Below are 109,239 nucleotides of genomic sequence, written 5' to 3'. Positions count from 1 at the left end.
CAGGTAACCGCGGCCGAGCGGGCGTCACCGAGCCGCTCGTACACCGGCAGCTGGACCTCCTGGCGGATCCGCAACGCCTGGTCGTACTCACCCCGCCGGTACAGGATGTCGGCGATACTTCCCCAGGTGACCGCAGTTTCCCGGGTGTCACCGAGCCGCTCGAACACCGGCAGCTGGACCTCCTGGCGGATCCGCAACGCCTCATCCACCTCACCCCGCCGGTACAGGATGTCGGCGATACTTCCCCAGGTAACCGCGGCCGAGCGGGCGTCACCGAGCCGCTCGTACACCGGCAGCTGGACCTCCTGGCGGATCCGCAACGCTTCGTCGTACTCACCCCGCTGGTACAGGATGTCGGCGATATTTCCCCAGGTGACCGCGGTCGAACGGGCGTCACCGAGCCGCTCGAACACCGGCAGCTGGACCTCCTGACGGATCCGCAACGCCTCATCCACCTCACCCCGCTGGTACAGGATGTCGGCGATCTGACCCCAGGTAACCGCGGTCGAACGGGCGTCACCGAGCCGCTCGAACACCGGCAGCTGGACCTCCTGGCGGATCCGCAACGCCTCGTCGTACTCACCGCGCCGGTACAGGATGTCGGCGATCTCGCCCGAGGCGGCCGTTGCCTCACCTTCGGAGCCACCGGCAGTGAACATGTCCCGGGCCTGGGAAAGCAGCTGTTCGGCCCGGTCCGGCTGGCCGCGGGTAGCCACCAGCCGCGCGTATTCGGCGGTGACCCGCGCACGTTCCAGCACGGCGGCGCCGTCGGCGGTTGTGACGGCTCGCTCGTACAAGGCGACCGCGGTTTCACCGTCACCGCTGACCGTCGCCGCCTCCGCCGCCCAGCGCAACAGCAGCAGCGGGACAGGGCTGGTGTGCCGGTCGAGTACCGCGATCGATTCCTGTCCCAGCGTCAACGCCTGTGCGGCCGGGCCGGCCTGCAAAGCCCGTACCGCATCCGCGCCACACAACGCCACCACGGCCGGGTCGTCGGCCAGCACTGCCAGCCGGGTCAGCTGCAGATCCACCGCCCAATCCCAAACCTCCTGTGCGTCGGGGCCGCCCCAGGCGTGCAGCAACGGTTGCACCACCTCCGCCGCCCACTGTGCTCGCTCCGCATCGGTCAGCGGGGCCAACCGGCCCGCGGCCAGGGCGTTGACCGCGGTTGCAGGCGCCCGCTGATCGAGCACGTCGGGGAAGGTGTCGGCCAGCCCGAGCCCGCACAGACGTTGCGCCGACCCACCGGTGCGGGCCCCGAGCAGGCTGGTGACCGCGGCCGGCACCGGTAACTCGAACACACTCAGCGCGCGTAGCAGCGCGATGTGCGCAGCCCCCGCCTGCTCGATCAGCGCATCCAGGGCCAGTTTCTCCACGAACTCCCGGACCTCGACATCGTCGGGTAGATCACCGCGGTTGAGGTAGGCCTCGATCCCGGCCACCGCCCGCTGCGCCCGTGCCTGGTCGACCTGGTCGCTGTAGACCAGCCGCAACCCGACCAGATCCTGCAAACCCGGATTACCTCGGCTGACCACCACAGCCCGTTGCGCCAAACCCGCCCGTGCCTCACGCACCTCATCCGAGACTGCCGTGCGCTGCCGGGCCGCCAGCTTGCGTTGCGCGACCGGCGACAACGGCGTCAACTGCACCCCGGCCAGCCGCTTCTCCCAACCGTCGAAGGTGAACACGAACCGGCTGGTCACCACCAACCGGCTATCTCCCCGGTCCGGGTCGAACGCCCGCAACACCGCCTCCAGCACCGGCGCGAACTCGGCCGCCACCCGATGCGGGCCATCGGGCCGCTGCTGCAGGATCTGCTCCAGGTCATCGACGATCAACAGCAACGGCCGCTGCCCGTCGTTCCCCTTCTGAGCGCACGGACCGGACAGCAGATCCACCAGCACCGCCCGCAACGCCTCGGGCCGCTGCCGCACCTCGGCCCTACGTGACTCGATCAACGACCTGGCGCGCGGGTCGTCCTGCACCGCCGTGTCGATCGCGTCCAACACACCTAGAGCCGTGTAGTCGCCGAACACCACCGCCACCGCATGATCCGCGAATCTGTCGGCCAGCCGGGCCGCGAGACTCGACTTACCCAAGCGGCCCTGACCGTGCAACAGCACCCCGGCCCGGTCACCACCGCGCAGCGCTCGCAACGACTCGCGTATCTCCCGCCGCCGGCCGACGAACATCTCCGCCGTCGCCACCGGCACATGACTGCGTTTGATGTCCAGGAACGTTTTCGTCCCCCGCAACGCCGACACCATCTGCCGCTTCCGGGACCCGGCCACCACCTTGCCGCCTCCGGCCGGGCCCAGCCACACCCGGGCCAGATGCCAATCCGCCCGTAAACGCGCGTTGTCGCATGCCAGAACCTTGCGGCGGGCATCCCCGACCGCCGCCGGGAGGTCCTTACGCGACCCCAGCTGCTGGTACAGGTTCTGCGCGAACAGGGTCGCGGCGCCGTCGGTGACCGATCCGTCCCAGCCGATCACCGCCGGCACTCCCGCAGTCACCAACTCCGTCGCCAGCGAGTGCGCCACCGCCACCTCACCACCAGCACCGGCGGTGTCCACAGGCTCCAGATCCCGGGCACGGCGGCCAGGACCGGCCGGCAGATGCCCCGACGCGTCCGCACCCGACGCCGTCAAACATGCCGACACGAACATCAACCGCGGCACCTCCGGCAACACGTCGACCAGGTCCGCCGCCGTGGTCGGCCGTTCCTCGCCGACCTCGTCCTCCAACATCAACACCGGCACCCGCGGCCCACCCGCAGGCGGCTGCCAGTTGTTCACCCCATGGCACGACAGATGCAGCACCGGCAACCCGCCCAGGTCAGCCCACCGCAACCCCAGCTGCTCCGGATCACCGGTGTCCTCGACCACCAGATCCACGCGGGTGTCGCCGACCGCGGTCAGGATCGCCGACTCCTCGGCCTCGAAATCCAGCTCGGCCTGGCCTCGGGGGGCCGAGGCCATGAACATCAACCCCAGCCGGAACCCGTCCGGTTCCGGCGCCGCCGCCGGGGTTCCCAAGCGGCGGATCACCTCGAACCGGCGCAACCGATCCGCCGCCAGAAACCCGCCCTCACCGGCCAGAATCTCCCACGGCGCCCGCAAGACCGCCCACCCCGCCTGCGACGGCGACAACGGCGCCTGCACCTCGAACACCAGCGGACTCGTCGGCTGCTCGAGCAGACGCTTCAGCTGACCCTGATCGCCGTCAAGCCAGTCGAACAACTCCCGACCCAGCTCGATGAACACCCCGTCATCCGCACCCGCGTGCACCGCACGCACATACCGGGCCGCGACACCCCGCAACAACTCCACATCCACGCCGGACAACAACCGGCGAGATCCCACCCGCACCCCGCCGGCCACCAGCTCAAACGCGGCACCATCCAGCATCAGGCCCGACACCACCCCCACGGCAACCTCCCATGTACGGGCAGCCCCGAGGCAGACAACGGCCACCACTCCCACAACAAAACTGACGGACAGCCACCAGACCAGCTCACCCCCGCCACCCACCAGCCGAGAACCGCACACTGCCGCGCCGCTTCGCGGCTTGCCTCGACTCTGGTGGTCGGGCCGGGGGGGCGCCGCTTTCCTCCTCTGTGCCGGCCATCGCCCGGCACCCGTGAGTCCCGCGAACTGATTGCCGCTCCACGGCCCTGCCGCGACCGCAGGGCTGGCCTGCCATCACCCGAGCTCCCCGAGCACACCACCCATACGTCGTCCGACCGGCCGGGTCGAGCCCGGCCACTCTGCCGCACAGCTCCCTGATCGACAGTGGCCTTGTCGATCAGGGAGCCGCCGTTGAGGGTTGTCTCCCGGCTCGGCAGGCAGGCAGGCAGGATCCACAGGCAGCCGGGTGATCGACAAGGCAGCGGAGTGCCGGCCGGCTGTGCCTGAGCGCTGCCAAGCCACCGGTCCGCCAGGTTGTCGAAGAGCCGGCCCCGGCCGACGGTCACTGGCTGCCGAACAGACCTCGTCCGGGTCGAGGCGCCGCGTGAGCACGGGCTCACGGGTCAGACCCACAGACCTGGAAGGCGCTCCTGGAGCGTTGAGACGATGCGTGACAAGCCGGCGTTGAGATCGTCGCCGAGGTCGCCGATCTGAAGCAGCGACGCCGCCAGACACTCATCCCACTTCACCACCGCAGTGGATCACCGCCGAATGCCGTGATCGGCGTCGGCCAGAGGGGGGCTGTCACGGTGACGCCCTTTCGGTCACGCGCCAGAACGGGGCACCGTGTTCCTGGCCATGCCATCCGAAGCCGTCGGCGACGTCGTCGAGCCGGCGGTGGCGGCGAACCGGGCTGCCCCCACCGGAGGTCTCCCAGTCACTAGGGTGAGTTCGCCGGAGTGACCTTGCTCCGGCCTCTGGCTGCTCGTTCAGCCCTCTCCGTCGATCCCATACCGGCTGTCGGCAGACCGGGCCGGCGTCGCAGCCGGAGCACATGGGGGAGGGTAAGAAAGTTGAAGTCTGCAATCAGGTGGATCACCGCCACCGCAGTGTTCTCCACCGCGGTGCTCGCAGCACCGCCCGCGGCCACGGCCGCTGACGTCCCGGTGGCGCGCGTGAGCAACGGCCTCGACGGTGCCGAGGGCCGGGGCAACAGCACCACCGCGACGATGTCCGCCGACGGACGGGTCTTCGCCTTCGTGTCAGACGCCACCAACCTGGTGGACGCGCCGCCCGCTTCCGCGCAGCTGTACGTTCGTGAGGGCCTGACCGGGCCGGTCAGGCGGGTCAGCGTGGCGTCCGACGGCGCATCCGCCAACGCGAGGATCGGCTCGGCGGCGTTGTCGGCGGACGGGCGCTACGTGACCTTCGACTCCATCGCCACGAACCTGGTGGACGGGGACACCAACGCGGTGTCCGACGTCTTCGTCCACGACCGGCAGACCGGCGCGACGACGCGCGTCAGCGTCGGGGCCGACGGCGTTCAGGGCGACGGGGAGAGTGTCACGCCGAGCATCTCGGCGACCGGGCGGTTCGTCGTCTACACGTCGAAGGCGACCAACCTGGCCGCGCCGTCGCCGGTCACGGGTCTGCGGGTGCTGGTCCACGACCGGGACAGCGGGACCACGACCGAGGCCAGCATCCGGCACGACGGCAGTGCCGGCAGTGTCAACTACGGCGCGGCGACCATCTCCGCCGACGGGCGGTACATCGCCTTCGGTTCGCACACCCGAGGGCTCTTCCCGGGTGACACCGCCGGCTCGATCTATTCGGCTTTTGTCCGTGACATGCAAACCGGCACCACCAAGCGCATCAACGGGCGTACGCCCGGGCGGATGCTGGTCGCTTTCGGCAGTGCCGTGTCGATTTCTGCCGACGGCAACTATGTGGCGTTCAACGCGGCCTTCTCCGGGCTTGCCGCGAACGACTCCACCACTCAGGTCCTGCGGTACGAGCGGATGACCGGCCGTCTCGAGCTCGTGAGCGCTGGACTGACCGCAGCCGCCGGTGACAAGAGCAGCGGCTCGCTCAGTGGCAGCGGACCGGCGATCTCGGGCAACGGTAAGCGGATCATGTTCGTCAGCGACGCGACGAACCTCATCGCGAAGGACACCAACGGCAAGGCGGACGTCTTCGTCCGGGACATGGCCCGCCGGACGACGGAGCGGATCAATTCGGTCGGGGCCGTGGAGTCCACCTGGGCCTTCTCGTCGGTGCAGCGCGGCGCCCTCGCCGGTGACGGTTCGGCCGCCATCTTCGACACCAAGCATCCGCTGGTTCCCGGTGACCCGTTCACCACCCACGTCTACCTGCGCACCCTCGGCTGACACCGCGCGCCAGTGGTTCCGGCGCAAGTCTGGACCGGCCGGAATCACTGGCGCCGGCACCGCACACTGCGTGCATGGGAACCATCCAAGATCCGAACCCCGACCGCGACTGGCTCAAACGCAGCTATGTCGACACCAGCAACAGCCCGTTCTCCGTCGACACCCAGACAGAGATGATGGGTCGCCTCGCCGAGGGCACCGGAGGCACCAGCGCGATGCGTGCCGTCATGCGCGTCACCGCCTGGATCGGCCTGGCCGGGATGTTCTTGTCGATTCTGGCCGGGATCCTGAAGGGGTGAAGCCGGCGAGGTGCCTCAAGCCAGATAAGTACGGGCGCCGTGCGCGGAAAGCGCTTCGAGCACAGAGTTTGCGTCGCCGTTCTCGATGGCGGTGTAAAGGCGTTCGTGGCGCAGCACGCCGTCCTCGGCCCGCGCAGTCTCGGCCTCGCGGCGCATGTTGACCGCCATGTAGAGCTGGATCTTCACGAGAACGGTCTCGTAGAGGGCAGTCAGCTGCCGGTTGCCGCTCAACGCCACCACCTCGACGTGGAACCGCCGGTGGGCGTTGGCCAGTTCCAGACGGTCGCCGGCCCCGGTCGCCGCCCGGATGCTCTCCAGGGCGGATCGCAGCCGGCTCAGATCGGGAGACGCTGAAGCCGGCGCCGAGCTGATCGCATGACGTTCCAGCACGTCGCGGACCTCGTACAGCTCACGCACGTCGTCGGCGGAGAGGGTGGCTACGCGGGCGCCGCGGCGCGGGATGTGCTCGACCAGGCCCTGTTCGGCGAGGAGGCGCATCGCCTCGCGCAAGGGGGCGCGGCTGATGCCGAGGCGGCGGGTGAGCTGCTCCTCGACCAGGCGTTCACCGGGGTCGTTGCGGCCGCTGAGGATGTCGCTGCGCAGGCGGTCGACGGCCAGCTCGACGAGACTGTAGGTCTCCAGCTGTCCGTCGCTCACCCGGGCAAGTCTGCCAGCCGGGCCCGTCCCGGCCGCCGTCGGGCCGCTGGTCAGGCTTCGGCCAGCACCTTGCCGGTCTCCAGCAGCGACTTGAGGTCGCTGAGCACCCAGGCCCAGCCGCCGCCACCGTCGCCGCCCGCCTCGGGGGTGCCCTGGACCATGGTGGCGTGCGCCGGCGCGCCGGTCAGCTCGTGGGTGACGGTCACCCGGCAGACGCCGGGGCCGGAGTCCTCGATCTCGTAGGTCAGCGTGGTGAACGGCTCCGCCGCGAGGGCCGGGTCCATCAGGATCCGCCAGGTCTGCACCAGCCGGCGGGGCGGCTCGGCCTCGAGGATCTCGCCTTCGCCGATGACGTCCGGAACGTGCCAGCCCTGCGCCGCGGAGTAGTCCTTCATCTCCTGGCTGGCCGTCGAGTGGTACTTGCCGCCCTTCTTGAGCTCGTAGAACTGGGGCGCCGCGTAGCCGTAGCGCGCGTTCCATTCGGGGTCGGTGATCGCGGTCCAGATCTTGTCGGCGGAAGCTTTGATCCAGATGCGGTGGACCTGCGTCGTGCTCATGACTCGTCCTCCAGGGTGCGTTTCAGGTCGATGAGTGCCGTGACGTGGTGCTCGGTGTACTTGTCGATCCACCGGTCGTGGATCTGCCGGATGGGGACGGCGTTGAGGAAGTGCAACTTCTCGCGGCCGGAACGGCGCACGACGACGAGCCCCGCCTCCTCGAGCACCTTCAGGTGCTTGGCGACGCCGAATCGGGTCATCTCCAGCTTCGACTCCAGTTCGGTGAGCGTGCGGCCGTCACGCGCGAAGAGCAGGTCGAGCAGGAAACGACGGCTGGGGTCGGCCAGTGCCTTGAACACCCGGTCGTCGTCGGTCATGACGCCAAGTTATGTGACCATCTGGTCACATGTCAATGGGAAATCGTCACGTTACACAACGCGATCCTTGCTGAAACCAAGTTGTCGACAATCGACGATGTGGATACACACGAGATCGACGATCGGGGCGTCTGGATCAGCCGGTTCCCGGCCGCCGAGTTGCACGCGCGGGCGTCCGAAATCGATCCCTCGCTGCCACTGGCCGGGGTGACCTTCGCGGTCAAGGACAACATTGACGTCGCCGGGCTGCCGACGACCGCCGGCTGCCCCGACTTCGCCTATCTGCCGGCCTCCAGCGCGCCGGTGGTGCGCCGTCTGACCGCGGCCGGGGCGATCGTCGTCGGCAAGACCAACCTGGACCAGTTCGCGACCGGGCTGACCGGGGCGCGCTCGCCGTACGGCACGCCGGAGAGCGTGTTCGGCGGCGGGCTGATCGCCGGGGGCTCCAGCTCGGGCTCGGCTGTCGCTGTCGCGAACGGATCCGTGGCGTTCGCGCTCGGCACGGACACCGCCGGGTCCGGCCGGGTGCCGGCGGCGCTCAACGGGATCGTCGGGGTGAAGCCGACGCGGGGGTTGCTCAGCACGCTCGGTGTGGTGCCGGCGTGCCGGTCGCTGGACTGCGTGTCGGTGTTCGCCCGGGACACTGCCATGGCGGAGCGGGTCATGCGGGTGGCGCGCGGGCCGGAACGTGCCGATCCGTGGTCACGCACCGGCGACCGGCCGGTGATCGCGGACCCGCGGATCGGGGTGCCGGAGAGTTTGGACTTCTTCGGCGACACCGGGCAGGAGAAGGCGTTCGCCCGGGTCGCCGGTGATGCCACCGTGGACGTCACGCCGCTGCTGGAGGCTGGTGACCTGCTTTATCGCGGCCCGTGGGTGGCGGAGCGGCTGGCCGATCTCGGCGACTTCCTGCGGAGCCGGCCCGATTCGGTGCTGTCGGTGACCCGGCGCGTGCTGGAGACCGGGCTCGGGTTCACCGCTGTCGACGCCTTCCGGGCGCAGCACCGGCTCCAGGAGTTGCGCGCGGCGACCGCCCGCCTCTGGGAGCGGATCGACGTGCTGGCGCTGCCGACGATCGGGACCACGTTCACGCACGCGGAGATCGCCGAGGATCCGATCGGGCACAACCTGACGCTGGGGCGGTACACGCAGTTCGCGAACCTTCTCGACCTGGCCGCGGTGACGGTGCCGAACGGGTTCACCGCGGACGGGCGGCCCGCCTCGCTGACGCTGTTCGGCCCGGCGTTCAGCGACAGCACCCTGATGAAGCTGGCCCGCTCGCTGCCGGTCGAGGACACCATCACGATCGCCGTGGCCGGCCTGCACCTCAGCGGCGAGCGCCGCAACGGCGAACTCCTGGAGCGCGGCGGCACGCTGCTCGGCGCGGCCCGCACCGCCTCCCGTTACCGGATGTACGAACTGCCCGCCGGCGCCCCCGGTCTGGTCCGGGTGGACGAGGGCGGCGCGGCCCTGGAGGTCGAGCTGTGGCAGCTGCCGGCCGCGAAGGTCGGCGGCTTCCTCGCGGGCATCCCGGCGCCGCTCTCGCTGGGCCGGCTGGAGCTGGCGGACGGCAGCGAGGTGACCGGCTTCCTCTGCGAGGCGTACGCGGTGCGCGGCGCCCCGGACATCACCGCCGGCGGCGGCTGGCGGAATCACCGTCTGAAGGGATCTGACTCATGACCGCACGCATCGGGCCGGTGCAGGCCGCCCCGTACGCCTGGCCCTACGACGACTCGGTCTCGGTGGACCGGATCGCGCTGCTCTGCATCGACTGGCAGACCGACTTCTGCGGGCCCGGCGGATATGTCGACGCCATGGGCTACGACATCGGGCTGACCCGAGCCGGGCTGCCGGCCACCGCGAAACTGCTGTCGCACGTCCGTGAGCTGGGCATGCTGGTGATCCACACTCGGGAGGGACACGATCCCGACCTCTTTGACCTGCCGGCGAACAAGCGCTGGCGGTCCGCCCGGATCGGCGCGGAGATCGGTGGCCAGGGTCCCTGCGGCCGGATTCTGATCAAGGGTGAGCCGGGCTGGGAGATCGTGCCCGAGGTGGCCCCGGCACCCGGCGAGGTCGTGATCGACAAGCCGGGAAAGGGCGCGTTCTACGCCACCAACCTCGACCTGGTGCTGCGGACGCACGGCATCACCCACCTGATCCTCACCGGCATCACGACGGACGTCTGCGTCCACACGACCATGCGGGAGGCCAACGACCGCGGGTACGAGTGCCTGATCCTCAGTGACTGCACCGGGGCCACCGATCCGTCCAACCACACCGCCGCGCTGCACATGGTCACCATGCAGGGCGGCGTCTTCGGCTGCGTCGCCACCTCGGACGACGTGATAGCGGCAACGGGAGCCTGACATGCCGACGGTCGATGCGACACCGCACCCCTTCACCTTCGATCTCGATTCCACCGCGCTGCTGGTCATCGACATGCAGCGGGACTTCTTGCTGCCCGGCGGCTTCGGGGAGTCGCTCGGCAACGACGTCTCCCGGCTCCGCCGCACGATCGCGCCGCTGACCGCGCTGCTGGCGGCCTGGCGCGCCGCGGGTCTCCCGGTCATCCACACGCGGGAGGGGCATCTCCCCGACCTGTCCGACTGCCCGCCGGCCAAACTGCGGCGCGGGCCGATGATCGGCCGGGAGGGCGCCTTCGGCCGGGTCCTGGTCCGCGGCGAGTACGGCCACGACATCATCGACGAGCTCCAGCCGGCCGGCGCGGAGGTCGTGATCGACAAGCCCGGCAAGGGCGCCTTCCACGCCACGGACCTCGCCGAGATCCTCGAGAAGTCCGGTGTCGAGTCGCTGATCGTCACCGGCGTCACCACCGAGGTCTGTGTGCACACCACGGTCCGGGAGGCGAACGACCGTGGCTACGAGTGTCTGGTCCTCGCCGACTGCGTGGGCTCCTACTTCCCCGAGTTCCAGCAGGCCGGCCTCCGGATGATCGCCGCGCAGGGCGGCATCTTCGGCTGGGTCGCCGAGTCACCGGCCGTCATCAAGGAGGTCACCCGATGAGAACCGCTTACTGGGTGCGCGGCGACACCAACGCCTTCTTCGGATTCGGCGTCAACGTCCTGGTCAATGTGCTCACCCTCACCGGCCTCTGCCTGGCCGTGATCCGGATGCCGGCCGGCGACGTCTTCGGCGTGATCCTGCCGGCGCTCGGCATCGCCCTGGTCGCCGGGAACGTGTATTACACCTTCCTGGCCCGGCGCCTGGCCGCGCGGGAGAACCGTACCGACGTCACTGCCCTTCCGTACGGCCCGAGCGTCCCGCACATGTTCATCGTGATCTTCGTGATCATGCTGCCGATCTACCTGACCACCAGGGACCCGATCGCGGCGTGGACGGCCGGCATCGCCTGGGCGTTCATCATCGGCGTCATCGTGCTGATCGGCGCCTTCGTGGGGCCCCACATCCGCAAGTACACGCCGCGGGCGGCCCTGCTGGGCACGCTGGCCGGCATCTCGATCACGTTCATCTCGATGAACCCGGCCGGCACCATGTGGAACTACGCGTGGATCGCCCTGCCGGTCCTCGGCCTGCTGCTGATCGGCCTGCTCACCGACGTGAAGCTGCCGTGGAACCTGCCGATCGGCCTGGTCGCGCTGCTGGTCGGCACCGCGATCGGCTGGATCGGCGGCGCCATGTCGGTGCCCGACGTGACCAGCGCCGCGCGGGACATCGCGTTCGCCTTCCCGCACCTGAAAGTCGACCTGCTGATCGACGGCCTGCGGGACCTGGCGCCGCTGCTGGCCACCGCGATCCCGCTCGGCGTCTACAACTTCACCGAGGCGATGACCAACGTGGAGAGCGCGGCCACCGCCGGCGACCGGTACAACCTGCGCAGCGTGCTGCTGGCCGACGGCGCCGGCGCGGTGATCGGCTCCTGTCTCGGGTCGCCGTTCCCGCCCGCCGTCTACGTCGGGCACCCGGGCTGGAAGGCGGCGGGTGGGCGTACGGGATATTCCATGGCGACCGGCGTGGTGATCGCGCTGCTCTGTTTCTTCGGGTTGTTCGGTCTGCTCGGCGCGATCTTCCCGACGGCGGCGATCGTCCCGATCCTGCTCTACATCGGACTGCTGATCGGCGCCCAGGCGTTCCAGGCCACACCCCGGGCGCATGCGGCGGCGGTGGTGGCCGCGCTGATCCCGAACATCGCCTCCTGGGCCACCGGCCAGATGGACAACGCGCTGGCCGCGGCGGGCACCTCGGCCGCGCAGGTCGGCACCGAGGCGCTGGCCGGCGCGGGCGTCGTCTACGACGGTCTGAAGACGCTCGGCCAAGGCGCCATCCTGGCCGGCCTGGTGCTCGGCGCGATCGTCGCCTTCATCATCGACAAGCGGTTCTGGCACGCCGCGATCTTCTCGGCGAGCGGCGCGCTGCTCACCTTCGTCGGGCTGATCCACGCGGAGAAGGTGCAGTTCAACGCGGACGGCCCGGTCACGCTCGGATATCTGTTCCTCACCGGTGTCTGCGTCCTCTTTGCGCTCGGCCGGCACACCCCGCGCGAACCCGAGCCGGACGAGGTCCCCGCCGAGCCCGAGTTGGCTCCCACCGGCAGATGACACGATCCGGTGCGGTCCCCGAGCGGGACCGCACCGGCGAGAGGAGATGTTCGTGGAGAGAGACCTGCCGGAGGTCATCGCCGAGGTAACCGCCGCGTTCGAGGCCTACGAACGCGCGCTGGTCCGCAACGACGTCGACGGCATTCTCGCCTTCTTCGCGGCCGAGGCGGTCCGGTTCGGCGTCGCCGACCAGCAGACCGGGATCGAGGAGCAGGCCAGGTGGCGGCGCGCGCAGGGTGGCCTGCCGCCGGGCCGTTTCCTCAAGAACACGACGATCAGCGGGTACGACCGGAGCACAGCGATCGTGACCACCCTGTTCGGATATCCCGGCAGCGACGTGCTGGGTCGCCAGTCGCAGACCTGGGTCCGCCTTCCCGAGGGCTGGCGGATCGTCACCGCGCACGTCTCGGAGCCCCGCCATCAGTTCCACGCCTGAGACCCGGCGCAGCGACGGGACGGTTGCGTCCTATACTCCCCGGTGCGATCGGCCGGTGTCGTTGGAATCTCCTGTCGACGCGCCCATCATGCTGCGCGGTCAGGAGCGGGAATGGTTCGTGGGAAGTCGCACCGGCTGGCGGCGGGCGCCGTCGTCACGGTCACCGTCGCGGGGGCTCTCGCGCTGCAGATGGGTGCCTCGGTGTTCGCGGAGACCGAACCCACGCCGGGCAACTCGCGGCCGGCCGGCGCCACCCAGGTGACCGTCGGGTCGGGCCGGATCGCGCTGAACCAGCCCGCCGACCCGTACCTCGCGAAGGTCGTTCCCTCGGCGAATGCCCACGTCACCGGCATGTACTCGGCGCCGGTGACGTGGCCGGTCATCGGCATCCACCTGGCGCTGCTGCCGAACGGCCACGTGGTGAGCTACGGGACGCCGCCGGGCGTCGCACAGCAGGCCGGCTTCACCTACGCCGACTGGAACCCGGCGGCCGGTGTTGCCACCGGCGCGCACCGGGTGACCACGTCGATGCATCAGTACGACGCCTTCTGCAACTCGCTGGAGCGACTGCCCGACGGCCGGCTGCTGATGGTGGGCGGCAACTCGGTCAGCGCGACCATGATCTACGACCCGGCGACCGGCGGGCAGACGATGGGCGCCCCGCTCAATCGGCAACGGTGGTACGCCTCGGTGCTGCGCCTGCCCGACGACCGGATGCTGGCCCTCGGCGGCGGCAACTCCTACAACGTCGACGCCTTCCGCAAGCCGGACGACAACTCCACCGTGGCCACCGTCCCGGAGATCAGCACGGGCACCGGCCGGTGGACCACGCTCACCGGCGCGGACAGCACGATGGCGTTCGGCGCGCGGGACAACCGCTGGTGGTACCCGCGGGCGTACGTCGCACCCGACGGCAAGGTCTTCGGTGTCTCGTACGATCGCCTCTGGAAGCTCGACCCGGCAGGCGCCGGACGGATCACCGCGCTCGGGACGCTGCCGGCGCCGATCGGCGCCTCCGGCTCCTCGGTGATGTACGCCCCCGGAAAGCTGTTGTTCGCCGGCGGCGGCCAGTACAACAACGGGACCAGCCAGGTCGCCACCGACCGGGCCACGCTGGTCGACATCAACCGCCCGCAACCGTCGGTCACGGCGACCACCGCCATGCGGCTCGCCCGCAACTGGCTGAATCTGACCGTCCTGCCCACCGGTGAGGTGCTGGCCAACGGCGGCACCCGGGTCGGCACCCAGGCGGGCGCGGCGAACTCCACCTACGACTCGGAGATCTGGAACCCGGCTACCGGCAGGTGGCGCAACGCCGCCACGGCGAAGCGGATCCGCAGTTACCACTCCGGCGCGCTGCTGCTGCCCAGCGGCTCGGTGCTGACCGCCGGCGGCGGGGTGCCGGGGCCGGCGGACAACTTCGACGCCGAGGTCTACTACCCGCCGTACCTGTTCACCAAGGGCACCGACGGCCGGGCGCGCTGGGCGTCGCGTCCGCAGATCACCGGCATCAGCGGCTCGCTGGCGTACGGCCGCACGGTGTCGCTGAGCCTCGCCGACAGTCGCAAGCTGGCGTCGCTGTCGCTGATCCGGGCCGGCAACGTCACCCACTCGTACAACACCGATCAGCGCCGGGTGCCGTTGACGTTCCGGCAGAACGGCACCACCGTGACCGCGACGATGCCGGCCGACGCGAACCTGTTGCCGCCGGGTTCGTACCTGCTCTCCGGGGTGGACAGCCGCGGCGTGCCGACGCCCGCCCAGACCGTCACGATCAAGCGGTCCGGAACGGGCACCGTCACCGTGTACGAGAAGGACCGCACCGCCGCGGACTTCGCCGGCCCGGTCACGAAGGTGCGGTTCCCGGTCACCGACGGCTACCTCCGGGCGGGTGCGAGCCTGCGGGTCGAGGCGGCCGACCGCGCCGGGATCGCCGGCGCCGAGCTGTTGATCAACGGTAAGCTCGCCGCCCGCGCCGGAGCCTTCCCCAGCGGAGGCGGTGCCGCGCTGCGCTGGAGCACCACGGCGAAGGACGGCACGGCGACGATGACGGTGCGGGTGCGGGACCGGCTGAACAACGTCACGGAGATCGTTCGCAAGGTGCGCGTCGACAACCGCAGACCGAAGGTACGGATCACCGGCGCACCGAAGAACAACAGCAAGCTGCGCGGCACGGTGAAGATCGCCGCCGCCGCCTCCGACCAGTACGGCATCAACCGGGTCGAGCTGCTGGTCAACGGCAAGGTGGTGGCCGGCGACCGGAAGGCCGTCTACCGGCTGACGCTCAACCCGAAGAGGTACGGCAAGAAGTTCACCGTGCAGCTGCGCACGTACGACCGCGCCGGGAACGCCGGGTACAGCGGGAAACGCACCTATCGCCGCTGAGCAGCCGTCCCGCATGACTCGGAGTTCTCAGGGCTGTTCCCGGGCGTGCCGGGAACAGCCCGGTTCTCAGCCGACGTAGCGGCGCGCGGTCGACCGGCGCTGCGTCTCGTCCAGCGGGCTGAGCCGCGCCTCGACCAGCGGCGGCCGCGGGCGGCGCTCGGCGATGAGCCAGCCCAGGCCCCGCAGCGCGTCCAGGGCACCCAGCACCGAGGTGCGGTCCCGGGGCACGGTGCGCGCCAGGAACGCGGTCCGGCGCAACGCGGGACCGACCGGGCGGCGCAGCCAGGTGAACCAGAGCGTGTTGCGCAGACCCACCCGGCGCCGGTGCCGGGAGTCGCGCAGCTGCGACGCCCGGTGGTGGACGGTCAGCTCCTCGAGGTAACAGATCTCCCAGCCCGCGGAGAGCAGATCGGTGGCGAGCAGCTCCTCCTCGCCGCCGAGCCACAGCCGCTCGCTGAACCCGCCGGCCGCCTCGAACGCGTCCCGGCGCACCACTGAGGCACCGGCCAGGAAACTGCCCAGCGCCGGGCCGGGCAGCCAGTCCGGGCCGGGCACAGGCGAGTGCCGCAGCTCCGCCACGATCGGATCCTCGACGCCTGCGGGCTCCACCACGATGCGAGCGTTGACCAGCGCGAGCCGGGGGCAGGCGTCGAGCACGTCGGCGGCGCGGGACAGCGAGCCGGGACCCCACCAGGTGTCGTCGTCGCAGAACGCGACGTACGGCGTGCGGAGCAGCCGTACCCCGATGTTGCGGCCCACCGCGCCGAGGTTCTCGCTCAGGGCGACCAGCTCGACGGCCGGGAACTGCTCCCGGACAGCGTCCGCGGTCCCGTCCGTGGAGCCGTTGTCGACCAGCACCACGTGCGGACGTTCCGGCAGCTCGCTCAGCCGTTGCAGACAGGCGAGCGCCTCGTCTCGTCGTTGCCAGGTGATGACGACGACGCCCACCCGCGGATCCCCCATGAAATGCCTCCTCGTGACCGGCGCCTGAGTTACCCCGGAATCCGCTGTTCGCACCTGGTTATTCGAGGCCGGGCCGGGAAAACGGGTGAACGTTCGTCGGCGCGAGTTTCGAGGAGGCGTTGTGGGCGTCGATCCCCGCAGTCAGTACCCCAAGCCCGAGCTGGACGGTGGCGACCTGGAGCCGCCGGGCCTGACCTCGGAGATGCCCGACAAGCCGGACCACGGCGAGCAGAGCTATCAGGGCAGCGGCCGGCTGACCGGGCGCAAGGCGGTGATCACCGGCGGCGACTCCGGGATCGGCCGCGCGGTGGCGATCGCGTTCGCCCGGGAAGGCGCCGACGTGCTCATCTCCTACCTGCCCGAGGAGGAGTCGGACGCGCAGGACACCGTCGGCTGGATCCAGAAGGCCGGGCGGAAGGCGGTGGCCGTACCCGGGGACATCCGGGACGAGGCGCACTGCCGGACCATCATCGAGACGGCCCGGACCGAGCTCGGCGGCGTGGACATCCTGGTCAACAACGCCGCGTACCAGCTGATGCAGCCGGGCGGGATCATCGACATCACCGACGAGCAGTTCGACCGGGTGATGAAGACCAACCTGTACGCGATGTTCTGGCTCTGCCGGGCCGCGGTGCCGTTGATGCAGCCGGGCGCGACGATCATCAACACGGCGTCGATCCAGGCGTACCTGTCGTCCAGCGCGCTGCTCGACTACGCCACCACCAAGGGTGGCATCGTGGCGTTCACCAAGGCGCTCGCCGAGGACCTGGCGGACAAGGGCATCCGGGTCAACGCGGTGGCGCCCGGCCCGATCTGGACACCGCTGATCCCGGCCACCATGACCGAGGAGAAGGTGAAGTCGTTCGGCAGCGACACCCCGCTCGGCCGGGCCGGTCAGCCCGCCGAGCTGGCGCCGGCGTACGTGTACTTCGCGAGCGGCGAGTCGAGTTACACCACCGGCGAGGTGCTCGGCGTCACCGGCGGCAAGCCGGTCAGCTGAACAACCCGGTCACCCAGTGGAAGGCGTCCATCACCCACTCGGTCTGCTGCAGATGGGCGAACCCGACGCCGACCAGGAAGATCCCGGCGATCATGTGGGAGCCGCGGGCGGTGTGCCGCTGCCGGCCCATCTGCCGCTCCAGCACCAGGCGGCCGACCAGACGGGACAGCGCGAACACGCCCGCGGCCACGCACACCGCCACCAGGAAGACGATCGCCGCCGTGGTGAAGTTGCCCTCTGACGAGAGCACCCAGATGCCCCAGCAGACGAAGGCGAAGATCAGCGCGGCGTTGGACCACTCGCTGCCCCGGCGCAGCCGGCGGATGTGCCAGCTCAGGCTCTGCGGCTCGCGCGGCGCCCGGCCGGACTCCTCCGGCCAGCCGGTGCCGGTCGGCTCGTGCTCGGCACTGAACTGCTGGGTGCGCGGCGTGACCTGGGCCCGGCCGCGGCTGAACGGCGACTGCTCGGGCGCCGGGGACTGCGGCGCGTGCGGCTGCTGGCCGTGCGGGGGCTGATTGGGCTCGGGTGCGCCGAAAGACCTGGTGGGCGGCGCCTGCGAGGCGCCCCGCGGCGTGCCGGACGGTGTGGTGGGCGGGACCGCCTGTGCCGTCGGCTGGTCGGCCCACGGGTCCTGCGGCGGCATGTCGAGCGTCCGCTCCGACCACTGCGGTTGCTCAGGCATCGTTCCCCTCTCGGCCTGCGTAGTACGACGGCGTACCCCCGAGCGTAGCGAGCCGGCAAATTGGGTCGCCCGCACACGCCGCGGTCCGTTACACAGGGGCCATGACGGATGCCCTGCGGCTGCGGCCCGGAACAGCTGACGACTTCCCGGCGATCATCGATCTGCTCGGTGTCGTCTTCCACGAGGAGATCCCCGAGGAGATCCGGGCGACCGAGGAGGCCGTCTGGGAGCCGGAACGCTCGCTGGTCGTCGACGACGCCGGCGCAGTGGTCGCGCACACCAACATCCTGACCAGGGATCTCACCGTGCCCGGCGGTGTCGTGCCGGCGGCGCACGTGACCGGGGTGGGCGTCCTGCCCACTCATCGGCGGCGGGGTCTGATGACGCGGATGATGCACCGGCAGCTGCGGGACGTGGCCGAGGCGGGGCGGGAGCCGATCGCCGTGCTGTGGGCCAGCGAAACCAAGATCTACCCCCGGTTCGGGTACGGCCCGGCGTCCCGCCGCCTCAGCCTCTCGATCATGAACCGTGAGGTTCGTCTCCCGGCCCCGCCCGCCGAGCCCACCGGGCAGCTGCGGATGGCCGGCCCGAAGGAGCTGCTGCCCGCCTTCACCAAGGTCTACGAGCAGGTCCGCGCGGAGCGGGTCGGCCTCTCCAGCCGGGACGACCGCTGGTGGGGCCGCCTGCTGGCCGACCCGAAGGACGGACGGGACGGCGCCACCCGGCAGTACGCGGTGGTGTACGAGGGGCCCGGCGGGCCCAGCGGATATGCGCTCTGGCGGGTCAAGGACAACTGGAGCAACCACGGCCCGGACGCCGAGGTGCAGGTCCGTGAGGTGGCCGCCACCGACCCGGAGGCCTATCTGGCGCTCTGGCGCTTCCTGCTCGGGGTCGACCTGAGCCGGTCGGTGTCGGTACGCCTCGCTGCCGTCGACGAGCCCCTGCAGTTCCTGGTCGACGAGCCGCGGCGGCTCGGCGCGGCGATTCTGGACGGCCTCTGGGTCCGGCTGGTGGACCTGCCGCGCGCGCTCGCCGCCCGGCGGTACACGGCACCCGTCGACGTGGTCCTCGACGTCACCGATCCGCTGCTGGAGCAGAACACCGGGCGCTGGCGTCTCACCGGCGGACCGGACGGGGCCGCCTGCGAGCCGTCCTCGGACCCGGCCGACCTGTCCTGCACCGTGACCGAGCTCGGCGCTGCATATCTGGGTGCGACGTCGCTGAGCTCGCTCGCCGCGGCCGGGCGGGTGCGGCAGCTGACCGGCAACGATCCGGCGGCGGCGTTCGGCTGGCCCCGGCAGCCCAGTCCGGCCGAGGTGTTCTGAGGTGCCCGCCGCGGCGGTACCGTCGGCGTCATGGGTCACCCCGAACGCCGGCGCCGTCGCGTGCGCCCGTCCTCGACGTCCGCCGAGCCGGCCACGCCGGTACCCACCCCGCCACCCGCCGGCCCTGCTCCCGCGGGCGTGCCCGGAGGTCCGGCGCCGACTCGGCCCCGGCCCAGCGCTCCGGTTCCGGGGCCGCACGCCGTTCCCGGCCCGCCACCTGTTCCGGCTCCGCCTGTCCCCGGCCCGCCGCCCGTTCCCGGCCAATCCGCCACTCCGGGCCCACCCGCCACTCCGGGCCCACCCGCCACTGCGGGGTCACATGTCGCTCCCGGGGCGCATGTCGCTCCCCCGGTGCCCGCGCCGCCGCCCGGCTCCGGCCCGGCTGCCGTGCCCGCTCCCCCGGTGCCGGCGCCGCCGCCCGGCCCGGGTCCGGGTGCCGTCGCCGTGACGACCGAGGTCGAGGGCGGCGGTCCGCAGCGGCGCACCGGTTACGGCCGGCGACCCACCTCGGGGGCGGGCGCCGGCGCTGACGAGCGCGAGTCCGAACGCGGGCTCCGCGGCCTGGTCGGTTCGGGGTCGTCGCAGGTCAGCGTGGGTGCGGCGCTGCGAGCTCGGGACGCCTCCCGGCCCAGCGACGAGGATCTCGCCGCGGCCGAACGCGACCTGCCGATCGTGCGGCGCAACTGGCTGCCCCGCGAGGACCTGCCCCGCCGCTGACCCGGCGTGTGAAGTTCGGGTGCGCTCCGCACCCCAACTTCACACACACCGACGTGGCGACGTTGCGTGGGGACATCAGGTGCGCTCCGCACCCCAACTTCACACACACCGACGTGGCGACGTTGCGTGGGGACATCAGGTGCACTCCGCGCCCCCACTTCACACACACCGACGTGGCGACGTTGCGTGTGAAGTTGGGGTCGGTTATGCACCGGAACTTCACACGCTGGGTCAGGCGGTGGGGGTGGAGTGCGGGAGCTCGGGCAGTTCGCGGGCCACCTCGTACTCGGCGAGCTGGCTGATCCGCCGGGCGTGCCGGGCGTCACCGGAGAACGAGGTGGCGATGAACGCCTCCACGAACGCGGTCGCCTCGTCCAGCGTGTGCTGCCGGGCGCCGATCGCGATCACGTTGCTGTCGTTGTGCTGCCGGGCCAGCTCGGCGATCTCGGTCTTCCAGACCAGCGCGGAGCGCACACCGGGCACCTTGTTCGCGGCGATCTGCTCGCCGTTGCCGGAGCCGCCGATCACCACGCCGAGCGAGCCGGGGTCGGCCACCACCCGCGCGCCGGTGTGGAAGCAGAACACCGGGTAGTCGTCCTCGGCGTCGTAGACGTGCGGCCCGACGTCCACCACGTCGTGCCCCTGCTTGATCAGGTGGTTCACGAGGTGCTGCTTCAGCTCGAAACCGGCGTGGTCAGAACCCAGGTAAAGGCGCATGTCAGGAGTCTTTCAGAAGGTGAGGGCCGAACGCAGGGCAGATGCCACCTGATCCGCCGCGGCCCGGGCGGCGTCGATGGTGGCCAACTTGCGGGCGAAACCGTGGTTCACACCCATGTACCGGGTGTGCACCACCGGGACGCCGGCCGCGATCAGGGCGTCCGCGTAGTCGGCGCCCTCGTCCCGGAGGGCGTCGTACTCCGCGGTGATCAGCAACGTGGGTGGCATCCCGGACAGGTCCGCCACGGCCATCGGCGAGACGTCCGGGCGGAAGCGCTGCGCCGGGTCCGGGACGAAGGTCTCCCACGCCAGCCGCATCGAGGCGCGGTCCAGGCCGTACCCACCGACCTCGTCGTAGGACTCGGCGGAGGTGAGCGGGTCCAGGGCCGGGTAGATCAGGACCTGGTAGTCGAGCGGGGTGGCGGCGTCGCGCTGGCGGCGGGCGGTGACCGTGGCGAGCTGGCCGCCCGCGCTGTCACCGCCGATCGCCAGCCGGGACACGTCCAGGCCCAGATCCCCGCCGGACCGGCGCAGGTACGACACGACGGTCCCGGCGTCGTCGAGCGCGGCCGGGAAGACGTGCTCCGGGGCCAGCCGGTAACCCACCGAGACCACCGCGCAGCCGGACCGCTCGGCCACCCGCCGGCAGAACCGGTCCACGGTCTCGATGCTGCCGTAACACCAGCCGCCGCCGTGCAGGTAGACCAGGACCGGCGAACCGGCCCTGGTCGCGTACAGCCGGCAGGGCACCCCGTCGGCGTCGAAGTCGGCGACGACCGGCAACGGCAGCGCCGGGCCGGTCTCCGCCTCGTTGGCCTCCTCCATGGCGGCGCGGACGCCGAGCAGCTGCTCGTACGGGTCCGCCGCCAGCTCCTCGGGCGAGGGCCGGCGCCGCAGCCCGGCGGCCGCGGTCACTTGAGGATGTAGTGCCATGTGTCAGTCGAGCTGGGCAAGGACCAGGCCGGCGCGGGCCTTGGGGGTGAACCAGGTGCTCTTGCGGGGCAACTTCAGCCGTTCGAGGTTCACCTCGACGAAGTCGTCCACGGTGACCGGAGCGATCAGCACGGCCAGGTCGGCCCGCCCGGCGTCGACCTCACCGCGGAGCCACTCGACCGGGTAGTCGCCGCCGATGTAGGAGATCCGCTTGTCGCCCGCGTCCAGACCGAGCACGTCGCGCAGCAGGACGCGCTCGACGAGGGCGTGATCCAGGTTCTCCACCGACGTGCCGGCCGGGTCGGCGGGCAGGCCGACCGCGAACGAGCCGCCTCGCGCGTACATCTCGATGGTGCCCTTGGCCGGCAGTTGCGCGGCACGCGGCAGCTCGGTGACCGTCGCGCCGGCCGCGCGCAGCCGCCCCAGAAGGTCGTCCAGCTCCGTCGGCAGCTCGCTGACCAGACGGTTGTACGGCTGGATGGCGACCGACGCGGGCGTGGTCACGACGGCCAGGAAGCGTGGCAGTCCGCCGGTCTGGGCAGCCAGGCTGCGGTGGTTGCCGTCGGCGACCACCAGCTCGCCGCCGCCGGCCAGCGCCAGCAGCTGGTCCTGCACCTCGCCCGCGCCGACCACCCAGATCGCGTGGGTCCGCCCGGTGGGGTCGAGGTCGGTGGCGTCCGGCTCGCCGGCCTTGCCGGTGGCGTCGGCCAGCGCCGCGTGCAGTTCCTCGCCCTTGCCGGTCTGCAGCAGCAGCACCGGCGAGAGCAGGGTCCCGGTCCGTTCGGCCAGGGCGACCCGTTCGCGGACCTTGCTGATGAACACGTCCTCGTTGCGGATAACCAGGCCGGGCTCGTCGGCGCTGGTGGAGATCTGCGCGGTCTCGACCATGCTCCACAGGCCGTACGCGGGCGCCTCGCCCGGTGCGGAGATGCGGTAGAGCACCACGACGTGCTCCGCCTGCCGGTACCGGCCCTCGGCCTGGTCGCGCTCCAGGCGGACGGCGGCGTCCGCGAGCGCGTCGGTGAAGGACTTCCCGAGCGAGTCGGGCGCGAGATGCGGCATCTCCACGGCCAGCGCGCTGTGCGGGTTGGCCGAGATGATCTCGGTGATCTCGGCGTCGTCGGCGAACTCGTCATAGTTCTGGGCCCCGGTACCGCCATTGGTGATCCAGGCCCGGCTGATCGGGTGCACGACCGTCATGGGGGGCAACTTACCCGGCGCGCCTACGGTGCCTGCCCACCGGCATGTTCCCGCGTGACCTGCTCAACTGAGCCTTCCGGTGCGGGTTCATCGGGCGTTCCACCGGCGCCGCGGTCACGGTCACCGGCGGGGCCACCATAACTGCGAGGTGGGGTGCCAGATCTCCCCAGTTACCGCGCTGGACGCCGATGGTCGACGTCGCTACCGGCTCACAATCGGGCATGCCCGCCTCCGCGTTGGATGAGGTGTGTGTCACCTCACCCAACGACCGGCAGGCAGCGAAGAGTCGCGTTTTTCGGCCGATGCCCCCGAACCGCAACCAACCGTGGTCAGTCGAAGATGGGGTCGAGGTCCCGGCTGCGCTTGAGCTCGTAGAAGCCGGGGGTGCCGGCCACCAGGACGACACCGTCCCAGAGCTTTCCGGCGGCCTCACCCTTCGGCGCCGGGGTGATCACCGGGCCGAAGAAGGCGACGGTCTCGCCCGGGTTCGGGCCGGGCGCGTGGATCACCGGGGTGCCCACATCGGTGCCGACCGGCTTCATCCCGGCGTTGTGGCTGGCGCGCAGCGCCTCGTCGCGGGCGTCGGTGGTGGCCGCGGCGGCCAGTGCCGGGTCGAGGCCGACCTCGGTCAGCGCCTCGGTGAACAACTTCTCGTCGAGCTCGTACTTCTGCAGATGGATCCGGGTGCCCAGGGCCGTGTAAAGGTCACGCAGCACCTGCGGGCCGGCCGCCTCGGCGGCGGCGATGCAGACTCGGACCGGGCCCCAGCCCTTGGTCATCAGCGACTGGTACTGCTCGGGCAACTCCCGGCCCTCGTTGAGGACGGAGAGGCTCATCACGTTGAACCGGACGTCGAGGGGGCGCACTTTCTCCACCTCGAGCAGCCAGCGGGAAGTGATCCAGGCCCAGGGACAGAGCGGGTCGAACCACATGTCGACGGTGGCGCGTTGAGTCATCCTTCGATGATCCCCCCTCATCGGTGCCCGGTCGGGGTGAGTTAGGTCGCCGTCGACGAATAGGCTTCGAGTCGTACGCAGTCATCGCAGTAGCTCGAAGGAGAGTGCACGTGGCCGGTGTTCATAACCTGACCCAGGTCGAGGCTGCGGAGCGTGGCCGTTTGCTCGAGGTGACCGGGTACGACATCACGCTTGACCTGACCGACGGACACGGCAACCCCGGCTCCGACACGTTCCGGTCCACCACCGTGATCAACTTCCGGTGTTCCGAGCCCGGCGCGGCCACGTTCGTCGAGGCGGCCGCCGCGACGATCCGGTCCGCGACGCTGAACGGCGCTCCGGTCGACCTCGGCGCCTGGTCCGCCGAGAACGGTCTGCCGCTGACCGGTCTCGCCGCCGAGAACACGCTCGTCGTGGACGGCGACTTCAAGTACTCCGCGAGCGGGCAGGGGCTGCAGCGCAGCCTCGACCCGGTCGACAAGGAGGTCTACCTCTACAGCCAGTTCGAGACCGCGGACGCCCAGCGGACGTACGCGTGTTTCGACCAGCCCGACCTGAAGAGCGTCTTCACCTGGCGTGCCACGGTGCCGGCGCACTGGAAGGTCATCTCGAACATGCCGGTGGACCGCGAGGAGCCCGCCGGGACCGGCGCCAAGACGGTTCACTTCGCCGTCTCGCCGCGGATGAGCACCTACATCACCGCGATCTGCGCCGGGCCGTACCACGAGGTGCGCGACTCGCACGACGGCATCGAGCTGGGCGTCTTCTGCCGTGCCTCGATGGCGCGGTACCTCGACGCCGACGAGCTGTTCCTGATCACCAAGCAGGGCTTCGACTTCTTCCACGAGCAGTTCGGTGTGCGGTACCCCCTGCCGAAGTACGACCAGCTCTGGGTGCCGGACTTCAACGCCGGCGCGATGGAGAACTTCGGCTGCGTCACGCACGCCGAGTCGCACTACATCTTCCGCTCGCAGGTCACCGACTACGAGTACGAGCAGCGCGCCAACACGATCCTGCACGAGCTGGCGCACATGTGGTTCGGTGACCTGGTCACCATGCGCTGGTGGAACGACCTGTGGCTGAACGAGTCGTTCGCCGAGTGGGCCAGCCACTGGTGCAACACGCACGCCACCCGGTTCACCGACGCCTGGTCGACGTTCCTGTCCATCCGCAAGGCCTGGGGATATCGGCAGGACCAGCTCTCCTCCACCCACCCGGTCTACTGCGAGATGCCGGACCTGGAAGCGGTCGAGGTCAACTTCGACGGCATCACGTACGCCAAGGGTGCCAGCGTCATCAAGCAGCTGGTCGCCTATGTGGGGCTGGACCCGTTCCTCACCGGCCTCCGGGCGTATTTCGCCAAGCACGCGTGGGGCAACGCCACCTTCGACGACCTGCTCAGCGAGCTGGAGTCGGCGTCCGGCCGGGAGCTGCGCAAGTTCGCCGCGCAGTGGCTGGAGACCTCCCAGGTCAACACCCTGCGCCCGATCGTCGAGGTGGACGCCGAGGGGCGTTACACCAGCGTCGTGGTGAGCCAGGAAGCCCCGGCGGACTACCCGACCCTGCGCACCCACCGGATCGGCATCGGCCTCTACGACCTGGTCGGCGACCGGCTGGTCCGGCGGGAGCTGATCGAGGCGGACGTGGCCGGCGAGCGGACCGAGATCCCGGCCCTGGCCGGCGCGAAGGCGCCGGACGTGCTGCTGCTCAACGACGAGGACCTGACGTACGCGAAGCTGCGCCTCGACGAGCGCTCGCTCGGCGCCCTGGTGCAGCACATCGCCGGGTTCGAGTCGTCGCTGCCGCGCGCGCTGTGCTGGGCGGCCGCGTGGGACATGCTGCGCGACGCCGAGATGGCGGCCCGCGACTACGTGGCCCTGGTCGTCACCGGCCTGCCCGCCGAGACCGACATCAACCTGACCACGGCCACGCTGCGGCAGGCGGCGATGGCGCTGACCAGCTTCGCCGACCCCGCGTGGGCGCCGACCGGCTGGGCGATGCTGGCCGACATGGCACGCGAGCAGCTGGCCGCGGCGGAGCCGGGCAGCGGCTGGCAGCTCACCTGGGCGCGGTCGTTCATCACCGCGGCGCGCACCGGTGAGCAGGCCGTGGAGCTGCGCGGCTGGCTGACCGGCGAGTCCCGGCCGGCCGGTCTGGTGGTCGACACCGAGCTGCGCTGGAGCCTGCTGCAGGCGCTCGCCGCGCTGGGCGCCGCCACCGAGGAGGAGATCGACGACGAGCTCGCCTCGGACCGGACGGCCAGCGGTGAGCGGGAGGCGGCGATCGCCCGGGCGCTGCTGCCGGCCCCGGACAACAAGGCCCGCGTCTGGGCCCAGCTGACCGGGCCGGAGGCGCTGCCGAACTGGCTGAACCGGTCGCTGCTGCAGGGTTTCCAGAGCACCCGGCAGGTGGCGCTGACCGCGCCGTTCGCGGCGAAGTTCTTCGAGGCTGTGGGCGACGTGTGGGCCCGCTCGGACAGCGAGCCGGCTCAGGAGTTCGCCACCCTGGCGTACCCGAGCCTGCAGATCAGCGAGGAGACGGTGGCGCTCACCGACGCCTGGCTGAGCCGGGACGGGCAGCCGGCGTCGCTGCGCCGGCTGGTGGCCGAGGGCCGCGACGGCATCCTGCGGGCCTTGAAGGCGCGGGCGAAGGACAGCTCGGCAGGCTGACCCCTGTCGTGTGACCTCAGGTCCCCGCTCCGGTCCACCGGAGTGGGGACCTTTCGCCATGCCCGAAATTACCGTTGCGTTACACGTGCGGAACAACGCTCTGTGAGTAGTCTGGCACTCCGCGGTGATGGAGGTGGCCTGTGACGATGCTGAGCCAGGGTGCCCCGGTGCGGTGGAGCGCACCGGAGGGACAGTGGACCGAGCCGGACCTGCATTCGTTCCCTCAGGACGGGCACCGGTACGAGATCGTGGACGGCAGCCTGCACGTCACCCCGCCGGCGGACCAGCGGCACGACACCCTGGTCGAGGCGGTGGTCAGCACGCTGCGCGCGGCGGCGCCGCCCGGCTGGTGGGTGTGCGCGCGGCTCGGCATCGAGATCGGCGCCAGCAACGTGGTCCCGGACGTCACCGTCCTGCGGCCGCACTCGTCCGGCGCGATCTGGGTGGACCCGGCCGACGTGGCGCTGGTGGTGGAGGTCGAGGCCGACGAGACGCGGCGGTACGACCGGCTGCTCAAGCCCGCGCTGTACGCGGGCGCCGGTATCCCGGCGTACTGGCGGGTGGAGCCGGGGCCGGCGTTGCGTGCGTACGCGCTGGACGGCGGGGAGTACCACGCCGCGGGCGGGGTCGAGGGGGCCGGGCAGGCCCGGTTCGCCGCTCCGTACCCGGTGCGGATCACGCCCGCCGCGTGGCGCGGCTGATCCGGCTGTGCGGCAGCCGCGTCGGTGAGGACGCGGCTGCGGTCAGCTCCGGCCGGCGTGGGTGGCGAGCTGATCGATGCCGATCAGCAGGCCGCCGGCCAGGTCACCACCGGTGAACGAGGCGGCCATCGAGAGCCCGGCCAGTTTCGCGTCCCGGTCCGAGATCCGCTTGCGCGCCTCGGACCCGGTGACGATCTCCAGGACGCGCTGGTTCGGCGAGACCGCGACCAGCACGGCGTGCCGCGGGTCCTTGATCTGGCGGTGCAGCGCCTCGGCACTCGCCCGGACCGGCTCGTCCAGGTCGCCGAGGTAGATGCTGAAGTTCAGGCCGGTCGTCTGGTCCGCGATGCGCAGCGCCTCGTCGAGGCGGAGCAGCTGCCGGGTCGTGAACGGGCCGTCCTCGGGCTTCTCCAGTGTTTCCACCGGAGTGACCTCACCACTTGTCACTTGCGCCTCCTGTCGGACCGGGCCGGACCGGGGCGCCGGAGCTGTCCTCGATGACCAGCCCGTGCGGCCCGTCGGCGGCCACCAGGGCACGCTGCGCCACCGCGCGCTCCGGCGTGGCGGTGAACCACATCGCCGGGAAGTCGTAGGGCCGGCCGGGCCGGTATCGCCGCGACGGCTTGGACCGGTCGGAGCCGCTGAGAACGAGCGCCGCGACCGCCCCGATGACCGCGGCCGGAATGATCACGAAGACCAGAACGGTGCTGATGACTGACAACTGAACGCCCCCAGGCGCCGGTGATCCGCTTGATTCTGAACATCAATCACGGTAGCGGAGCGCGAGTCGTCCCGGAGCGTCGGGTCTCGAACCGGGGTCTCACGCCGTCGGGATCTACGCGGAATGGGCCTGGAGGTGCGAAAATCACCCTCACGCGCCGTCCGCGTCTTTTCGGCCGCGGACGGCAGGAGGGGGATCCCATGCGCATGTCAGTCCCCGCCGCTGCGGCGGCACTGGTCGCGGGTCTGGCCGTTCCGGTCGTGCCCGCGCTGACGAACGTCGCGGCGGCCTCCGCCGCCGCGGCCGTCTTCGTGGAGCTCAATCCGAGCACCGTGCCGGCCGGGGACGACCTCTCGCTGCGCGCTTCCTGCGACGACAACCTGGAGCCGGCCACCGTCACCGCGGAGCCGATCGGCTCGATCACCGTGCAGCCGGAGTTCGGCTTCCTCACCGCGAACGCGACGGTGCCGGACGCCACCGCGTCGGGCGACTACCCGGTCGTGCTGCGCTGCCCGGACGGGCGGACAGCGACCAGCACGCTGCATGTGGTGGCGAAGGTGGAACCCGCCAGAGGGCCGGCGACCGGCGGCGGAGGGACAGCCTCGGCCGCCACCACCCCGCCGGTGCTGATCGGCGCCGGACTGGCCACCATGGCGGCCGGCGCGGTCCTCGGCGTCCTGGCCCTGCGCCGCCGGCGACTCGGCTGAGGCCGCGATGACCACGGAATCCGGCCGGGTGCCGAAGTCGGTGCAGCACAAACGACCAGCGCAGGTGATCACGGCGCCACCGCCCGGGGTGGTGACCGGGCCGCTGCCGCCCACGCCCACGGTGCAGGGACGTTCGCCCTTTCGGGTGCCCCGGCCCCGTCCCGGGCGCACGCCGAGGCCGCTGCGCGGGCGGCGCACCGGCCCGATCGCGCTGATCGCGCTGGCGCTGCTCTTCGTCGGTCTGTTCGTGGTCGGCATGGGGCTCGGCGCCGCGACCGGGTTCAACCTGGGCAGCCTCTTCAGCGGGCAGGGCGAGCCGCCGCCGCGCGACTTCCCGGTGCTCGACCCGAGCCGCCCACAACGGCTGGAGATCCGGTCGATCGACGTCTCCGCGCCGGTTCTCGAGGTCGGACTGGCCAACGACGGCTCGGTGGACGTGCCGCCGCTGAAACGGCACAACGAGGCGGGCTGGTTCGACGGCGGCCCCACTCCGGGGCAGTACGGGCCGGCGCTGATCGTGGGGCACGCGGACACGCGGACCGGACCGTCGGTCTTCCACGACCTGGGCAGGCTGAAGAAGGGTGATGAGATCGAGGTGTCCCGCGAGGACGGCTCGGTGGCCGTCTTCGCGGTGAACTCGGTGGAGACCTTCGACAAGGACAAACTGCCGGTGGAGCGGGTGTACGGCGATTACTCCCGGCCGTCGCTGAGGCTGATGACGTGTGGTGGGCAGTGGCTGGGCGGCCGCGAGGGGTACGCGGACAACGTCATCGTGTTCGCCTCCCTGGTGGACTCACGGGAGGGGTGAGGACCTCAGGCCGCTTCGGCCTCGACCAACGAGGAGGGCAGGTCGAGCCAGTCCATCCAGCGCGGGTCGGGCGTGCGGTGCCCGAGGACCCGCCAGGCCACACCGCGCGGGGCGGCGGGCAGCGCGTGCAGCCGCCAGCCGAGCTCGGCCGGGGTCTTGTCGCCCTTGCTGTGGTTGCACTTGGCGCACGCGGCCACCACGTTCTCCCAGGCGTGCAGGCCGCCACGGCTGCGCGGGAAGACGTGGTCGATGGTCTCGGCGGAACCCCGGCAGTACGCGCAGCGGCCGCCGTCGCGGGCGAAGATGGCCCGGCGGGAGAGACCGACATGCGTCCGGTACGGCACCTTCACGTACCGCGTCAGGCGGACCACTGAGGGCACCGGAAGAGTCTGGCGTGCGCTGTGCAGCATGCCGTCGCCGTCCGAGACGCACTCCGCCTTGGCGGTCAGCAACAGGATGGTCGCTCGACGCACCGATACGACGCACAGCGGCTCGTACGTAGCGTTCAGCACCAACGCGGAAGAGCCCACTGTGGGTCGTATGTCAGGCATCGCGATCACCCTTCCGGTGTCAGTTGCTGCTAACCGCTCCCATAGCCCAAACGTGTGTGATGCGCGCCTCGCTGCCGAAGCCCGTGCGCCAATAGTCCCTGATGAATAACCAAATTGCGAGCACAATCTGTGGCCACGCGGTAAACGTCTGAGGTCTCCGGGCGGCCGGACCCGGTACGTTGACTACCCGTGTTGGCTCTTGCTCCTGTCACCCCCGCCCCGAAGCCGAGCAGCTCGGTCGACGTCTTCACGACCCCCGTCATCTCGGAGTCGTGCAACACCGACGTGCTGTGCAGCCGGATCCTCGAGTGGACCGGCAACCAGTGGCTCGCCTCCAGCAGCTACGTGGTGCTGATCAAGCCGCTGCGCATCCTCGGAATCATCGTGGTGGCAATGCTGATCCGCTGGCTGCTGCACCGTGCGATCTCCCGGCTCGCCACGACCGGTTCGCGGGCCGCGATGCCGGCCCTGCTGAAGCCGCTCAAGGAGAAGGTGACGGTCACCGCCGAGGAGGGCCAGTTCATCCCCGAGCGGCGCCGCCAGCGGGCCGAGGCGATCGGCTCGGTGCTGCGCAGCTTCGTCAGCGCGGTCATCTTCACGATGGCCGGCCTGCTTGTGCTCGGCGAGCTCGGATTCAACCTCGGTCCGCTGCTGGCCAGCGCCGGCATCGTCGGCGTGGCGATCGGTTTCGGGGCGCAGAGCCTCGTGAAGGACCTGATAGCGGGTCTGTTCATGCTGCTGGAGGACCAGTACGGCGTGGGCGACACGGTGGACCTCGGCGAGGCCACCGGCGTGGTGGAGAGCGTGGGTCTGCGCATCACCACGGTCCGCGACGCCCGGGGCGTGCTCTGGTACATCCGCAACGGCGAGATCGTCCGGGTCGGCAACAAGAGCCAGGGCTGGGCCATGGTCGTGATCGACATCCCGATCGGCTTCGTCAACGCCGAGCAGGCGGTCGGCGTGCTGAAGGCGGCCGCCGAGGCCGTGGCGGCCGAGCCCGAGCACCAGACCGAGTTCCTCGAGCCGCCGGACGTGGTCGGCGTCGAGCAGTTGACCGTGGATGGCGCGGTGATCCGGACCATCGCCAAGACCACCGCGGACAGTCAGCCGATCATCCAGCGGGAGCTGCGCCGCGCGCTGACCGAGGCGCTCGACGAATCGGGCATCTCGGAGCGGATCGCCGCGTCCCGGCTCGGGCCGCGCAGCGCGGTCCCGCCGGCCTGGTTCACGGGCCAGGACAGCTCCTCGCCCTCGGCCGGGGAGCGCCCGAGCGGCACCGCCTGACCGGCGCTTACGGCACGGTTGAGATTTGCACCCTCGACCGAATGGCCGACATTTACCCCAACTGCCCTGGCGTGGACTCGGACGATCGGGCAGAATCCGCTACAGATTCTGCATGTCTGCACGTTAGCGCCAGGGCAGCCCGCGGGTGGCCCGGCCGTCGCCGGCCCTCGGCGATCGTCGACGTCGATGGAGGGCCAGGTGTCCGAACCACCCGCACGCAAGGGCAGTACGCCCGACGTGGTCACTCAGCGCGATGATCCCGTCACGTTCGGAGAGATCTTCCAGCTGCGGGAGTTCCGCGCGCTCTATCTGTCCACCGCGGTCAACTGGATCGGCGACTACCTCTCCCGCGCCGCCGTCACGGTCCTGGTCTATCACCAGAGCGAGTCGGTGCTGCTGTCCGCCGCGTCGTTCGCGATCAGTTACGTCCCGTGGCTGTTCGGACCGCTGCTGGCCACGCTCGCCGACAGGTACCCGTACCGCCGGGTGATGGTTGTCTCGGACCTGTGCCGGATGGCGCTGATCGGGCTGTTGCTCATCCCGCACCTGCCGGTGCCGCTGATGCTGGCCCTGTTGCTGCTCTCCAGTGTGGGCGGGCCACCGGCGCAGGCGGCCCGCTCGGCGCTGCTGCCGCTGGTGGTGAGCCGCCGGCAGTTGGCGCTGGCGGTCGCCGCCAACCAGACCACCGGGCAGGCCGCGCAGGTGATCGGCTACATGGCCGGCGCCACCCTCGCGGTGCTCATCACCCCGCGGTACGCGCTGGCCATCACCACGCTGACCTTCGCCGCGTCGGCGCTGCTGATCCGGTTCGGGGTGCGGCACCGGGGAGCAGCTGACGGCCGGCCCGGCGGCGGCCACCTGTTCCGCGAGGTCGGCGAGGGCTTCCGGCTGGTGTTCGGCCAGCCGGCACTACGCTCGATCACCATCGTGGTCTACACGATCACGGTCTTCGCCATCGTGCCGGAAGGGCTGGCCGCCGCCTGGGCCGCCGAGGGCACCCGCGACGTGACGGTGCAGGGCCTGGACCAAGGCATGATCATGGCGGCCGGCCCGCTCGGGTTCGTGATCGGCGGTCTGCTCTTCAACCGCCTGGTGCCGGCCGACCGGCGGGCCCGGCTGATCCCGGCCCTGGCGGTGGCGACCCCGGTGATACTCATCTTCACGATCGTCGGCCCACCGGCGCCGCTGGTCGCGCTGCTGGTGCTCGGCTCCGGCCTGTGCCAGGGCGCCCTCATGCCGACGCTGAACGCCACGTTCATGCTGGCGCTGCCGCACGGGTTCCGCGCCCGCGCGTTCGGGGTGGTGAACACCGGCGTGCAGCTCAGCCAGTTCGCCGCCGTCATGATCACCGGCCTGCTCGCCGAGCTGTTCTGGCTGCCGCTGGTGGTCGGCCTGTGGAGCGTGGGCGGCGCCGTCGCGATGGGCCTGCTGGCGGCCCGCTGGCCGAGCCAGGCGACGTTCGCCGCGGCCACCGAGGCGGCAGCGGCCGATCGGGTACAGACGAGCGTCACACCCTAGCCGCAGCGGCCGCACCGGCCGCTCGGCGATTCGGCTGGCAGGATGGAACGGTGAGCGCACCCGTACCGGAAGAGGCCAGCTTCTTCGACGCCGTCGGCGGCGAGCCGACGTTCCGGCGCCTCGTGGACAAGTTCTACGAGGGCGTCGCCGAGGATCCGCTCCTGCGCCCGATGTACCCGGAGGAAGACCTCGGGCCGGCCGCCGACCGGTTCACCCTCTTCCTGATGCAGTACTGGGGCGGCCCGAACACCTACTCCGCCAGCCGCGGGCACCCCCGGCTGCGGATGCGGCACGCGCCGTTCCGGGTCGACCCGGCCGCCCGTGACGCCTGGCTGCACCACATGAAGGTCGCGGTGGACTCGCTGGGCCTGCCCGAACCGCACCGCACCGCCCTCTGGGACTACCTGGAGCGGGCGGCCTACTTCATGGTGAACACCATGGATTCCGCCACCCCCTAGAGGCTGGCTCGTTGATCGGATTGTCACTCACAATCCCGGGAGAGCCGTCTCATGCGTCGTGGCCTGCTCGTTGCCGCCGCCATCGCGGCCGTCGCCGTTCCGGCGGTGGTCAACGCCCCACCGGCGGTCGCTGACCGCGCCCACTCGGCGGTGGTCTCCACCAACCCGGTGGACCACACCCCCCACGTGCTCGACGGCACGGTCTGGGCGCTGGCCCTGGTGGGCGACACGGTCGTGGTCGGCGGCGCCTTCACCAAGGTGGCCGACAGCAGCCGCCGGCAGACCTTCGCCCGGAAGAACATCTTCGCGTTCGGCCTGCGCGACGGCGTGATCCGCACCTTCGCACCGGAGGTGGACGGCGCGATCTACTCGCTCGCGGCCGGGCCCGACCACACCGTCTACGTCGGCGGGGCGTTCAAGACCGCCAACGGCGCGGCCCAGCGCGGCCTGGCCCGGTTCTCGCTGCGCGACGGCGAGCGGGTCGGCTCGTTCGGCGCCCGGACCAACTGGGGCGACGTGCGGTCGCTGGCGGTCCGCGGCAACCGGCTCTACGCCGCCGGCACGTTCTCGGCCGTCAACGGGGTGAACCGGGTCGGCCTGGCCCGCCTGAACGCCACCACCGGCGCCGTCGACCAGGGCTTCGACGCCCGCCTCACCGGGCCCGGGCTCAAGCGGGTCCGGGTCGAGCACTTCGACGTCTCGCCGGACGGGCGCAAGCTGATCGCGGTCGGCGCCTTCCTCAGGTCGGGCGGCGCGGATCGTACGCAGATCGCGCTCTTCGACGTCGCCGGCGCGGGCGCCCAGCTGACGACCTGGTACACCGACGCGTACAAGCCGCCGTGCATGCAGGGCTTCGACACCTACCTGCGGCAGGTCAAGTTCTCGCCGGACGCGTCGTACGCCGTGGTGGCCGCCACCGGCCGTACCTCGTCGGCGCAGAAGCTGTGCGACTCGGCGGCGCGGTTCGAGACCCGGGGCGGCGGGCGGCACAACCCGACCTGGGTGCAGCGCACGGGTGGCGACTCGCTCTACGCGGTCGCGATCACGGGACCGGCCGTCTACCTCGGTGGGCACCAGCGGTGGTTCGACAACCCGTACGGCACGGACGGCAACGGCCCCGGGCCGGGCGCGGTGTCCCGGCCGGGCATCGGCGCGGTCAGCCCGATCACCGGAAAGGCGCTGCCGTGGAACCCGACCCGTTCACGCGGCGTGGGGGTGCGCGCTTTCCTCTCGGTGCCCGAAGGCCTCTTGGTCGGATCAGACACCGACCAGCTCGGCCGCGAATACCACGGCCGCATCGGCATGTTCCCTGTCTAATGGCGTCGCTTCGCTCGCGGCGATTCGCCTGTGAAGCTGATGAGATGAGGCGAATCGCGTGTGGGTGCGGGTTACAGCAGGGCGCCTTCGTCGTGTAGCCAGTCGACGAAAGAAGTGGCTACCGCAGCGCCGCAGTCCAGGAGCTCCACGAGCAGCGGGTCGTGGGCGCCGGCCGCCAGCGGCACCTGCAGCTCCGCGTAGATCGGCAGCTGCCCCCGCTCGGTGGGATCGCCGACGTAGGCCTTGCAGAACCGCCGGGTGTGGTTCCACTCGTTGACCACCCGGTAGGCCCGGTCGGCCCAGTCCGGCGGGACCGTCGCGTGCGGACGGGCACGCATCACCAGGATCTCGTCGTCCGGTCCCTCCAGGGTGAACAGCACGGCGTGCCGTTCCCACATCGCCAGCAGGCTGCCGCCGCCGTCGGCGAGGAACCGGATGTCCAGCAGGTCGAGCGCTTTGCCGATCCGCGTCAGCGAGACCGGCGGGACCGCCTCGGACGCCGCGGTCACCGAACAGTCGGAGCTGGACGGCAGTTCGGACGGGACCGCGGCTCGGGCCGGCTCGCGCTGGGCCGGGACACCGACGCGGATGGTGCTCTGCACCGCAACCTCGCCACCGGTATCCGGCTCGTCATCTGAAGCCGATCCCGGACGCCATGACCACCACGGCATCGTGCGCACCTCACTCCCCAACAGACCCCCCGCCGGACGTTGCGGTGGATCCGAGGGCCGACGGTACCCGTACAGGTCGGGAAGGTCATCCCCCCAACCGGAGGGCGGGACCGGAAGGACGATGCAGTGTCACCCTTTCGGGTGAACAGCCATCGGCATAACGGTCAATTTATGCACGCTCTGTCGCCAAGCTACTCCATATGGTGCAGAAATTCCCACCCAGCCGCCCGCGACGCGGACTCTCGCCGCGGTCGCCAGGGCGTCCCGCGGGCCCAGAAATCCCATCCGGGCGACCGCCTGGACGAGTCGCTGGGAGATCTCGACCGGCGCCCCGTCCTCCGGAGTGACGACCAGAGCGACGTGATCGAGGAGGGCGTCGCGGACCGCCCGCTGACCGACCGCGCGGCCCGACATCCCGCCCGTGGAGATCTCCCGCAGCGTCCCGGCCGCCGCCTCGGCGAGCCGGGCCAACTCCACACCGGAGACCGACTCGACGGCCCGGGTGGCGGTCGGCGGCAACGCCCAGCGCCACTGGGTGTCCCGCCGCTCCGGCAGTCGCTCGCCGCCGGCGGCGAGCACGGCCAGCAGCTCGGCTGCCGAGACCGTGGCGTCGCCCGGTCCGGGACCGGCCACCTCGCGGGTCACCAGCACGTCCCAGGGCAGCCGGGCCCACAGGGCGGTCCGCCCACCGGACGATCGCAACCGCACCGGCGCCGCCGGGTCCAACCTGGTCAGCCTGGCCAGGAAGGCGCCTGCGTCGGGGACCCCGAGCAGGCTGTGGGAACTCATGACCGGGCCTCGGTGTACGGGGCAAGGAAGTCCTTCTCGGCGTCCGAAAGACGCCGCGGGTGACCCTTGATGAGGTTGTACGGCACACACACCGACTTTGCCCGGGACGCCAGCACCCCGTCGTCGAACAGCTCGTACGACACTGTGAACGCCGCCGCCCGCAGCCGCGACACCCACATCTCGACGCGGACCGGGTCGCCGAAGTCCACCGGCCGCAGATAGTCGATCTCGTGGCGGGCGATCACGATGCCCTCCTCGAAGGAGCCCAGCCCGTGTTGCTTGGCGCCGACGAAGAACATCGCCACCCGCGCCTCCTCATAGAGGGTGAGGAAGCGGGCGTTGTTGACGTGCCCGTACGCGTCCATGTCGGACCAGCGCACGGGCACGTCGTAAATGAATCGCTCGTCAGTCACGGGTGAGCTTGCGGTAGGTGACCCGGTGCGGACGAGCCGCCTCCGCACCCAACCGGTCGATCTTGTTCTTCTCGTACGCGTCGAAGTTGCCCTCGAACCAGAACCACTTGTCCGGGTTCTCCTCGGTGCCCTCCCAGGCCAGCATGTGCGTGGCGACCCGGTCCAGGAACATCCGGTCGTGGGAGATGACCACGGCGCAGCCGGGGAACTCGAGCAGGGCGTTCTCCAGGCTGGAGAGTGTCTCGACGTCGAGGTCGTTGGTCGGCTCGTCGAGCAGGATCACGTTGCCGCCGATCTTCAGCGTCATCGCGAGGTTGAGCCGGTTGCGCTCACCACCGGAGAGCACCTTGGTCGGCTTCTGCTGGTCCGGGCCCTTGAAGCCGAAGGCGGCCACGTACGCCCGGGACGGCATCTCGACCTTGCCGACCATCATGTGGTCGAGTCCGTCGGAGACGACCTCCCACACCGTCTTGGCGGGGTCCAGGCCGGCCCGGCTCTGATCGACGTACGACAGCTTGACCGTCTCGCCGATGCGGACCGCGCCCGAGTCCGGCTGCTCCAGCCCGACGATGGTCTTGAAGAGGGTGGTCTTGCCGACGCCGTTCGGGCCGATGATGCCGACGATGCCGTTACGCGGCAGCGAGAACGACAGGTTGTTGATCAGCGTCCGCCCGTCGAAGCCCTTGACCAGGTCGTTCGCCTCGATGACGGTGTTGCCCAGACGCGGGCCCGGCGGGATCTGGATCTCCTCGAAGTCCAGCTTCCGGGTCTTCTCGGCCTCGGCGGCCATCTCCTCGTACCGGTCGAGGCGGGACTTGCTCTTGGTCTGCCGCGCCTTCGCGTTCGACCGGACCCACTCGAGCTCCTCGGAGAGGCGCTTCTTCATCTTGGCGTCCTTGCGGCCCTCGACCGACAGACGCGCCGCCTTCTTCTCCAGGTACGTCGAGTAGTTGCCCTCGTAGCCGATGGCCCGGCCGCGGTCCAGCTCGAGGATCCAGCCGGCCACGTTGTCCAGGAAGTACCGGTCGTGGGTGATCGCCAGGACGGTGCCCGCGTACTTGGCCAGGTGCTGCTCCAGCCAGTGCACGCTCTCCGCGTCCAGGTGGTTGGTGGGCTCGTCGAGCAGCAGCAGGTCGGGCGCCTCGAGCAGCAGCTTGCAGAGGGCGACCCGGCGGCGCTCACCACCGGAGAGCTGGGTGACGTCGGCGTCCGGCGGCGGGCAGCGCAGCGCGTCCATCGCCAGTTCCAGCTTGGAGTCGATGTCCCACGCGTCGGCGTGGTCGAGCTCCTCCTGGAGCTGGCCCATCTCCTCCATCAGCTCGTCGGAGTAGTCGGTGGCCATCTGCTCGGCGATCTTGTTGAACCGCTCCAGCTTGGCCTTGGTCTCCGAGACCGCCTCCTCGATGTTGCCGAGGACGGTCTTCGCGTCGTTGAGCGGCGGCTCCTGCGCCAGCATGCCGACGGTGTAGCCGGGCATGAGCCGGGCCTCGCCGTTGCTCGGCATGTCGAGTCCGGCCATGATCTTGAGCAGGCTGGACTTACCGGCGCCGTTCGGGCCGACCACACCGATCTTGGCACCCGGCAGGAAGCTCAGCGTCACGTTGTCGAGCACGACCTTGTCGCCGTGCGCCTTGCGCGCCTTTTCCAGGACGTAGATGTACTGGGCCACGGTGTGCCCTACCTCCGAGATCGTGGATTATCGGTGCCTGAGTCAAAGGGCAATCTTTCCAGGTGTCCTCGTCACTACTGACAACACCCCGGCACAGATCATTCCTCGACGACCTCCTGCTCCTCCACCTCGCCGTCCGCGTGGGTGATCAGGAGACGCTCGCGGTCCACCGAGAAGTGGTTGCCGTCCCAGGCCTGTGCCGCGTAGCGGTCGTCGCCCTCGGACCAGGCGCCGGCGAGGAAGAGCGCGGTCTGCCCCTCGATCCATTTGGCGTCGGTGCCGCCCTTGTTGGCGTGATAGTAGAGTCGGCCGGACCGGTCCGCGCAGATCCAGACCACCGTCTTGCGGACTGTGCGCACCTTCAGCACCTGCCGCAGCTCGCCGTCCGCGCCCTCGGCGGCGCCCATCTTCTGCGTCTGACGCGGGCAGAGCGGGCCGGTGGCCTGCACGGACGTCTGCGTCGGGTCCGGCTCGGGCTCCGTGGAGAAGGTGTTGCGGTCCCGCTGCTGACCCAGCAGGTACCCCCCGACCATGCCGATGATCGTGAGCAGCGCCGTGGCGATCACCACAGGGAAGAACAAAGGTCGCCGCCGCTGGGAATGATCATCAAGGGGAGTCACCGGCTCAGGATGGCACCCGAGTCCCACCCGGTCCATCACGGCACGTTGACCCGCGCAGACCGGAGGGGGTGCGAAACCGAGAGCTTACGCACAGTAGGCTCGCGGTGGGAACAGAAACCACCCGGAGGTGTACTCAGCGTGGCCCAACGAAGTTCCTTCGTCGTCGTCGCCAACCGTCTGCCAGTGGACGAGGTCACTACGCCGGACGGTGAGAAACAGTGGCGTCCCAGCCCGGGAGGCCTGGTCACAGCCCTGCACCCGGTGCTGACGCAGCATCGTGGCACCTGGATCGGATGGGCGGGCGGAGATGGTCCGGCGCCCGAGCCGTTCGAGCTGGAGGGCATCCACATCCACCCGGTCCCGCTCAGCGCCGAGGAGCTGGAGCGGTACTACGAGGGTCAGTCCAACGCGACCATCTGGCCGCTCTATCACGACGCGGTCGAGACGCCGGTCTACAAGCGCCGCTGGCGCGAGACGTACCGGATCGTCAACCAGCGGTTCGCCGAGGCCGCCGCGGAGGTGGCCGAGGAGGGCGCGACCGTCTGGGTGCAGGACTACCAGTTGCAGCTGGTGCCGGCCCTGCTCCGGGAGATGCGCCCGGACCTGCGGATCGGCTTCTTCCTGCACATCCCGTTCCCGCCGATCGAGCTGTTCATGCAGATGCCGTTCCGCGCCGAGATCCTGCGCGGGCTGCTCGGCGCCGACCTGGTCGGCTTCCAGCAGCGGCTGGCCGCGCAGAACTTCGTCCGGCTGGCCCGGCACCTGCTGGGCCTGCGCTACGAGGGCCAGTCGATCCAGGTCGACGGGCGCCGGGTGAAAGCGGGCGCGTTCCCGATCAGCATCGACACCGCCGACATGGAACGGCTGGCCGCCGACCCGTCGGTGCAGGCCCGGGCCAAGCAGATCCGTGCCGAGCTGGGTGACCCGGAGACGGTGATCCTCGGCGTCGACCGGCTCGACTACACCAAGGGCATCGAGCTGCGCCTGAAGGCGTTCCGCGAGCTGCTCGCCGACGGCAAGCTGAAGGTCGGCGACGCGGTGATGGTGCAGGTCGCCACGCCCAGCCGGGAGCGGGTCGAGCACTACCAGACCCTGCGGGTGAAGGTGGAGCGCGAGGTCGGCCGGATCAACGGCGAGTTCGGCAAGGTCGGCACGCCGGCCGTGCACTACCTGCACCAGTCGGTCAGCAAGCAGGAGCTCGCCGCGATGTACGCGGCCGCCGACGTGATGATGGTGACCCCGCTGCGCGACGGCATGAACCTGGTCGCCAAGGAGTACATCGCCTGCCGCGGCGACACTGGCGGCGCGCTGGTGCTCAGCGAGTTCGCCGGTGCGGCCACCGAGCTGCGCCAGGCGTTCCTCTGCAACCCGCACGACCCGGACGGCGTCAAGGAGTCGCTGCTGCGGGCGGTCGGGACGGAGAAGGGCGAGCTCCGCCGCCGCATGCGGGTCATGCAGCGGCACCTGCGCACCCACGACGTGGCTCGCTGGGCGCGCACGTTCCTCGACGAGCTGGGCGGCGGCGAGACGGACGAGCAGGCTGACAAGCCGGCCGACGCCTGACCGCGGCACCCGTCCGATGGCGCCGGGCCGTTTCGGCCCGGCGTCACTACTTTTTTGCGGGTACGACCTGAGCACCCGCCCGTCCGGTCGGGCCTCAGCCGGCCGCCGGCTGGAAGTCGTCGGCCACCGCCACCACGTCGCCGATCACGACCACCGCCGGCGGGCGGATCCCGGCCGCCGTCACGTCCGCCGCCACCGCCCCCAGGGTGCTGCGCAGTGACCGCTGGTGCGCGGTGGAGCCCTCCTGCACCACCCCGACCGGGGTGTCCGCCGACCGGCCCTCGCTGATCAGCCGCTCGGCGATCCGGGGCAGGTTCTTGAGCCCCATCATCACCACGAGCGTGCCGCGCAGCCGGGCCAGTGCCGGCCAGTCCACCAGCGAGTCCGCGTGGTCCGGCGGGATGTGCCCGGAGACGACGGTGAACTCGTGCGCCACCCCGCGGTGGGTGACCGGGATGCCGGCCAGCGCGGGCGCCGCGATCGAGCTGGTGACGCCGGGCACCACCAGCACCGGGATCCCGGCCCGGGCGCAGGCCTGCGCCTCTTCGCCGCCGCGGCCGAAGACGAAGTTGTCGCCGCCCTTGAACCGCACCACGAACTTGCCCTGCGAGGCGCGGTCCACCAGGATCCGGTTGATCTCCTCCTGGGCGGCCGACGGCCCGTACGGGATCTTCGCGGCGTCGATCAGCTCGACCTCGGGCCGCAGCTCGCCGAGGAGCATGCCGGGGACCAGCCGGTCGGCGACCACCACGTCCGCGGCGGCCAGCAGCCGGCGGCCCTTGACCGTGATCAGCTCGGGGTCGCCGGGGCCCCCGCCGACCAGGGCCACGCCCTTGAACTCACCGATGGCCGGCGGCACCGTCTCCAGGGCGTTGGCGACCAGGTCACGCACCGCCATCGCGCGGCGCCGGTCGCCGCCGTCGGTCACCGCCACGGTCACCTGGCCGTGTCGGGTGACGGCCGGTGTCCACGCGGTGGCCGCGTCCCGGTCGTCCGCGCGTACACAGAAGATCCGCGCGGCCTCCGCCGCCGCGCTCACCTGGGCCGCCGCCTGCGGATCGTCGACGGCGACGTGGATCAGCCAGGCGCCTGCCACGTCGTCCGGCGCGAAGCGCCGCGGTGTCCAGGACACCCGGCCCGCGCCGACGTGTGCCTGCAGCGCCGGGGTGAGTTCCGGCGACACGATCTCGACCAGCGCGCCCGCCGCGATCAGCGCGGGCACCCGCCGGGTGGCGACCGAACCGCCGCCGACCACCAGCACCCGGCGGCCGGTCAGGCGCAGCCCCATCGGATAGATCGTCACTTCTCCGAGACTCCCGCCGCGTCGAACGTCGCCACCTCGTGCAGCACGCGGACCGCGGCCGACACGACGGGCAGGGCCAGCACCGCGCCGCTGCCCTCGCCGAGGCGCATGCCGAGGTCGAGGAGCGGCTCGAGGCCGAGGTGTGCCAGCGCGACGGTGGCGCCCGGCTCGGCGGACCGGTGCCCGGCGACCATCGCGGCCACCGAGTCCGGGGCGAACGCGGCCGCCGCCAGCGCCGCCGACGCCGCGATCACACCATCGATGATCACCGGCACCCGCTGGGCGGCCGCGCCCAGGATGAATCCGGCCAGCGCGGCGTGCTCCAGGCCACCGACCGTGGCCAGCACGCCCAGCGGGTCGGCCGGGTCCGGGCGGTGCCGGGTCAGGGCGGCGGTGACCACCTCGGTCTTGTGCGCCAGTGTCGCGTCGTCGATGCCGGTGCCGCGGCCCGTGACGGCGGCCGGGTCCGCGCCGGTGAACGCGGCGATCAGCGCGGCGGCGGGAGTGGTGTTGGCGATGCCCATGTCGCCGGTGAGCAGCGCCTTCGCACCCTGCTCGACGAGGGTCGCGGCGACCCGGATGCCGATCTCGACGGCGGCCAGCGCCTCGTCCCGGGTCAGCGCCGCGGTCACGGTGAGGTCCCGGGTGCCCCGGCGCACGTTCGCGTCCAGCAGGTTGGCGCCGCCGTGCAGCGGGATGGCCACCCCGACATCGACCACCATGACGTCCGCGCCGGCCTGCCGCGCGAACGTGTTCACCACCGCGCCGCCGGCCACGAAGTTCGCCACCATCTGCGCGGTGACCTCCTGCGGCCAGGGCGACACGCCCTGCGCGTGCACCCCGTGGTCACCGGCGAAGACCGCGACCGTGGCCGGGGCGGGCAGCGGCGGCGGGCAGGTCCCGGCCAGCCCGGCGAGGCGCACCGACAGCTCCTCCAGGGCGCCCAGCGAGCCGGCCGGCTTGGTCAGGCGTGCCTGCAGGTCACGGGCGGCGGTCATGGCCCGCTCGTCGGCGGGCCGGATGGCGGCCAGGGTGGTCTCCAGCGTCACGGTCGCTCCTCGATCACTTCGCTCAGAGTCTGCACGAATCCGTCTGTGGTCGCAGTGTCGCGCACCGCAATCCGCAGCCATTGCGGGCCCAGCCCCGGGAACGTGTCGCCCCGGCGCACCGCGTAGCCACGTTTGCGCAGCTGGAGCCGGATGTGGTCGGCGCCTTCCAGGCGTACGCAGACGAAGGCCGAGGCCGGCTCACCGGCCACCGTGACGCTCGGCACGTCCCGCAACCGGTCCACCAGGTGGGCACGCTCGGCCGCGAGCCGCTCCGCGATCTCGCGTTCCACGGCGATCGCGGCCGGCGACGAGCAGGCGATCGCCGCCGCCAGGGCCGGCGTGGAGACGGCCCAGAGCGGCTGCGCGGCGGCCAGCCGCGGCAGTATGCCGGCCGGGCCGAGCAGATAGCCGATCCGCAGACCCGCCAGCCCCCAGGTCTTGGTCAGGCTGCGCAGCACCACCAGACCCGGCAGGTCCGCGCGCCCGGCGAGCGACTCGGGCTCACCGTCGACGCCGGGACGGCAGGTGGTGTCCGAGAACGCCTCGTCGACCACGAGCACCCGGCCCGGCCGGGCCAACTGTGCGACGTCGGTGGCGGGGTGCAGCACCGAGGTGGGATTGGTCGGGTTGCCCACGAAGACCAGGTCCGCGTCGTCCGGGACGAGAGCCGGGTCGAGCCGGAAGCCGTCCTCCTCGCGCAGCAGCACCCGCTCGACCCGATGACCGGCGTTGATCAGGGCCGCCTCGGGTTCGGTGAACTGCGGGTGCACCACGACCGGCCGGCGACTCCCGCGTAACGCCTGGGCGATCATCACGAAAGCCTGCGCGGCGCCGGCCGTGAGCAGCACCTCGCGCGGGTCGCGGCCGTGCCGGGCGGCGACCGCCGCCGTCGCGGCGCTCCCGTCGGGGTACGCGGCGAGCCGGCTCAGCGAGTCCCTGATCGGCTCGGCCAGCCAGTCCGGCATCTCCTCGCGCCGCACGTTGACCGCGAGATCGACCAGGCCATCCGCCACCTCGGCGTCGCCGTGGTGATCGAGATCGAACGTCATGGCCCCAGCATGCCGGACCGGTCCCGGCCGCCGTTCCCCACCTTTCGCACCCCGTCAGCCACTTCCGTTTCATGGTTTAGATGTCTCACTTCGGGCGTTCCGGGGGAACGTGAACGCATTTGTCATACCTTCAAGGAGTGACGAGCCGACGCCTCACCGTAGCCGGAAGAGTCGCCCTCCTGATTCGAGCCGGACTCATCGCCGGCCTGGTCGTCGCCGGTCTCTCCTATCCCCTGGCCGCCCTCGCCGGGATGGGAGTGAAAGCCGGCACCGACGCGCTGGAGAAGATGCCCGAGGAACTCATCGAGGTTCCACCGGCACAGAGCACGTACGTTTACGCCGACGACGGCAAGACGCTGCTCACCATGTTCTACGAGGAGCACCGCAAACGGACCCCGCTGGCCGCCATGTCGCCGTACATCACCAAGGCGATAGTCGCCTCCGAGGACTCCCGCTTCTACGAACACAACGGGGTCGACGCCAAGGGCGTGGCCCGCGCCTTCGTCGCCAACCAGAAGGCCGGCGGCGTCTCCCAGGGTGCGTCGACGCTGACCATGCAGTACGTCCGGATGGCGCTGCGCGACGGGGCGAAGACGCCGAAGCAGGCGCTGGAGGCCACCGAACAGACGGCGGCGCGCAAACTGCGGGAGATGCGGCTCGCCATCGAGGTGGAGCAGCGCCTCTCCAAGGACGAGATCCTGGAGCGGTACCTGAACGCGGCGTACTTCGGGCACCGGGCGTACGGGATCTTCGCGGCCGCCCAGGTGTTCTTCTCGAAGACGCCGAAGGACCTGACGCTCACCGAGGCCGCCCTGCTCGCCGGGCTCGTCAAGGCGCCGTCCGCGTACGACCCGGCGACCAAGGACCAGCGGGCCGCGCTCCAGCGCCGCAACTACGTGATCGACCAGATGCGCAAGATCGGCGCGATCACCGCGGAGCAGGCCGCCACCGCCCGCAGATCGAAGATCAAGCTGCGGCTGTCGCACCCGCCGAACGACTGCGTCTCGGTCGCCCGCAAGCACAACGACTGGGGCTTCTTCTGCGATTACTTCCGCAGCTGGTGGCGCGAACAGCCGGCCTTCGGCCGGACACCGCAGGAGCGTGAGGAGAACCTGCGCCGCGGCGGTTACCGGGTGGTCACCTCCCTCAACCCCGAGATCCAGGGGTACGCGATGAAGCACGTCCTGGACAAGGAGAAGCGTTCCAGCCCGTTCGCCCACGGGCAGGTGATCGTGCAGCCGGGCACCGGCCGGCTGCTCAGCATGGCGGTGAACCGGCGGTACTCCCTGGACCAGGAGAACAACGGCCGGCACAGTGACTGGTCGCTGGGACGCGACGTGAAGGGCAACTATCCCAACACGGTGAACCCGCTGCTCGGCGGCGGTTCGATGGCCGGTTACCAGGCCGGCTCCACCTTCAAGATCTTCACGATGCTGGCCGCCCTGGAGGAGGGCATGCCGCTGTCGACCTCGTTCTACTCCCCCGACCGGTACTACTCGAAATACATCACCGCGCCCGGACCGGCGACCTGCGGCAACAATTGGTGCCCGAAGAACTCCACCAAGTCGATGACCGGTAACCAAACCATGTGGAGCGGGTTCGGCAAGTCCGTCAACACGTACTTCGTGCAGCTCGAGGAACGCGTCGGCGCGGACAAGGCGGTCAAGATGGCCGAACGGCTCGGTCTGCGGTGGCGCACCGAGGTGGACCGCCGGCTCGCCAGCCCCGAGCACGCCTCCGGGTGGGGCGCCTTCACCCTGGGCGTCAGCGACGCCACCCCGGTGGAGATGGCCAACGTCTTCGCCACGCTGGCCGCCGAAGGCATGTACTGCGAGCCGCTGCCCGTCCAGTCCATCCGCAAGGCCGACGGCAGCCACGCCGTGCACGGCGGCAAGCTCGTCGCCGCACCCCGCTGCCACCGCGAGCTGAGCGTCAACGTGGCCCGCGCGGCCACCGACGCCGCCCGCTGCGTCACCGGTTACGGCGCGGCCCGCGGCAGCTGCGGCTGGGGCACGTCAGAGATGGTCCACGCCACGCTCGGCCGGCCGGTGGCCGGCAAGAGCGGCACCACCGACGGCAACAAGACCGCCTGGTTCAGCGGTTACACCCCCCAGCTGGCCGCGGCCGCATTCGTGGCCGACCCCGACAACCCCGAACACGTGGTCGGGACGAGCCGCGGAACGATCTCGAAGTTCACCGTCGCCCAGACCCTCCGCGACGCCCTCAAGGGACAACCGAAGGAGAGGTTCAAGCCGCCCTCGGACAAGCTGGTTCGCTGAGCCGCCCGCGCACGCCCGGCCAGGCCCCGGCGACCCGACCAGCGCGCCACCCACGCGACGCCGCCACTGAGGCGCCGCAGCACTGAAGCGGCGCAGCCATCCACGCGGCGCAGCCATCCACGCCGCGCAGCCATCCACGCCGCGCAGCCATCCACGCCGCGCAGCCATCCACGCCGCGCAGCCATCCATTCGTGGCCGGGTGCCACCCGCAGCCGGGGACCCCCAACTCACGGGCGGGGCGCCAGCCACCCGGGCCGGACGCCGGCGGCCCACTCAGCGCGGGCCGCCGGCCCTTGCCGAGCGCGGGCCACCGGCCCGGGCCGACCGCCGGCGCCGGGCGCCGGTGGGGTCTGTCAGCGGCGCAGGCGGGCGGCAGGGACGTCGCGTGACCGTGGGGGCCGCCAGGCCGGGTCGCGACCGGCCAGGCCGACCGCCTGGCGCAGCAGGTCCTCCTCCGGGTCGACGGTGACGACCGGGCCGAACAGGCCGGGTGTCCCCTCGGCCGGACCCTGACCGAGGAACTCGACCAGAATCTCCAGGGTCCGCGGATCGGCGGCATAGTCCTGCCCGGTGGCGCGAGCCAGATCCCAGCCGTGCATGACCAGCTCGTTGACCGCGACCATGCCCATGACGGTGGCCGGCAGCGTGACGCCGCCGGCCAGGGCCGTCCCCGTCCAGGCGGACGGGTCCTTCCACGCGGTGGCCAGCTCCTCGATCAGCACCGGCAGACGGCTGCGCCACTGGGGCGAAAGGTTGGCGGCGGACGGCTGCGGAGGCGGGCCGTCGGTGCCGGGGGCGTCAGCGCGTTTGCGTGCCGCCTGGGTGAATGCGAAAGACAGGCCCATCAGGTGATCCAGCAGGGCCGCGACCGGCCAGCCGGGGCAGGGAGTCGGCTCGGCCAGGTCGGCGTCGTCGACGCCGAGCAGCAGGGCCCTGATCTGACGAACCGGCGGATCGAAATCCAGCGGCAGACGGTCGGCCACGATCCCCTCCTTCGCTTGTGGTGTGCCTCACGGTACGAGGGGGGTGCGACACTTTCCGGGTGCCGGCATCGGCTTTCGCACGCTGGGTCGTTTCCGGCGGTGGTACGTGCCGCGCAGGTCTGCGATATGCCTTCGCCCACAGCCGACCGGCCCACCGGAACTCCGGTGGGCCGGTCGGGAAGCACTGATTTCAGGACGCGGTGAGCGGGCCGATCAAGGGTGGACAGCGGGGTCCTTGGCCGGGCGGCCGTCCGGTGCGCCGGGTTCGCCGTCCGGACCGAAACCGAGGTCGGGGCCGCTATGGCCGTACCCCTGCGGTCCTTCATGGCCGTAGCCCTCCGGCCCGTATCCCTGCTGGCCGTTATGGCCGTAACCGGCCGCACCGTCGTGGCCATAACCCTGCGGACCGTGGTGCCCGTAGCCCGACGGGCCGTCGTGTCCGTATCCCTGTGGTCCATCGTGTCCGTATCCCTGCGGGCCGTCGTGTCCATAGCCCGCGGGTGCGTCGAGGCCGTGCCCCTGTGAGCCGCCGTGGCTGTGACCCTGCGTGGCATCGGGGATGAAGCCGGGTGGCGGCAACGGTCCGGAGTCGATCGGCGAGTGCCCGACGCCCGGCAGAGTGGCAGCCGGGTCGTACTCGGAGGCCAGGCCCGACCCGGGACCGGACACCACACCCGGCCCGGAACCCGACGGCATCGCCGGACCGGACCCCGGCGCAAGAGCCGGGCCGGAACCGGGGGCCGGAGCAGGGCCGGAACCGGGGGCCGGAACCGGACCGGAACCGGGGGCCGGAGCAGGGCCGGAATCGGGGGCAGATGCCGCACCCGAGCCCGGAATCATCGCCGGAGCGGAGCCGGGAGCCACGCCGGCGCCCGGTCCGTGCGGCGATGCCAGGCCCGCGGCCGGCGCCATCGCGGGCACCGGAGCGGCCGGTGGCAGGCTGGGCGGCATCGGGGGCATGACCGGCAGTGGCGGCAGCGGCGGAGCGGGCGGCGGTGGCGGAGCGGGCGGCATCACACCGGCCGCGGGCCCGACGGGCACGGGGTGCTGGGGCGCGCCGGGGTGCGGGGGCGGACCGGGGTGCGAGGGCGGACCGGGGTGCGAGGGCGGACCGGGGTGCGGCGGCGGGCCGGTTTGCGGACCCGGCGGCGGACCGGAATGCGAGCCGGGATGCGGACCGGATTGCGGGCCGGGATGCGGACCGGATTGCGGGGCGCCCTGGGCTCCGGCGAGCGCCGCCACCACCAGTCGCTTGGCGATCTCCGGAGCGGCGGCCCAGTGCAGGCCGAGCTGGGAGGCGTGCACCTGGCGCCAGACGAAGCCTTCCGGGTTGCCGCCGGCCCAGGTCCAGGCGGGCGCCGAGCCGGCACGCGGCGTGACGATGGCCCGGTGCTGCTTGTAACCGGTGATCCGGGCGCCGGCCGGGGCCAGCACCGAGTTGCCGGGCGCGGTCGCCTCGCGATAACCGGCGACGGTCTGCTCACCGGAGGTGGCGGTGATGTCCAGCACGCCGCACATCGGGCGGCCGTCGAGTTCGCGGCCCAGCCACGGCAGGGCGACCCCCTCGGCCACGATCGGCCCGCCCTCCCGGGCGAACTGCGCGACGGCCGCACCGAGCCGGCGGTTGGCGGAGAGCTCCTCGGCGTACCCCTCGGGAAGACCGGCACCGACCACCAGCCCGCGCGTGCCCGGCGGGAGCGCCTCGTCCCGCAGCGGGTCGAGGACCGCGACGTCGGCGCCCGCGGCAGTGAGCAGCTCCGCCGTCTCCACGTAGGTGTAGGGGGCGCCCTGTCCCCCGGCCAGGGCGATCACCGGCCGCTGGTCGAACGACTCGCCGCCGACCGCCTCGGCCGGTGTCCAGATCGGGCCGGGCAGTGACGGCGCCGAGCCGGCCAGGGCCATCAGCCGGTCCAGGTCGAGCATCCCGGTGATCGCCTCGCCGAGACGCCGCACGGCGCGGCTGGCCTCGACGGTGCGGTCCGCGACCGGCACCAGACCGTGCACCCGCGCCGGGAGGACGTTGGGCAGGTCACCGCGGTGCAGCGCGCCCAGCACCGGCATCCCGATGTCGTCCATGGCGCTGCGCAGCATCTGCTCGTGCCGTGGGGAGGCGACCCGGTTCAGGATGACGCCGCCCAGGTGCACCATCTCGTCGAACATCCGGAAGCCGTGCACCAGCGCGGCCAGCGAGTGGCCCATCGCGGCCACGTCGACGACGAGGACCACGGGGGCGCGCAGGGAGGCGGCCACGGCCGCGGTGCCGTCGATCTCCGGCTGGCCGGTCAGGCTGTCGAACAGGCCCATCGCGCCCTCGACGACGGAGAGCTGGGCGCCCGAGGCGCCGTGCAGGAACAGCGGGGCGACACGCTGGGCGCCGACCAGGCGCGGGTCCAGGTTGCGGCCGGGACGGCCGGCGGCCAGACCCAGGTACGCCGCATCGGTGTGGTCCGGGCCGACCTTGAAGCCCGCGGTCGGCACGCCACGCGCCGTCAGTGCGGCGAGCAGCCCGACGGCTATCGCTGTCTTGCCGTGGCCGGACGACGGCGCGCTCACGACCAGACGAGGCTGGGCGGTGATCAATCTCTCCCCCGAGGGTTCCGCGTTCGACGGCCACGTGATAGTGACTGCCGGGATGTCGCAGACTACCTGGCAGCGGCGGGTCGCACCGCCTGGCCAGGTAGCCTCGGGGCGTGTACCGGTTCCTGCTGACGCCCCGCTGGCTGGCCGCCGCGGCGCTGACTGTCGTCGCCGCGGTGATCATGGTGATGCTCGGCAACTGGCAGCTGCGCCGGTACCAGGAACGCACCGCCATCAATGAACGGATCGACTCCGCGAACTCCGCGCCGGCCGTTCCGCTGACGTCCCTGCTCGCCGCGCCGACCGCTGCCGGCACGCCGGGCCCGGCCCCCGGCGAGTCGCTGGCCTGGACAAAGGTGACGATGACCGGGCGGTACGACCCGTCGCACGAGATCCAGGCGCGGGGCCGCACGGTCGGGAGCGAGGTCGGCTTCGAAATCGTCACCCCGCTGCTTCTCGACGACGGGACGGCGGTCCTGGTGGACCGGGGATGGGTGCCCGCACCGCCCGGTGGGGCCCTGGCCTCGCCGGATGTGCCGCCGGCCCCGACGGGACAGGTAACGGTCGTCGGACAGGTTCACCTGTCGGAAAGTCGACCTGCCCCGATCGAACGACGGGACGGCCGGTTGGACACCCGGCGGATCAGCCTGCCGCGGCTGGCGACCGAGGTGCCGTTCCCGGTGTACGGGGCGTACGTGCTGCTGAGGGAGCAGACGCCGGCGGCTGATCCGGCCTTCGTGCAGGTGCCGATCGGGCATGAGGACGCCTGGCAGAACGGCGGCTACGCCGTCCAGTGGTGGCTCTTCGCGGGGATGGCTTTCCTGCTCTTCGGCTGGCAGGCCCGCCGCGAGGCACACGGCCTGGACGGGCCGGCCGGCAGCAGGCCGGCCGCGCCCGCGACGCATGACCGGGTCGCCGAGGCCGACCAGCGGCGCGCGAACCGCCCTCGCGACCGGGTCGAAGAAGCCGACCAGCGGCGCGCGGAACGTCCCAGGGACCGGGTCGAGGAGGCTGACCAGCGCCGGGCCGCCGCCCGTTCCTCGACTGCGACGGCTGAGTCGGGTGAGGACTCGGGCGGCCGTCTCGCGGCGCCGGGCGACGCCGATTAGGGTCGGCGCATGAGCTTTCCGCCGGATGACCCGTGGAGCGTGCCGGCGCCCGCTCCGGTCTCCTCCGATCCGGCGGAGACCAGCCCGGAGACCGGTCCGGTGATCGTTGCGATCGCCGAGATCGAAGTCACCTCGACCGTGGTGCGCACGCCCGTCGGTGATCTCCCGCTCGCCGGGTCGCAGTGGCAGGTCACCGATCACTGGCACGGCCAGCGGCGCACGCCGGCCTGGGCCAGGATCGCGGCAATCGTCGGCATCTGCGTCACGTTCGGGCTCAGCCTGCTGTTGCTGCTGGTCAAGGAGACGGCGGCACAGGGCACCGTGCATGTGACCGTGACCAGCGGATCCCGGCAATATGTGGCCCGCATCCCGGTGCACCGGGAGGACGACATCGCCTCGATCAACCAGCAGGTCAATTACGTCCGGAGCCTGGCCGCCCTCTGACCCGCACCGCCCGGCTCGGGTGGGCGCCGGTTCTTCAGCCGAGCGGCTGGTGACCGCCGACAGCGCGGACCATGTCGATGGTGTCCGCCTCCGCGGCGGTCTTGTCGTCCCGGTAACGCAGCACCCGGGCGAACCGCAGCGCGACCCCGCCCGGATAGCGCGGTGACGTCTGCACCCCGTCGAAAGCGATCTCGACCACCTGCTCGGGGCGGACCTGCACGACCCACCCGTTGTCGGAGACCGCCAGCTCCTTGAACCGCTCCGTCTGCCAGCGCAACAGCTCGTCGGTGAGGCCCTTGAAGGTCTTGCCGAGCATGACGAACCCGCCGGTCCGCGGGTCGCGGGCGCCGAGGTGCAGGTTGGACAGCCAGCCACGCCGTCGGCCGTTGCCCCACTCGACCGCCAGCACGACCAGGTCGAGCGTGTGCCGCGGTTTGACCTTGACCCAAGCGCCGCCGCGACGGCCCACGTCGTAGGGCGCCTCGGGCGATTTGACCACGACGCCCTCCTGGCCGGCGGCGAGAGCGGCGGCGAACGCGGCCGCTGCCTGCTCCGCCGTCTCGACGGTTTCCCGGCCGACGGCCAGCTCGGCGGGCAGCGTGTCGGCGAGGGCCGCCCAGCGCACCCGGCCGGGCTCGTCGAGCAGGTCGGTGCCGTCGAGGTGGAGGAGATCGAAGAAGTACGGCACGAGGGCGATGTCCTGGGTCGCCCCACCACGGCCGGCGCCCCGGGTGGCGGCCCGGCTGGACGTCTCCTGGAACGGCCGGGGGCGCCCGTCCGCGTCGAGCGCCATCGCCTCACCGTCGAGAATGGCCTCCCGGACCGGCAGCGCCCGGACCGCGGCGACCACGTCCGGCAGGCGGCTGGTGATGTCGTCGAGGCTGCGGGTGAAGACGGCCACCTCGTCACCGGAGCGGTGCACCTGGATCCGGATGCCGTCGAGTTTGGTGTCCACCACCGCCGGGACGCCGGTGGTGAGCAGGGCCGCCGCCACGTCCGGCGCGCTCTGGGCCAGCATCGGGCTCAGCGGTGTGCCGACGCTCAGGTGGATCTCGGCCAGTGCGGGCGCGCCGCCGGTGAGGGCGGCGTGGGCGACCTGTTTGAGGTCTCCGGCGAGCAGGAGCGCACGTCGTACCGCTGTGGGGGGAACCTGCGCGGCCGAGGCGATGGCGTCGGCCAGCAACCCGGCCTGCGCGCCCTGGCGCAGCTCGCCGCTGAAGAGGCCGACCAGCAGGCGTTGCTCGTCGGCGGTGGCCGCACCGAAGAGCGCGCCCACCGCGTCGCGCCGGCGTGCCTGCGAGCCGGCGCCGGCGATCGTCGAGATCTCGGCGATCGCCGCGTCGACGCCGGACACGGTGAGGGTGGCCGCCGCGGCCGGCGGCGGCAGATCACGCAGGCCCGCATAGCCCACGCCGGTCTGCCGTTGGCGCAGCTCGCCGGCGAGGAACGCGGAGCCGGCCGTGATCTCACAGGGTTCGAGGCGGCGCAGCGCGCCGGCCAGCAGCTCGATCTTGGCCTTACGACCGGAGGTCGCGCTGACGGCGGCCGACGTCGCCGCTATGTCGAGGAAGAGCACAGACCCATCCTGGCAGCTTCGTCACGCGGCTGCCCTGGGCTCCGCGACGCGGTAGCCCCTGGCGCGCACCGCGTCGGCGACCCGGGTCAGCTCCGAGTCGAGGGCGCAGAGCACCTTGGAGAGCTCCTCGAGATGGTCCTTGAGGCTGGCGTCGTCCCACCCGGAGACGTCGACGTCCCCGAGCGCGCGGGCGGCGACCCGCAGTCGTGCGATCGACTCGATCCGATCACGAGTCCGGAGCCGATCGAGGGTGTTACGCGGGCCGGCGGGCTTGGCCCGGACCACGCGGCTGGTCGCGGCGGGCGAACTCATCGAACGCATGTTCGAATCCTAACAGGATTGATCGTCCGCGCCACCCTGCTGATCGGGTTGTGGGAAACCGCCGATCACCGCGCCATGGCGTGCCGGAAGCGCTCCTCCGCGTCGGCCGGCTCGGCCCGGGCGGCGACGAATCCGTCCGGCCTGACCAGATAGAACGACCCCGGCCGCAGGGCGGTGGCGGGTGCCGGCGGGAAGGTGTGCACCGGGATGCCGAGGTCGGGGGCGGCGGCCTCGTCCACTCCCCCGTACCCGTGGACCTGCCAGCACGCGGCTCGAAGAACCTCGTAGTTGCCGCCGGTCCACGGCAGCCGGCGCCCGACCACCGGGTCGCGGCGGCCGCCGGAGGTCCGGGCGTCCGGGGAGAGGCGGTAATGGATGCGGATCTGCGCGACGTACTGGAACAGCCGGGAGCCGCCGGAGACGCGGGGCAGCACGCGCACGCCGATCGGCGCGAGCAGCGGGACCACGATCCGGCGCAGCAGGCGGAACGGCAGCCGGCTGGAGGTGACGAACCCGAACAGCCGGTCGGTGGTGCCGACCAGCATGCGGGCGACCGGACGGCGCTCCGCCTCGTACCGGTCGAGCCAGCTGTCGCGGCGCCGGCCGCGCAGCACGTCGGCGAGCTTGAAGGCCAGGTTGTGCGCGTCCTGCAGGCCGGTGTTCATGCCCTGGCCACCGACCGGCGAGTGCACGTGGGCGGCGTCGCCGGCCAGCAGGAACGGACCGTCGCGGAAGGCGGCGGCGACCCGGTGGTGCACCCGGTACGTCGCGAACCAGCGTGCCTCGGCGTACTCGACGCCGAACGCCGCCCGCATCCGGGCGCGGGCGTCGTCCTCCTCCAGCCGGCCGTTGCCGTCCACGTCGCGGACCAGGCCGATCAGCCGCCACCCGTCGCCCCGCATCGGGAAGGCCAGCAGGAAGTCCTGGCCGTCCGGGCGCACGTTGACCGAGTCCGGCACCAGCCCGGTGGCGGTGGTGGCGTCCAGCACGAAGAACCGGTGCGGGTTGGTGACACCCTCGAATTCGATCCGCCGGGCCCGGCGGACCACCGAGTTGGCGCCGTCGCAGCCGACACAGAACCGGGCCCGCACGGTGTCGTTGCCGACTTTGGCCTCGACGCCCTCCTCGGTCTGCACCACCGCGGTGACCGGGCTCTCCCAGAACACCTCGCCGCCGAGCTTGCGCAGGTTGTCGTAGAGCAGCTCCTCGTTGCGGCTCTGCTCGAGGACCTGAATGAACGGGTACGGCGTCTGGCCGGTGCCGAGCGGCCCCAGCGGGATCCGGCCGAAGGCGCGCGCACCGAACCCGGGCGCCAGCGCCACCGCCGGGCGCGCCGCCTCCAGCACGTGGTCACCGATGCCGAGCTGGTCGTAGATCTCCAAGCTGCGCGCCTGCACGACCAGCGCGCGCGACTCCCGCGTCGGGCCGTCCTTGCCGTCCGCGACGATCACCTGGACCCCGAGCCGGGTCAGCCAGTTGGCGAGCATCAGGCCGGTCGGGCCGGCGCCCACCACCAGGACCTCACACGACAAGTCGGACATCGGTCACCTCGTTCCTACTTTTTCGTCAAGGTCTCCGCGACGTTCTTGAGCAGCAGGGCCTCGGCGACGCAGACGCGCTCGAACTCGCCCAGGTGCAGGCTCTCGTTCGGCCCGTGCGCGCCGGAGAAGGGGTCCTCCACGCCGGTCACCAGGATCGCCGCGGCGGGGAACAGCTCCTGGAAGGTGGCGATGAACGGGATGGATCCACCGACGCCCATGTCCACCGGGTCGGTGCCGTCCCAGGCGGAGCGGAACGCGGCGCGGGCCGCGTCGAACACCGGACCGGTCGCGTCGATCACACACGGCGCGCCGTCGCTCTCCAGCTCGAGCAGCAGCTCGGCGCCCCACGGCACGTTCTTCTCAAAGTGGGCGCAAACCGCTGCGTACGCCGACTTGGGGTCGTCGCCCGGCGCCAGCCGGACGCTGATCTTCGCCCGGGCGGACGGCTGCAGCGCGTTGGCCGCCTCCAGCGTGCGCGGCGCGTCGATGCCCAGCACCGAGATCGACGGCTTGGTCCAGATCCGATCGGTGATGGAGCCCTTGCCGATCAGCTCGACGCCGTCGAGGATCCCGGCCTCGTGGCGGAACCGGTCCGCCGGGTAGTCGACACTGGCGCCCTCACGGCCCGCCAGGCCCTCGACGGCGACCTCGCCCGCGTCGTCGTGCAGGGTGCTCAGCAGCCGGGCCAGGGTGATCAGCGCGTCCGGCACCGGGCCGCCGAACATGCCGCTGTGCACCGCGCTCTTCAGCACCCGGACCTCGACGAACATGTTGACCAGGCCGCGCAGCGAGGTGGTCAGCGCGGGCTGCCCGATGTCCCAGTTGCCGGAGTCGGCGATCACGATCACGTCGGAGCGCAGCTCCTCCAGGTGCTCGTTGATGATCGCGTCGAGGGAATCCGATCCGTACTCCTCCTCGCCCTCGACGAAGACGACCACGCCGACCGGCAGCTGGTCGCCGAACGCGCGCAGCGCGGCGACGTGCGCCATCACACCGGCCTTGTCGTCGGCGGCGCCCCTGCCGTAGAGGCGGCCGTCGCGCTCCACCGGCTCGAACGGGTCACTGGCCCACAGCGCCGGGTCGCCCGCCGGCTGCACGTCGTGATGCGCATAGAGCAGCACGGTCGGTGCTCCGGGCGGGGCTGCCTTGCGGCCGATCACGGCCGGCTGGCCACCGTGCCGCACGATCTCGGTCGCCAGGCCGCACCCGCGCAGCAGCTCGGCGACCGCCTCGGCGGACCGCTCGACGTGCGTGTGGTCGAAGCCCTCGAAGGCGACGCCCGGGATCCGCACCAACCGTTCCAGGTCGGCACGGACACCGGGCAGCTCCCGCGCGATGGTGGCGCGCAGATCGGATTCACTCAAGCTCATGCCGCCGATCGTAGGCCGCGGTTGTGACAGCCTCGGCCCGGCAACGGCCGACTGCCGCCGATCAGGCGTCCGGCGTACCCTCCGAGCCGTTCTCTCCGCGGCTGCGGCGACGCGCGTCGCTCGCCCAGTTCATCGCCCGGCCCGCGGCCGACCCGGCGAGGTCGGCGGCGCCGCCGCCGAGCCGTCGCACGAGCCCCACCAGGGGGTCCTGCGAGTGCGCGAAGTCCTCCCGGTACGCGTTCGCGGCGGCCTTCACGTCCTCGGAGACCGACGCGTCGCCGTCCGAGTCGCGGCGCGGATAGTCACCGGACACGATCCGCGCGTACTCCCCCGAGTCGATCCACTTGCGCAGCTCGGCGGCGCGGGCCACCGGGACCGGGTGGGTGCTCCACGCGGTCAGGCCGATCTTGTGGAAGCTGTCGCGCAGGTCGCCCCCGCCCTCGTATTCCACGGCCTGCTCCAGGAACGCGGCGGTGTCGATCTGGGAGAGGTCGCCGCCGCCGGCCAGCTTCATCAGCAGCCGCAGCGAGGCGGCCGGGTCCTGACCGGCGAGCAGCCCGGCCCGGTCGGCGGAGAGCTCGGCCTTGCGCCACCACTCCATCATCGCGCCCATGATCGCCCGCAGGGCCAGCGCGCCGACCGGCAGCCAGCTGATGTTCGCCGCCCAGCTGGTCAGGATCATCATGATGGTCTTGTAGACGGCGTGGCCGCTGCGCACGTGCCCCAGCTCGTGCCCGAGCAGGGCGCGCAGCTCGTCGTCGTCCAGCTTCTCCACGGCCGCCGTGGTGATCACGATGAACGGCCGGTCCAGGCCGATCGCCTGGCCGTTGATCACCGGATTCTGCGTCACGTAGAGCTCGGGCAGCTCGGCGATGTCCAGCGTGCTGGCCGCCTCGGTGAACCGCTGGTACACCCGCGGGTACTGCCGGTGATCCACCCGGATGGATCCGGCCAGGAAGGTGAGCCGGAAACCCCGCTCGTTCCACATCCCGAAGAACGTCTTCACCACGTCGTCGAAGCCGCGCAGCTCACGCAGGGCGGACAGCGCGCCACGGTCGGCCGGGTGCTCCCAGGCCCGCGAGCTGATCCCGGTCAGGGTGACCCGGCGGCGTACCGGCCGGTTCTCCTCGTCGGTCGTCATCGATCCCACCCCGTTCCCCACCGCTGACGCGGCGGTCAAGGCTCCGTCCGGCAATGTCTGAGCAGCACCCCGGCCTCGTTCGTGCCCGGCCGCCGCGCCCGCGACCAACGTACGCCCGAAGCGCAAACGTGTCGTCAGGGTCGGCCCCTTACGGGGCGCCCGGCGGGACGAACGGCAGACCGGGGGTGACACCTTTCTCGATCAGCCGCCACAGCGCATCCGTGTCGAGGTGCTCCTCGACCAGATCGCCGAGCACGTCCAAGGCCCGTTCCCGGACCGCCGCATACCGGGTGCCGGGAGCCACCGCGAAACCGCGCCGGCCGGCCTGCTCGGCGACCCGGGTCAGGAACCGGCGGCGGAACTCGTCCGACTCGAAGGCGCCGTGCCAGTGCGTGCCGTAGACGTTTCCGGCCACGGCGCCCTCCGGCCGGCCGTCGGCGTGGTGCAGCAGCGGATCGGGGGCGGTCGTCACGGCGTACCCGTGATGGATCTCGTAACCGTGCACCGGCGCACCGAGAGCGGACCCGGAGGAGTGGGCCAGGGTCTTGCGGGCCGCGAAGCGGATCGTCACCGGCAGCAGGCCGAGCCCGGGCACCGTGCCGGCACCGCTCTCCACCTCGTCGTCGATGCTCTCGGAGAGCATCTGGAAGCCGCCGCAGATGCCCAGCAGCGGCTTGCCGGCGGCGGCGTGCGCGCGGACGGCGTCGGCCAGGCCGGTCTCCCGCAGCCAGGCGAGATCGGTCACGGTGGCCTTGGAACCGGGCAGCACCACCAGATCGGCGTCGGCGATCTCGGCCGGCTCGACGGTGATCCGCACCTGCACGCCCGGCTCGGCGGCGAGGGCCTCGGCGTCGGTGGCGTTGGAGATCCGGGGCAGGCGGATCACCGCGACGCGCAGCCACTCGGTGCCGTGCGGCGCGCCCGGACGGCCGAGGGTCCGGCCGTACGCCAGGGAATCCTCGGCGTCGAGCCAGACGTCGAGGTGGAACGGCAGCACGCCGTGCACCGGCCGGCCGGTCGCCGCGGTGATCATGTCGAGCCCGGGACGCAGGATGCTCAGGTCACCCCGGAATTTGTTGATCACGAAGCCGGCCACCAGCTCCTGATCCTCCGGCGCCAGCAGCGCCAGGGTGCCGAAGAAGGCGGCGAAGACACCGCCGCGGTCGATGTCGCCGACGACGACGGTGGGCAGGCCGAAGCGGCGGGCCAGGCCCATGTTGACGAAGTCGCCGGAGCGGAGGTTGATCTCGGTGGGGCTGCCGGCGCCCTCGCAGACGAGGACGTCGTACTCGTCGCGCAGGCCGGCGAAGGCGGCGAAGGCGGCTTCGGCGAGGCGCGGCCTCAGGGAGCGGTAGTTGCCGGCGGTGACGGTGTCGACGGCCTCGCCGAGAAGGACCACCTGGCTGGAACGGTCGCTGCCGGGTTTCAGGAGCACCGGGTTGAACCGGATGTCCGGGGCGATGCCGGCGGCGGCGGCCTGCATGGCCTGCGCCCGGCCGATCTCGCCGCCCCGGCCGTCGGCGGTCACCACGACCACCGAGTTGTTGGACATGTTCTGCGCCTTGAACGGGGCCACCCGGACGCCGTTGCGGTGCAGCCAGCGGCAGATGCCGGCGGTCAGGATGCTCTTGCCGGCGTCCGAGGTGGTGCCGGCGATCAGGAGACCGCCGGTCATCGGCGGGCTTTCCCGAGGACGGCGGCGCGCGCCGTCGCCACCGCCGCGGCCAGACCGAGCGCCACCACTCCCACGGCGCCCGACACGCGTGCCGCCCGGCGCAGATGCTTCGCCGACGGTTTCGGCCCGTCGCCCAGGAACGGCCGGGTCTCACTGCGTCCGAAATAGACGTTGCGCCCGCCGAGCCGCACGCCCAGCGCCCCCGCCATGGCCGACTCGCACTGTCCCGCGTTCGGCGACGGGTGATCGTTCCGGTCGCGTCGCCACACCCGAAGCACCTCCTGGGGCCGGCCACCGGCCACCGGGGCGACCGCGGCGGTGATCAGCCCGGTCATCCGGGACGGCACCAGGTTCAGCACGTCGTCGAGCCGCGCCGACGCGGTGCCGAACCGGGCGTACCGCGGCGACCGGTGCCCGACCATCGCGTCGAGCGTGTTCGCCGCCCGATATCCGAGCAGTCCGGCCGGTCCCAGCAGCGCGCCCCAGAACAGCGGCGCCACGACCGCGTCCGAGGTGTTCTCCGCGACCGACTCGACCGTCGCCCGGGCCAGTTCCGGCTCGTCCAGGGTGGACGGGTCACGGCCGCACAGGTGGCTCAGCCGGCCCCGCGCCGCGTCGAGGTCCCGGCTCTCCAGGTGACGAGCCATGATCCGGGATTCCTTACGGAGCGTACGACCGCCGAGCACCGTCCAGGTGGCGGCGGTCGTGACCGCGAACCGCACCACCGGCAGGTCACGAGTCGCCCGGGAGGCCGCCAGCCCGGCCAGGACCGGAACGCCCACGGCCACCATGGTGAAGACGGCGCCGGCCGGCCGGGTGGGCCGGTGGATCCGGCGTTCCAGGGCCGCCGCGGCAGTCCCGAACCCGGCCACCGGATGAAATCTCCGCGGATCGCCGGCCACCGCGTCCAGGAGGTATCCGGCGATCAGGCCGGCCGCGTCCGCGGTCCACCGTCGTGGCACTGCACTCCCCTCGTCAGCGGCCGGAGGGCGTCAGGTCGAACGCCCACACCGCCAGGCCCGAAGGACTGTCGGCGTCTTCCGGGTACGGCACCGGCTCCAACTCGCCCCAGGCGATCGAGCCGGGCGCCCGGTCCTCGAGGAACTCGAGGACGATGCTCCGCAGATCGTTCGTCACCCGGAACTCCTCGGTGAACGGCAGGTCGCCCGGCTTGCAGGTGCCGGCCGAGCATCGCAGCTGGCCCGCCACCGCGTCGTGCCAGACGTAGAAAGTCACGGTGCCCTGGTGACCGGAATCAGCCACCTGGCTCCGCAACGTTGTCGCGGTCTCCTCGAACACGGTTACCACCTCGTCGGCTGACAACCCCATCCGCTCGTGCGGCGGCGCGCCGAACCAGTGCGTGTTGGCCTCTTCGGCCGCCTGATCCCCCGGTGAGAGCACCACCGTCTCGGTCACGATGGCGCGGATGTCCTTCAACAGCACGGCCTCAGTCTGCCGCGTGGCGCGGTGATCACCCCACCCGGGCCGCTCCGACGGCCGGTCCGTTGCTCCGGACTGATCGGCCCATCCCGATCGAAGGACCCCTGAGGACCCGGCTGACCGATCGGCCCATCCCGATCGAAGGACCCCGCGCGTCGTCAGGAAGGCACCGGCGGCCCGGCCGGGCGACCCCTCCCGGGCCGGGCCGCCGGGCGCCACCACCGGCCGCGGATCTGCAGGAAGATCAACGTCCACCGGCGGCGGCGACCCGGGAATGCCTACGCGGGTACGGGTTCGCGCCGCCCACCCCGCCGCGACCGGCGACCGTCGTTCGGCGGTGCGGGCACCGGCTCCTCCTCCGGGGCCGGCTCGTCGGTCTCCTGCTCGATGCCGGCCACCACTTCGAGGAAGGTGGGCGCGGACTCACCGGGGAGCCGTTCGGGCAGGCCGTCGCCGTACCCGATCGGCACTTCGGCCTCGCTGACCGGCACCGACGGCTCGCCCCGCGAGATCGTGTCGTCGTCCGGCGCCTCGATCGCGCTGGTCGGGTTCGGCTTGTTGCGGTAGAACCGGTCACGGCCCCGGCTCAGGTCGTGCCCGATGGAAAAGGCCTCCATCTCGTACGAGACACGCGTCTTCTTGTCCTCGTCGACCCAGTCACGGGTGTAGAGGCGGCCGTAAACGATCACCGGGTCCCCGACCATGACGGAGGAGGCCACCCCCTCGGCGAGCCTGCGCCACGCGGTGACCCGGACGCGCAGCGTGTTGCCGTCCACCCAGTGGCCGGTCTCCCGGTCGAAGCGGCGGGACGTGGAAGCCACCCGGAAGTTGGCGACCAGCGCGTTGGAGGTGGTGGTGCGCCGCCACTCGGGCGGGGTCAGAACATTGCCGACCAGAGCGATGTGAGTGTCGAACACGGTGTTTCTCCCTCGGACGTCGGTGCATCGGTCGAGGCAGAGCTTGGCCGGTCCGCGAACCGCCGGGGGATCTTGCGGACGCGGCCTGTGGACAGGCCGCGGTTGTGGATGACGGCCCCGCTCGACACGGCGATCTGATATGGCGCGGCGGACCGTACTCATGGGTAACCTGGGGCTGTGGAGACCGACGTCCTGGGGTGGCCGTACGAGCGGCACAACATCGATCTGGGCACCGACGACGAGGGTCCCGTTGTGGCCACGCTGGTGCGCCGCCGGGCCGAGACGCCGACGCGGCGGGCCGTGCTGCACGTCCACGGCTTCGTGGACTACTTCTTCCAGACCCACATGGCCGACTTCTTCGTCGAACGCGGCTGGGACTTCTACGCGCTCGACCTGCGCAAGTACGGCCGCAGTCTGCTGCCGCACCAGACGCCCAACTTCGCGCGCAGCCTCACCGACTACTTCCCCGAACTGGACGAGGCCGCCCGGATCATCCGCCAGGACGACGGCCACGACCAGCTGCTGGTCACCGGCCACTCCACCGGCGGCCTGATCACCTCGCTGTGGGCGCACACCCGCCGCCGCCGGGGCATCATCGACGGACTGTTTCTGAACAGTCCGTTCTTCGACTTCAACTATCCCTGGCTGGTCCGCCGGCCGCTGCTGGCCACCATCCTGGCCGTGGGGGGCCGCTCCCCGTACCGCAAGATGCCCGTCGCCTCGGCCGGTCTGTACGGGCAGAGCCTGCACAGCGACCACCACGGGGAATGGAACTACGACCTGTCCTGGAAGCCGATCCTCGGCTTCCCGGTGCGAATGGGCTGGCTCGAGGCGATCCGGCGCGGCCAGCGCCGGCTGCGCGCCGGTCTCGACATCGACGTGCCGGTGCTGGTCGCCTGCTCGGACCGCACCTACCGCGGCCGCCAATGGCACGACGACATCCGGGTCTCCGACTCCGTCCTCGACGTGGAACACATCACGCGCTGGGCGCCGGGCCTCGGGCCGCGGGTCACCATCGCCCGGTTCAACGGCGGCATGCACGACCTCACCCTCTCCGGCAAGGAGGTACGCACGGAGGTGTTCCGTGAGCTGGGCCGCTGGGTCGACGCGTACCTGCCGACGCCGGGCACGCCCGAGATCGAGGTGCCGCCGGCGCCGGAGGATCAGGCGGGCGTCACGACCGCCCTGGAGGCCGCCGAAGCCGCGGTGGAGAACGCCGCAGTCGACGAGGCGGACGACAGAACCGGCATGACCGCCTAGTATGTGCTGGCCAGCGCTCGTAGCTCAGCGGATAGAGCAACGGACTTCTAATCCGTCGGTCGCAGGTTCGAATCCTGCCGGGCGCGCCCCCTTCCCAGTCCCCTCCCCCGATCTCCAGCCGGAAGGCGTGGAGCGCACCACGCCGGCGTGGTTCCGTGCCAACCGGATCACATCGCGGGCTTCCGAGCCGCTCCGAAGACGCCGGCCGACTCAGTCGTTGTCCGCGGGCGGGGCGCCGTGCCACCTCCACTTCTGCGGGCGCGGGTGTCCGGGCAGGTCGAGGCGACCGGTGGCCCACCGCAGCACGGTCCACGGGTCGAGGGCGGCGAGCGTGGCCGGCGTGTCCGGGAACAGCCGAGCGAGCACACGGGCGCAGACGTCGCGCGGTGCGTTGAGATCCACACCGAGTCCCTCGGCGATGTCGTGGCTGTGTACGAGCGTCTCGACGCACCCCATGGCGGCAAAACCTTCCGGGTCCGCGATCCCGCTGGGGTGATAGGCGCGAACGTCCGACGGTGCGGCGCGCACCGTCGCGGCGAGGATGCCGCCACCGGCGACAGCGAACTCCACCACCTCGACGGGGGTGGCATCGGGGTCCGCGTCGGCCATGAAGCGGACGTAGCGGGTGGTCGGTCGGGCGACGAGCTGAGCGGCGTAGGACAGCAGACAGTCGCCGATGTGCTCGGCGGTGTGCCAGCAGTCCCACTCCAGCGCGCCGGCACGGGTGGACCAGTCCCGGTCAGTGATCGGCTCCAGTGCGTCGCTCAGCGCGGCGAGCGCGGAGTCCAGGTCGTCGGCGGTGACGGTCATCGTGGCCCCTCGGTCGTTCGTGCGGTCGGATGCAGCAAGACGGTACGGGGCCGCTTTCAACGACATACTTCGATAGCCTCAGGGCGGTGACGGCGTTCCGCAGCGAAGGGTGGTGGGTGCCATGACCGCTGACGAGTCGGTTCCTCCGGGCGTCGACATCTCGAAGCCCAGCATCGCCCGCGTCTACGACTTCATGGTCGGCGGCAAGGATCATTTCGCCGTCGATCGGATGGCGGCCGAGCGCGCCCTGCAGATCATGCCGGATGCTCTGGAGGCCGGCCGGGCGTGCCGCGCCTTCCTGCGCCGGGTGGTGCGTTTCCTGGCGGTCGAGGCCGGCGTCCGGCAGTTCCTCGACGTCGGCTCAGGCCTGCCCACCGAGACCAACGTGCATCAGGTCGCCCATGGGGTCGACCCCACCGCCCGCGTCGTCTATGTCGACAACGATCCGATGGTCTTCGTGCACGGGCAGGCGCTGATCGCCGGTGACGGCACGACCCGGCTGATCGAGTCCGACGTCCGCGAGCCGCAACGGCTTCTCGACCACCCCATGACCCGGGCCCACCTCGACTTCAACCGGCCGATCGGGCTGCTGCTCTTCTCGATCCTGCACCATGTGCACGACGACGAGCATCCCGAACAGATCGCCGCCGTGCTGCGTGACGCCCTGCCGCCGGGCAGCCACCTGGCGATCATCCATTTCTGGGATCCGGGCGACGAGCACCCGGCGATCTCGGCCAAGGTCAAGGACGCGGAGCGCGTGTTCAACGAGACGCTCGGCACCGGCCGGTGGCGCAGCCGCGCCGAGATCGAAGGCTTCTTCGGCGACTTCGAGCTGGTCGAGCCCGGCCTGGTTCCGCTCGCCGAGTGGCGGCCCGGCACCGAGGCGCCGGCCCAGCAGAAGGACACCTATTACACCGTGCTCGGCGGGGTGGCTCGCAAACCGGGCTGACGATCAGGCGTCCGGCGCGAGGTCCGGAGCCGGGTCAGCGGCCGGCTTCCGCGTCACCTGCAACTCCCGGGACACGTCCCGGTGGTTGCCGGTGAGGGCCTCCCGGTCTGTCGCCGACAGCAACGTCGCGCTGACGATCGTCTCGTCCTCCGGTGCGTTCTCCTGCGGGCACGGCCCACCCGGCGGCGGCATCATCGTGATACCCGAGATCCCGGCGACCGGCCCGGTGATCCGGAACCCGGTGATCTCCCGGCCGTACCCTCGGCGTTCGCCGGCGACGGCCGCCCCGAGATCGGTGTGCCCGAAGATCCGGTCGTGCGTCATGGTGAACGTGCGGTCGGCGCCGTCGCGGCGGCAGACCACCCGGTATTCGTCGATGGTCGTGTGGGCGAGCCGGAACGTCACCTCGGCGGCGTTGGCCTCGAAGACGGCGTCGTTCCAGCCGAACGCCTTCTGCACGTCGGCCCGGTCGACGAAACCGGTCATGGTGGCGCGGTCGAACTTGACGGCCGCGTGCGCCGGGGTGGGCGCCAGCAGGGTGCCGATCGCGGCGATGACGAGAACCGAGCGCATACCTGCCTCCGAAACAGCGGGACGCGACCCGACCGATGGTCCCACGCGATCCCCGCGGTGAGCCGGGGAACACGGGAACCCGCTGGTCGGGTCAGGTTGGTTTGATCTACTGGCTTAACCTCGGAGACACAGCCGCGGTTGTCGGTGCGGCCCGTTTCCCGAGCAGGAGTTGCGATTTCGTTGTTCGTCCTCGGCATCATTCTCGCCGCCGTCGCGGTCATCGCCCTTCTGGCAGCCGTCGGCCTCAAGGCGGACAAGTCCCGCCGTCAGGCTTTTCTGACTTTCGGTGGCGCGACGGTCCTCGCGATCGCCTGCATCGTGGCGGCCAGCATCACCGTCGTGCCGACCCGCAACGTGGGCATCGTGACCAGCTGGAACAAGCCGACCGGCCGGACCACCGGCGCCGGTCTGCAGTGGACACTGCCGTGGCAGGGCATCGACGAGTGGGACGCTTCCGGTCAGACCTATTCTCACCTGGGCGATCAGTGCGTGTGGGTGACCATCGCGGCGCAGCGCCGGGCGTGCATCCCGGTGCAGATCGAGTGGTCGGCGAAGGCCGAGAAGGCGCCGGAGAACTGGGCGGCGTACCGCGAGGTGGGTGACCGGAGCCGGTTCGAGGTGTTCGTCGAGCGGCGGGTGAACCCGCAGATCAACGGTGCCATGACGTCGATCTTCGCCGACTTCGACCCGCTCGGCTCGGTCGACGTGACCAGCGGTGACGCGCCCGCGCCCGACCTCAACAAGACCTACAAGGAGACGCTGGTCACGGCTCTGAACACCGAGCTGGGCGACGAGATCGTGGTCAAGTCGGTGGCGTTCGAGTCGCCGCGCTACGACGAGCCGACCACGCAGGCGATCGCCGCCTACGGCCAGAAGATTCTTGAGGCGCGCAACCTGGAGATCGACAAGGCGAACGCGAAGACCCGGGCGGAGATCACCCGGACCGACGCGAGCGTCGACCAGGTGGCGCGCTGCCTGCAGATCGCCGAGAAGCTCGGCAAGGAGCCGGGTCTCTGCATGGGCGCGGCGGTCTCGCTGACCCGGCCGGTCGGTTCCACCGAATAGAACCCTTTTTCAGTACGCCTACGTAAGGTCCCGTGGCATCCACGCGAGCGAAGTGCCACGCGAGGCCACGGCGCGACCGCCGGGCTGAACGTCGTGGTCATCCCCCGACGGTCGCGCTGCGGCCGCAAGGTCGCAGGCGGGTCGCGTGGATGCCACGGGACCGTGGTCAGGTCGTACCAGAAAAGGTTGCTCTCAGGCCGCACCCAACGCCTCGGTCGGCGCCAGCCGCGCGGCCCGGATCGCCGGATAGAGGCCGGCGACGGCGCCGATCAGCAGCGTCGCGCCGAGGCCGCCGGCGATCGCCCACAACGGCACGACGGTGGGCCACTGCTGGGTGGTCGCATAGAACAGGGTGACCGCGGCGCCCCCGAGCACTCCGCCGGCACCCCCGAACAGCGACAGCAGCAGTGACTCGGCGACGAACTGATTGCGGATCTGACCGCGGGTCGCACCCAGCGAGCGGCGCAGACCGATCTCTGCGCGCCGTTCCAGCACCGAGATGACCATGGTGTTGGCGACACCGATGCCGCCGACCAGCAGTGCCACCGCGCCGAGGCCGAGCAGCAGCCCGGTGAAGGCCCGGTCGGCGGCCCGCTGCGCGGCGAGCGCGTCGGACGGCTTGGAGATCTGCACCTGGTCCGGGCTCTCCGGGTTCGCGGTCGGCGCGAGCACCGACCGCACCGCCTCGACCTGCGACTCCTCCGACCGGGTGTAGACGGTGGTGGCGTGCCCGTCGAAGCTCAGGTACTTCTCCGCGGCGTCCCAGCCGACGATGACCGCGTTGTCCAGTTCCGGGGCGAGCGGCACCTTTGCCAGCACGCCGGCGACCGAGAACCATCGCCCACCGATGTAGACGGACGGCACCTCGCCGAGCCGTTGCGCCGCCAGCGAGCCGAGCACCACCACCGGGTAACGGGCGGTGGCCGCGTTCAGCCACGAGCCCCGCGCCAGGTCGGCGCCCACCGTCGAGGGCAGGTCGAGCTGGGCGGCGAGCAGGGACAGCCCGCCGGTCTCCTGCTCCGGGATCCGGTCGGTGCGGTAGACCGAGGCGCCGGACACCTCGCCGGTCGCGGTCGCCGAGGTCACCGGCCCGATCCGGCGGATCATCGACAGCGCGTCGTCGGGCAGCACCGCCTCCTCCCCGAACATGGTGTTGCCCGGCGCGACGGTGAGCATGTTGGTGCCGAGCGCCGCCAGCGCGCGGTCCAGGTCGGCCCGGCTCGACGTGGAGATGCCCACCACGGCGACCATCGCGGCGATGCCGATGGCGATGCCGAGCGCGGAGAGCACCGCGCGCAACGGCCGGGCCTGCAGTCCCGCGCCACCGAGACGCAGAAGGTCGGAGGAGCGCAGCCGGGCAGGTCTCAGATCGGACATGCCTCGATCACCTTCCCGTCGAGCATCGGCACCTGCCGGGGCAGGCTGCCGGCGATCTCGTGATCGTGGGTGATCACCAGGACGGTGGTGCCGGCCTCGTTCAGCTCGCGCAGCAGGTCCACCACCCCGGCCCCGGCGACCGAGTCGAGGTTGCCGGTGGGCTCGTCGGCGAGCAGCACCGCCGGATCGCCCGCCACCGCCCGGGCCACCGCGACCCGTTGCCGTTCACCGCCGGAAAGCTGGTGCGGGCGGTGCCCGAACCGGTCGCCCAGGCCGACCCGGGCCAGCGCGACGCGGGCCCGCTGTTCCCGCTCCTTCTTCGGTACGCCCGAGTAGAGCAGCCCGTCCGCCACGTTGGTGACCGCGTCCCGCCCCGGCGCCAGATGGAACTGCTGGAACACGAAGCCGATCCGCCGCGCCCGCAACGCGGACAGCTGCCGATCCGACAACGCCGCCACGTCGTGACCGTCGATGCGCACCGTCCCCGCCGACGGCCGGTCGAGCGTGCCGATCAGGTGCAGCATGGTGGACTTGCCGGAGCCGGACGGCCCCACGATGGCGATCAGTTCGCCCGGCTGCACGGTCAGGTCGACGTCACGCAGCGCGGTGACCCCGCCGGGATAGGACTTGGTGACCCCGGCCAGTTCGATCACCGGGCTCATTGCGGCACCCCGACCTTCATGCCCTCGGTGAGTCCGCCGCCGGACACCTCGACCCGCCCGGCGGCGAACAGGCCGGTCTCGACGGCGAGGATGCGGCCGTCGGCGGTCTGGACGCCGTACCCGCCCTCGGCCAGCGCGAGCAGGGCGCGCACCGGCACGGTGAGCACGTTCTCCCGCCGGCCGGCGGCGAACGCGACCGTCACCGCGGCGTCGTTCAGCCCGGCCGGAGTCTTGGCGAACGCGATGGTCACGCTCAGCACGGTCCGGTCCTCCTCGCCCGGGTTCTCGGCCTGCTCCACCGAGGTCTCGACATCGCTGATCCGGCCGGCGGTCTTCGCTCCGTCGGGCAGGGTCACGGTGACCGCCGCGCCCTTGCGGGCCAGGCGCTGGTCGCTGATCTCGAGGCCGACGGTGGCCACCCGGCCGGTGCCGGTGACCTGGAGGATCTCGCTGCCCGGTTGCACGGCCGCGCCGGCCGTGGCGGTCAGCACCGCGACGCGTACCGCCCGGGGCTGGTAGACGACCCGGCCCAGCTCGATCGTGCCGGTCTCGGTCAGGCCCCGGTCGTCCTGCCACTGCTCGACGGCGTCGGCGGTCGCCGAGGTGTACTCGTCGTCGACGGTGAAACCCCGGTAGCCCAGCGCCCACAAGTTTTTCTCGAACTGCTTGACGTCGGTGCCCTCCACCCCCGGAGCCAGGTTTCGGTACGCCGGAAGCGTCCCGTAGAGCAGTAGGACCGGCCGGTTGTCCACCCGGTAGAGGGCCTGCCCGCGGGTCAGGGTCGCGCCCGTGGCCGGCAGCCGGGTCACCGTGCCGGCCAGGCGCGTGACGACCGGGGTGCTGTCGCCGTACCCGAGCGATCCGTCGTGTTCCTCCTCGTCGACGAGCGTCTCCCTCGTCACGTCCGCGGTGGCGGCCACCGTCGTCCCGGCCGTCCCTGTGCCGCTCTCGGTCTCGGGCATCCCCGCCACGAACGCTGCGGTGGCGGCCGCGCCTGCGGTGAGCACCGCGGCCACCGCAACGGTCGTCCGCCGCCTCACGCCCCACCACCCGCGGTGCCCGGCCCTTCGACGCGCCGCGGGCCGCCGCCACCCGGCCGGTGCTTCATGCAGAGCTGCTCCGCCTTGTCGAAGGTGGGGTTTCCCGGGCCGGTGCCGAGCGCCCCACCGTCGATGTGGATCCGGCCGTCCGGCTCCGGGTCCGGGAAGCCGGGCACGCCGTTGTCCCGCATGCACTGCGACATCTGCCGGGCCTTCTCGAGATCCTCGGGACTGAGCTGCTCACGCTCCCCGCCGTCCGGCCCGTACTCGCGGCAGGCCTGCTCGGCGGCCTGCATCTTCTTCTGATCCACCGTGGACGGGACGCGGACGGTGAGCCCGCCGTCCACCGGGTCCGGGAACCAGGTCATGCCGTTGTCCCGCATGCACTGCGAATACTTGATCAGCCGGTCCGCGTCGTCGAGGGGCGGCGCCGAGGCGGAGGCCGCGGTCGTGGGCGTGCCGCTGACGGCGGTCGCGACACCCGGAGTTCCGGTGGGCTCGCCGCAGCCGGCCACCGCCGCGGTGAGCAGCAGGCCTAGGGCGAGGGTGGTTCTCAATCTCGTCTTGTCCATGGGAGGCAGTGAAGCGCCGCCCGGGTTTCCCCGGCGTCACGAAAAACGATGACGGCGAAGTGACACGCCCGCGGGCCAGTATGTAGGGATGCGGATCCTGGTGGTGGAGGACGAGCCGCTGCTCGCCGACGCGGTGGCGCAGGGGTTGCGGCACGAGGCGCACGCGGTGGACGTCGTCTACGACGGCGGCTCCGCCCTTGAGCGCATCGATGTCAACGAATACGACGTGGTCGTCCTCGACCGTGACGTCCCGGTGGTGCACGGCGACAAGGTGTGCCAGGTGCTGGCCGACCGCAAGGCGGACATCAGGGTGCTGATGCTGACCGCGGCCGCCGGCGTCGACGACCGGGTCGCCGGGCTGGCCCTCGGCGCCGACGACTACCTGCCCAAACCGTTCGCCTTCCGGGAGCTGTCCGCCCGGGTCGCGGCGCTGGGCCGGCGCGCCCGCCCGGCCGCGCCACCGGTGTTGCGCCGGGCCGGGATCAGCCTCGACCCGTACCGGCGGGAGGTGCACCGCGACGGTCGTTACGTGCCGCTGTCCCGCAAGGAGTTCGCGGTGCTGGCCGAGCTGCTGCGTGCCGACGGCACCGCGGTGTCAGCCGAGACGCTGCTGGAGAAGGCGTGGGACGAGAACGCCGACCCGTTCACCCACGCGGTCCGGATGACGATCCTCAAGCTGCGCCGCAAGCTGGGCGATCCACCGGTGGTGCTGACCGAGCCGGGAGTGGGGTACCGGATCCGATGAAGCTCACCGTGCGCACCCGGTTGACCCTCTTCTACGGCGGGCTGTTCGTCGCCGCCGGGCTCGTGCTGCTCGGCGCCATCTACATCCTGGTCGGTCACGAGGCGTCGAACTTCGCCATGCGCACCACGATCTCCGACGAGGGGCAGCTCATCCCGCCGCCGCCCAACGGCGAGAGGTACGTCAAGCAGATCGTCGAGGGCACCCAGGCCGACACCCTGCGCTCGCTGATCACCCAGGGTGCGGTGGCGCTGCTCGTGGTCAGCGCCGCCACGATCGCGCTGGGCTGGCTGATCGCCGGGCGGCTGCTGCACCCGCTGCACCAGATCACCGCGGCCGCCCGCCGGATCGCCGAGTCGCCGGCCGCCGACCGCGGCCTGCACGAGCGGATCGCGCTGGACGGGCCGAACGACGAGATCAAACAGCTGGCCGACACGTTCGACCTGATGCTGGCCCGCCTCGACCAGTCGTTCGACGGGCAGCGGCGGTTCATCGCCAGCGCGTCGCACGAGCTGCGCACCCCGCTCACCCTGAACCGGACGCTGCTGGAGGTCGCGCTCACCCCGGAGACGGCCTCCCCGGACGTACGACAGCTCGGCGCCACGCTGCTGGCGATCAACGACCGGCACGGCCGGCTGATCGACGGGTTGCTGCTGCTGGCCCGGTCGGAGCGGGAGGTGACCGAGCGGGCTTACGTCGACCTCGCCGACATCGTCGACCACGTGGCCCTCTCCTCCGGCACCGTCAAGGTCACCGCCGAGCCGGGCGAGGCGGCTGTGCTCGGCGACCCGGTCCTGCTGGAACGGCTCGTCCAGAACCTGGTGGAGAACGGGGTGCGGCACAACCTCCCGGCCGACGGCTGGGTCACCGTCACCACCCGGACCCGCCCCGACGGCTGGGTCGAGCTGCAGGTCGCCAACTCCGGGCCGATGATCCCCCGCTACGACGTACCCGGCCTGTTCGAGCCGTTCCACCGCCACGGCGCCGAGCGTCTCCACTCCCCCGGCGCCGGGCTGGGCCTGTCCATCGTCCGGGCGGTGGCCCGGGCCCACGGCGGCGACGTCCGAGCCGACGCCCGCGACGAGGGCGGCCTGATCCTCACCGTCCTGCTCCCCCGAGCCCCCTGACCCTCCCTGCCACTTCCCGCGCGCCCCTCCCGCGCCGTTCACCCCGCGTGTGAACTTCGGGTTCGATACGCACCCGAAGTTCACACGCTTGGGACCGCCACTCGGCGGGCGGTGACCGTTACGGGGCCGCCGCCCGGCGGGCGGTGACCGTTACGGGGCCGCCACTCGGCGGGTGGTGATCGTTATCCGGCTGCCACCTGGCGGGTCGTGACGATCTTGCCGGGGCTATGTAGAGTTGCGATATGGCTGCTCCGAGGATCGCCGAGCACATCGCTCAGCTCCTGCTCACCGTGGCCGCACACCGCTGGCCGGCCGACCTGGCCGCCGTCATGCGCGCCGAGTGGGCCGCCGAGCTCGCCTGCCTGCGCGGCCGCCCCTGGCGGATGCTCACCTTCGCCGGCAGCCTCGCCGTCGCCGATCCACCCGGCGTCACCCTCTCCGCCCGCGCCGCCACCACAACCGCCGCCGCGCTGGTGGTGCTGATCTGCGCGGCCCTCTTCAACGGCGTGCGCGCCGCCCTGCACAGCGTCGAGACCCTCCTGCCCTGGTCCGGCGAAGCCACGCTCGTGTGCGCGCTGTTGGCGACCGCGATCCTGGTCATGACGCTGGCGGGTGCACGCTGGGCGCCCCGGCGCCCGGTCCGCGCCACCCTGCTCTTCGGTCTTTGCGCGTACGCCTTCCTGCTCGCCGGCAACGAATCAGCCGTCATGCCGTTCATGGGCTGGCAGGACGTCACGCCCGCGGTGCTCACCTGGACCGCCCTGACCGCGTTCACCGCATGGACGGTCCACCGGCTCCGGGCTTCCGGCCGCCGGCGCACAGCGATCGTCACCGGCATCGCCGGCGGCCTGTTCGCCGTGGAGTCCGCGGCGATCACCGGCTGCCTGCACGCCGCACACACCCTCGGCATCTCCGCAGCCTCGGCTCCCGCCTGGTTCCCGCTCGCCATGCTTCCCGGGGGCACCGGCGGTTTCGGCCCCCATTTCCCCGACGGCCGTGCCACCTTCAGCGCCCTGCACGGCACCGGCCCCGCCTTCCACGCCTCCGACATCCTCCTGGCCGGCGCCGCCACCCTGACCGGTCCGCTGCTGCTCTGCACGGCCTTCCTGACCGCAGCCCTCCTGCGCACCGGCACCTCTGCCCACCCGCAACGGGTGGCCACACCCGCGCGCCCCGCCGCCTTCCTGCACCCCATCGCCATGTTCGGGCCTGCCACCGCGCGCTTGCGGGCCGGCCGTGGCCGGAGCCTCCTTCCCGGTCGGGCCCGATCCCTGACAGGGCGGATCGACCGCCGGACAGCGGCCGGCGTCTCCACCGCAGCCGCGGTCCTGCTCCTCGCCGACCGGCTGCCCCGCTCCACCACCGTCGCGGAGTTCGCGCTGCCCCGCGTGGTCGACAACTCCACGGTGTTCGGCTTCGGCTTCCTCGCCCAGCCGGCCGGTCGCGCCGTCCTGGCCTTCGCGGTCGCCCTGCTGGTCGTCCACCGGACAGCCACCCGCCGCACGCAACCCACCCGCTGACCGCCCTGATCGGCCCGGGTGGTCGCTTCATGCCACCCTATGTAGAGGAGCGACAATGGCAATGAGCAGGCAACTATTCCGCTGGACGCCCGCGCTCCTCGTCGCCCTGATCACCGGCCTGCTCGCGCTCAGCCGCCCGGAGTCCCTGCGCCTCACCGACCTCCAGGTCTACATGGGCGCCGTCGACACGTTCCGCAGCGGCGGCGAACTCTACGACTACATCCGCAACGGGAACGCCCCGTTCACCTACCCACCGTTCGCCGCCCTGCTGATGCTGCCCCTGTCCTGGCTGCCCGCATGGCTGCTGTACACCGCCTGGACGGCGGGCACCGGCCTGGCCGCGATCGTTCTGGCGCTGCTCGTCAACCGCCGAGCCGCACCGTGGATCGCGCTCGCACTGATGCTCTCCGCACCGGTCTCTTCCACCTTCAAGTACGGCCAGGTCAGCCTCCTGCTGGCCGTCCTCGTCACCACCGACGTGCTGGCCCTGCGGCACAGCCGCCACCAGGGGGTCCTGATCGGCCTCGCCGCCGCCGTCAAACTCACCCCGCTGATCTTCATCCCGATGCTGTGGCTGACCGGTCGCCGCCGGGCCGCAGCCGTAGCCACCAGTACCTTCCTGGCCTGCGCGACGCTGGCCGCTTACCTGCTGCCCCACGAATCCTGGCGGTACTGGACCACCGAGGTGCACGACGTCGCCCGCCTGGGCTTCATCACCTCCGTAGGCAACCAGTCCCTCAACGGCGCCCTGCTCCGCCTCGAAGCCCCGCACCGCGAGCTGCTCGCCACCCTCCTGGCCGGCGCCATAGCCGCCATAGCCCTCCGCCACACCACCACGCAGCTCACCGCGCTCACGCCGCTCACCCCGCCACGCTTCGCCACCCTGCGTGACACCCCGCTGCGCCCCACCACGTTGCAACCGACGGTGCTGCGCCCCACCGCCCGCTTCCACGACCCCCGCGTCGCGCTGGTGATCACCGGAGCAGCAAGCGTCGTACTCTCCCCGGTCTCCTGGACCCACCATCAGGTTTGGCTGGTCCTGGCCGTTTTCCTCCCTCTCGCCCTCGCCCTCCGAGCGGCCGTTCTGGCGATCATGGTGCTGCCGGTCACCGCCCTGCCCTGGTGGCCGTTCCAGGAGTCCCGACTGCTGCTCGCGATCACCCTGGCCCTGCTGCTGCCCGCGCTCCTCCCCACCCGAGCCGACCGCACCCCGCACCGCACCCCGCACCGCACCGCCGCCACGCCGGCGCCGCCCCCAGATCGCGTGCCGACTTCAGGCGCGCAGCGAACCCCGAGTCGGCACACCACCAGCGGCCCAGAGCTGCGTGACGAGTTCGGGTGCGGATCGAACCCCAAGTCGGCACACTCGCGGAGCTAGCCCGTCGGCGCCGGCTCCGTCCGGGGCTGTCCGCCCGCCGGCTCCTGCGACGCGCTCCCCGAGCCTGCCGTCCGCCGGGCCAGACCGACCACTCCCCAGCTCATCAGGACCGCGGCGACGCCCACCACCACCAGCCCCACCGCCCCGAACCGGACGCCCTCGTCGAACAGCACCACTCCGGCGACCGACGCGACCAGCGGATTGGTCACGCTGACCGTCGCCAGCGGCGTGGCCAGCCCGGCACCACGGTAGGACAACTGGCCGAGCAGATAGCCCACCACCGCGAACACCACGACGAGCCCCAGGGCCGGCATCGACATCCCGCCGACACCGCCCGTGGTGAACGAGGCGATCACCGCTTTCGACAGCACCGAGCCGATCCCGAACGCAGTGCCGGCCGCCGCCGCGAGCAGCATCGCGCGAACCCGCGGCCCCGACGGCCATGCCAGGAGAGCACAGCCGGCGACCGCACCGGCAGTGACCACGGTCAGCGTGCGCACGGTGGACTCGGCTAGCAGCGACGGGCCGTCCCCCTCGACCGAGAGGGTCAGGATCGCGGCCAGCCCGGCCACGGTCAGGCCGGCGCTGATCCAGGCCGCCCGGCTGATCCGGGTGTGATAGCGGATGACCTCGATCGGGAGGGCGACCAGCAGCGTCAGGGTGCCGAGGGCCTGCACGACCGCGACCGTGCCGAAGTTCAGCGCCAGCAGGTGCAGCCCCGCCCCGGCGCCGGTCAGCAGCAACGCCACGGCCCACCGGGACCGCCCGCGGTGGCTGTGCTCGGCGAGCCGCTCCTGAGCGACCGCGGCGGTGCCGTAAGCAGCGACTGACAGCAGCGAGAGGCCGACTGCCCACGCCAGCGATCCCATCGCCCACCTCACAACCTCCGCGCGGCTCGGCCGACCGGGCGAACCTCACTCCCTGGAACATACCGACCAGGAAGGCCGGAGCCGGCATCCTCACCCCGGAGAGCGGGATCGTGCCCGTGCCAGGCGGGCTGCGTGGCGCTCAACCAGACCGTGCGCGCGGCGAACCGCCGCAGAGCGCCGGGCGGCGGCGCGGTCGGCCCGCCGCTGCGCCGACACGGCGGCACGCTCCCTCAGCTCGGCCCGCCAGTCACGGGCGCCGGACTCGGATGTGTCGATGTGCTCGTCAGCCATGCCCGGATCGTCGCGCGACGGTACGACACTTTCCGGCGCGCGGGCCGGCCCCGGAACGACCGCGAAACGGCCGCGGGCAGCGGCAGGAACCGGGCGCCGCACGACTACGGCACGCGCGTCCGCGTACCCCCTCGATGATCGAAAGCCGCACCGGTGAAACCGGCCTGAACCACACCCGCCGCCGGCCCGTAACAGTTACCGGATTGACCGGCAGATGGGACCTCAGGCACACCGTTCCGGGCCCGGCACGCCGGGGGACTAGGCTTGACGCCTTGTGAACTGGGCTTCGGCGTGGCGGCCCGGGCGGCCAACCGAAACATGGAACGGAAGATGATGATCGACCAGGCCAAGGTGCGAGTCCTGCTCTTGGAGAGCATCCACCCCGACGCGGTGTCCCGGCTGGAGGAGGACGGCTTCCAGGTCGAGCTCCTTCGCAACGCCCTCGACGAGGTCGAGCTGATCGAGCGGATCGCCGGGGTGCACCTGCTCGGGATCCGGTCCAAGACGCAGGTGACCGCGAAAGCGCTGGAGGCCGCCGACAAGCTGGTCGCCATCGGCGCCTTCTGCATCGGCACGGACCAGATCGATCTGGCCGCCGCCACCGCCGGCGGCGTCGCCGTCTTCAACGCGCCGTTCTCGAACACCCGCTCGGTGGTCGAGCTGGCCATCGCCGAGATCATCTCGCTGACCCGGCGGCTCACCGAGAAGAACACGCTGATGCACAGCGGCGTCTGGGACAAGTCGGCGGACGGCGCGCACGAGATCCGCGGCCGTCGCCTCGGCATCGTGGGGTACGGGAACATCGGCACCCAGCTGTCGGTGCTCGCCGAGAACCTGGGCATGTCGGTCTCGTTCTACGACACCGCCGACAAGCTGGCGCTGAGCAACGCGCACCGCTGCGCCAGCCTGGACGAGCTGCTGGAGTCCAGCGACATCGTCACCCTGCACGTGGACGGGCGGCCCGGCAACGCCGGCTTCTTCGGCGCCGAGCAGTTCGCCAAGATGCGGCCCGGCAGCCTGTTCCTGAACCTGTCCCGCGGCATCGTCGTCGACCACCTGGCGCTGCGCGACGCTCTGCAGAGCGGGCGGCTGGCCGGTGCGGCCGTCGACGTCTTCCCGAAGGAGCCGAAGGGCCGCGGCGACGAGTTCGTCTCCGAGCTGCGCGGCCTGCCGAACGTCATCCTCACCCCGCACATCGGCGGGTCGACCGAGGAGGCGCAGTCGGACATCGGCGGCTTCGTGGCGAACAAGCTCGCGAAGTACCTGACCGAGGGCAACACCACGCTCAGCGTCAACCTGCCCGGCGTGACGCTGCCCGAGCTGCCCGGCATGCACCGCATCGTGCACATGCACAAGAACACGCCGGGTGTGCTGGCCGACGTCAACCGGATCCTCGCCGAGCACAACGTCAACGTCGAGGGCCAGATGCTCAGCACCCGCGGTGAGTTCGGCTATCTGATCACCGACATCGCCCGCGGTTACCCCGACGGGGTGCTCGAGCAGCTCCGCGCCATGGAGCAGACCGTCCGCCTGCGCGTCCTGAACTGAGCCGTGATCGGTGCGGCCCACACCGGGCCGCACCGGTCAGGACGTCCGTTCCTCCACTGTCAGCACGGTGATCGAGGAGGCCGCGTCCACGTCGTACCGATTGGCCTTCTGCCAGTCCTTCGGCGTGAGCGTGGAGCCTGGCGGCAGGTCCCGCAGGGTCCGCGCGCCGGCCGTCACGGTGCCCGCTCCGCCGCCGACACGCACCCGCACCGGGTTGTCGGCCGGCGCCCGCAGCAGCAGTTCCTCGACCCCACCGGTGATCTTCATCGGCACGGTTCCGGAGGCGTCGGCCAGGTTCAGCTCGGCCCGCCGGGTGCCGCCGACCATCTCGATCCGGTCGATCCGCCCGTCGCTGGTGTCGATGACGCGCTCCGCGGCGTACCCGGAGAAACGCAGCGTCCAGCGCACCTTGGCGGCCAGTACGACCTCGATCTCACCGCCGGAGCCGCTCCGGTCCCGGGACAGGTCGACGAGCAGCCGGTCCTCGCGTACCTCGGCGTTGGGTTGCAGGCCGGCGCCCTCCGGCGTGGTGACCCGGTACAGGTCGGTGCCGAGGTCGGCGATGCTCACCCTGACCCGGTCGGTCGCCGCGAGCAGCTCGAAGGTCGCGATGGTCCGGCCGTCCAGCGGCCCGGTCGCGGTGCGCTGGTCGGTGCCGTCGCCGCCGAGCTGGAGCATCTCGCCGATCTCGGTGTCCGGGCCGGAGTAGTAGACGACCCCGGTGAGCGCGACGGCGGCGAGCGCGACCGCCCCCAGCAGCGCCATGCCGACCGTGACCAGCCGGGACTGCCGCCGGGCCGGCGGTGCGGCGGGGGTGTCGCTCCAGACCTTCGGTTCGTTGCGGCCGCCGGGGGCGGACCGCTGGTCGGCGATCAGGTCGACGTGCCGCTCCGCCCCGTGGTCCACCCATTCGGACGGTGTGGTGGTGGCCTGCGGCCAGACCGGCGCGGAGCTGTCCCTGGACGGGCTTCCCCACCCGTCCACACCGACAGCCCGCGGCGAGGCCGGCTCGAACGTCACCGGCGTCCACGGCGCCGCCGGGGTCCCGGTCATCGCCTCGGCAACCGGATCAGCGGGCGCGGGAGTCTCCGCAGCCGGCCCGTTGGTACGCACGATCGGCAACCCACCGGGGCGGACACCCCCGATCGGCCCGTCATCGAACCCGAACGAAGCCCGCCCGGGCCCGCCCGGAGACGGCTGCCCCGGAGCGGCAGACGGCGACGCGGCGGACAGTGACGCGGGAGACGGCGACGCGGCAGTCTCAGGTGACTCCGGCGCCCCCGCGCCGAACCAGTTCACCTGCTCCCCGCTCAGCCCGTCCTCCAGCCCCGCGGCGCCCGGCCGCCGACGGGGCAACCCAGCACGGTCGGCCGATCCCTCGTCCGTCGCCCCGGCCACCACCGGGTCGGACGAAGCGCCGACAGCGGTACGGTCCACTCGATTCCTCCCTGCCCAACGCCCCCAGGACGTGACGCCCCCGAATGGAGTACGGAGGAAACCGCTTCTCGGATGAGTGACCGGAAGGTTTACCGTTGGTCAGGTCGCACGAGACCCCGCCGGGTCGCGATCGCCACCGCTTCCAGCTGACTGTGCGCACCCAGTTTGGCGAGCACCGCCTTCTGATATCCGCGGCACGTGTGCACGCTTATCCCGAGCCGCCGGGCCACCGCCCGAGCGTCCAGGCCGGCCGCCATCAGCTGGAGCACCTCGTCCTCGCGGGCGGTCAGACCGCTGCTGCGCGGCGCGCTGACCGGTGTCGTGCTGCGGAGCAGGCGGGCCAGGATGTCGGTGGAGACGGTCATCCCGCCGCCGTGGGCAGTGCGCAGCGCGTTCAGCACATCACCGAGCGCGCCGTTCTTCGACAGGAACCCGGCGGCGCCGGCGGCGGTGGCCCGGCGGACCAGCGCCTGTTCCTCGCTGGCAGTGAGGATCACCACACGGATGTCGGGGTGGCGCACGCGGATCAGCTCGGCGATCGCGATGCCGTCGGCATCGGACAGTTCCGGATCGAGCACGATCACATGGGGTTCGAGCTCTGCGGTGAGCCGCAGCGCCTCCGCTCCGCTTCGCGCGTGTCCGACACTACGCAGGTCCGGTTGCCCGGCCAGCGCGTGTCCGAGCAGCTCGGCGAAGGTCTGGTGGCTGTCTACGACGAGCACTCGGATCGCCTCGTCGCTGTCCATACGTCGCCTTCCTCTCCTCGCCCGGCGGGCTCCGCGCAGTCTAAGGATTACCCGAAGCCGGTCCCGACCTACCAACAGCCTGCCGTTGTGCCGCCAGGCCCGACCCCGCCGGTACGGCCGACGATCGGTTGCCGCCAAGCGGATGCGATAACCAGTCTTTCGGCCGACTGACCCCCTCGCATTGGGGCTTGCCGGTAAAGACGGCTCAGAGCACAGTTCCGGATCATGTTCGACATCCAGCTCTTCGGCCGCCTCGAGGTCCGAACCCGGGGCATCAGCCTCTCCGGGGACGACTTCGGCGGCGAGCGTCCGCGTCACCTCCTCGCGTTGCTCGCGTTGCGGGGCGAGCGGTCGCTTGTAGAGCTGGGGGATCTGTTGGGCGTCCCGCCGGCGACGGTCAAGGACGACCTGAAGGTACTCCGTGACCACCTGGAGCCCGGCGTCCGGGGCCGCGAGTCGGTCATCGTCCCGCATCGTGGCGGCTACCGGCTGGCGCCCGAGCGGGTCCGGGTCGACGTCGCCACCTTCGACGCCCTGATCGCCGCGGCCGCCGGGCGGCCCGCCGAGCGCGCCGCCCGGCCGCTCGCCGCCGCGGCCTTCGTGGCCTCGCGCCCTCTGCTGGAGGGCGAGGACGCACCGTGGGCCGCCGAGGCGCGTGGTGAATACCGCGCCAAGCTGCTGGTCGCCCTCCCGCAGAACGCGGCCCAGCCAATATAAAGAGGTGCTTCCGCCCACCTCGCTGCTTCCCGTCCCGCTCGCGCCCGAGCTCTCGCTGCACCTCGTCGACGGCCCGGTCGGCCTGTTCGACCTGACCGACGGCGAGTTCCACAGCGACCGGCCGCCACCGTTCTGGGCCTTCGTGTGGGCCGGCGGCCAGGCTCTGGCCCGCTACGTGCTGGATCATCCTGATGAGGTGGCCGGCCGCCGGGTCCTCGATCTCGCCACCGGCTCCGGGGTGGCCGCGATCGCCGCCGCCCGGTGCGGCGCCGCCGCCGTCCAGGCCGACGACATCGATCCGGCCGCAGTGGCCGCCGCGCACCGCAACGCCGCCGCCAACGGCGTGGCTCTGCGGGACGAGGTCGACCGCCCGGAGGTGGTTCTGGCCGGCGACGTCTTCTACAGCCCCATCGTCGCCCCGCAGATCACCGCGACGCTGCGCCGGGCGCAGAAGGGCGGCGCAACCGTTCTGGTTGGCGACCCCGGCCGGGGGTATTTCCCGGAACGCCTCTTCGACCTGGTCACCGAGTACGACGTGCCGGTGCCGGCCGCTCTCGAGGAAACCGAGTCCCTGCGCACCGGCGTATGGCGGATGCGTGCACCACGCAACAACTTGTAGGGTACACATATGGAGGACACCGCCCGGCTGGCCGACGAGATCGTGCGGTTCGTCAGAATGGCCACCCGCTTCCGGGGCATGCTGAGGACAGGCGACCTCGGAGCCGAGTTCTCCGCGCTGATGCTGCTGCTCCCGTTGCAGGCCATGGGCCCGATGCGAGTCACCGATCTCGCGGAGCTCAAGCAGGCGGACCCGTCGACGATCAGCCGACAGGTCGCGCAACTGGTCAAGGCCGGCCTGGCCCGCCGCGAGGCCGACCCCGGCGACGGGCGGGCGTCCCGGCTCGCGGTCACCGAAGCCGGCGAGGCCGCCTGCGAGCGGCTCCGCGCCGCCCGGGTGGCGCTGCTCGGCGAGGCGCTCAGCGACTGGCCGGCCGAGCGGATCGCCGCCTTCACCGGCCTGTTCGAAGAATTCAACAGCTCGATCGAGGCGCTGTTGCGCACCGACCCCACCACACCGGAGACGCCGTGAGCGACCACCCTGTCGAATTCACGCACCGCCAGATCCTGACGATCCTCGGCGGGCTGATGATGGGCATGTTCCTGGCCGCCCTCGATCAGACGATCATGGCGACCGCGACCCGCACCATCGCCGACGACCTGCGCGGTTTCGACCTGCAGGCCTGGGCCACCACGGCGTTCCTGATCACCTCGACGATCTCCACCCCGCTCTACGGCAAGCTCTCCGACATCTACGGCCGGCGCCCGTTCTTCCTGTTCGCGATCGGCGTCTTCATCGTCGGCTCGTTCCTCTGCGGCCTCTCCGAGAACATGTGGCAGCTGGCCGCGTTCCGGGCCGTCCAGGGCATCGGCGCCGGCGGCCTGATGTCGCTCGCCCTGGCGATCATCGGCGACATCGTCCCGCCCCGCGAACGCGCCAAATACCAGGGCTTCTTCCTCGCCGTCTTCGGCACCGCCAGCGTGCTCGGCCCGATCATGGGCGGCTTCTTCGCCGGCGCCGAGACGATCCTCTGGGTGGACGGCTGGCGCTGGGTCTTCTATCTCAACGTGCCGATCGGCATCGCCGCCATGGCCGTGGTCGCCAAGGTGCTGCACCTGCCGCACCAGCGGGTCGACCACCGCATCGACTGGCCCGGGGCGCTCACTCTGATCATCACACTGGTGCCGCTGCTCACCGTCGCCGAGCAGGGCCGCGAGTGGGGCTGGGACTCCGGGCGCGCGATCGCCTGTTACGTCGTCGGCGTGCTCGGACTGATCGGGTTCATCCTGGCCGAACGGGCCTACAAGGAGGAGGCCCTCCTGCCGCTGCGGCTCTTCGGCAACCGGACGGTCGCCGTCGGCGCGGCCTCCAGCACGATCCTCGGCATGGCGATGTTCGGCGGCCTGATGACTGTCCCGCTCTACCTCCAGATCGTGAAGGGTTCCTCGGCCACCATGGCCGGCCTCCAGATGATCCCGTTCGTGGTCGGCATCATGTCCGGCTCGATCATCTCCGGCCAGCTGATCTCCCGCACCGGCCGCTACCGGATCTTCCCCATCGTCGGCAGCTTCCTCATGGTCATCGCGCTGTTCCTGTTCTCCCTGGTGGGCGCGGACACCCCACTCTGGCGGACCATGCTCGTCATGGTGCTGATGGGTCTCGGCCTGGGCAGCAACATGCAGCCGATGATCACGGCCGTGCAGAACGCGGTGAGCCCCCGCCAGATCGGCACCGCCACCGGCGCCGTCACCTTCTTCCGCTCGATGGGCGGCACGCTCGGCACCGCTGTCTTCCTCTCGGTGCTCTTCAACGTCCTGCCCGGCAACATCCGCGACGCCTTCACCACCGCGCAGCAGACCCCCGAGTTCCAGGCCGCCCTGCGCGACGACCCCGCTCAGCAGCCGCTCCTCGATCGCGCCAACAGCAGCGACGCCCTCGACGACACCTCGTTCCTCAGCCAGCTGTCCGACGTCATCGCGCACCCCTTCAAGGTCGGCTTCGCCGACAGCGTCCACGTCGTCTACCTGATCGCCTTCGCCGTCATGCTGGTCGGCCTGGTGATCGTCTTCTTCCTGCCGGAACTCCCGCTCTCCCAGCGATCGGCCCAGCAGGCCCGCGCCGAGGACGCCCTCCAGGCCGAGAAGAGCGCCGGTGTGCCAGGCCCGGGTACCGGTCCGACTTCAATCTAGATCCCTATCTGGTACGCCTACGCCCCCCGCCGAGCGGGACCAGCGACCCGGTCGCTGGTCCCGCCTCTGCCGCCCGCGCCGGGCGGACCTGCCGTACCCCTCCTCACCCCACCCCGTCCCGCCCCACCCACTCGCGCCGCCCGCCGCCCCGCCGTCGCCCGCCGCCCAGCCCCGCCGCCGCCCACCGCCCCGCCGTCGCCCGCCGCCCCGCCGCGCCGCAATGCCCACCCCCGCCTGCTCCGGTCCCCCGAACGCCCGCAGTAGCGTGAACTCATGGCTGTTGTGAAGATCAACGCGATCGAGGTCCCCGAAGGCGCCGGACCAGAACTGGAGAAGCGCTTCGCCGCCCGGCACGGCGCGGTCGAGAACTCCCCCGGCTTCCTCGGCTTCGAGCTGCTGCGCCCGGTATCCGGCGAGAGCCGCTACTTCGTCTACACCCGCTGGGAGTCCGAGGAGGCGTTCCAGGCCTGGTCCAACGGCAGCGCCAAGGAGGCACACGCCGGCGAACGCAGCCGCCCGGTGGCCACCGGCGCCAGCCTCCTCGAGTTCGAGGTCGTCCAGCAGGTCACCAAGCCCACCCCCTGAACCCGGTGTGTGAACTTCGGGTGCGCTCCGCACCGCAAGTCCCCACACAGCGAGCGCCGAGCTGCTGCGTGGGGGTTTCGGGCGGGCTGGGCACTGCGGGCCACGCCGAGGGGCCGGCCGGGGTCAGGTAGCGGCGTTGCGGGCGGCCGCGGTGATCAACCGCTCCGCCACGGTGCGCCGGTCCAGGCCGAGACGCTGGGCGCTCTCCTGGAGCACCGAGTACGCCTCCTGCACCCCGCATCCGCGCTGGGCGATGATCACGCCGACCGCGCGGTCCACCTCGGCGCCTTCGGTGAGCGCCTCCCGGCGGTGCAACTCGCCGAGGAGGACCTCGGCCTGACCGGCCACGGCCAGCGCGGTGACCAGCAGCTCCGGGTCCGGTTCGCCGGCCCGGTCCAGGTAGAGGCTGATGGCCCCCACGGCGGTGCGCCGCACGTCGAGCGGGACGGCCACGACACTGCCCAGCCCGTCTGCTGACGCCGCCGCGCCCAGGTCCGGCCAGCGGCTGTCCCCGGGCAGGTCACCGGAGGTCACCAGGGCACGGGTCCGGGCTGCTTCGAGCCCCGGGCCGGTGCTCTGGGCGTACGCCAGCTGGTCGAAGGTTTCTCCGGCGATGCCGGCGGTGGCGCTGAGCAGAGGCCCGCCTTCGGCGATCAAGGTGATCGAGCAGCGGGTCACGCCGGGTAGCGCTGAGGCGCCGAAGGCGGCGAGACGGTCGAGCGCGTGGCTGAGCTGGTCCGCGGAGAGCAGCCGGACGCTGAGTTCATGGAGAAGGCCGGCGAGTTCGACAGCGTGCGGGCCGGTGGCCCGGCCGTCCACGGGCTGCCGCGTCGGTGCCGGTAGCGTGCCGGACGGCAAGGAGTTGATGCCGGCGGGGCGCGGAGTGGACGCGGAGAAGGCGGAGACAGCGCGCCGGGTCAGCCGGACGCCACGCTGGACGGCCGGGACGCGACGTTGCGGGACGGACACGCGACGGATATTGCCACGTCGATCGAGCACAGGGTGACGCCAGGTGCCCCTATCGGGCGTTGTTATCGGGATAAACCGTCTCATCCGAGCGACGCCGCTCAAGAAACGAGTCCGGCGCCGCGGTCTGGTCGTCCTCCCGTTCGTCCGACTCGGCGAGGATCGCCTCGGCCTGGGCCTGCGGGTCGGCACTGCCGGTGACCGACTCCTCGGGGAGGAGGTCGGCGGCACGTCGCCCGGTCCGGTCGTCCGTCATGAGTTGATCTTTACCCCGCATCGCGCCGGGGAAACACGCCGGAAACGATCGCGCCGCTTCCCGGGTGGGCCGGGAAGCGGCGCGGACGTTAGATGCCGGTGTGCAGGTCGCCTCGCGGCGAGTGGCTCAACACGGCTCCAGCCGAACGGTATTCCGTGCAGGCTAAGGGTGAGGCCCGGGGACACTGGGCACACCGGCATCTGTTATCAACCGTCGGCCACCGGCGACGATTCCTGCAGCCATTGTGGCCTGGATCACACTTACGGTGTTTGCCGAGGGCAGGTCCGGGTAGCCCCGTCGGCGTGACTGATGACACCCGTGAGATGACCGAGTTCCTGGACGCTGCCTACGACGCTCAGGAGCGTCTGAGCAGCGGAGACCTGCAGCGCCGGGCGATCGCCGCCGACCTGCCGGCCACGGTGCTGACCCGCATCGACGCCCTGCCCGAGGGCGAGTACGCCCAGGACGAGGCCGCCGAAGCGCTGCGAGCCCTGGGCTAACGATCCCCCTCGGCCTTCTCCTTGGCGATCGTGTAGGCCATCTGGAGGAAGTCCGACACCGCGGTGGCGGTGAGAACGGTCGCCGCCAGCCGGGTCAGCCGGGGCGCCAGGACCAGGCCCCCGGTGAGCCCGGTGGCCACCCAGACGGCGAGGCAGAACGGGCAGGTGATCAGCTCACCGATGCCGTGGCGGATCGTACTGCCCTCGTCCCGGACCTCCTCGATCAGTTCGGCGGCGCCGGCCGGTTCGGTGTACCGGGTGAACGGGGCACGCAGCGGGCTGGTCACCGCGTCCTTGGCGATCAGGCGGCTCAGCTTGTGGGTGGCGATCGACAGCAGCGCCACGTCCGCGACGGCGGGACGCTCGGGCACCGGGCGGTTGCTCAACCGGGCGGCACCGGCCAGGGTCCCGGCGAGGGCACTGAACGCGCCCATCGCGACGAGATAGCCGTCCAGCGGCCGGTGGTCGTGCGGAGCGTATTCCTGGGCGACCCGGGACACCTTGTTGCGCAGTGAGACCATGTTCAGGAGTCCTGGGTGAGACGGGCGGCGTCGACCTCACGCCCCGGGAAGCGGGCCATGTACTCGGTCTCCAGCTCCGCTGTTCGCTTGAAATGATTCTCCAGGGCCGCGTCCGGGCCGTGCCGCAGCGTCTGCAGCCGGGTCCGGTACAAACTGCCCAACTCGCGGAAGAGGTCCTCGTCGGCCAGACCCGCCGGGTCGATGCCGGTGTCGAAGACCACCGCCGCACCGTCTTCGAAACGGGCGTCGGTCATCGTGCACCTCCGATCTTTTTGCCGTCACTCGCGAGCACGGATGCCCAAGCCGACAGTCGCCAAACCCGCGCCGGTACGCTCGTGGACATGAAGGGGCTGTGGACTCCGGCGTGGATGGCCCGGCATCTGGTCGCGCTCGTGCTGACCGCCGGCTGCCTCGCTCTGGGCTGGTGGCAGTTCAGCCGCGCCACCGACGGCAACTCGATCAGCTGGGGATACATGTTCCAGTGGCCGGTGTTCGGCGGCTTCGTCGTCTTCATCTGGATCCGTGAGATCCAGCTCGCCCGGCGCCGCGCCGCCGGCACGCCCGAGGCCCCGGCCACCGAGCCCGCCCCGCGCTCCGCGGACGCCCCGGTCACCCCCGGCCGACCGGTCCGCGTCGCCACCCGCCCGGCCGCGGCCGAGTCGGCGACCGACCCGGAGCTCGAGGCCTACAACGATTACCTGGCCTGGCTGACCGCCCATCCCGGCGCCCGGCCCGCCGACTATCCCGGCCGCATTTCCCAGTAAAGGAGACCCCCACCGTGCAGGGAGCCCTCACCCGTTACCGGATCATCGCCTGGATCGTCGGCGTGGTCCTGATCCTGCTCGTGGTGATCGGCATGCCACTGAAGTACCTGGCCGACAACCCCACGGTGGTGGAGACGGTGGGCCCGTTCCACGGCTTCCTCTACATGGTGTACCTGGTGCTCACGTTCGACCTCGCGCGGCGCGCCCGGTGGCCGTTCAGCCGGATGGTGCTCGTCATGCTGGCCGGCACCATTCCGTTCTTCTCGTTCTGGGCAGAACGGCGCGTGACCCGGCAGTGGATCCCGGACGCGGCATACGCTCCGGCGCTGAGCGAATAGTCCGTTTACTCGGGCGCAATAACGCTTAGCGGCGATCAAATGACAGCCCGTTATCGGGATTAAGCTCGCAACTCCGGCTATTGGCAAATTTCACTCGGCCAGGCCTTGATTTCTTTTCTTCCGTCGATAGGTTAATGCGGTTGGTTCGGTCCGCAGCCACAAACCCTCGGGTGGCGCCGGCCAACGCCGCTGAATCCTTCCGTGCCGGCCGCGCCCATTCCCCCGGGCAACGGCCGTCACGAGCGGAACCGGGAAACCGCACCCTCGAAGGTGAGCGGCCTAGCGGAAGAAAGGCCCCTGACCAGTGCCACACCCCCGTACCCGGCTCCGGGCGCTCGTGGTCGCGCTGACGGCGCTCGCGATCACCACGTCGGGAGTGCAGGTCGCCCACGCGGCCCCGTCCCAGAGCGAGCTGAAGAAGAAGATCGAAGCTGCTTCGGAGAAGCTCGAGGACGTCACCGAGTCGTACAACAAGATGCGTCTCGACCTCAAGAAGACCAAGGCGGACACGGCGAAGCTGGAGGCTTCATTGAAGCCGACCCAGGCCGCCCTGGCCGTTGCCACCGACAAGGTGCAGACGATCGCGGCCACGTCCTACATGCAGGGCAAGGTGGGTCCGGTCACCGTCCTGGTGAGCGGCGACGAGCAGAACCTGCTGGCGCGCATGGCGTACCTGGAGCAGATCGCCCGGTCGAACCAGCAGGACATCGACGCCTACACCGAGACGACGCAGACGTTCGCCGAGCGCAAGGCGGCCCTCAAGGCCACCCAGGACAAGCAGACCGCTCAGATCGAGGCGCTGGCCGACAGCAAGAAGGCCATCGAGAAGGACCTCGACAAGCTTCTCGACATGCGTGAGGCCGCGTTCGGCAGCCCCACCGAGAACACCGGCGGCTACACCGGCAAGATCCCGAGCATCCCCGGTTCGGCCGGCAAGGCGGTCACGTTCGCGTTCAACCAGATCGGCAAGCCGTACGGTTACGGCGACGCCGGCCCGAACTCGTACGACTGCTCCGGCCTGACCTCGGCGGCCTGGGCGGCGGCCGGCAAGTCGCTGCCGCACAACGCCGCGGCGCAGTACAGCGCCACCGCCCGGATCAGCCGGTCCGACCTGCAACCGGGTGACCTGGTGTTCTACCGGTCCAACGGGCACGTCGCCATCTACGTGGGCGGCGGGAAGATCATTGATGCGCCGTCGGCCGGACGCGATGTCCTGCACCGGACGATCGACATCATGACCCCGAACGGCTACGGCCGGATCAGATAAGCACCGCACACGAAAAAGCCGGCGCACACCGCGCCGGCTTTTTTGTATGTGGTGCGGGGATCAGGCGGCCTGCAGGCCCTCCGCGCGAGCCAGCTCACGCAGCCGGCCCAGAGCCTGGATCTCGAGCTGACGGATGCGCTCCCGGCTGAGCGAGAAGCGCGAGGCCACCTCGGTCAGCGAGTGCTCCCGGCCGTCCTCCAGGCCGTACCGCGCCCGCATGATGCCGGCGGAGCGGTCGTCCAGGTGGTTCAGCAGGCCCTCGATGCGCTGACGCTCCAGCGCGCTGAGCACGATCTCCTCGGGCGACGGGGCGTCGCTGTCGGCGACCAGGTCGCCCAGGTTGGTGTCGCCGTCGTCGCCGACCGGGGTGTCCAGCGAGACGGTGTCCTGTGCCCACCGGGTGAGCTCGTTGACCCGCTCGACGGTCACGCCCAGCGCCGCGGCGACCTGCTCCGGCTCCGGGTCGCCACCCAGCTCACGAACGAGCTGGCGGGTGACGTTCCGCATCCGGTTGACGTCCTCGACCAGGTGCACGGGGAGGCGCACGGTGCGCTCCTGCTGGGCGATGGCCCGGCTGATCGCCTGGCGCACCCACCAGGTCGCGTAGGTGGAGAACTTGTAGCCACGCTCGTAGTCGAACTTCTCGACCGCTCGCACCAGGCCGGTGTTGCCCTCCTGGATAAGGTCCAGCATCGGCATGCCGGACCGCACGTAGCGGCGTGCGATGGAGACGACCAACCGGAGGTTGGCCCGGATGAACAGGTCCTTGGCGCGCTGGCCCTCGGTGACGAGGCGCTCCAGCTCCTCCCGGCTGACGCCGCGGCGAACCTCGCCCTGATCGAGCAGGTGCTCGGCGTAGAGGCCCGCCTCGATTGCCTTGGAGAGTTCGACCTCCCGCGCGGCGTCCAACAACGGCGTCCGGGAGATCTCGTGCAGGTAGACTCCGACGAGGTCGCGCTCTTCGGCGACCTGATCGGTACGCATCACGGTGTTCTTCTCCACGTTGCCCACGGTCCCCTCATTGCCGTCACTAACCCTGTTACGGGCATTACCTGCGTCCATCAGCCCTCTCCCGTAACGTCTGCAGCACGTGCATTGCGGTTGCTGCCACCTACACAACAAATTGCGACCAGCGCTGATTCCGGCTGGTGGGTCGAAAGTGTCACGAATGCCTGGGTCTTACCTGAGAGCCCAGTGCGCGGTACCTGAGTGTGGGCTCCCGGCGCCCGTCTCTTGGACAGGCGGATACCCTTGGCGCGCTTCTCATAACACCATCGGCCTCTCATCCGTCACAGCGACGGGCGTCACCTGAGCTCCGCGACGCTCGTCACCCCGGTGTACGGGATCGATGCCCGCGGGGTTCATGTGCAGCATCGGCCGTCCGGAGTCGGGCCTGAAACAAACACCACCGCAAAAAGGTCCCGTGCGCCGGGCCGACCGGGACCACAGGTCACAATGCGCCACGCCGGCCGACATCTCACTCGCCCGCAAGAGTGACGTTCCGAAGCCGCGAGACATTCCCAGCTGACAGCCAGTTCCGCCGGGCGCAGTGAGCAAAAGCACAACCTCCGTGGTGTGACAAGCTGCACCGATGACTTCGACGCGTACTGCTCTGGTGACCGGCGGCACAGGCGGTCTGGGCGCTGCCACGATCGCGGCCTTCGTGGCCGCGGGGTGGCGAGTCGTCGCTCCGGTCCGGGCAGGCGGCACCGGGCGGCTCCCCACCGGGGTGGTCGCGGTCGAGGCCGACCTCGCCGTCGACGCGGAGGTGCGGGCCGCGGCCGCCACCGCCGCGGAGGACCCGGAGGCGCCGCTGCGGGCCGTGGTGAACCTCGTCGGGGCTTACGCGGGCGGTGGCCTGATCGCCGACACCCCGCTGGCGGAGTTCGAGGCGATGCTCACCGTGAACCTGCGACCGACCTACCTGACCACCGCCGCCACCCTGCCGCACCTGGTGGCCGCGGGCGGCGGCTCGGTGGTCTGCGTGTCCTCCCGTGCCGCCGTGGCGCCGTTCCCGGGCGCGGCCGGGTACGTGACCGCCAAGGCCGCCGTCCTGGCGTTCGCCGGGGCGGTCGCGGTGGAGTACCGCAAGCAGAACGTGCGGTGCAACACGGTGCTGCCGAGCATCATCGACACCCCGGCGAACCGGGCCGGTCAGCCCGGGGCCGACCACAGCCGCTGGGTGGACCCGGCGGCGATCGCCGAGACCATTCTCTTCCTCGCCTCGGACGCGTCGGCGCCGACGAGCGGCGCGCAGATCCCGGTTTACGGGCAGGCCTGAGCCGGGAGCCGCTCGATGTCGGCCGGCGCCGCCGGGGCGGGCACCACACCGGAACTCACCGGGGTGGGCAGCAGCGGGACCGCCGGGGCCACCAGATGGGCCAGGAGCGCGGCGGACACCTGCTCCGGCGTGCCGTTCGCGTCGATGACCACGAAGCTCGGGTGTTCCGGCAGCGACTCGTACGCCGCCGAGGCGGCCCGCAGGTACTCCATCGACTCGTGGTCGTACCCCCGGCGCTCGATCCGCTCGTGTGCCACCTCGGGATCCACCGCCAGCAGGAACGTGACGTCGGGCGCCGGGAACAGCCGGTAGGCCAGCCGGGCCCGGCGCTCAGCGGCCGGGCGGGCGCCGTGCGAGCGCAGGCTGGCGTACTGACAGACCGCGTACCGGTCCATCACGGTTATCTCCTGGTGCACCGTGCGGCGCAGCTGCGTGCGCGCGATGGCCAGCCAGCGCAGCGTCGACTCGATCGCGAGCATGGCCCGCCGGCCGAGCAGATCCTCGGCGTCCTCGCGGCCGAAGAGCGCGGCGAGCCGGCCGAACCAGTGCCGTCCGCCGGCGTTACGCCGGTACTCGGCGGGGAGGCCGGCCGCGGTCAACTGCTCGGCCAGCAGGTGCGCCTGAGTGGTCTTGCCGGAGCCGTCGATGCCGACCAGAGCGATGGTGCGGACGCCGGCTGAGATCGCCGGGGACTGCGCGGGGAGAGCCATACCAACCGACGGTAGCCCCTCCCTGCACATTCAGTTTCGCACCGCTACGCATTCCGGACCTACAGAATGGTGCGAGGGGTTCAAGGTGTGGCGACTCCGGGTAGTCGTTCACGGACCGGACACGGACCAGGAGGTCTCCATGCCACACCGTGTGGACGAGGGTTTGGCCATCACCCTGAAGCGGGTGGCGTCGACGCTGAAGGCCGCCGACATACCTTTCGCGCTGGGCGGAAGCTTCGCCGTGTATGCGCGCGGTGGCTACTCCAGCGACCACGACGTCGACTTCCTCCTGCGCGAGCAGGACAAGGACCGCGCGCTCCAGGAGCTCGCCGCGGTCGGATGCACGACCGAACAGCCGCCCGAGGACTGGCTGGTCAAGGTCTTCGACGAGGGCCGGATGGTGGACCTGATCTACCGCCCGGTGGAGTCCCCGGTCACCGACGAGACGCTGCACGACACCGATCAGATCTCGGTCGAGGCGATCTACATGCCGGTGCTCTCCGCGAGCCAGCTGATGATCCACAAGTTGCTGAGCTACAGCCAGCACTACTGCGACTTCGCCACCGGGCTGCCGGTCGCCCGGTCCCTGCGCGAGCAGATCGACTGGGAGCGGGTGCGCCGGGAGACGATCAAGTCGCCGTACGCCGAGGCGTTCCTGGTCCTGCTGGACCGCTTGGACGTCGTCCCGTTCCCGGGCCAGCGGGAACTCAAGGTAGGGGGATGAGATGACCCACCAGATCGACCTGGAGGCGGAGATCCAACGCCTGCTCACCGAGCACGACCGGATCTCCGAACAGGGCATCACGGTGCAGCGCCGGGAGAACGTGGTGGTGCTCGGCGGGGAGGTGGAGAGCGCCCAGCGGCGTGACGAGATCTGCCGGCAGATCACCAGCCGCTACCCCGAGATCGAGATCACTTGTGACATCGGCATCACCCGGGCACAGGCGCCCAGCGAGGTGGAGGAGATTTCATGATCCGGATCGCCGCTGTGGGAGACGTCCACGTCGACAAGGACGTCGTGGGCCGGTACCGGCCCACGCTGGAGGAGCTGCCCGGCCGCGCCGACGCGCTGCTGATCGCCGGCGACCTGACCCGGCACGGCACGCCCGAGGAAGCCCGCTGCTTCGCCAAGGAGTTCGGCGGGCTGGCCGTGCCCGTGGTGGTCGTGCTGGGCAACCACGACCACCAGAGCGACCAGCAGGACGCGGTCACCCAGGTGCTCACCGACTCCGGGATCACCGTGCTGGAGGGCTCGGCGACCGTGCTGGAGCTCAACGGGCACCGTCTCGGCGTGGCCGGCGCCAAGGGTTTCGGTGGCGGCTTCGCCGGCGCCTGCGCGAGCAACTTCGGCGAGCGCGAGATGAAGGACTTCGTCGGCACCACCGAGGCGAGCTCGGCCCGGCTCGGCGAGGCGCTGCGCTCGGTCGAGTGCGACGCGCTGGTCGCGCTCACCCATTACGCGCCGGTGCCGGAGACGCTGATCGGCGAGCCGCTGGAGATCTACCCGTTCCTGGGCTCTTACCAGCTCGGCCAGGCGATCGACTCGGCCCCTACCGCGCTGGCCCTGCACGGGCACGCGCACCACGGCTCCGAGCGCGGCCGCACGCCGGGTGGCGTCCCGGTGCGCAACGTGGCCCACCCGGTCATCAAGCAGGCGTACAACGTGTACCAACTGCTCACCGATGCGGTGGACACCGAGCTGGCGAACGCCTGATCAGGTTTCCGTTTTTCGGCGCCCGGGTATCACCTGGACATGGAACTTCTTCTACTGATCCTCGCGGTTGTCCTCGTCATCGCCGGTATCCTCGCGCTTCTCCGGCGGCAGATCCTGTGGGGTGTCGTGCTGATCGTGGTCGGTCTCATCGTCGGCCCCGGCGGTTACAGCATCTTCAACGTTTGAGGCTCTTCGAAGAGCCGTTCCCTGTCCCCCTGAAACCTGCACCCGCTGCGACCGAACCGGGGTCGCCGCCGCTTGTGTCCGCATCGGATCGAGCGACGGTGGCCCCGGTTCTCTTTAGTGCGCCACCGCACACGGCGTGCGATGTACGCCCGCTGATATCTGACTCAATCCCCGCGAACGATTGTCAACTCTTCGCGAGGTCATCAGTGGCTCACGTGCATCACTTCACCTACGGGATCTACAACCCGGCAGCCGCTTTCATGCTGGCTTTTCTCGGGTCGTTCCTCGGGTTGCTCTGCACCGCCCGGGCGCGTGACGCGCACAGCCGCAGCCGGCGTAACCGATGGCTCGCGATCGCCGCCTTCTCGATCGGCGGGGGCGGCATCTGGCTCATGCACTTCTCCGCGATGCTCGGATTCGACGTGCCGGCCAGCCCGGTCCGGTACGACCTGACCCGTACCCTCCTGAGCCTGGTCTTCGCGGTGGTGACCGTGGGTGTCGGCCTGATGGTGGTCGGGCACGGGCCCCGCAGCACCCCGAAGACCATCGTCGCCGGGATGATCACCGGCACCGGGGTGATCGCCATGCACTACACCGGGATGCAGGGCATGCGCCTGCCCGGGGTGATCCACTACGACATGCTGCTGGTCGCCGCCTCGGTGCTGATCTCGTGCGCGGCGAGCACCGTGGCGCTCTGGTTCGCGGTGTCGGTGCGCGGCGCGGCCAAGGTCGGCGCCGCGGCGGGGGTGATGGCGCTGGCGGTGTGCGGCATGCACTACACCGGGATGGCCGCCATCTCGATCGAGCTGGACCCGTACGCGCCCGCCGCCGGCGGCATCCGGCCGCTGAGCATGCTGGTCCCGATCACCGTGATCACCACGGCGACGATAGTGGGCGTGGCGTTGAGCGCCCTGCAGGCGATGACCGAGGAGGAGTTCACCGACGGTGCCGGCAACCCCAAGCGGGGCGTGCACGCCGAGAACCCCCCGCCGTGGTCGCTGAAGCAGGCGTCGATCGGCTCGGTACGCCTCTCCCCCGCTGCCCGGGCCGTGATGAACGGCCGCCCGCGCCCCTCGCCCCGGCCCGCCCCGGCGCCGGCCCCGGTAGCGCCTCCCGCCGCATCCGGTAGCTGACCGCGACCCACGGCGGCCCGCCATCCGGTATATCTGATCGGCATGGCCCCGAGGTTGCTGCTCTCCATGCCCCTGCACGCGATCACCGAGGTCTACGGGGAGGCCGGGCTGCGCGACAGGTTCGCGCTGGAGCTGGAGTCCTTCCCGGCGGACGAGCGCAAGCAGCTCGTCGAGGCGCTGGAACTCGCCTCCCGCCTGCACGCCGACGACCGGCGGGTCCGCGAGCCGTACCTCAACCACCTGCTCCGCGTCGTCATCCGGATCATCCGGTACTACCGGGTGCGGGACGTCGACGTGCTGGTGGCGGCGCTGCTGCACGACGCCGTCGAGGACCACCCGGCCGAGCTGGGTGGCCTCGACCCGGACCGCTCGCACGCGGAGCTCCTCGAGGCGGCCGTCGCCGAGCTGGCCCGCCGGTTCAACCCCCGGGTCGCCGAGCTGGTCCGTTCGGTCACCAACCCGGAGTACGACCCGGACCGTGACCGGCACGAGCAGTACCGCCAGCACGTGGCGGAGAACCTGGAGCGCGACCCGTGGGCCCGGGTGATCAAGATTTCCGACTTCACCGACAACGGGGTCGGCGTCATCCACACGTCGATCGACAAGGCGTACTCCTCGGCGACCAAGTACCGCCCGCTGGTGCCGAAGCTGCGCGAGCTGGTCGGCCGCCCGGACACGCCGCTGTCCACCGAGGCCAAGGAGCACATCCTCGACCAGCTCGACCTGGCCGAGGAGCGTTTCGCGGCCATCCTCGACGACTGACCCGAGGGGTCGCCATACGCTGGGGGCCATGCCCTCCACACAACCCTGGTGGCGTGACGCCGTCATCTATCAGATCTACCCGCGCTCGTTCGCCGACTCCGACGGCGACGGCATGGGTGACCTGCCCGGCATCACCGCACGCCTGCCTCACCTGCGCCGTCTCGGCGTCGACGCGGTGTGGCTCTCCCCGTTCTATCCCAGCCCGCAGCACGACGCCGGGTACGACGTGGCCGACTACCGCGGCGTCGACTCCCGGTTCGGCTCGCTCGACGACGCCGACCACATGATCACCGTGGCCCACGAGCTCGACCTGAAGATCATCGTGGACCTGGTGCCGAACCACACCTCCAGCGAGCACGTCTGGTTCCAGGCGGCGCTGCGGGCGGCACCCGGCAGCCCGGAGCGGGAGCGCTACATCTTCCGCGACGGCAAGGGGGAGAACGGCGACCAGCCGCCCAACTCGTGGCAGAGCGTCTTCGGCGGGCCCGCCTGGGAGCGGCTCCCGGACGGCCAGTGGTACCTGCACCTGTTCGACGTCTCCCAGCCCGACCTCAACTGGGACCACCCCGAGGTCCGCGCGGAGTTCCTCGACATCCTGCGGTTCTGGCTGGACCGCGGCGTCGACGGCTTCCGGGTGGACGTGGCGCACGGCCTGGTCAAGGACGCCGCCCTCACCGACTGGACCGCGCCCGCCACCGTGCTGGGCGGCCTCGAGCCGGTCGGCACGCCCCCGCCGATGTGGGACCAGGAGGGCGTGCACGAGATCTACCGGGAATGGCGTGCCGTGCTCGACGAGTACCCGGGCGGGCGGATCCTGGTCGCCGAGGCCTGGGTGCAGCCGGAGGAGCGGCTGGCCCGGTACGTGCGGCCGGACGAGATGCACCAGGCGTTCAACTTCCCCTACCTCGAGTCGCCCTGGTCGGCGAAGGAGCTGCGCGAGATCGTCGACTCCTCGCTGGCGTCGAACGAGGCGGTCGGCGCCACCACCACCTGGGTGCTCTCCAACCACGACGTGGTCCGGCACGCGTCCCGGCTCGGCTTCCCGGTGGGCGAGAGGCGCCGCACCGGCATCGGCGCCACCGACCCGCAGCCCGACACGGCTCTCGGTCTGCGCCGGGCCCGCGCCGCGTCGCTGCTGATGCTGGCGCTGCCCGGGTCGGCCTACCTGTACCAGGGCGAGGAGCTGGGCCTGCCGGAGCACACCACGCTGGCCGACGAACACCGGCAGGACCCGGCCTGGGAGCGGTCCGGGCACACCGAGCGCGGCCGCGACGGCTGCCGGGTGCCGATCCCCTGGGAGGCCGACGCGCCGTCGTACGGCTTCGGCCCGGCCGACGCGAGTTGGCTGCTGCAGCCGGCGATCTGGGCGGAGTACGCGCTGGACCGGCAGGTCGACGTGCCCGGCTCGACCTACGAGCTGTACCGGGCGGCGCTGGCGGCACGACGCGAGCACGGACTCGGTGCCGGCACGCTGACCTGGCTGGGGACCAGCCCCGACGCGCTCGCCTTCCGCAACGGCGGCGTCGCCGTGGTGACGAACTTCGGCGCCGCGCCGGTCGATTTACCGGCCGGGGCGAACGTCCTTCTCAGCAGCGAGCCCCTCGACGCCGACGGCCGGGTCCCCACCGACGTCACCGTCTGGGCGAGCCTCTGACTCCGCGGCAACGGCCAGCAGGTCGGCGTGCGTGCGTTCCATGTCCGCCGCCACCGTCCTGCTGGCCAGCCAGTACATGATCCCGGTGGGGATGAAGAAGACCTGGAAGGCGGCCAGCCCGACCGCGTAGTTCAAGGGCGGCGGGAAGGCGCCGGAGAGCCCCCGGAACGCCACCCCGATCAGCGCGTTGCCGCCGGCCCGGCCGGCCCCGTTGATCAGGTTGCCGAGGCTGTAGACGGTGCCGCGGTGCTGCGGCGGGTTGACGTCGGCGATCATGGCGAACCAGTTCGGCGAGTTCGCCGACGTCAGCATCAACGCGAACACCGCGATGCCCAGGCAGACGCCCACGGTCGGCTCGGTCACCACGTTCATCAGCACGCCCCGGATGACGTCGCCGGTGCCACCGCCGTCCGGCACGGTGATCTTCATCGGCACGAAGAACAGGACCACGTAGAACGGCACGGCCGCGAGCACCCCCACCGCCGCGACCAGGGCACGGCCACGCGGCGTACGCCGTTGCAAGCGGTCACCGGCGAGCCCGCCCAGGATCGACAGGGCCGCGCCGAGCTGGAAGACAGTCGCGAACACGCTGCCGATCAGCACCGCGGTGCCGGCCGAATAACCCTGGTCCTCGGCCCGGGCGCGGAACAGGATCGGCAACCAGACCAGCGAGCCGAACGCGATCTGCGCGGTGCCGCCCTGCAGGATCAGCCAGATGTTGGTGCGGCGCTTCAGGATCAGCGGCAGGTCCCGGCGGTGGATCCGCTCGTCGTACTCGACGCCGGCCAACTCGGGCTGGCTGTCCCCGCGCGGCACGTTGTAGGTGAACAGATATGCCACGGTCGCCAGCACCCCGGCGGCCGCGGTGATCAGGAACGGCCGCCGCCAGTCCTCGTGCCCCAGGATGCCGCCGGTCAGCGTCCCGGCCAGCGTGCCGACACCCTGCGACAGGCCCCAGAAGCTCATCACCAGGCCCCGCCGCCGCGGCGTGATCAGGTCACTGACCACCGCGAAACTGACCGACGCCACCCCGCCCAGCCCGAACGCCGCAACCATCTGGGCGCCGAGGAACGCCGGATAGCTCTCGGCCAGACCGGACCACGCGGTGCCGATCACCCAGACCACGGTGCCGGCCACCAGCACCGGCTTGCGGTCGGTGCGGTCACCGACGTACGCGAAACCGATCGCCGCCACCGCGCTGATCAGAAACATCGCCGTGGTGGCCAGGGCGATGTACCCCTCGTCGACGGCCAGCTCGGCGCCGATGCTTCCGTAGAGCGGCGGCACGATCCCGATGGCCACGTTGTCGAGCGCCGCGAGGACCACGAAGACCACCACGCTGTAGACGCGGTGCACGGTCCCGCCGCTGCCCATCACGCGCTAGAGGCTATCCGCACTCCCACCGGCCCGCCCTTCAACCACGCGTCCGGTCCGGCCAGGCGGTCACTTCCTTTTTTGTACGCGCCAGTCCGGTCCCGTGCCTACCCCGCGGCCCGCTGCCCACTCCAGCCTTTGCCGCGCCCGCCGGGCGGAGCTGCCGGCTCAATCCACCGGCGTGGTGACTTCGGGTGCGCTCCGCGCCTGAAGTCCCCACACAGTGATGCGGCTCCGCCCGGCGGCTTGATGGCAGACCGGGCCCGGCAGCGCGGCCGATGAGTTAGCGGCGCGGCTGCGGAATGAGCAGCGCGCTCACAGCGTGACCTGGGAAGGGGCAGGGGACGAGGCCGTCATTGGTGCACGTTCCCGCCGGGTGTGTGGACTTCGGCGCTCATAGCAACCCGAAATTCACACACGGTTGCTGGTCAGCTCGGGCGGGGGTGAGTTGTTGTTGATCGTTTGGGTGGGTGTCGGGGAGGCGTTGCCTCGCGGTCGGCGACCGACGGTGGGCTGGTGGGATGCGGATCGTGCGGCTGGCCAACTTCGTGCACGCCACGTCGGGTGGGCTGCGCACCGCGCTGCGGGAGCTGGGGCGGGGTTATGTCGCGGCCGGGCATGAGACGACGCTCATCGTGCCGGGGGCGCGGGCCGGCGTGGCGGAGACCGGGTACGGGCGGGTGGTGACGCTGCCGGGGCCGCTGGTGCCGGGGCTCGGCGGCTACCGGGTGCTGCTGGGCCGGCGGGCCGTGATCACGGCGCTGGAGGAGATCGGGCCGGATCGGATCGAGGTGCACGACCGGTCGACGCTGCGCTGGGCAGGCGGCTGGGCGCGGAAGGCCGGGGTCCCCTCGATGATGGTGTCGCACGAGAGCCTGGACGGGCTGCTGCGCCTGTTCGCCCCGGACCGCAGAGCGGGCGCGCGGGTCGCCGACCTGCTCAACGGGCGCAGCGCCGCGGTCTTCGACACGGTGGTGTGCACGACCGGCTGGGCGGCCCGGGAGTTCGAGCGGCTCGGTGCGCGTACTTCGCGCGTACCCCTAGGAGTTGATCTTGAAAGGTTTTCGCCGGCGCATCGGGATGCCGGGCTGCGCGGGCCGCACGACGTGGTTCTGCTGCACTGCGGGCGGCTCTCCGCGGAGAAGCATCCGCGGCTGTCCCTGGAAACCCTCGCCGAGCTCCGGTCGCGTGGGGTGGACGCGTCGCTGACCGTGGCCGGTGACGGGCCGATGCGCGCGGCACTGACAGCGGAGGCTGCCGAGCGTGCGCTGCCGGCGCGGTTTCTGGGGCACGTGGCCGACCCGCGGGCGCTGCTGGCGACCGCGGACGTCGCGCTGGCGCCCGGTCCGATCGAGACGTTCGGCCTGGCCGCGCTGGAGGCACTGGCCAGCGGCACGCCGGTGGTGGCACGCTCGGCCGGCGCGTTGCCGGAGGTGATCGGCGCGGCGGGCGCCGCGGCGGAGGGTGACGGGGCGGCTTTCGCGGCCGCGGTGCTCGGCCTGCTGGCGCGGCCGGTTGCCGCGCGGCGTGCCGAGGCACGCGCACAGGCCGAACGTTATCCCTGGTCACGCTCGGTGAACGGCTTTCTGGAGGCGCATCTCGCGCCGTCCGCGACCCTGCGGGGTACGACCTGGTGAGGCGGCGCCGCGCTCCGGGCGACGCCGCCTGCTCCTCCGCGCTGGATCAGTTGCCGATGGTGGCCTGCGGTCCGGCGTGCTGCGCGAGCAGCGCGGGGACGTCCGCGGCCGGATCGAGCGTGTAGGAGTAGAAGCTCTTCGGGTCGAACGCGGAGCCGTTGGTCTGCTGCTTGCCCGAGGAGTTCTTCACGATGCTGCCGCTCTGCCGGAGCTGGGCGGCCGACGTGTCGTTGTAGTACGGGTTCGCCACCTTGTCGAAGACACTGTTCTCCAGCACCATCCTCGTGCCGCCGCGCGACAGGTTGCCGTACGAGGTGATGTTCTGCAGGTGGTTGTTGTAGAGGTGGGCGTACGCGACGTTGTCGGTGCTCGGGTTGCGCTGTGCGGTGTTCTTGATCCAGTTGTGGTGGATCGTCATCCGGGCCGTCACGTTCTCGGTCCAGCCGATGCCGAACGCCTTGTTGCCGGTGTCCAGGATGTTCCAGGACACGGTCAGGTACGACGTGTCCTTGCGGCTGTCGATCATGCCGTCGTTCATCCGCATGATCTTGCAGTGATCGATCCAGACGTGGTCGGCGGTGTCCATCTGGATGCCGTCGTAGTCGAAGTCCTTGTCGTCCGGGTCGTCCTCGGCCATCTGGGTGTCCCGGATGGTCAGGTTGCGGATGATGACGTTCCGGACGCCCGCGCCGAGGAAGAAGCCACCGCCGACGATCTCACCGCTGGTGCCGGCGCCGACGATGGTCTTGTTGGACCTGACCTTGAGCTCGGTGCCCTTCGGGGTGATCGTGATGGCGCCGGCCACCCTGATCACGTACGGCTCGGTGGCGGTGACGTACCTGGTCAGGTCGGCGAGGTTGGTCACCGTGACCGTGGTTCCGCCCGCGCCGCCGGTCGTACCGCCACCGGTGGCGGCGAACCCGTCCGGGGTGTTCGGCCAGGTCCGGCCGGCCGGGGTGGTCGGCGTGGCGCCGCCGGAGACCGGGGTGAACGACCACTGCTTGTTCGAGTTGGCGGTGCACGTCTCCTGGATGATCGCCGCACCGTTCGCGGTCGACGCACCCTGATCCGAGACGCACAGGCCGTTACCGGCGTTGATGATCTGGAACGTGTCGGTGCCCGACGCGGCCACCCGCCACAGCTGATTGGTCTGCCCGCTTGCGCAACCCCACTGCTGCAGCTGCTGACCCGAGGTCGCCGACGCGCCGGGCACATCGATGCAGCGGCCCGAGTGGACGTTCTGGATCAAAAAGTTGCCGCCCGCGGCGACGAGCTTGAACTGCTGCCACGGTGAGCTCGCTGTGCAGCCCCACTGCTGGAGCAACGCGCCGTTGTCCGTCGACGCGCCCGGCACGTCGACGCACTTGCCGCTCTTCTTCACGACGAGCTGATAGGTGTTGCCCGCGGTGGGTGCGGCCGCCGCGTTCGACGGCAGCACCGACCAGCCGATGACCGCGGCCGGGACGGCCAGCACAACGGCCGCCAGGGCGGCCCGCTTCTTCTTCGAGATCGTCATGATCAGCTCACCGGGTTCCAGTTGTCCGAGCCTGCGAGGTACTTCTGCGGGGTGTGGTTCGCCGCCGCGGCGGCGCTCATCTGCGGGCGGTTGCTGTTCGTGCCGGCGCCGGCCCCGGTGTTCGCGTACTCGAAGAACCGGGCGTTCTGCCACGAGTTCGAGGACATGTCCGTCCACGGCTGCGCGGTCCGGATGGTGGCACTCAGGTTGCTCTCGCGGAACAGCACCTGCGCGGACGGGCCCCAGGGGCGGCCGAGCTGCGTGGTATTGCTGGTCGCCCCGGTCACCGTGCATTTGTGGAAGAGGAAGCCGTACGCGCTGCCCGGATCGGTGCGCGCCGCAGTGATCGGGCCGCCGGTGCTCCGCTTCTGGTGGACCCGGGTCGTGTCGAAGACCGCTGTGCCGCCGCCGAAGACGAAGTCGACAGTGCCCTCGACATAGGAGTTCTTCACGTAGGACCGGCCGCTGTTGACCAGCAGGGTGTCCTGGGCGCCGAGGAACCGCACGTTGTCGAAGACCAGCTTGTCGCCGCCCAGGTTCGCGGCCACCGCCTGACTGCCCTCGCCGTAGTCGTTGGCGATGGTCAGGTTGGCGGCGGTGAGCTCCTTGCCGTTGGCGAAGAACGTGGCGCTGCCCGAGGTGCCGAACCCGCCCGCCGAGCTGCGGTTGTTGACGATCACCACGTCGTCGGCGGAGTCACCGCCGCCGCGCAGCGTCACGAACGGCTTGTTCGAACCGACGGTAACGATCTCCCGGTAGGTGCCGGGCTTGATGGTGATCGTCCGCCGGGTCGTGTTGTTCGCCGGTACCGCGTCGATTGCCGCCTGCACGGTCCGGTAGGTCCCGGACCCGTCGGCGGCCACCGTGAACGTGCCGCCGGGCGGTGGTGTCGTGCTCCCGCCGCCGACCGGGGTGAACGACCACTGCTTGTTCGAGTTGGCGGTGCACGTCTCCTGGATGATCGCCGCACCGTTCGCGGTCGACGCACCCTGATCCGAGACGCACAGGCCGTTACCGGCGTTGATGATCTGGAACGTGTCGGTGCCCGACGCGGCCACCCGCCACAGCTGATTGGTCTGCCCGCTCGCGCAACCCCACTGCTGCAACCGCTGGCCCGAGGTCGTCGAAGCGGCCGGCACATCGAGGCACTTGCCGCTGTTCACGTTCCGGATCAGGAAGTTGCCACCCACGGCGACCAGCGTGAACTGCTGCCACGCCGAGCCCGCCGTGCAACCCCACTGCTGGAGCAACGCGCCGTTGTCCGTCGACGCGCCCGGCACGTCGACGCACTTGCCGCTCTTCTTCACGACGAGCTGATAGGTGCCGCCCGCTGCCGGGGCCGCCGCCGCGCTCGACGGCATCATCGAATAGCCGACGAGCCCGGCCGGTACCACCAGCGCGGCCACGAGACCCAGCAGGGTTCGCTTCCGAGATCTTCGCTCTGCCACCGCGGTCCTTCCTACGTACGGGGATGCCGGCCGATCCGGCGAAATCCGGCCGGTGCTGCTGTGCCCGTAGATGTCGTAGGAGGGGGCGGACAACAAGAACTTCGGAAAACAGTTCGGGGGCGGCCCGTGCGGGCCGCCCCCGAAGCTCACCGTGCCCGGTCGAGCACCGCGTGTTGCGCCGACGCGTACTGCTCCCGGATCAACGGGACCGGCGTGTCCTCGTACAGCTCCGGGTTCTCCGCGGACCAGGCGGGCGGCGCGTCCCCGCCCAGGGTCACCCACGCGGCCTGCCGGGCCGCGCCGTCGGCGACGTACTCGCCGGGTGGCGGCACCAGGACCGGCTTGCCGAACAGCGCCGGCGCGATGCGGCGGACCGCCTCGCTGCGCGCGCCGCCGCCGACCAGCACGATCCGGTTGGCCTCGGCGCCGTGCGCGACCAGCGCGTCCAGCCCGTCGGCGAGGGCGCAGAGCATGCCCTCGACGGCGGCCCGGGCCAGGTGCGCCGGATCCGAGGTCTTCAGGGTGAAACCGTGGATCGCCCCGGTCGCGTCCGGCCGGTTCGGGGTGCGCTCACCCTCCAGGTACGGCACCAGGACCAGCCCGTCGGCGCCCGCCGGCGCCGACAGCGCGAGCCGGGACAACTCCTCGTGGCTCACGCCGAGCAGCTTCGCGGCCGCGTCGAGCACCCGGGCCGCGTTCAGCGTGACCACGATCGGCAGGAACCGCCCGGTGGTGTCGGCGAACCCCGCCACCGTGCCGGTCGGGTCGTGCGGCGCCACGTCCGAGGAGACGAACACGGTGCCGGACGTGCCGATCGACACGATCACGTCGCCGGGCAGCGCGCCGGCACCGAGGGCGGCCGCCGCGTTGTCCCCGGCGCCCGGTCCGAGCGGCGCACCGTTCGGCAGGCGCCCGGCGATCCCGGTCGGGCCGAGCACCTCGGGCACCCGCAGGGTACGGCCGAAGCCGAGTTCCAGCAGGTCGTGCCGGTACTTGTTGGTGGCGGCCGACCAGTACAGCGTGCCGCTGGCGTCGCTGCGGTCGGTCCTCAGGTCGGCGAGATCGGTCGAACCCGACAGCTTCCAGGTCAGCCAGTCGTGCGGCAGGCACACCGCGGCCACCCGGGCGGCGTTGTCCGGCTCGTTGCGGGCCAGCCAGCGCAGCTTGGTCAGGGTGAAGCTGGCGACCGGCACGATGCCGACCGCGTCCGCCCACCGGTCGCCGCCACCCAGCTCCGCGATGAGGTCGGCGGCCGCACCGGCGCTGCGCGTGTCGTTCCACAGCAGCGCCGGACGGACCACCTGACCGTCCTCGTCCAGCACCACCATGCCGTGCTGCTGGCCGGCGACCGAGGCCGCGGCGACGTCGTCGAGGCCGCCGGCCTCGTCGATCGCCTGTCGCAGCGCGGCCCACCAGGCATCCGGGTGCACCTCGGTGCCGTCCGGGTGCGCGGCCCGGCCCTGCCGGACCAGCTTGCCGGTCTCCGCGTCCCGGATGACGACCTTGCACGATTGCGTGGAACTGTCGATCCCCGCAACCAGAGCCATCTCAGCGAGCCCCGAGCAGGTGGTCGATGGCCAGCTGGTTCAGCCGGACGAAGCCGTAGCCCTGGGCGCCGGCGGCGTCCGCGTCGTAGTCCTCGAACGCGCTGCGGTCGGCGAGCAGGTCGGTGTAGGTCTCGCCGGGGTTGAGGGTCGGCGTGCTGAGCTCGGCCACCTTGGCCGCGGCGAGCGCCTGCTGCACCTCCGGGTCGGCCCGGAACGCCTTGGCCCGCTCCTTGAGGATCAGGTACATCCGGATGTTGGCCCGGGCCGACTCCCACACGCCGTCGTAGTCCTCGGTGCGCGAGGGCTTGTAGTCGAAGTGCCGCGGTCCGTCGTACGCCGGGCCGCCGTTCAGGCCGTTCTCCAGCAGGTCGACCAGGGAGAACGCGTTGAGCAGGTCACCGTGACCGAAGACCAGGTCCTGGTCGTACTTCGGGCCGTGCTGACCGTTCAGGTCGATGTGGAAGAGCTTGCCGTGCCACAGCGCCTGGGCGATGCCCTGCGAGAAGTTGAGGCCGGCCATCTGCTCGTGGCCCACCTCGGGGTTGATGCCGAACAGCTCGGGCCGGTCGAGTTCCTGGGTGAACGCGATCGCGTGGCCGGCGGTCGGCAGCAGGATGTCGCCGCGGGGCTCGTTCGGCTTCGGCTCGATGGCGAAGCGCAGGCCGTACCCACGGTCCTCGGAGTACTGCGCGAGCAGGTTGAGCGCCTCGCGGTAACGGTCGAGGGCGGCCTGCACGTCCTTGGCCGAGTCGTACTCCGCGCCCTCGCGGCCGCCCCAGATCACCAGCGTCTTGGCGCCCAGCTCGGCGCCGAGGTCCATCTGGCGCAGCACCTTGCGCAGCGCGAACCGCCGGACCGAGCGGTCGTTGCTGGTGAAGCCACCGTCCTTGAAGACCGGGTGGGTGAAGAGGTTGGTGGTCACCATCGGGACGACCAGGCCGGTCTCGTCGAGGGCCTTCTTGAAGCCGGCGATGATGCCGTCCCGGGTCGGCGCGTCCGCGCCGAACGGGACCAGGTCGTCGTCGTGGAACGTGATGCCGTAGGCGCCGATCTCGGAGAGCCGGTGCACCGCCTCCACCGGGTCGAGGGCGGTGCGGGTGGCGTCACCGAACGGGTCACGGGCCTGCCAGCCGACCGTCCAGAGGCCGAAGGAGAACTTGTCGTCGCGTGTGGGCTGGAGCGACACGGGTTACCTCCACGTAACAGCACGGATTTGTTTATTGGTTGAATTATTTGGCTCGAGTATGGCACTGTCAAGGGGTGTTGAGCGCCCCCACGACGCCCGTCCGGCAGGCCAGCGTGCGGGCCCATAATCTCGCGCTGGTGCTGCACAAAGTGGCGAACAGCCCGGATCCGCCGTCCCGGGCCGCCGTGGCCGCGGCCACCGGCCTGACCCGGGCGACCGTGTCCGCCCTGGTCGACGACCTGGTCGCGGGCGGTCTGCTGGTCGAGGTGGCCCCGCTGCCGCGGACCGGTGCGGGACGTCCGGCGGCCGGCCTGGCGCTCACCGCGGCCGGACCGGCGGGCCTCGGGCTGGAGATCAACGTCGATTACCTGGCCGCCTGCGTGGTCGATCTGACCGGCGCGGTACGGCAGCGATTCGTCGAGCACGCCGACCAGCGACCCGGCGGCGCCGCCTCGGCCCTGGCCGCGCTGGGCGCGCTCGCCGCCCGGGCCCGGTTCGCGGCCGAGGCGGACGGGCTGATCGTCGCCGGCGCCACACTCGCCGTGCCCGGTCTGGTCAGCAACGGGGTGGTCCGGGTCGCGCCGAACCTCGGCTGGCAGGACGTGGACGCCCCGGCCGTGCTGCGGGCGACGCCGGAGCTGGCCGACCTGCCGATCACCGTGGACAACGAGGCCAACCTGGCGGCGCTCGGCGAACTGCGGGTCACCGGCGGCGACCCCACCTTCCTGTACGTGTCCGGTGAGATCGGCATCGGCGCCGGCCTGGTGCTCGACGGCGAGCTGTACCGCGGTGTGCGGGGCTGGAGCGGCGAGATCGGCCACGTGACGGTCTTCCCGGACGGCCGGCCCTGCCGCTGCGGCGCCCGCGGTTGCCTGGAGCAGTACGCGGGACAGGAGGCGCTGCCGGACGACGGGCCGCTCGCCGCCCGGGCCCTCGGCATCGCGCTGGCCGCGGTGGTCAACCTGCTGGACGTGCCGGCGATCGTGCTCGGCGGGGCGTACGCGCCGCATTTCGACCGGCTGCGCGAGGGCATCGAGGCGGAACTGGGTCACCGGGTGCTGACCTCGGGGCTGGCGCCGGTGACCCTGCGTGCCGCCGCCCTGGGCGCGGACGCGGCCATGCGCGGAGCCGCGGACACCGTGATCCGGGCGGTGCGCGACGACCCGGCCGCCTGGCTGCGCCGCACCTGAGAACACCCACCCGGAGAACACCCGGCGGACACGGCAGCGGCCGCCACCCGAGAGGGATGGCGGCCGCCGGTGCCTGGTGTCGTCGTTACTGTGCGCCGGTACGCTGACCGATCGCCTGGGCGAAGATCTCGGTGATCTTCGTGGGGTCCTTGGCGACGAAGACGCCACTGCCCTTCACGGTCTTCTCGATCGCGTCGAAGTCGTCCCGGTTGACCTCGTTGCCGATGCCGATCAGCACGAGCCGGATCGGCTTCTTCGGATCCTGCGCCTTCTTCAGCTCTTCCAGCAGCTGCGCCCGGCTGAGGCCGTTCGCGTTGTCGTCCTCACCGTCGGTGAAGAGGATGACCGAGTTGACCCGGCCACTCTGGTAGTTGCTCTTCACGTGCTGGTAGGCCGCGAGAATCGTGTTGTAGAGACCGGTCCCGCCGTCCTCCACCGGGTTCAGCCGGTCGATCGACTGATTCAGGATGTCCCGGCCGGTGGACAGCGGCCGGATCCGCTCGACCTGCTCGTACGGCTTGCTGCCGTCCAGGTTGAGGGAGAACCGCCACACGCCGACCTGCCAGTCGTCGCCGAACAGCGCCAGGCCCTGCCGGGCCGCTGCCTGGGTGACCTCGGCACGGGTCGCCCCGCCCGCGGTCGGCACCGGCGAGGACATCGTGCCGGAGACGTCGAAGACTGCCAGCGCCCGGCCGGGCAGCGTGGTCGCGATCCAGCTACCGACCACCTGGCTGAGCGCGCCGCCGTCCATCCCGGCCGCGGCGGTGCCGCCCTGCGACGACTCGCCGGTCGACGGGGTGATCGCCGGCGAGGCCTGCGGGGCGCCGGCCGGCGCGTTGAAGGTGGATCCGTAGGTGCCGTCCGGAGCGCGCAGTCCGGCGGCGCCGAGCGCGTCCTTCGCCGTTGCGGCGGTCATCTGCTGAAGCAGCGCCTGCGCGGCGGCCGCCTTCAGCGGGTCCACCACCTGCGGCATGATCGAGTACGGGTAGTCCAGCGGCACCGGGCTCGGGTCGACGTAGAGCGCGCTGAGCCGCACCGCGGGCTGCTGTGCGTTGTACGCGATGACGGCTTCCTCGGAGAGCGGCGCGGCGCTGAGCGCGGTGGCGAGCTCGTCCTCGGTGGCCGCGCGCGGGAACCGCTCCAGCAGCTCCTCCCGCAGCGACGCCTTGTTCTCGGCGAGCGCCCGCAGCGCCTCGACCCGCTTCGCGCCACCCTCGGCGCCACCACCGGCCACCTGGGCGATCGCCAGCAGGCTGGTCAGCCCGGTGGCGTCCCGGCTGGGCTCGACGATGCCCACCTTCAGCGGGGAGTCGGAGCCGAACTGGGCGAGCAGAGCACTCCACGGCAGCTTCTTGCCCTGCCAGCCGGCCTGCTTCGCGACCGGCTCGGGCATCGCGACCACGAGGGGGCTCTGCGCCACCGAAGCGATCTTGGACGGCGAGAAGCCGGAGGCCTCGTTGCGCAGCCGCAGGAGCCAGGTGGACGAGTCCGCGATCCAGACGTCCGGCACCCGCACCGACTCGGGTGCGACGCCGAGGCCGACGAGCTGCACCGAGTGCTCGCGGGAGACCGCGCCGGCAACCTGCGCGGAGTTCTGTTTGGCGACGTCGACCGCGATGCAGGTGCCGTTGACGTCGGCGCCCTCCTCGGTCCACTTCTGCACGACCTGCTCCACAGCAGGGGCGATCTCCGGCGTAGCGGAGACAGACAGTCGCACCGACCCGGTGCACCCGGAGTCAGCGAACCGTTGATAGGTGAGCCACGAGCCGGCAACCACGACGACTATCGCCATCGCTCCCCCGACTACGCCGGCTCCCTTTGAGTTGAAGTTCCTACGATGGCGGCCAGACACGCGCTCCATAGTGCGCATGTCCGAAGCCGAATGCCATATACGTTCGGTCGAAAATTACTCGGATTGGCCGTTTCCTTCCCCAAAAATACTCTGGGTGACGGCACCCTTCCGGTGGGTGTGTAGTTCGGATCAGGCTGCGCCGGTTTTTGCCGGAATGATCACAGACGTGTCCGACTGACTGATGTCGCCTATGACCTGATCGTCGCCGGGTTCCACCGGAGGAGGCAGGTCGGGCTGGGCTCACCGGCCGGCTCGCCCTGCACCGACGGGATGCCGGAATCCGGGTCGAGGCGGAAAATGGTCACGTTGTGTGATCGCTCGTTGGCTACGTAGAGGTGATCCCCGAGCAGCACCATGTGCCTCGGCCACACCCCTTCGGTCGACACCTCGGCGACCGGCGCCGCGGTCTCGCCGTCCCACGAGAACGCGGAGACGGTGTTCGGTCCCCGGTTCGCCACGTACACGAAGCGACCGTCACGGCCCATCGCCACCTCGGACGGATAGACCTCCCCGGACCGGGTGCTCGCCGCGGCCTCGCCGTGCGGCTCCAGCACCGGGCCGCCGGCCGGCCTGTACCAGCTCAGGCCGGCACCCAGCTCACCGACCAGCAGCAGGGCGCCGTCGGCCGAGCGCAACAGGTGACGGGGGCCGGTGCCGGGCTTCGCCTCGACCGCCGGCTCCGGGTCGCCGAGACGGCCGGAGACCGGGTCCAGCCGCGACCGCCACACCCGGTCCGACCCCAGGTCGGAGATGAGCACGTCAGCGCTGTTCGGGTCGGGCACCACCTGGTGGGCGTGCGCCGAGGCCTGGCGGTCGGCGACCGGGCCGCTGCCGGTCAGGGTGAGCAGGTCGCTGCGCGGGCCGGGCACGCCGTCGGCGTCCAGGGGGTGCACCGAGACCGAGCCGGTGCCGTAGTTCGCCACGACCAGGTGCCGGCCGTCAGCGGTGACGGCCAGGTGGCACGGGTCCGAGCCGCCGGTCGGGTGGATCGCCAGCTCGGCGAGTGAGCAGTCCGGGGCGACCGAGAACGCGGTGATCGTGCCGTCGGTCAGCTCGTTCACCGCGTACAGCACCGGGAGGGTGGGGTGCTGGGCCAGGAACGACGGCGACGGGGTACGCGCGGCGAGCCCCAGCCGGGTCAGGCCTCCGCCGGCCGGATCGCGCCGCCACAGGGTGATGCCGTCACCCTCGCCACCCTTGTCCTCGGTGTAGCAGCCGACGAAGACGTACTCAGCGCTCGAACCCATGCCCCCGATCCCATCACACCCCGGCTTCCCCGCCGGGACCGCTCCCCTTCTTGACCGGTACAGATGACAGGGTTACTGTACCGGTACAGACATCTGAGGGGAGCTGTCATGGAAATGCCGACCGCATATGTCCGGGGAATTCAGGACGTGACCCGTGAGATGCACAGCGCACGGCCGGACGCACCGGTCGTGCCGCACGTGCCGCGCACCGCTCGTACCCCCAAGGTCCGGATCTCGCTGTCCCGCGCGTTGTATCGCGCGTCCGTCGCGATCGCCCCCGCCGGGCACCGCCCCGCCTGATTTACACCCCGCACCGTCCGCACCGCCTGATCCACACCCCGGCCGTGGGGGGGGGGGGGGGGGGGGGGGGGGGGGGGGGGGGGGGGGGGGGGGGGGGGGGGGGGGGGGGGGGGGGGGGGG

Annotated in this window: 105 protein-coding genes, 1 tRNA gene and 1 pseudogene; 52 read left to right on the top strand and 55 right to left on the bottom strand. The window is 71.3% G+C overall.

Going from position 1 to position 109,239, the window contains the following annotated elements:
• Together AC0NH5_RS34340 and AC0NH5_RS34335 are read right to left on the bottom strand one after the other, a co-directional pair.
• Positions 1–3,431 (bottom strand): tetratricopeptide repeat protein (locus tag AC0NH5_RS34340; protein ID WP_474411162.1); only part of this gene is annotated, 3,431 nt, incomplete at its 3' end.
• Positions 3,432–4,033: 602 nt separating this feature from the next.
• Complete coding sequence (locus AC0NH5_RS34335) at positions 4,034–4,159, bottom strand: hypothetical protein (protein ID WP_474411160.1); 126 nt, start codon at positions 4,157–4,159, stop codon at positions 4,034–4,036.
• A gap of 324 nt (positions 4,160–4,483) precedes the next feature.
• Between AC0NH5_RS34335 and AC0NH5_RS34330 the strand changes: the two genes are divergently transcribed.
• Positions 4,484–5,797 (top strand): TolB family protein, encoded by a 1,314-nt coding sequence (locus AC0NH5_RS34330; protein WP_474411159.1) that lies wholly within the window; start codon positions 4,484–4,486, stop codon positions 5,795–5,797.
• Between the two features lie 74 nt (positions 5,798–5,871).
• Complete coding sequence (locus AC0NH5_RS34325; RefSeq protein ID WP_474411158.1) at positions 5,872–6,096, top strand: hypothetical protein; 225 nt, start codon at positions 5,872–5,874, stop codon at positions 6,094–6,096.
• Positions 6,097–6,111: 15 nt separating this feature from the next.
• Here AC0NH5_RS34325 and AC0NH5_RS34320 read toward each other — a convergent pair whose 3' ends face one another.
• From AC0NH5_RS34320 to AC0NH5_RS34310, 3 genes are read right to left on the bottom strand one after another with little or no spacing between them, the layout of a single operon-like run.
• Entirely contained in the window at positions 6,112–6,753 is a 642-nt protein-coding gene (locus tag AC0NH5_RS34320; protein ID WP_474411157.1) for a GntR family transcriptional regulator, read from the bottom strand.
• A 50-nt stretch (positions 6,754–6,803) separates the two neighbouring features.
• Positions 6,804–7,310: an SRPBCC domain-containing protein gene (locus tag AC0NH5_RS34315; RefSeq protein WP_474411156.1), complete on the bottom strand. Its 507-nt coding sequence runs from the start codon at positions 7,308–7,310 to the stop codon at positions 6,804–6,806.
• Positions 7,307–7,627, bottom strand: a complete 321-nt coding sequence (locus AC0NH5_RS34310; protein ID WP_474411155.1) for an ArsR/SmtB family transcription factor — start codon at positions 7,625–7,627, stop codon at positions 7,307–7,309. Before AC0NH5_RS34310 ends, AC0NH5_RS34315 begins: the two co-directional genes overlap by 4 nt.
• Before the next feature lie 99 nt (positions 7,628–7,726).
• Between AC0NH5_RS34310 and AC0NH5_RS34305 the strand changes: the two genes are divergently transcribed.
• From AC0NH5_RS34305 to AC0NH5_RS34280, 6 genes are all read left to right on the top strand, one after another.
• Positions 7,727–9,307, top strand: coding sequence for an allophanate hydrolase (locus AC0NH5_RS34305; protein WP_474411154.1), 1,581 nt, complete (start codon positions 7,727–7,729; stop codon positions 9,305–9,307).
• A complete protein-coding gene (gene biuH, locus AC0NH5_RS34300) occupies positions 9,304–9,996 on the top strand; it encodes a biuret amidohydrolase (protein ID WP_474411153.1) in 693 nt (230 codons plus the stop codon). The genes AC0NH5_RS34305 and biuH overlap by 4 nt, the downstream gene beginning before the upstream one ends.
• A gap of 1 nt (position 9,997) precedes the next feature.
• Positions 9,998–10,654, top strand: a complete 657-nt coding sequence (locus AC0NH5_RS34295) for a cysteine hydrolase family protein (protein ID WP_474411152.1) — start codon at positions 9,998–10,000, stop codon at positions 10,652–10,654.
• Complete coding sequence (locus AC0NH5_RS34290; RefSeq protein ID WP_474411151.1) at positions 10,651–12,207, top strand: regulator; 1,557 nt, start codon at positions 10,651–10,653, stop codon at positions 12,205–12,207. Before AC0NH5_RS34295 ends, AC0NH5_RS34290 begins: the two co-directional genes overlap by 4 nt.
• A 52-nt stretch (positions 12,208–12,259) precedes the next feature.
• Positions 12,260–12,643, top strand: coding sequence for an AtzH-like domain-containing protein (locus tag AC0NH5_RS34285; protein ID WP_474411150.1), 384 nt, complete (start codon positions 12,260–12,262; stop codon positions 12,641–12,643).
• 111 nt (positions 12,644–12,754) lie between these two features.
• Positions 12,755–15,028, top strand: a complete 2,274-nt coding sequence (locus AC0NH5_RS34280; RefSeq protein WP_474411149.1) for a galactose oxidase-like domain-containing protein — start codon at positions 12,755–12,757, stop codon at positions 15,026–15,028.
• Positions 15,029–15,094: 66 nt separating this feature from the next.
• On the opposite strand, the gene AC0NH5_RS34275 is transcribed toward AC0NH5_RS34280, so the two are convergent.
• Positions 15,095–15,991, bottom strand: coding sequence for a glycosyltransferase family 2 protein (locus AC0NH5_RS34275; RefSeq protein WP_474411148.1), 897 nt, complete (start codon positions 15,989–15,991; stop codon positions 15,095–15,097).
• A 121-nt stretch (positions 15,992–16,112) separates the two neighbouring features.
• On the opposite strand from AC0NH5_RS34275, the gene AC0NH5_RS34270 reads away from it, so the two are divergent.
• A complete protein-coding gene (locus tag AC0NH5_RS34270) occupies positions 16,113–16,991 on the top strand; it encodes an SDR family oxidoreductase (RefSeq protein ID WP_474411147.1) in 879 nt (292 codons plus the stop codon).
• Here AC0NH5_RS34270 and AC0NH5_RS34265 read toward each other — a convergent pair.
• The gene (locus AC0NH5_RS34265; RefSeq protein WP_474411146.1) at positions 16,984–17,673 is read right to left on the bottom strand and encodes a DNA-directed RNA polymerase II; all 690 of its coding nucleotides are present in this window, start codon (positions 17,671–17,673) and stop codon (positions 16,984–16,986) included. The two genes, AC0NH5_RS34270 and AC0NH5_RS34265, sit on opposite strands and share 8 nt — an antisense overlap.
• A 101-nt stretch (positions 17,674–17,774) precedes the next feature.
• Here AC0NH5_RS34265 and AC0NH5_RS34260 point away from each other — a divergent pair, with 101 nt between their 5' ends.
• Together AC0NH5_RS34260 and AC0NH5_RS34255 are read left to right on the top strand one after the other, a co-directional pair.
• Complete coding sequence (locus AC0NH5_RS34260; protein ID WP_474411144.1) at positions 17,775–18,998, top strand: GNAT family N-acetyltransferase; 1,224 nt, start codon at positions 17,775–17,777, stop codon at positions 18,996–18,998.
• 444 nt (positions 18,999–19,442) lie between these two features.
• Positions 19,443–19,715 carry a hypothetical protein gene (locus AC0NH5_RS34255; protein WP_474411142.1) on the top strand — a complete coding sequence of 91 codons (273 nt, stop codon included), beginning with the start codon at positions 19,443–19,445 and terminating at the stop codon, positions 19,713–19,715.
• A 231-nt stretch (positions 19,716–19,946) separates the two neighbouring features.
• Here the strand turns inward: AC0NH5_RS34255 and AC0NH5_RS34250 are convergent, their stop codons facing one another.
• The 4 genes from AC0NH5_RS34250 to AC0NH5_RS34235 all read right to left on the bottom strand — a co-directional run bounded on the left by AC0NH5_RS34250 (position 19,947) and on the right by AC0NH5_RS34235 (position 23,521).
• Positions 19,947–20,432 (bottom strand): ribose-5-phosphate isomerase, encoded by a 486-nt coding sequence (locus AC0NH5_RS34250; RefSeq protein WP_474411141.1) that lies wholly within the window; start codon positions 20,430–20,432, stop codon positions 19,947–19,949.
• A 12-nt stretch (positions 20,433–20,444) separates the two neighbouring features.
• Positions 20,445–21,347, bottom strand: coding sequence for an alpha/beta hydrolase (locus tag AC0NH5_RS34245; protein ID WP_474411139.1), 903 nt, complete (start codon positions 21,345–21,347; stop codon positions 20,445–20,447).
• A gap of 21 nt (positions 21,348–21,368) precedes the next feature.
• A complete protein-coding gene (locus AC0NH5_RS34240; RefSeq protein ID WP_474411137.1) occupies positions 21,369–22,565 on the bottom strand; it encodes a DUF1015 family protein in 1,197 nt (398 codons plus the stop codon).
• Positions 22,566–22,894: 329 nt separating this feature from the next.
• Positions 22,895–23,521 carry a mycothiol-dependent nitroreductase Rv2466c family protein gene (locus AC0NH5_RS34235; RefSeq protein ID WP_474411136.1) on the bottom strand — a complete coding sequence of 209 codons (627 nt, stop codon included), beginning with the start codon at positions 23,519–23,521 and terminating at the stop codon, positions 22,895–22,897.
• A 110-nt stretch (positions 23,522–23,631) separates the two neighbouring features.
• On the opposite strand from AC0NH5_RS34235, the gene pepN reads away from it, so the two are divergent.
• Positions 23,632–26,190, top strand: coding sequence for an aminopeptidase N (pepN, locus tag AC0NH5_RS34230; RefSeq protein WP_474411134.1), 2,559 nt, complete (start codon positions 23,632–23,634; stop codon positions 26,188–26,190).
• Between the two features lie 146 nt (positions 26,191–26,336).
• Complete coding sequence (locus tag AC0NH5_RS34225; protein WP_474411169.1) at positions 26,337–26,891, top strand: Uma2 family endonuclease; 555 nt, start codon at positions 26,337–26,339, stop codon at positions 26,889–26,891.
• A 42-nt stretch (positions 26,892–26,933) separates the two neighbouring features.
• Here the strand turns inward: AC0NH5_RS34225 and AC0NH5_RS34220 are convergent, their stop codons facing one another.
• Positions 26,934–27,338, bottom strand: a complete 405-nt coding sequence (locus tag AC0NH5_RS34220; protein ID WP_474411132.1) for a DUF5130 family protein — start codon at positions 27,336–27,338, stop codon at positions 26,934–26,936.
• Positions 27,325–27,612 carry an aa3-type cytochrome oxidase subunit CtaJ gene (gene ctaJ / locus AC0NH5_RS34215; RefSeq protein ID WP_474411130.1) on the bottom strand — a complete coding sequence of 96 codons (288 nt, stop codon included), beginning with the start codon at positions 27,610–27,612 and terminating at the stop codon, positions 27,325–27,327. Before ctaJ ends, AC0NH5_RS34220 begins: the two co-directional genes overlap by 14 nt.
• A gap of 200 nt (positions 27,613–27,812) precedes the next feature.
• On the opposite strand from ctaJ, the gene AC0NH5_RS34210 reads away from it, so the two are divergent.
• Together AC0NH5_RS34210 and AC0NH5_RS34205 are read left to right on the top strand one after the other, a co-directional pair.
• On the top strand, positions 27,813–28,319 hold the full coding sequence (locus AC0NH5_RS34210; RefSeq protein WP_474411128.1) for a hypothetical protein: 507 nt from the start codon (positions 27,813–27,815) through the stop codon (positions 28,317–28,319).
• A gap of 7 nt (positions 28,320–28,326) precedes the next feature.
• On the top strand, positions 28,327–29,127 hold the full coding sequence (locus AC0NH5_RS34205; RefSeq protein ID WP_474411126.1) for a class F sortase: 801 nt from the start codon (positions 28,327–28,329) through the stop codon (positions 29,125–29,127).
• 5 nt (positions 29,128–29,132) lie between these two features.
• Here the strand turns inward: AC0NH5_RS34205 and AC0NH5_RS34200 are convergent, their stop codons facing one another.
• Positions 29,133–29,678 carry an HNH endonuclease gene (locus AC0NH5_RS34200; RefSeq protein WP_474411124.1) on the bottom strand — a complete coding sequence of 182 codons (546 nt, stop codon included), beginning with the start codon at positions 29,676–29,678 and terminating at the stop codon, positions 29,133–29,135.
• Positions 29,679–29,870: 192 nt separating this feature from the next.
• Between AC0NH5_RS34200 and AC0NH5_RS34195 the strand changes: the two genes are divergently transcribed.
• The 4 genes from AC0NH5_RS34195 to AC0NH5_RS34180 all read left to right on the top strand — a co-directional run bounded on the left by AC0NH5_RS34195 (position 29,871) and on the right by AC0NH5_RS34180 (position 34,255).
• Entirely contained in the window at positions 29,871–30,962 is a 1,092-nt protein-coding gene (locus AC0NH5_RS34195) for a mechanosensitive ion channel family protein (RefSeq protein ID WP_474411123.1), read from the top strand.
• 198 nt (positions 30,963–31,160) lie between these two features.
• Entirely contained in the window at positions 31,161–32,480 is a 1,320-nt protein-coding gene (locus tag AC0NH5_RS34190) for an MFS transporter (RefSeq protein WP_474411122.1), read from the top strand.
• A gap of 50 nt (positions 32,481–32,530) precedes the next feature.
• The gene (locus AC0NH5_RS34185; RefSeq protein WP_474411121.1) at positions 32,531–32,938 is read left to right on the top strand and encodes a globin; all 408 of its coding nucleotides are present in this window, start codon (positions 32,531–32,533) and stop codon (positions 32,936–32,938) included.
• Positions 32,939–32,989: 51 nt separating this feature from the next.
• Positions 32,990–34,255 carry a PKD domain containing protein gene (locus AC0NH5_RS34180; protein ID WP_474411119.1) on the top strand — a complete coding sequence of 422 codons (1,266 nt, stop codon included), beginning with the start codon at positions 32,990–32,992 and terminating at the stop codon, positions 34,253–34,255.
• A gap of 71 nt (positions 34,256–34,326) precedes the next feature.
• On the opposite strand, the gene AC0NH5_RS34175 is transcribed toward AC0NH5_RS34180, so the two are convergent.
• The 5 genes from AC0NH5_RS34175 to AC0NH5_RS34155 form a co-directional block, all read right to left on the bottom strand.
• Positions 34,327–34,926 (bottom strand): type III secretion system chaperone family protein, encoded by a 600-nt coding sequence (locus AC0NH5_RS34175; RefSeq protein ID WP_474411118.1) that lies wholly within the window; start codon positions 34,924–34,926, stop codon positions 34,327–34,329.
• Positions 34,927–35,055: 129 nt separating this feature from the next.
• Complete coding sequence (locus AC0NH5_RS34170) at positions 35,056–35,715, bottom strand: DUF8185 domain-containing protein (protein ID WP_474411116.1); 660 nt, start codon at positions 35,713–35,715, stop codon at positions 35,056–35,058.
• Positions 35,712–36,128: an acyl-CoA thioesterase gene (locus AC0NH5_RS34165; protein WP_474411115.1), complete on the bottom strand. Its 417-nt coding sequence runs from the start codon at positions 36,126–36,128 to the stop codon at positions 35,712–35,714. The genes AC0NH5_RS34170 and AC0NH5_RS34165 overlap by 4 nt, the downstream gene beginning before the upstream one ends.
• Positions 36,121–37,797, bottom strand: coding sequence for an energy-dependent translational throttle protein EttA (gene ettA / locus AC0NH5_RS34160; protein WP_474411113.1), 1,677 nt, complete (start codon positions 37,795–37,797; stop codon positions 36,121–36,123). The genes AC0NH5_RS34165 and ettA overlap by 8 nt, the downstream gene beginning before the upstream one ends.
• 98 nt (positions 37,798–37,895) lie before the next feature.
• Positions 37,896–38,366 (bottom strand): hypothetical protein, encoded by a 471-nt coding sequence (locus AC0NH5_RS34155; RefSeq protein WP_474411112.1) that lies wholly within the window; start codon positions 38,364–38,366, stop codon positions 37,896–37,898.
• A 189-nt stretch (positions 38,367–38,555) separates the two neighbouring features.
• On the opposite strand from AC0NH5_RS34155, the gene AC0NH5_RS34150 reads away from it, so the two are divergent.
• On the top strand, positions 38,556–39,980 hold the full coding sequence (locus AC0NH5_RS34150; protein WP_474411110.1) for an alpha,alpha-trehalose-phosphate synthase (UDP-forming): 1,425 nt from the start codon (positions 38,556–38,558) through the stop codon (positions 39,978–39,980).
• Between the two features lie 94 nt (positions 39,981–40,074).
• Here the strand turns inward: AC0NH5_RS34150 and cobA are convergent, their stop codons facing one another.
• From cobA to cobC, 3 genes are read right to left on the bottom strand one after another with little or no spacing between them, the layout of a single operon-like run.
• Complete coding sequence (gene cobA / locus AC0NH5_RS34145; RefSeq protein WP_474411167.1) at positions 40,075–41,268, bottom strand: uroporphyrinogen-III C-methyltransferase; 1,194 nt, start codon at positions 41,266–41,268, stop codon at positions 40,075–40,077.
• Positions 41,269–41,279: 11 nt separating this feature from the next.
• Positions 41,280–42,332 (bottom strand): nicotinate-nucleotide--dimethylbenzimidazole phosphoribosyltransferase, encoded by a 1,053-nt coding sequence (gene cobT / locus AC0NH5_RS34140; RefSeq protein WP_474411108.1) that lies wholly within the window; start codon positions 42,330–42,332, stop codon positions 41,280–41,282.
• Complete coding sequence (gene cobC, locus AC0NH5_RS34135; RefSeq protein ID WP_474411106.1) at positions 42,329–43,381, bottom strand: Rv2231c family pyridoxal phosphate-dependent protein CobC; 1,053 nt, start codon at positions 43,379–43,381, stop codon at positions 42,329–42,331. Before cobC ends, cobT begins: the two co-directional genes overlap by 4 nt.
• Positions 43,382–43,518: 137 nt before the next feature.
• Here cobC and AC0NH5_RS34130 point away from each other — a divergent pair, with 137 nt between their 5' ends.
• A complete protein-coding gene (locus tag AC0NH5_RS34130) occupies positions 43,519–45,660 on the top strand; it encodes a transglycosylase domain-containing protein (protein WP_474411104.1) in 2,142 nt (713 codons plus the stop codon).
• Between the two features lie 353 nt (positions 45,661–46,013).
• On the opposite strand, the gene AC0NH5_RS34125 is transcribed toward AC0NH5_RS34130, so the two are convergent.
• Both AC0NH5_RS34125 and AC0NH5_RS34120 read right to left on the bottom strand, forming a co-directional pair.
• The gene (locus AC0NH5_RS34125) at positions 46,014–46,643 is read right to left on the bottom strand and encodes a TIGR03086 family metal-binding protein (protein ID WP_474411102.1); all 630 of its coding nucleotides are present in this window, start codon (positions 46,641–46,643) and stop codon (positions 46,014–46,016) included.
• Positions 46,644–46,856: 213 nt separating this feature from the next.
• Positions 46,857–49,196 carry a cobyrinate a,c-diamide synthase gene (locus AC0NH5_RS34120; protein ID WP_474411100.1) on the bottom strand — a complete coding sequence of 780 codons (2,340 nt, stop codon included), beginning with the start codon at positions 49,194–49,196 and terminating at the stop codon, positions 46,857–46,859.
• A gap of 137 nt (positions 49,197–49,333) precedes the next feature.
• Between AC0NH5_RS34120 and AC0NH5_RS34115 the strand changes: the two are divergent.
• Both AC0NH5_RS34115 and AC0NH5_RS34110 read left to right on the top strand, forming a co-directional pair.
• Positions 49,334–50,143: pseudogene (locus tag AC0NH5_RS34115) on the top strand (SURF1 family cytochrome oxidase biogenesis protein); the annotation flags it as partial.
• A 195-nt stretch (positions 50,144–50,338) separates the two neighbouring features.
• Positions 50,339–50,773 carry a hypothetical protein gene (locus AC0NH5_RS34110; protein ID WP_474411098.1) on the top strand — a complete coding sequence of 145 codons (435 nt, stop codon included), beginning with the start codon at positions 50,339–50,341 and terminating at the stop codon, positions 50,771–50,773.
• Positions 50,774–50,807: 34 nt separating this feature from the next.
• Here the strand turns inward: AC0NH5_RS34110 and AC0NH5_RS34105 are convergent, their stop codons facing one another.
• From AC0NH5_RS34105 to AC0NH5_RS34065, 9 genes are all read right to left on the bottom strand, one after another.
• Positions 50,808–52,349: an ATP-dependent DNA ligase gene (locus AC0NH5_RS34105; protein ID WP_474411097.1), complete on the bottom strand. Its 1,542-nt coding sequence runs from the start codon at positions 52,347–52,349 to the stop codon at positions 50,808–50,810.
• Between the two features lie 21 nt (positions 52,350–52,370).
• Positions 52,371–52,571 (bottom strand): hypothetical protein, encoded by a 201-nt coding sequence (locus tag AC0NH5_RS34100; protein WP_474411166.1) that lies wholly within the window; start codon positions 52,569–52,571, stop codon positions 52,371–52,373.
• Between the two features lie 164 nt (positions 52,572–52,735).
• On the bottom strand, positions 52,736–54,211 hold the full coding sequence (locus tag AC0NH5_RS34095) for an FAD-dependent monooxygenase (protein WP_474411095.1): 1,476 nt from the start codon (positions 54,209–54,211) through the stop codon (positions 52,736–52,738).
• Positions 54,212–54,225: 14 nt separating this feature from the next.
• On the bottom strand, positions 54,226–55,575 hold the full coding sequence (locus AC0NH5_RS34090) for a M20/M25/M40 family metallo-hydrolase (protein ID WP_474411165.1): 1,350 nt from the start codon (positions 55,573–55,575) through the stop codon (positions 54,226–54,228).
• Positions 55,576–55,642: 67 nt separating this feature from the next.
• Positions 55,643–56,722, bottom strand: a complete 1,080-nt coding sequence (locus AC0NH5_RS34085) for a M48 family metallopeptidase (protein WP_474411093.1) — start codon at positions 56,720–56,722, stop codon at positions 55,643–55,645.
• Between the two features lie 148 nt (positions 56,723–56,870).
• Positions 56,871–58,397, bottom strand: coding sequence for a cobyric acid synthase (locus AC0NH5_RS34080; RefSeq protein WP_474411091.1), 1,527 nt, complete (start codon positions 58,395–58,397; stop codon positions 56,871–56,873).
• Entirely contained in the window at positions 58,394–59,359 is a 966-nt protein-coding gene (locus tag AC0NH5_RS34075) for a cobalamin biosynthesis protein (RefSeq protein ID WP_474411089.1), read from the bottom strand. The genes AC0NH5_RS34080 and AC0NH5_RS34075 overlap by 4 nt, the downstream gene beginning before the upstream one ends.
• Positions 59,360–59,372: 13 nt before the next feature.
• Entirely contained in the window at positions 59,373–59,840 is a 468-nt protein-coding gene (locus AC0NH5_RS34070; protein WP_474411087.1) for a hypothetical protein, read from the bottom strand.
• A 275-nt stretch (positions 59,841–60,115) separates the two neighbouring features.
• Complete coding sequence (locus tag AC0NH5_RS34065; protein WP_474411086.1) at positions 60,116–60,754, bottom strand: single-stranded DNA-binding protein; 639 nt, start codon at positions 60,752–60,754, stop codon at positions 60,116–60,118.
• A gap of 177 nt (positions 60,755–60,931) precedes the next feature.
• On the opposite strand from AC0NH5_RS34065, the gene AC0NH5_RS34060 reads away from it, so the two are divergent.
• Both AC0NH5_RS34060 and AC0NH5_RS34055 read left to right on the top strand, forming a co-directional pair.
• Positions 60,932–62,014 carry an alpha/beta hydrolase gene (locus tag AC0NH5_RS34060; RefSeq protein ID WP_474411084.1) on the top strand — a complete coding sequence of 361 codons (1,083 nt, stop codon included), beginning with the start codon at positions 60,932–60,934 and terminating at the stop codon, positions 62,012–62,014.
• A 13-nt stretch (positions 62,015–62,027) separates the two neighbouring features.
• Positions 62,028–62,100 (top strand) — tRNA-Arg (locus tag AC0NH5_RS34055).
• A 124-nt stretch (positions 62,101–62,224) separates the two neighbouring features.
• On the opposite strand, the gene AC0NH5_RS34050 is transcribed toward AC0NH5_RS34055, so the two are convergent.
• Entirely contained in the window at positions 62,225–62,824 is a 600-nt protein-coding gene (locus AC0NH5_RS34050) for a maleylpyruvate isomerase mycothiol-dependent enzyme family protein (protein ID WP_474411082.1), read from the bottom strand.
• A 121-nt stretch (positions 62,825–62,945) separates the two neighbouring features.
• On the opposite strand from AC0NH5_RS34050, the gene AC0NH5_RS34045 reads away from it, so the two are divergent.
• Positions 62,946–63,773 (top strand): SAM-dependent methyltransferase, encoded by an 828-nt coding sequence (locus AC0NH5_RS34045; RefSeq protein ID WP_474411081.1) that lies wholly within the window; start codon positions 62,946–62,948, stop codon positions 63,771–63,773.
• Positions 63,774–63,776: 3 nt separating this feature from the next.
• Here AC0NH5_RS34045 and AC0NH5_RS34040 read toward each other — a convergent pair whose 3' ends face one another.
• Positions 63,777–64,346 carry a hypothetical protein gene (locus AC0NH5_RS34040; RefSeq protein ID WP_474411080.1) on the bottom strand — a complete coding sequence of 190 codons (570 nt, stop codon included), beginning with the start codon at positions 64,344–64,346 and terminating at the stop codon, positions 63,777–63,779.
• Between the two features lie 180 nt (positions 64,347–64,526).
• Between AC0NH5_RS34040 and AC0NH5_RS34035 the strand changes: the two genes are divergently transcribed.
• Positions 64,527–65,411: an SPFH domain-containing protein gene (locus tag AC0NH5_RS34035; RefSeq protein ID WP_474411078.1), complete on the top strand. Its 885-nt coding sequence runs from the start codon at positions 64,527–64,529 to the stop codon at positions 65,409–65,411.
• 192 nt (positions 65,412–65,603) lie between these two features.
• On the opposite strand, the gene AC0NH5_RS34030 is transcribed toward AC0NH5_RS34035, so the two are convergent.
• From AC0NH5_RS34030 to AC0NH5_RS34015, 4 genes are read right to left on the bottom strand one after another with little or no spacing between them, the layout of a single operon-like run.
• Entirely contained in the window at positions 65,604–66,788 is a 1,185-nt protein-coding gene (locus AC0NH5_RS34030; RefSeq protein ID WP_474411076.1) for an ABC transporter permease, read from the bottom strand.
• Positions 66,776–67,441 (bottom strand): ABC transporter ATP-binding protein, encoded by a 666-nt coding sequence (locus AC0NH5_RS34025; RefSeq protein ID WP_474411164.1) that lies wholly within the window; start codon positions 67,439–67,441, stop codon positions 66,776–66,778. The genes AC0NH5_RS34030 and AC0NH5_RS34025 overlap by 13 nt, the downstream gene beginning before the upstream one ends.
• Positions 67,442–67,446: 5 nt before the next feature.
• The gene (locus AC0NH5_RS34020; RefSeq protein WP_474411074.1) at positions 67,447–68,490 is read right to left on the bottom strand and encodes a peptidoglycan-binding protein; all 1,044 of its coding nucleotides are present in this window, start codon (positions 68,488–68,490) and stop codon (positions 67,447–67,449) included.
• Positions 68,487–69,062 (bottom strand): hypothetical protein, encoded by a 576-nt coding sequence (locus tag AC0NH5_RS34015; RefSeq protein WP_474411072.1) that lies wholly within the window; start codon positions 69,060–69,062, stop codon positions 68,487–68,489. Before AC0NH5_RS34015 ends, AC0NH5_RS34020 begins: the two co-directional genes overlap by 4 nt.
• Before the next feature lie 88 nt (positions 69,063–69,150).
• Between AC0NH5_RS34015 and AC0NH5_RS34010 the strand changes: the two genes are divergently transcribed.
• The 4 genes from AC0NH5_RS34010 to AC0NH5_RS33995 all read left to right on the top strand — a co-directional run bounded on the left by AC0NH5_RS34010 (position 69,151) and on the right by AC0NH5_RS33995 (position 73,829).
• Positions 69,151–69,807: a response regulator transcription factor gene (locus tag AC0NH5_RS34010; RefSeq protein ID WP_474411070.1), complete on the top strand. Its 657-nt coding sequence runs from the start codon at positions 69,151–69,153 to the stop codon at positions 69,805–69,807.
• The gene (locus AC0NH5_RS34005) at positions 69,804–70,931 is read left to right on the top strand and encodes a sensor histidine kinase (protein WP_474411069.1); all 1,128 of its coding nucleotides are present in this window, start codon (positions 69,804–69,806) and stop codon (positions 70,929–70,931) included. The genes AC0NH5_RS34010 and AC0NH5_RS34005 overlap by 4 nt, the downstream gene beginning before the upstream one ends.
• Before the next feature lie 242 nt (positions 70,932–71,173).
• The gene (locus AC0NH5_RS34000) at positions 71,174–72,451 is read left to right on the top strand and encodes a hypothetical protein (protein WP_474411067.1); all 1,278 of its coding nucleotides are present in this window, start codon (positions 71,174–71,176) and stop codon (positions 72,449–72,451) included.
• Positions 72,452–72,512: 61 nt separating this feature from the next.
• Positions 72,513–73,829: a glycosyltransferase 87 family protein gene (locus AC0NH5_RS33995; protein ID WP_474411065.1), complete on the top strand. Its 1,317-nt coding sequence runs from the start codon at positions 72,513–72,515 to the stop codon at positions 73,827–73,829.
• On the opposite strand, the gene AC0NH5_RS33990 is transcribed toward AC0NH5_RS33995, so the two are convergent.
• The gene (locus tag AC0NH5_RS33990) at positions 73,826–74,698 is read right to left on the bottom strand and encodes a DMT family transporter (RefSeq protein ID WP_474411063.1); all 873 of its coding nucleotides are present in this window, start codon (positions 74,696–74,698) and stop codon (positions 73,826–73,828) included. The genes AC0NH5_RS33995 and AC0NH5_RS33990 overlap by 4 nt on opposite strands.
• Before the next feature lie 621 nt (positions 74,699–75,319).
• Here AC0NH5_RS33990 and serA point away from each other — a divergent pair.
• The gene (gene serA, locus AC0NH5_RS33985) at positions 75,320–76,537 is read left to right on the top strand and encodes a phosphoglycerate dehydrogenase (RefSeq protein ID WP_474411061.1); all 1,218 of its coding nucleotides are present in this window, start codon (positions 75,320–75,322) and stop codon (positions 76,535–76,537) included.
• A gap of 36 nt (positions 76,538–76,573) precedes the next feature.
• Here serA and AC0NH5_RS33980 read toward each other — a convergent pair whose 3' ends face one another.
• Both AC0NH5_RS33980 and AC0NH5_RS33975 read right to left on the bottom strand, forming a co-directional pair.
• Positions 76,574–77,650 carry a hypothetical protein gene (locus tag AC0NH5_RS33980; protein WP_474411059.1) on the bottom strand — a complete coding sequence of 359 codons (1,077 nt, stop codon included), beginning with the start codon at positions 77,648–77,650 and terminating at the stop codon, positions 76,574–76,576.
• A 413-nt stretch (positions 77,651–78,063) separates the two neighbouring features.
• A complete protein-coding gene (locus AC0NH5_RS33975) occupies positions 78,064–78,720 on the bottom strand; it encodes a response regulator (protein ID WP_474411057.1) in 657 nt (218 codons plus the stop codon).
• Positions 78,721–78,945: 225 nt separating this feature from the next.
• Between AC0NH5_RS33975 and AC0NH5_RS33970 the strand changes: the two genes are divergently transcribed.
• The 5 genes from AC0NH5_RS33970 (at position 78,946) to AC0NH5_RS33950 (ending at position 82,770) form a co-directional block, all read left to right on the top strand.
• Positions 78,946–79,437, top strand: coding sequence for a hypothetical protein (locus tag AC0NH5_RS33970; protein WP_474411055.1), 492 nt, complete (start codon positions 78,946–78,948; stop codon positions 79,435–79,437).
• A 4-nt stretch (positions 79,438–79,441) separates the two neighbouring features.
• A complete protein-coding gene (locus tag AC0NH5_RS33965; protein ID WP_474411053.1) occupies positions 79,442–80,056 on the top strand; it encodes a class I SAM-dependent methyltransferase in 615 nt (204 codons plus the stop codon).
• Positions 80,057–80,065: 9 nt separating this feature from the next.
• The gene (locus AC0NH5_RS33960) at positions 80,066–80,527 is read left to right on the top strand and encodes a MarR family winged helix-turn-helix transcriptional regulator (protein WP_474411051.1); all 462 of its coding nucleotides are present in this window, start codon (positions 80,066–80,068) and stop codon (positions 80,525–80,527) included.
• Positions 80,524–82,185, top strand: coding sequence for an MDR family MFS transporter (locus tag AC0NH5_RS33955; protein WP_474411049.1), 1,662 nt, complete (start codon positions 80,524–80,526; stop codon positions 82,183–82,185). Before AC0NH5_RS33960 ends, AC0NH5_RS33955 begins: the two co-directional genes overlap by 4 nt.
• 273 nt (positions 82,186–82,458) lie before the next feature.
• Entirely contained in the window at positions 82,459–82,770 is a 312-nt protein-coding gene (locus tag AC0NH5_RS33950) for an antibiotic biosynthesis monooxygenase family protein (protein WP_474411048.1), read from the top strand.
• A gap of 123 nt (positions 82,771–82,893) precedes the next feature.
• On the opposite strand, the gene AC0NH5_RS33945 is transcribed toward AC0NH5_RS33950, so the two are convergent.
• Complete coding sequence (locus AC0NH5_RS33945; protein WP_474411047.1) at positions 82,894–83,739, bottom strand: ANTAR domain-containing protein; 846 nt, start codon at positions 83,737–83,739, stop codon at positions 82,894–82,896.
• 49 nt (positions 83,740–83,788) lie between these two features.
• The gene (locus AC0NH5_RS33940; RefSeq protein ID WP_474411046.1) at positions 83,789–83,992 is read right to left on the bottom strand and encodes a hypothetical protein; all 204 of its coding nucleotides are present in this window, start codon (positions 83,990–83,992) and stop codon (positions 83,789–83,791) included.
• Positions 83,993–84,294: 302 nt separating this feature from the next.
• On the opposite strand from AC0NH5_RS33940, the gene AC0NH5_RS33935 reads away from it, so the two are divergent.
• Positions 84,295–84,492: a hypothetical protein gene (locus tag AC0NH5_RS33935; protein WP_474411171.1), complete on the top strand. Its 198-nt coding sequence runs from the start codon at positions 84,295–84,297 to the stop codon at positions 84,490–84,492.
• Here AC0NH5_RS33935 and AC0NH5_RS33930 read toward each other — a convergent pair.
• Together AC0NH5_RS33930 and AC0NH5_RS33925 are read right to left on the bottom strand one after the other, a co-directional pair.
• Entirely contained in the window at positions 84,489–85,013 is a 525-nt protein-coding gene (locus tag AC0NH5_RS33930; RefSeq protein ID WP_474411045.1) for a DUF1360 domain-containing protein, read from the bottom strand. The genes AC0NH5_RS33935 and AC0NH5_RS33930 overlap by 4 nt on opposite strands.
• A 2-nt stretch (positions 85,014–85,015) precedes the next feature.
• Positions 85,016–85,267: a DUF6158 family protein gene (locus AC0NH5_RS33925; protein ID WP_474411044.1), complete on the bottom strand. Its 252-nt coding sequence runs from the start codon at positions 85,265–85,267 to the stop codon at positions 85,016–85,018.
• A gap of 87 nt (positions 85,268–85,354) precedes the next feature.
• Between AC0NH5_RS33925 and AC0NH5_RS33920 the strand changes: the two genes are divergently transcribed.
• The 3 genes from AC0NH5_RS33920 (at position 85,355) to AC0NH5_RS33910 (ending at position 87,382) form a co-directional block, all read left to right on the top strand.
• The gene (locus AC0NH5_RS33920) at positions 85,355–85,777 is read left to right on the top strand and encodes a hypothetical protein (protein ID WP_474411043.1); all 423 of its coding nucleotides are present in this window, start codon (positions 85,355–85,357) and stop codon (positions 85,775–85,777) included.
• A gap of 14 nt (positions 85,778–85,791) precedes the next feature.
• Positions 85,792–86,115: a DUF3817 domain-containing protein gene (locus AC0NH5_RS33915; RefSeq protein ID WP_474411041.1), complete on the top strand. Its 324-nt coding sequence runs from the start codon at positions 85,792–85,794 to the stop codon at positions 86,113–86,115.
• 304 nt (positions 86,116–86,419) lie between these two features.
• On the top strand, positions 86,420–87,382 hold the full coding sequence (locus tag AC0NH5_RS33910; RefSeq protein ID WP_474411040.1) for a C40 family peptidase: 963 nt from the start codon (positions 86,420–86,422) through the stop codon (positions 87,380–87,382).
• Between the two features lie 60 nt (positions 87,383–87,442).
• Here AC0NH5_RS33910 and AC0NH5_RS33905 read toward each other — a convergent pair whose 3' ends face one another.
• Positions 87,443–88,444, bottom strand: a complete 1,002-nt coding sequence (locus AC0NH5_RS33905) for a sigma-70 family RNA polymerase sigma factor (RefSeq protein WP_474411039.1) — start codon at positions 88,442–88,444, stop codon at positions 87,443–87,445.
• Between the two features lie 529 nt (positions 88,445–88,973).
• On the opposite strand from AC0NH5_RS33905, the gene AC0NH5_RS33900 reads away from it, so the two are divergent.
• Positions 88,974–89,663, top strand: coding sequence for an SDR family NAD(P)-dependent oxidoreductase (locus tag AC0NH5_RS33900; protein ID WP_474411038.1), 690 nt, complete (start codon positions 88,974–88,976; stop codon positions 89,661–89,663).
• Here the strand turns inward: AC0NH5_RS33900 and AC0NH5_RS33895 are convergent.
• Positions 89,648–90,373, bottom strand: coding sequence for a dTMP kinase (locus AC0NH5_RS33895; protein WP_474411037.1), 726 nt, complete (start codon positions 90,371–90,373; stop codon positions 89,648–89,650). The genes AC0NH5_RS33900 and AC0NH5_RS33895 overlap by 16 nt on opposite strands.
• 139 nt (positions 90,374–90,512) lie before the next feature.
• Here AC0NH5_RS33895 and AC0NH5_RS33890 point away from each other — a divergent pair, with 139 nt between their 5' ends.
• From AC0NH5_RS33890 to AC0NH5_RS33860, 7 genes are all read left to right on the top strand, one after another.
• On the top strand, positions 90,513–91,097 hold the full coding sequence (locus AC0NH5_RS33890; protein WP_474411036.1) for a nucleotidyltransferase family protein: 585 nt from the start codon (positions 90,513–90,515) through the stop codon (positions 91,095–91,097).
• 1 nt (position 91,098) lies between these two features.
• Positions 91,099–91,347: a hypothetical protein gene (locus AC0NH5_RS33885; RefSeq protein WP_474411035.1), complete on the top strand. Its 249-nt coding sequence runs from the start codon at positions 91,099–91,101 to the stop codon at positions 91,345–91,347.
• Entirely contained in the window at positions 91,344–92,087 is a 744-nt protein-coding gene (locus tag AC0NH5_RS33880; protein WP_474411034.1) for a metallophosphoesterase family protein, read from the top strand. The genes AC0NH5_RS33885 and AC0NH5_RS33880 overlap by 4 nt, the downstream gene beginning before the upstream one ends.
• 39 nt (positions 92,088–92,126) lie before the next feature.
• The gene (locus AC0NH5_RS33875; RefSeq protein ID WP_474411033.1) at positions 92,127–92,273 is read left to right on the top strand and encodes a GPGG-motif small membrane protein; all 147 of its coding nucleotides are present in this window, start codon (positions 92,127–92,129) and stop codon (positions 92,271–92,273) included.
• 206 nt (positions 92,274–92,479) lie between these two features.
• A complete protein-coding gene (locus tag AC0NH5_RS33870; protein WP_474411032.1) occupies positions 92,480–93,406 on the top strand; it encodes an MHYT domain-containing protein in 927 nt (308 codons plus the stop codon).
• A 42-nt stretch (positions 93,407–93,448) separates the two neighbouring features.
• Positions 93,449–94,168, top strand: a complete 720-nt coding sequence (locus tag AC0NH5_RS33865; RefSeq protein ID WP_474411031.1) for an HD domain-containing protein — start codon at positions 93,449–93,451, stop codon at positions 94,166–94,168.
• A gap of 28 nt (positions 94,169–94,196) precedes the next feature.
• A complete protein-coding gene (locus AC0NH5_RS33860; protein WP_474411030.1) occupies positions 94,197–95,822 on the top strand; it encodes a glycoside hydrolase family 13 protein in 1,626 nt (541 codons plus the stop codon).
• Here AC0NH5_RS33860 and AC0NH5_RS33855 read toward each other — a convergent pair.
• Positions 95,730–97,196, bottom strand: coding sequence for an MFS transporter (locus AC0NH5_RS33855; protein ID WP_474411163.1), 1,467 nt, complete (start codon positions 97,194–97,196; stop codon positions 95,730–95,732). The genes AC0NH5_RS33860 and AC0NH5_RS33855 overlap by 93 nt on opposite strands.
• Before the next feature lie 521 nt (positions 97,197–97,717).
• Between AC0NH5_RS33855 and AC0NH5_RS33850 the strand changes: the two genes are divergently transcribed.
• Positions 97,718–98,833 (top strand): glycosyltransferase, encoded by a 1,116-nt coding sequence (locus tag AC0NH5_RS33850; RefSeq protein WP_474411029.1) that lies wholly within the window; start codon positions 97,718–97,720, stop codon positions 98,831–98,833.
• Between the two features lie 46 nt (positions 98,834–98,879).
• On the opposite strand, the gene AC0NH5_RS33845 is transcribed toward AC0NH5_RS33850, so the two are convergent.
• The 4 genes from AC0NH5_RS33845 to xylA all read right to left on the bottom strand — a co-directional run bounded on the left by AC0NH5_RS33845 (position 98,880) and on the right by xylA (position 104,530).
• Positions 98,880–100,349, bottom strand: coding sequence for an RICIN domain-containing protein (locus AC0NH5_RS33845; protein WP_474411028.1), 1,470 nt, complete (start codon positions 100,347–100,349; stop codon positions 98,880–98,882).
• 2 nt (positions 100,350–100,351) lie between these two features.
• On the bottom strand, positions 100,352–101,797 hold the full coding sequence (locus AC0NH5_RS33840) for a pectinesterase family protein (protein WP_474411027.1): 1,446 nt from the start codon (positions 101,795–101,797) through the stop codon (positions 100,352–100,354).
• Between the two features lie 146 nt (positions 101,798–101,943).
• Positions 101,944–103,344, bottom strand: coding sequence for a xylulokinase (gene xylB / locus AC0NH5_RS33835; protein ID WP_474411026.1), 1,401 nt, complete (start codon positions 103,342–103,344; stop codon positions 101,944–101,946).
• A 1-nt stretch (position 103,345) separates the two neighbouring features.
• The gene (gene xylA / locus AC0NH5_RS33830) at positions 103,346–104,530 is read right to left on the bottom strand and encodes a xylose isomerase (RefSeq protein WP_474411025.1); all 1,185 of its coding nucleotides are present in this window, start codon (positions 104,528–104,530) and stop codon (positions 103,346–103,348) included.
• Between the two features lie 137 nt (positions 104,531–104,667).
• Here xylA and AC0NH5_RS33825 point away from each other — a divergent pair, with 137 nt between their 5' ends.
• The gene (locus AC0NH5_RS33825) at positions 104,668–105,720 is read left to right on the top strand and encodes an ROK family protein (RefSeq protein WP_474411024.1); all 1,053 of its coding nucleotides are present in this window, start codon (positions 104,668–104,670) and stop codon (positions 105,718–105,720) included.
• An 85-nt stretch (positions 105,721–105,805) separates the two neighbouring features.
• Here the strand turns inward: AC0NH5_RS33825 and AC0NH5_RS33820 are convergent, their stop codons facing one another.
• On the bottom strand, positions 105,806–107,512 hold the full coding sequence (locus AC0NH5_RS33820) for a VWA domain-containing protein (RefSeq protein ID WP_474411023.1): 1,707 nt from the start codon (positions 107,510–107,512) through the stop codon (positions 105,806–105,808).
• Between the two features lie 248 nt (positions 107,513–107,760).
• Entirely contained in the window at positions 107,761–108,819 is a 1,059-nt protein-coding gene (locus tag AC0NH5_RS33815) for a lactonase family protein (protein ID WP_474411022.1), read from the bottom strand.
• Between the two features lie 108 nt (positions 108,820–108,927).
• Between AC0NH5_RS33815 and AC0NH5_RS33810 the strand changes: the two genes are divergently transcribed.
• Positions 108,928–109,119: a hypothetical protein gene (locus AC0NH5_RS33810; RefSeq protein WP_474411021.1), complete on the top strand. Its 192-nt coding sequence runs from the start codon at positions 108,928–108,930 to the stop codon at positions 109,117–109,119.
• The last annotated feature ends 120 nt before the right edge of the window (positions 109,120–109,239 follow it).

The sequence above is a fragment of the Actinoplanes sp. 13 genome, assembly GCF_056134165.1.
This window is presented reverse-complemented; position numbering and strand designations above follow the sequence as displayed.

Excerpts from the sequence above, each read along its gene's own strand:
- AC0NH5_RS34325 (WP_474411158.1), top strand. The coding sequence starts at position 5,872 with ATGGGAACCATCCAAGATCCGAACCCCGACCGCGACTGGCTCAAACGC.
- AC0NH5_RS34315 (WP_474411156.1), bottom strand. The coding sequence starts at position 7,310 with ATGAGCACGACGCAGGTCCACCGCATCTGGATCAAAGCTTCCGCCGAC.
- AC0NH5_RS34310 (WP_474411155.1), bottom strand. The coding sequence starts at position 7,627 with ATGACCGACGACGACCGGGTGTTCAAGGCACTGGCCGACCCCAGCCGT.
- biuH (WP_474411153.1), top strand. The coding sequence starts at position 9,304 with ATGACCGCACGCATCGGGCCGGTGCAGGCCGCCCCGTACGCCTGGCCC.
- AC0NH5_RS34295 (WP_474411152.1), top strand. The coding sequence starts at position 9,998 with ATGCCGACGGTCGATGCGACACCGCACCCCTTCACCTTCGATCTCGAT.
- AC0NH5_RS34290 (WP_474411151.1), top strand. The coding sequence starts at position 10,651 with ATGAGAACCGCTTACTGGGTGCGCGGCGACACCAACGCCTTCTTCGGA.
- AC0NH5_RS34280 (WP_474411149.1), top strand. The coding sequence starts at position 12,755 with ATGGTTCGTGGGAAGTCGCACCGGCTGGCGGCGGGCGCCGTCGTCACG.
- AC0NH5_RS34275 (WP_474411148.1), bottom strand. The coding sequence starts at position 15,991 with ATGGGGGATCCGCGGGTGGGCGTCGTCGTCATCACCTGGCAACGACGA.
- AC0NH5_RS34265 (WP_474411146.1), bottom strand. The coding sequence starts at position 17,673 with ATGCCTGAGCAACCGCAGTGGTCGGAGCGGACGCTCGACATGCCGCCG.
- AC0NH5_RS34260 (WP_474411144.1), top strand. The coding sequence starts at position 17,775 with ATGACGGATGCCCTGCGGCTGCGGCCCGGAACAGCTGACGACTTCCCG.
- AC0NH5_RS34250 (WP_474411141.1), bottom strand. The coding sequence starts at position 20,432 with ATGCGCCTTTACCTGGGTTCTGACCACGCCGGTTTCGAGCTGAAGCAG.
- AC0NH5_RS34240 (WP_474411137.1), bottom strand. The coding sequence starts at position 22,565 with ATGACGGTCGTGCACCCGATCAGCCGGGCCTGGATCACCAATGGCGGT.
- AC0NH5_RS34235 (WP_474411136.1), bottom strand. The coding sequence starts at position 23,521 with ATGACTCAACGCGCCACCGTCGACATGTGGTTCGACCCGCTCTGTCCC.
- AC0NH5_RS34225 (WP_474411169.1), top strand. The coding sequence starts at position 26,337 with ATGCTGAGCCAGGGTGCCCCGGTGCGGTGGAGCGCACCGGAGGGACAG.
- AC0NH5_RS34210 (WP_474411128.1), top strand. The coding sequence starts at position 27,813 with ATGCGCATGTCAGTCCCCGCCGCTGCGGCGGCACTGGTCGCGGGTCTG.
- AC0NH5_RS34205 (WP_474411126.1), top strand. The coding sequence starts at position 28,327 with ATGACCACGGAATCCGGCCGGGTGCCGAAGTCGGTGCAGCACAAACGA.
- AC0NH5_RS34200 (WP_474411124.1), bottom strand. The coding sequence starts at position 29,678 with ATGCCTGACATACGACCCACAGTGGGCTCTTCCGCGTTGGTGCTGAAC.
- AC0NH5_RS34180 (WP_474411119.1), top strand. The coding sequence starts at position 32,990 with ATGCGTCGTGGCCTGCTCGTTGCCGCCGCCATCGCGGCCGTCGCCGTT.
- AC0NH5_RS34175 (WP_474411118.1), bottom strand. The coding sequence starts at position 34,926 with ATGCCGTGGTGGTCATGGCGTCCGGGATCGGCTTCAGATGACGAGCCG.
- AC0NH5_RS34170 (WP_474411116.1), bottom strand. The coding sequence starts at position 35,715 with ATGAGTTCCCACAGCCTGCTCGGGGTCCCCGACGCAGGCGCCTTCCTG.
- cobA (WP_474411167.1), bottom strand. The coding sequence starts at position 41,268 with ATGGGGCTGCGCCTGACCGGCCGCCGGGTGCTGGTGGTCGGCGGCGGT.
- cobC (WP_474411106.1), bottom strand. The coding sequence starts at position 43,381 with ATGACGTTCGATCTCGATCACCACGGCGACGCCGAGGTGGCGGATGGC.
- AC0NH5_RS34110 (WP_474411098.1), top strand. The coding sequence starts at position 50,339 with ATGAGCTTTCCGCCGGATGACCCGTGGAGCGTGCCGGCGCCCGCTCCG.
- AC0NH5_RS34095 (WP_474411095.1), bottom strand. The coding sequence starts at position 54,211 with ATGTCCGACTTGTCGTGTGAGGTCCTGGTGGTGGGCGCCGGCCCGACC.
- AC0NH5_RS34085 (WP_474411093.1), bottom strand. The coding sequence starts at position 56,722 with ATGACGACCGACGAGGAGAACCGGCCGGTACGCCGCCGGGTCACCCTG.
- AC0NH5_RS34080 (WP_474411091.1), bottom strand. The coding sequence starts at position 58,397 with ATGACCGGCGGTCTCCTGATCGCCGGCACCACCTCGGACGCCGGCAAG.
- AC0NH5_RS34050 (WP_474411082.1), bottom strand. The coding sequence starts at position 62,824 with ATGACCGTCACCGCCGACGACCTGGACTCCGCGCTCGCCGCGCTGAGC.
- AC0NH5_RS34045 (WP_474411081.1), top strand. The coding sequence starts at position 62,946 with ATGACCGCTGACGAGTCGGTTCCTCCGGGCGTCGACATCTCGAAGCCC.
- AC0NH5_RS34040 (WP_474411080.1), bottom strand. The coding sequence starts at position 64,346 with ATGCGCTCGGTTCTCGTCATCGCCGCGATCGGCACCCTGCTGGCGCCC.
- AC0NH5_RS34030 (WP_474411076.1), bottom strand. The coding sequence starts at position 66,788 with ATGTCCGATCTGAGACCTGCCCGGCTGCGCTCCTCCGACCTTCTGCGT.
- AC0NH5_RS34015 (WP_474411072.1), bottom strand. The coding sequence starts at position 69,062 with ATGGACAAGACGAGATTGAGAACCACCCTCGCCCTAGGCCTGCTGCTC.
- AC0NH5_RS34010 (WP_474411070.1), top strand. The coding sequence starts at position 69,151 with ATGCGGATCCTGGTGGTGGAGGACGAGCCGCTGCTCGCCGACGCGGTG.
- AC0NH5_RS34005 (WP_474411069.1), top strand. The coding sequence starts at position 69,804 with ATGAAGCTCACCGTGCGCACCCGGTTGACCCTCTTCTACGGCGGGCTG.
- AC0NH5_RS34000 (WP_474411067.1), top strand. The coding sequence starts at position 71,174 with ATGGCTGCTCCGAGGATCGCCGAGCACATCGCTCAGCTCCTGCTCACC.
- AC0NH5_RS33995 (WP_474411065.1), top strand. The coding sequence starts at position 72,513 with ATGAGCAGGCAACTATTCCGCTGGACGCCCGCGCTCCTCGTCGCCCTG.
- AC0NH5_RS33990 (WP_474411063.1), bottom strand. The coding sequence starts at position 74,698 with ATGGGATCGCTGGCGTGGGCAGTCGGCCTCTCGCTGCTGTCAGTCGCT.
- serA (WP_474411061.1), top strand. The coding sequence starts at position 75,320 with ATGATGATCGACCAGGCCAAGGTGCGAGTCCTGCTCTTGGAGAGCATC.
- AC0NH5_RS33975 (WP_474411057.1), bottom strand. The coding sequence starts at position 78,720 with ATGGACAGCGACGAGGCGATCCGAGTGCTCGTCGTAGACAGCCACCAG.
- AC0NH5_RS33970 (WP_474411055.1), top strand. The coding sequence starts at position 78,946 with ATGTTCGACATCCAGCTCTTCGGCCGCCTCGAGGTCCGAACCCGGGGC.
- AC0NH5_RS33960 (WP_474411051.1), top strand. The coding sequence starts at position 80,066 with ATGGAGGACACCGCCCGGCTGGCCGACGAGATCGTGCGGTTCGTCAGA.
- AC0NH5_RS33950 (WP_474411048.1), top strand. The coding sequence starts at position 82,459 with ATGGCTGTTGTGAAGATCAACGCGATCGAGGTCCCCGAAGGCGCCGGA.
- AC0NH5_RS33940 (WP_474411046.1), bottom strand. The coding sequence starts at position 83,992 with ATGACGGACGACCGGACCGGGCGACGTGCCGCCGACCTCCTCCCCGAG.
- AC0NH5_RS33930 (WP_474411045.1), bottom strand. The coding sequence starts at position 85,013 with ATGGTCTCACTGCGCAACAAGGTGTCCCGGGTCGCCCAGGAATACGCT.
- AC0NH5_RS33925 (WP_474411044.1), bottom strand. The coding sequence starts at position 85,267 with ATGACCGACGCCCGTTTCGAAGACGGTGCGGCGGTGGTCTTCGACACC.
- AC0NH5_RS33920 (WP_474411043.1), top strand. The coding sequence starts at position 85,355 with ATGAAGGGGCTGTGGACTCCGGCGTGGATGGCCCGGCATCTGGTCGCG.
- AC0NH5_RS33905 (WP_474411039.1), bottom strand. The coding sequence starts at position 88,444 with ATGGACGCAGGTAATGCCCGTAACAGGGTTAGTGACGGCAATGAGGGG.
- AC0NH5_RS33900 (WP_474411038.1), top strand. The coding sequence starts at position 88,974 with ATGACTTCGACGCGTACTGCTCTGGTGACCGGCGGCACAGGCGGTCTG.
- AC0NH5_RS33895 (WP_474411037.1), bottom strand. The coding sequence starts at position 90,373 with ATGGCTCTCCCCGCGCAGTCCCCGGCGATCTCAGCCGGCGTCCGCACC.
- AC0NH5_RS33890 (WP_474411036.1), top strand. The coding sequence starts at position 90,513 with ATGCCACACCGTGTGGACGAGGGTTTGGCCATCACCCTGAAGCGGGTG.
- AC0NH5_RS33885 (WP_474411035.1), top strand. The coding sequence starts at position 91,099 with ATGACCCACCAGATCGACCTGGAGGCGGAGATCCAACGCCTGCTCACC.
- AC0NH5_RS33880 (WP_474411034.1), top strand. The coding sequence starts at position 91,344 with ATGATCCGGATCGCCGCTGTGGGAGACGTCCACGTCGACAAGGACGTC.
- AC0NH5_RS33875 (WP_474411033.1), top strand. The coding sequence starts at position 92,127 with ATGGAACTTCTTCTACTGATCCTCGCGGTTGTCCTCGTCATCGCCGGT.
- AC0NH5_RS33865 (WP_474411031.1), top strand. The coding sequence starts at position 93,449 with ATGGCCCCGAGGTTGCTGCTCTCCATGCCCCTGCACGCGATCACCGAG.
- AC0NH5_RS33860 (WP_474411030.1), top strand. The coding sequence starts at position 94,197 with ATGCCCTCCACACAACCCTGGTGGCGTGACGCCGTCATCTATCAGATC.
- AC0NH5_RS33855 (WP_474411163.1), bottom strand. The coding sequence starts at position 97,196 with ATGGGCAGCGGCGGGACCGTGCACCGCGTCTACAGCGTGGTGGTCTTC.
- AC0NH5_RS33850 (WP_474411029.1), top strand. The coding sequence starts at position 97,718 with ATGCGGATCGTGCGGCTGGCCAACTTCGTGCACGCCACGTCGGGTGGG.
- AC0NH5_RS33845 (WP_474411028.1), bottom strand. The coding sequence starts at position 100,349 with ATGACGATCTCGAAGAAGAAGCGGGCCGCCCTGGCGGCCGTTGTGCTG.
- xylB (WP_474411026.1), bottom strand. The coding sequence starts at position 103,344 with ATGGCTCTGGTTGCGGGGATCGACAGTTCCACGCAATCGTGCAAGGTC.
- AC0NH5_RS33820 (WP_474411023.1), bottom strand. The coding sequence starts at position 107,512 with ATGGCGATAGTCGTCGTGGTTGCCGGCTCGTGGCTCACCTATCAACGG.
- AC0NH5_RS33815 (WP_474411022.1), bottom strand. The coding sequence starts at position 108,819 with ATGGGTTCGAGCGCTGAGTACGTCTTCGTCGGCTGCTACACCGAGGAC.
- AC0NH5_RS33810 (WP_474411021.1), top strand. The coding sequence starts at position 108,928 with ATGGAAATGCCGACCGCATATGTCCGGGGAATTCAGGACGTGACCCGT.